This window comes from Opitutaceae bacterium TAV5, assembly GCA_000242935.3.
GTDB lineage: Bacteria > Verrucomicrobiota > Verrucomicrobiia > Opitutales > Opitutaceae > Geminisphaera.
In genome coordinates this window covers 7,221,633-7,317,842 of the sequence record CP007053.1, presented here as the reverse complement: position 1 = coordinate 7,317,842, position 96,210 = coordinate 7,221,633, and the positions used below count along the sequence as shown (strand labels likewise).

Annotated in this window: 80 protein-coding genes, 3 tRNA genes and 1 other RNA gene (1 of these 84 cut by a window edge); 42 read left to right on the top strand and 42 right to left on the bottom strand. The window is 64.8% G+C overall.

All coding sequences use genetic code 11. From position 1 onward, the window contains the following. Nucleotides 1–120: 120 nt before the first annotated feature. The 5 genes from OPIT5_30885 to OPIT5_30865 all read left to right on the top strand — a co-directional run bounded on the left by OPIT5_30885 (nucleotide 121) and on the right by OPIT5_30865 (nucleotide 3,123). Nucleotides 121–197, top strand: a tRNA-Val gene (locus OPIT5_30885). Between the two features lie 24 nt (nucleotides 198–221). Beyond that, the gene (locus OPIT5_30880; protein ID AHF93922.1) at nucleotides 222–692 is read left to right on the top strand and encodes an acetolactate synthase; all 471 of its coding nucleotides are present in this window, start codon (nucleotides 222–224) and stop codon (nucleotides 690–692) included. Between the two features lie 19 nt (nucleotides 693–711). After that, on the top strand, nucleotides 712–831 hold the full coding sequence (locus tag OPIT5_30875) for a hypothetical protein (protein ID AHF94950.1): 120 nt from the start codon (nucleotides 712–714) through the stop codon (nucleotides 829–831). Next, complete coding sequence (locus tag OPIT5_30870) at nucleotides 821–1,852, top strand: ketol-acid reductoisomerase (GenBank protein AHF93921.1); 1,032 nt, start codon at nucleotides 821–823, stop codon at nucleotides 1,850–1,852. Before OPIT5_30875 ends, OPIT5_30870 begins: the two co-directional genes overlap by 11 nt. A 299-nt stretch (nucleotides 1,853–2,151) precedes the next feature. Next, nucleotides 2,152–3,123, top strand: coding sequence for a porphobilinogen deaminase (locus OPIT5_30865; GenBank protein ID AHF93920.1), 972 nt, complete (start codon nucleotides 2,152–2,154; stop codon nucleotides 3,121–3,123). Between the two features lie 179 nt (nucleotides 3,124–3,302). Here the strand turns inward: OPIT5_30865 and OPIT5_30860 are convergent, their stop codons facing one another. After that, nucleotides 3,303–4,490: a hypothetical protein gene (locus OPIT5_30860; protein ID AHF94949.1), complete on the bottom strand. Its 1,188-nt coding sequence runs from the start codon at nucleotides 4,488–4,490 to the stop codon at nucleotides 3,303–3,305. Nucleotides 4,491–5,071: 581 nt separating this feature from the next. On the opposite strand from OPIT5_30860, the gene OPIT5_30855 reads away from it, so the two are divergent. From OPIT5_30855 to OPIT5_30790, 14 genes are all read left to right on the top strand, one after another. Continuing rightward, the gene (locus OPIT5_30855; protein ID AHF93919.1) at nucleotides 5,072–6,340 is read left to right on the top strand and encodes a GntR family transcriptional regulator; all 1,269 of its coding nucleotides are present in this window, start codon (nucleotides 5,072–5,074) and stop codon (nucleotides 6,338–6,340) included. Between the two features lie 177 nt (nucleotides 6,341–6,517). Further along, on the top strand, nucleotides 6,518–6,736 hold the full coding sequence (locus OPIT5_30850; protein AHF93918.1) for an addiction module antitoxin RelB: 219 nt from the start codon (nucleotides 6,518–6,520) through the stop codon (nucleotides 6,734–6,736). 14 nt (nucleotides 6,737–6,750) lie between these two features. Next, nucleotides 6,751–7,044, top strand: coding sequence for a hypothetical protein (locus OPIT5_30845; GenBank protein AHF93917.1), 294 nt, complete (start codon nucleotides 6,751–6,753; stop codon nucleotides 7,042–7,044). 83 nt (nucleotides 7,045–7,127) lie between these two features. Beyond that, nucleotides 7,128–8,240: a mannose-1-phosphate guanyltransferase gene (locus OPIT5_30840; protein AHF93916.1), complete on the top strand. Its 1,113-nt coding sequence runs from the start codon at nucleotides 7,128–7,130 to the stop codon at nucleotides 8,238–8,240. A gap of 250 nt (nucleotides 8,241–8,490) precedes the next feature. Beyond that, the gene (locus tag OPIT5_30835) at nucleotides 8,491–8,910 is read left to right on the top strand and encodes a Holliday junction resolvase (GenBank protein AHF93915.1); all 420 of its coding nucleotides are present in this window, start codon (nucleotides 8,491–8,493) and stop codon (nucleotides 8,908–8,910) included. 306 nt (nucleotides 8,911–9,216) lie between these two features. Next, nucleotides 9,217–9,873: a methionine ABC transporter permease gene (locus OPIT5_30830; GenBank protein ID AHF93914.1), complete on the top strand. Its 657-nt coding sequence runs from the start codon at nucleotides 9,217–9,219 to the stop codon at nucleotides 9,871–9,873. Nucleotides 9,874–9,913: 40 nt separating this feature from the next. Continuing rightward, complete coding sequence (gene metQ / locus OPIT5_30825) at nucleotides 9,914–10,726, top strand: methionine ABC transporter substrate-binding protein (GenBank protein AHF93913.1); 813 nt, start codon at nucleotides 9,914–9,916, stop codon at nucleotides 10,724–10,726. A 130-nt stretch (nucleotides 10,727–10,856) separates the two neighbouring features. Beyond that, nucleotides 10,857–12,335, top strand: a complete 1,479-nt coding sequence (locus tag OPIT5_30820; protein AHF93912.1) for an RND transporter — start codon at nucleotides 10,857–10,859, stop codon at nucleotides 12,333–12,335. Nucleotides 12,336–12,412: 77 nt separating this feature from the next. After that, on the top strand, nucleotides 12,413–13,735 hold the full coding sequence (locus OPIT5_30815) for an RND transporter (GenBank protein ID AHF93911.1): 1,323 nt from the start codon (nucleotides 12,413–12,415) through the stop codon (nucleotides 13,733–13,735). An 8-nt stretch (nucleotides 13,736–13,743) separates the two neighbouring features. Further along, nucleotides 13,744–14,496, top strand: a complete 753-nt coding sequence (locus tag OPIT5_30810; GenBank protein ID AHF93910.1) for a macrolide ABC transporter ATP-binding protein — start codon at nucleotides 13,744–13,746, stop codon at nucleotides 14,494–14,496. Between the two features lie 43 nt (nucleotides 14,497–14,539). After that, nucleotides 14,540–15,760, top strand: coding sequence for a multidrug ABC transporter substrate-binding protein (locus tag OPIT5_30805; GenBank protein AHF93909.1), 1,221 nt, complete (start codon nucleotides 14,540–14,542; stop codon nucleotides 15,758–15,760). Nucleotides 15,761–15,895: 135 nt separating this feature from the next. Next, complete coding sequence (locus tag OPIT5_30800; protein ID AHF93908.1) at nucleotides 15,896–16,468, top strand: S23 ribosomal protein; 573 nt, start codon at nucleotides 15,896–15,898, stop codon at nucleotides 16,466–16,468. A 50-nt stretch (nucleotides 16,469–16,518) separates the two neighbouring features. Further along, entirely contained in the window at nucleotides 16,519–17,175 is a 657-nt protein-coding gene (locus OPIT5_30795) for a transcriptional regulator (GenBank protein ID AHF93907.1), read from the top strand. Beyond that, a complete protein-coding gene (locus OPIT5_30790) occupies nucleotides 17,172–18,632 on the top strand; it encodes a histidine kinase (GenBank protein ID AHF93906.1) in 1,461 nt (486 codons plus the stop codon). The genes OPIT5_30795 and OPIT5_30790 overlap by 4 nt, the downstream gene beginning before the upstream one ends. A 27-nt stretch (nucleotides 18,633–18,659) precedes the next feature. Here OPIT5_30790 and OPIT5_30785 read toward each other — a convergent pair whose 3' ends face one another. From OPIT5_30785 to OPIT5_30770, 4 genes are all read right to left on the bottom strand, one after another. Then, entirely contained in the window at nucleotides 18,660–20,252 is a 1,593-nt protein-coding gene (locus tag OPIT5_30785) for a carbohydrate kinase (GenBank protein AHF93905.1), read from the bottom strand. A gap of 150 nt (nucleotides 20,253–20,402) precedes the next feature. Beyond that, nucleotides 20,403–21,692, bottom strand: a complete 1,290-nt coding sequence (locus OPIT5_30780; GenBank protein ID AHF93904.1) for a glutamate-1-semialdehyde aminotransferase — start codon at nucleotides 21,690–21,692, stop codon at nucleotides 20,403–20,405. Nucleotides 21,693–21,745: 53 nt separating this feature from the next. Next, entirely contained in the window at nucleotides 21,746–22,138 is a 393-nt protein-coding gene (locus tag OPIT5_30775; protein ID AHF93903.1) for a hypothetical protein, read from the bottom strand. Between the two features lie 38 nt (nucleotides 22,139–22,176). Next, nucleotides 22,177–23,925 carry an NAD synthetase gene (locus tag OPIT5_30770; GenBank protein ID AHF93902.1) on the bottom strand — a complete coding sequence of 583 codons (1,749 nt, stop codon included), beginning with the start codon at nucleotides 23,923–23,925 and terminating at the stop codon, nucleotides 22,177–22,179. 226 nt (nucleotides 23,926–24,151) lie between these two features. Here OPIT5_30770 and OPIT5_30765 point away from each other — a divergent pair, with 226 nt between their 5' ends. Beyond that, nucleotides 24,152–24,745, top strand: a complete 594-nt coding sequence (locus OPIT5_30765; GenBank protein AHF93901.1) for a pyridoxamine 5'-phosphate oxidase — start codon at nucleotides 24,152–24,154, stop codon at nucleotides 24,743–24,745. Nucleotides 24,746–25,265: 520 nt separating this feature from the next. After that, nucleotides 25,266–26,126, top strand: coding sequence for a metallophosphoesterase (locus tag OPIT5_30760; GenBank protein AHF93900.1), 861 nt, complete (start codon nucleotides 25,266–25,268; stop codon nucleotides 26,124–26,126). Here OPIT5_30760 and OPIT5_30755 read toward each other — a convergent pair. Further along, complete coding sequence (locus OPIT5_30755; GenBank protein ID AHF93899.1) at nucleotides 26,123–27,646, bottom strand: glycoside hydrolase; 1,524 nt, start codon at nucleotides 27,644–27,646, stop codon at nucleotides 26,123–26,125. The two genes, OPIT5_30760 and OPIT5_30755, sit on opposite strands and share 4 nt — an antisense overlap. Nucleotides 27,647–28,055: 409 nt before the next feature. Here OPIT5_30755 and OPIT5_30750 point away from each other — a divergent pair, with 409 nt between their 5' ends. After that, a complete protein-coding gene (locus OPIT5_30750; GenBank protein ID AHF93898.1) occupies nucleotides 28,056–28,367 on the top strand; it encodes a CopG family transcripitonal regulator in 312 nt (103 codons plus the stop codon). Between the two features lie 208 nt (nucleotides 28,368–28,575). Beyond that, entirely contained in the window at nucleotides 28,576–29,772 is a 1,197-nt protein-coding gene (locus tag OPIT5_30745) for an aspartate aminotransferase (GenBank protein ID AHF93897.1), read from the top strand. A gap of 80 nt (nucleotides 29,773–29,852) precedes the next feature. On the opposite strand, the gene OPIT5_30740 is transcribed toward OPIT5_30745, so the two are convergent. After that, on the bottom strand, nucleotides 29,853–31,220 hold the full coding sequence (locus OPIT5_30740; GenBank protein AHF93896.1) for a sigma factor, ECF subfamily protein: 1,368 nt from the start codon (nucleotides 31,218–31,220) through the stop codon (nucleotides 29,853–29,855). Nucleotides 31,221–31,233: 13 nt separating this feature from the next. Continuing rightward, complete coding sequence (locus OPIT5_30735) at nucleotides 31,234–31,743, bottom strand: DGPFAETKE family protein (protein ID AHF93895.1); 510 nt, start codon at nucleotides 31,741–31,743, stop codon at nucleotides 31,234–31,236. A 164-nt stretch (nucleotides 31,744–31,907) separates the two neighbouring features. Here OPIT5_30735 and OPIT5_30730 point away from each other — a divergent pair, with 164 nt between their 5' ends. Continuing rightward, on the top strand, nucleotides 31,908–32,267 hold the full coding sequence (locus tag OPIT5_30730; protein ID AHF93894.1) for an RNA signal recognition particle 4.5S RNA: 360 nt from the start codon (nucleotides 31,908–31,910) through the stop codon (nucleotides 32,265–32,267). Between the two features lie 70 nt (nucleotides 32,268–32,337). Further along, on the top strand, nucleotides 32,338–32,748 hold the full coding sequence (locus OPIT5_30725) for a DoxX family protein (protein AHF93893.1): 411 nt from the start codon (nucleotides 32,338–32,340) through the stop codon (nucleotides 32,746–32,748). A 294-nt stretch (nucleotides 32,749–33,042) separates the two neighbouring features. On the opposite strand, the gene OPIT5_30720 is transcribed toward OPIT5_30725, so the two are convergent. Then, nucleotides 33,043–33,831 (bottom strand): oxidoreductase, encoded by a 789-nt coding sequence (locus OPIT5_30720; GenBank protein ID AHF93892.1) that lies wholly within the window; start codon nucleotides 33,829–33,831, stop codon nucleotides 33,043–33,045. A 423-nt stretch (nucleotides 33,832–34,254) separates the two neighbouring features. Between OPIT5_30720 and OPIT5_30715 the strand changes: the two genes are divergently transcribed. Beyond that, nucleotides 34,255–34,812 (top strand): flavin reductase, encoded by a 558-nt coding sequence (locus OPIT5_30715; GenBank protein AHF93891.1) that lies wholly within the window; start codon nucleotides 34,255–34,257, stop codon nucleotides 34,810–34,812. Between the two features lie 183 nt (nucleotides 34,813–34,995). Here the strand turns inward: OPIT5_30715 and OPIT5_30710 are convergent, their stop codons facing one another. From OPIT5_30710 to OPIT5_30695, 4 genes are all read right to left on the bottom strand, one after another. Then, nucleotides 34,996–36,492, bottom strand: coding sequence for a hypothetical protein (locus OPIT5_30710; GenBank protein ID AHF93890.1), 1,497 nt, complete (start codon nucleotides 36,490–36,492; stop codon nucleotides 34,996–34,998). Nucleotides 36,493–36,581: 89 nt separating this feature from the next. Continuing rightward, nucleotides 36,582–38,864 carry a glucosyl transferase gene (locus OPIT5_30705; protein ID AHF93889.1) on the bottom strand — a complete coding sequence of 761 codons (2,283 nt, stop codon included), beginning with the start codon at nucleotides 38,862–38,864 and terminating at the stop codon, nucleotides 36,582–36,584. Further along, nucleotides 38,861–39,487, bottom strand: coding sequence for a hypothetical protein (locus tag OPIT5_30700; protein ID AHF93888.1), 627 nt, complete (start codon nucleotides 39,485–39,487; stop codon nucleotides 38,861–38,863). Before OPIT5_30700 ends, OPIT5_30705 begins: the two co-directional genes overlap by 4 nt. Further along, nucleotides 39,475–41,031: a glucan biosynthesis protein G gene (locus OPIT5_30695; GenBank protein AHF93887.1), complete on the bottom strand. Its 1,557-nt coding sequence runs from the start codon at nucleotides 41,029–41,031 to the stop codon at nucleotides 39,475–39,477. The genes OPIT5_30700 and OPIT5_30695 overlap by 13 nt, the downstream gene beginning before the upstream one ends. 146 nt (nucleotides 41,032–41,177) lie before the next feature. Here OPIT5_30695 and OPIT5_30690 point away from each other — a divergent pair, with 146 nt between their 5' ends. Then, the gene (locus OPIT5_30690; protein AHF93886.1) at nucleotides 41,178–41,594 is read left to right on the top strand and encodes a nucleoside diphosphate kinase; all 417 of its coding nucleotides are present in this window, start codon (nucleotides 41,178–41,180) and stop codon (nucleotides 41,592–41,594) included. A gap of 99 nt (nucleotides 41,595–41,693) precedes the next feature. Here OPIT5_30690 and OPIT5_30685 read toward each other — a convergent pair. Further along, nucleotides 41,694–41,768, bottom strand: a tRNA-Gly gene (locus OPIT5_30685). 122 nt (nucleotides 41,769–41,890) lie between these two features. Here OPIT5_30685 and OPIT5_30680 point away from each other — a divergent pair. Beyond that, nucleotides 41,891–43,045, top strand: coding sequence for a Ribosomal small subunit Rsm22 (locus OPIT5_30680; protein ID AHF93885.1), 1,155 nt, complete (start codon nucleotides 41,891–41,893; stop codon nucleotides 43,043–43,045). Between the two features lie 82 nt (nucleotides 43,046–43,127). After that, a complete protein-coding gene (locus OPIT5_30675; GenBank protein ID AHF93884.1) occupies nucleotides 43,128–44,432 on the top strand; it encodes an MFS transporter in 1,305 nt (434 codons plus the stop codon). 102 nt (nucleotides 44,433–44,534) lie between these two features. Here the strand turns inward: OPIT5_30675 and OPIT5_30670 are convergent, their stop codons facing one another. Beyond that, nucleotides 44,535–46,502: a potassium transporter gene (locus OPIT5_30670; protein ID AHF93883.1), complete on the bottom strand. Its 1,968-nt coding sequence runs from the start codon at nucleotides 46,500–46,502 to the stop codon at nucleotides 44,535–44,537. A 361-nt stretch (nucleotides 46,503–46,863) separates the two neighbouring features. Here OPIT5_30670 and OPIT5_30665 point away from each other — a divergent pair, with 361 nt between their 5' ends. Next, nucleotides 46,864–47,160 (top strand): hypothetical protein, encoded by a 297-nt coding sequence (locus OPIT5_30665; protein AHF94948.1) that lies wholly within the window; start codon nucleotides 46,864–46,866, stop codon nucleotides 47,158–47,160. Nucleotides 47,161–47,415: 255 nt separating this feature from the next. Here the strand turns inward: OPIT5_30665 and OPIT5_30660 are convergent, their stop codons facing one another. Both OPIT5_30660 and OPIT5_30655 read right to left on the bottom strand, forming a co-directional pair. Next, entirely contained in the window at nucleotides 47,416–47,553 is a 138-nt protein-coding gene (locus OPIT5_30660) for a hypothetical protein (GenBank protein ID AHF94947.1), read from the bottom strand. An 862-nt stretch (nucleotides 47,554–48,415) separates the two neighbouring features. After that, nucleotides 48,416–49,540, bottom strand: coding sequence for a transposase (locus OPIT5_30655; protein AHF93882.1), 1,125 nt, complete (start codon nucleotides 49,538–49,540; stop codon nucleotides 48,416–48,418). Nucleotides 49,541–50,071: 531 nt separating this feature from the next. Between OPIT5_30655 and OPIT5_30650 the strand changes: the two genes are divergently transcribed. After that, nucleotides 50,072–50,488 (top strand): hypothetical protein, encoded by a 417-nt coding sequence (locus OPIT5_30650; GenBank protein AHF94946.1) that lies wholly within the window; start codon nucleotides 50,072–50,074, stop codon nucleotides 50,486–50,488. Nucleotides 50,489–50,563: 75 nt separating this feature from the next. Here OPIT5_30650 and OPIT5_30645 read toward each other — a convergent pair whose 3' ends face one another. From OPIT5_30645 to OPIT5_30615, 7 genes are all read right to left on the bottom strand, one after another. Then, a complete protein-coding gene (locus OPIT5_30645) occupies nucleotides 50,564–50,938 on the bottom strand; it encodes a hypothetical protein (GenBank protein AHF94945.1) in 375 nt (124 codons plus the stop codon). A gap of 670 nt (nucleotides 50,939–51,608) precedes the next feature. Then, nucleotides 51,609–51,896: a LysR family transcriptional regulator gene (locus tag OPIT5_30640; protein AHF93881.1), complete on the bottom strand. Its 288-nt coding sequence runs from the start codon at nucleotides 51,894–51,896 to the stop codon at nucleotides 51,609–51,611. Nucleotides 51,897–52,101: 205 nt separating this feature from the next. After that, nucleotides 52,102–52,178, bottom strand: a tRNA-Asp gene (locus OPIT5_30635). A gap of 94 nt (nucleotides 52,179–52,272) precedes the next feature. Then, the gene (locus OPIT5_30630) at nucleotides 52,273–53,244 is read right to left on the bottom strand and encodes an external DNA catabolism protein (protein ID AHF93880.1); all 972 of its coding nucleotides are present in this window, start codon (nucleotides 53,242–53,244) and stop codon (nucleotides 52,273–52,275) included. A gap of 22 nt (nucleotides 53,245–53,266) precedes the next feature. Then, nucleotides 53,267–53,911: a hypothetical protein gene (locus OPIT5_30625; protein AHF93879.1), complete on the bottom strand. Its 645-nt coding sequence runs from the start codon at nucleotides 53,909–53,911 to the stop codon at nucleotides 53,267–53,269. A 91-nt stretch (nucleotides 53,912–54,002) separates the two neighbouring features. Continuing rightward, nucleotides 54,003–56,207, bottom strand: coding sequence for an alpha-galactosidase (locus OPIT5_30620; GenBank protein ID AHF93878.1), 2,205 nt, complete (start codon nucleotides 56,205–56,207; stop codon nucleotides 54,003–54,005). Between the two features lie 158 nt (nucleotides 56,208–56,365). Next, nucleotides 56,366–56,566 (bottom strand): hypothetical protein, encoded by a 201-nt coding sequence (locus OPIT5_30615; protein AHF94944.1) that lies wholly within the window; start codon nucleotides 56,564–56,566, stop codon nucleotides 56,366–56,368. A 389-nt stretch (nucleotides 56,567–56,955) separates the two neighbouring features. Between OPIT5_30615 and OPIT5_30610 the strand changes: the two genes are divergently transcribed. Continuing rightward, the gene (locus OPIT5_30610; GenBank protein ID AHF93877.1) at nucleotides 56,956–57,657 is read left to right on the top strand and encodes a hypothetical protein; all 702 of its coding nucleotides are present in this window, start codon (nucleotides 56,956–56,958) and stop codon (nucleotides 57,655–57,657) included. 125 nt (nucleotides 57,658–57,782) lie between these two features. On the opposite strand, the gene OPIT5_30605 is transcribed toward OPIT5_30610, so the two are convergent. The 4 genes from OPIT5_30605 to OPIT5_30590 form a co-directional block, all read right to left on the bottom strand. After that, nucleotides 57,783–60,359 carry a DNA gyrase subunit A gene (locus OPIT5_30605; protein ID AHF93876.1) on the bottom strand — a complete coding sequence of 859 codons (2,577 nt, stop codon included), beginning with the start codon at nucleotides 60,357–60,359 and terminating at the stop codon, nucleotides 57,783–57,785. A 60-nt stretch (nucleotides 60,360–60,419) separates the two neighbouring features. After that, nucleotides 60,420–60,800 carry a twitching motility protein PilT gene (locus OPIT5_30600; GenBank protein ID AHF93875.1) on the bottom strand — a complete coding sequence of 127 codons (381 nt, stop codon included), beginning with the start codon at nucleotides 60,798–60,800 and terminating at the stop codon, nucleotides 60,420–60,422. Beyond that, nucleotides 60,797–61,012: an AbrB family transcriptional regulator gene (locus OPIT5_30595; protein AHF93874.1), complete on the bottom strand. Its 216-nt coding sequence runs from the start codon at nucleotides 61,010–61,012 to the stop codon at nucleotides 60,797–60,799. Before OPIT5_30595 ends, OPIT5_30600 begins: the two co-directional genes overlap by 4 nt. A 161-nt stretch (nucleotides 61,013–61,173) precedes the next feature. Beyond that, the gene (locus tag OPIT5_30590; protein ID AHF93873.1) at nucleotides 61,174–63,795 is read right to left on the bottom strand and encodes a DNA gyrase subunit B; all 2,622 of its coding nucleotides are present in this window, start codon (nucleotides 63,793–63,795) and stop codon (nucleotides 61,174–61,176) included. A 174-nt stretch (nucleotides 63,796–63,969) separates the two neighbouring features. Here OPIT5_30590 and OPIT5_30585 point away from each other — a divergent pair, with 174 nt between their 5' ends. The 3 genes from OPIT5_30585 to OPIT5_30575 all read left to right on the top strand — a co-directional run bounded on the left by OPIT5_30585 (nucleotide 63,970) and on the right by OPIT5_30575 (nucleotide 65,643). Beyond that, the gene (locus OPIT5_30585) at nucleotides 63,970–64,383 is read left to right on the top strand and encodes an Rrf2 family transcriptional regulator (protein AHF93872.1); all 414 of its coding nucleotides are present in this window, start codon (nucleotides 63,970–63,972) and stop codon (nucleotides 64,381–64,383) included. Nucleotides 64,384–64,445: 62 nt separating this feature from the next. Then, nucleotides 64,446–65,156 (top strand): Zn-ribbon protein, encoded by a 711-nt coding sequence (locus OPIT5_30580; protein ID AHF93871.1) that lies wholly within the window; start codon nucleotides 64,446–64,448, stop codon nucleotides 65,154–65,156. Between the two features lie 69 nt (nucleotides 65,157–65,225). Then, an RNA gene (locus tag OPIT5_30575) (bacterial RNase P) lies at nucleotides 65,226–65,643 on the top strand. Between the two features lie 127 nt (nucleotides 65,644–65,770). Here OPIT5_30575 and OPIT5_30570 read toward each other — a convergent pair. The 3 genes from OPIT5_30570 to OPIT5_30560 form a co-directional block, all read right to left on the bottom strand. Continuing rightward, nucleotides 65,771–66,142, bottom strand: coding sequence for an aspartate decarboxylase (locus OPIT5_30570; GenBank protein AHF93870.1), 372 nt, complete (start codon nucleotides 66,140–66,142; stop codon nucleotides 65,771–65,773). A gap of 166 nt (nucleotides 66,143–66,308) precedes the next feature. Further along, nucleotides 66,309–67,139 (bottom strand): esterase, encoded by an 831-nt coding sequence (locus OPIT5_30565; protein ID AHF93869.1) that lies wholly within the window; start codon nucleotides 67,137–67,139, stop codon nucleotides 66,309–66,311. Next, a complete protein-coding gene (locus OPIT5_30560; protein AHF93868.1) occupies nucleotides 67,127–71,209 on the bottom strand; it encodes a phosphoribosylformylglycinamidine synthase in 4,083 nt (1,360 codons plus the stop codon). Before OPIT5_30560 ends, OPIT5_30565 begins: the two co-directional genes overlap by 13 nt. A gap of 150 nt (nucleotides 71,210–71,359) precedes the next feature. On the opposite strand from OPIT5_30560, the gene OPIT5_30555 reads away from it, so the two are divergent. Further along, complete coding sequence (locus OPIT5_30555) at nucleotides 71,360–73,180, top strand: 2-succinyl-5-enolpyruvyl-6-hydroxy-3-cyclohexene-1-carboxylate synthase (protein ID AHF93867.1); 1,821 nt, start codon at nucleotides 71,360–71,362, stop codon at nucleotides 73,178–73,180. 24 nt (nucleotides 73,181–73,204) lie between these two features. Here OPIT5_30555 and OPIT5_30550 read toward each other — a convergent pair whose 3' ends face one another. Further along, nucleotides 73,205–76,078 carry a peptidase M16 gene (locus tag OPIT5_30550; protein AHF93866.1) on the bottom strand — a complete coding sequence of 958 codons (2,874 nt, stop codon included), beginning with the start codon at nucleotides 76,076–76,078 and terminating at the stop codon, nucleotides 73,205–73,207. Between the two features lie 282 nt (nucleotides 76,079–76,360). Here OPIT5_30550 and OPIT5_30545 point away from each other — a divergent pair, with 282 nt between their 5' ends. Then, a complete protein-coding gene (locus OPIT5_30545; protein ID AHF93865.1) occupies nucleotides 76,361–77,656 on the top strand; it encodes a 3-deoxy-D-manno-octulosonic acid transferase in 1,296 nt (431 codons plus the stop codon). A 48-nt stretch (nucleotides 77,657–77,704) separates the two neighbouring features. Here OPIT5_30545 and OPIT5_30540 read toward each other — a convergent pair whose 3' ends face one another. The 3 genes from OPIT5_30540 to OPIT5_30530 all read right to left on the bottom strand — a co-directional run bounded on the left by OPIT5_30540 (nucleotide 77,705) and on the right by OPIT5_30530 (nucleotide 80,295). After that, nucleotides 77,705–79,315, bottom strand: a complete 1,611-nt coding sequence (locus OPIT5_30540) for a hypothetical protein (GenBank protein AHF93864.1) — start codon at nucleotides 79,313–79,315, stop codon at nucleotides 77,705–77,707. A gap of 55 nt (nucleotides 79,316–79,370) precedes the next feature. Next, the gene (locus OPIT5_30535; protein ID AHF93863.1) at nucleotides 79,371–79,757 is read right to left on the bottom strand and encodes a nucleoside transporter; all 387 of its coding nucleotides are present in this window, start codon (nucleotides 79,755–79,757) and stop codon (nucleotides 79,371–79,373) included. A 157-nt stretch (nucleotides 79,758–79,914) separates the two neighbouring features. Further along, nucleotides 79,915–80,295 carry a hypothetical protein gene (locus OPIT5_30530; GenBank protein AHF93862.1) on the bottom strand — a complete coding sequence of 127 codons (381 nt, stop codon included), beginning with the start codon at nucleotides 80,293–80,295 and terminating at the stop codon, nucleotides 79,915–79,917. A 208-nt stretch (nucleotides 80,296–80,503) separates the two neighbouring features. On the opposite strand from OPIT5_30530, the gene OPIT5_30525 reads away from it, so the two are divergent. Next, nucleotides 80,504–81,754, top strand: a complete 1,251-nt coding sequence (locus tag OPIT5_30525) for a 3-oxoacyl-ACP synthase (protein AHF93861.1) — start codon at nucleotides 80,504–80,506, stop codon at nucleotides 81,752–81,754. 132 nt (nucleotides 81,755–81,886) lie between these two features. On the opposite strand, the gene OPIT5_30520 is transcribed toward OPIT5_30525, so the two are convergent. From OPIT5_30520 to OPIT5_30510, 3 genes are all read right to left on the bottom strand, one after another. Beyond that, nucleotides 81,887–83,578 carry a hypothetical protein gene (locus tag OPIT5_30520; protein ID AHF93860.1) on the bottom strand — a complete coding sequence of 564 codons (1,692 nt, stop codon included), beginning with the start codon at nucleotides 83,576–83,578 and terminating at the stop codon, nucleotides 81,887–81,889. Nucleotides 83,579–83,701: 123 nt separating this feature from the next. Further along, nucleotides 83,702–84,283, bottom strand: a complete 582-nt coding sequence (locus OPIT5_30515; protein ID AHF93859.1) for a hypothetical protein — start codon at nucleotides 84,281–84,283, stop codon at nucleotides 83,702–83,704. A 95-nt stretch (nucleotides 84,284–84,378) separates the two neighbouring features. Continuing rightward, on the bottom strand, nucleotides 84,379–84,651 hold the full coding sequence (locus OPIT5_30510; GenBank protein ID AHF93858.1) for an AsnC family transcriptional regulator: 273 nt from the start codon (nucleotides 84,649–84,651) through the stop codon (nucleotides 84,379–84,381). A gap of 128 nt (nucleotides 84,652–84,779) precedes the next feature. Between OPIT5_30510 and OPIT5_30505 the strand changes: the two genes are divergently transcribed. The 3 genes from OPIT5_30505 to OPIT5_30495 all read left to right on the top strand — a co-directional run bounded on the left by OPIT5_30505 (nucleotide 84,780) and on the right by OPIT5_30495 (nucleotide 89,453). Continuing rightward, nucleotides 84,780–85,829 carry a GTP cyclohydrolase gene (locus tag OPIT5_30505; GenBank protein AHF93857.1) on the top strand — a complete coding sequence of 350 codons (1,050 nt, stop codon included), beginning with the start codon at nucleotides 84,780–84,782 and terminating at the stop codon, nucleotides 85,827–85,829. Between the two features lie 215 nt (nucleotides 85,830–86,044). Further along, nucleotides 86,045–87,361 carry an RNA helicase gene (locus OPIT5_30500; GenBank protein ID AHF93856.1) on the top strand — a complete coding sequence of 439 codons (1,317 nt, stop codon included), beginning with the start codon at nucleotides 86,045–86,047 and terminating at the stop codon, nucleotides 87,359–87,361. Nucleotides 87,362–87,467: 106 nt separating this feature from the next. Then, nucleotides 87,468–89,453, top strand: a complete 1,986-nt coding sequence (locus tag OPIT5_30495) for a TonB-dependent receptor (GenBank protein ID AHF93855.1) — start codon at nucleotides 87,468–87,470, stop codon at nucleotides 89,451–89,453. 19 nt (nucleotides 89,454–89,472) lie between these two features. Here the strand turns inward: OPIT5_30495 and OPIT5_30490 are convergent, their stop codons facing one another. The 3 genes from OPIT5_30490 to OPIT5_30480 form a co-directional block, all read right to left on the bottom strand. Next, nucleotides 89,473–90,360 (bottom strand): LysR family transcriptional regulator, encoded by an 888-nt coding sequence (locus OPIT5_30490; protein ID AHF93854.1) that lies wholly within the window; start codon nucleotides 90,358–90,360, stop codon nucleotides 89,473–89,475. After that, nucleotides 90,357–91,421: an endonuclease gene (locus OPIT5_30485; protein ID AHF93853.1), complete on the bottom strand. Its 1,065-nt coding sequence runs from the start codon at nucleotides 91,419–91,421 to the stop codon at nucleotides 90,357–90,359. The genes OPIT5_30490 and OPIT5_30485 overlap by 4 nt, the downstream gene beginning before the upstream one ends. A gap of 68 nt (nucleotides 91,422–91,489) precedes the next feature. Beyond that, nucleotides 91,490–92,734, bottom strand: a complete 1,245-nt coding sequence (locus OPIT5_30480) for a peptidase M48 (GenBank protein ID AHF93852.1) — start codon at nucleotides 92,732–92,734, stop codon at nucleotides 91,490–91,492. A gap of 193 nt (nucleotides 92,735–92,927) precedes the next feature. On the opposite strand from OPIT5_30480, the gene OPIT5_30475 reads away from it, so the two are divergent. After that, on the top strand, nucleotides 92,928–96,050 hold the full coding sequence (locus tag OPIT5_30475) for a helicase (GenBank protein AHF93851.1): 3,123 nt from the start codon (nucleotides 92,928–92,930) through the stop codon (nucleotides 96,048–96,050). 22 nt (nucleotides 96,051–96,072) lie between these two features. Here OPIT5_30475 and OPIT5_30470 read toward each other — a convergent pair whose 3' ends face one another. Further along, nucleotides 96,073–96,210: the final stretch of a hypothetical protein gene (locus OPIT5_30470; GenBank protein AHF93850.1), read on the bottom strand. It continues 282 nt past the right edge of the window; the window shows 138 of its 420 coding nt (coding positions 283–420); its start codon lies off the right edge, out of view; the stop codon is at nucleotides 96,073–96,075.

Sequence of the window (96,210 nt, the reverse complement as noted above, 5' to 3'; positions counted from 1 at the left end):
AAGGATGCCCGTGCCACATCTCCGGCTTTCACCTCTTCCGATTCTCCTCCCGCGCCCGCCGCTCCCGAATAAAGCCTTGTCTCCCGCGTGGCGGGCCTGCTTGGCTCTTCCCCTTGTTCAGGACGCTTAGCTCAGTTGGTTAGAGCATCTCGTTTACACCGAGAGGGTCGGGGGTTCGAGCCCCTCAGCGTCCACCAGCAACACCACACAAAAACCACCTGATGCGACATACGATCTCCGTCCTCGTTGAGAACAAGTTCGGCGTTTTGGCTCGCGTGGCCGGCATGTTTTCCGGCCGCGGCTTCAACATCGACTCGCTCAACGTCGCGCCCACGCACGACGCGTCGCTGTCGCGGATCACCGCCGTTCTCAAGGGCGACGACGCCGCGCTCGACCTCGCGACCAAGCAGCTCCGCAAACTCGTCAACGTCGTCGACGTCGTTGACTTCACCGAGGGCGAGGCCGTGGTGCGCGAACTCGTCCTGGCCAAGGTTTCCGCCTCCGGCCACACCCGCTCCGAGATCATGCAGATCTGCGACATCTTCCGCACGAAGATCGTCAACGTCTCGCAGGACTCGCTCATCATCGAAATCACCGGTGACGAGGGGAAGGTCTCCGCCTTCCTCAAGATTCTCGAACCTTTCGGCATCCTCGAAATCGCCCGCACCGGCGTCCTCGCCCAGAAACGCTGAACCGGATGCGGAGAGGGGAATGCGGATTGCGGAATGGAAAACCTCCGCCTACGTATCCCTCTTCGCCACAACCACGCCTGCGTCATTCCGCAATCCGCAATCCACACTCCGCAATCTTTTCACCCACCATGCCCGCTAAAGTATACACAGACAAGGACGCCGATCTCGGCGTGTTCAAGAACAAGACCATCGCCGTTCTCGGCTACGGTTCCCAGGGCCACGCGCACGCCCTCAATCTGAAGGACTCCGGCGTCAAGGTCATCATCGGCCTTTACAAGGGTTCGAAGTCGAAGCCCGTGGCCGAGTCGCACGGCTTCGAGGTCGTCGACACCGCCGAGGCCGTTCGCCGCGCCGATGTCATCCTGGTCGGCCTCCCCGACATGAAGCAGGCCGACGTCTACAAGAACGACATCGCTCCCAACCTGACCAAGGGCAAGACGCTCGTCTTCTCGCACGGCCTCGCCATCCACTTCGGCCTCATCAAGGTGCCGGCCGACATCGACGTCATCATGGTCGCTCCCAAGGGCCCCGGCCACATGGTCCGCCGCCTCTACGTCGAAGGCAAGGGCATGCCCGCCCTCATCGCCGTCGCGCAGGACAAATCCAAAAAGGCCAAGAAGACCGCCCTCGCCTGGGCCAAGGGCATCGGCTCCACCAAGGCCGGCGTGCTCCAGACCACCTTCAAGGAAGAGACCGAGACCGATCTCTTCGGCGAGCAGGCCGTGCTTTGCGGCGGCGCCAGCGCCCTCGTCCAGGCCGGTTTCGAGACGCTCGTCGAGGCCGGTTACCAGCCCGAGATGGCCTACTTCGAGTGTCTGCACGAGCTGAAGCTCATCTGTGATCTCATGTACGAATCCGGCATCGCCGGCATGCGTTTCTCGATCTCCGAGACCGCCAAGTACGGCGACATCACCCGCGGCCCGCGCGTCGTGAACGCGAAGACCAAGGCCGAGATGAAAAAAATCCTGAAGGAGATCCAGAGCGGCAAGTTCGTGAAGCAGTGGGTCGCCGAGTACAAGGGCGGCCTCAAGAACTACAACAAGCTGCTCAAGGCCGGAGAAAAGCACCCGATCGAGAAGACTGGCGCCTACCTCCGTGGCATGATGCCCTGGATGGCCAAAAAGAACATCAAGGGCGTGCAGGCTTCCTACGCCAGCTGAGGCCAGGGCCGTCCCGGCCACCCACCCGTCAGGCACCGGCCGGCGAAAGCTTGCCGGTGCTTTTTTATTCCGGAAAAGGTGAACCGCAGACAAAGCCGGAAACGGAAAAGCCCACGAAACACACGAAAGGACACGAAAAAAATACAAAAAATCCGATGGTTTGGCTTTCGTGTCCTTCCGTGTGTTTCGCGGGCCTCCTTCCGTGGAATTTATCCGTGTCAATCCGTGCAATCCGTGGTTAAAAAAACACCGGTTTTTGGCTCTGCCCACCTGCGTCTCTGTGGTTAATTCCTGAAAGCATGCCCGCACTCACTCTCGCCACCCGCCAAAGCCCGCTCGCTCTCGCCCAGGCCGAACAGACTGCCGCGCACCTGCGCGCCGCGCTCGGCGACGGCGTGGAAATCCGTCTCCTCAGGATCGTGACGACCGGCGACCGGCGCGCCGAATGGTCGCTCGAAAAACAGGGCGGCAAGGGCCTGTTCACCCGCGAACTCGAACAGGCGCTGCTCGACGGTCACGCCGACCTCGCCGTCCACAGTTGCAAGGACCTCCCCGGCGACCAGCCGGACGGGCTCGCCATCGCCGGCTACCTGCCGCGCGAGGACCCGCGCGACGTGCTCGTGTTGCGCGAGGGCGTCGAGGAGCCGCGCACGATCGCCACGAGCAGCCCGCGCCGCCGCCAGCAGGCCGCCATGCTTTTTCCCGACGCGCAGTTTTGCGAGATCCGCGGCAATGTGGACACCCGCCTCAACAAGATCGCCGGCACCCACATCTCGCCCGCCACCGATACACGCAACGAAATCCCCGAATCTCTCGATCCCGAATCGGGCGACGCTTCGCGTCGTCGCAGCGGTCGGGAGACCGCCGCTCCCACCTCCCTCGCCGATGCCACGCTGCTCGCCGCCGCCGGCCTGCGCCGCCTCGGCATCGCCGCCTGGCCCGGCGTGACGCTCCATGCGCTCGACTTCGGCCACATGGTCCCCGCCGTCGGCCAGGCGGCGATCGCGCTCCAGTGTCGCGCCGCCGACGCAGAAAAATTTGCTCCTCACCTCGACGTCCGCACCGCCCGCGCCGTCACGCTGGAACGCGCCTTCCAGACGGCTCTCGGCGGCGGCTGCCAGACGGCCCTCGGCGTGCACGCATCCGGCGACACGCTCTGGTTTTACCACGAGGAAATCGGCCTGCGCAGCCTGCCGCTGGCATCCTCCGATTTCGCCAGCCCGGAAGCCACCGCCCGCGCCACCTTGCGGCATTTCGGTTTCCGGTTGTGAGGGTATCCGGTTTCAGGTTACTTAAAACCGCAAATTTCCGAACCGGTGGCCGCGTACCGAGCGAAGCGACAGTCTGACAAGGGCGCAAAAAAATCATTCTGTCCGTCGTGAATCTCCCGCGCGCTTATAAGCGCGATGGAGGGTTTCATGCGCATAAGGATTTTTGCGCCCTTTCGCGGCTAATTTCCGGGTAACGGCGCAGCCGCCCCGGGTCGTTCGCATCCGTTCGTCGCCACAGGGAATGAGAACCTCCTTCGCCGATCAGGGAAATTCTCCCCGCCGGTCCTACAGCAGGACCCATCCGAATCTGCCGCCCCGGATAACAAAAAAAGAAATGAGCAGATCGCCACGCAGAAAAAACCGGCTGCCAGCACGCCTGCGAACTGGACGGTTTCCGGACGCTGTGCCACCAGGATCACCAGCGGAGCCAGGATAAACGGCGTGTGATACGCGTAAATCGTGCCCGACGCTTCTCCTGCCAGACAAACCGGTGTGATTTTCGAAAGCCCGGTCTGGTGCATACATTCGATCATGAGGAGCGGGACCACCTTCGGAAGCCCTTCAATGCCCAGCACCAAAAAGAAAAGCAGCGCAACGGCCAGAACGACGGCAATCCTGTAACTGAAATTTCGATACCGGTGCATCAGAAAGCCGGATGCATAACAGAAGCCCCCGAACAGGATTACTCCGGATGACGGCCCTGTGTTTCCCGAATCGGGGGTCAGGATCATGCCGGCGAACGCGCCGCCAAGGGTGCAGCCCCAGACGCCTCCAAGGCCGAGGAGGCGAAATGACAGATGAATGACGGACCCTACGATAAACAGGATTGGCAGAAAATACAGTTGTTCGGCGACGGGGTTGTAATCGCAGCCGGGCACGCTTTGCACGATTTTGGTCCAAAAAGACGTCGACAGTCTCGCCCCCATATCCCCGATGCCCATCGCTTGGACCACCTGCCACATCGCGGCGTACAACAGCACGAGCGCGGCAAACGGAACCAGCAGCCGCCTGGTCCGGTTGCGCAGGAACATTCCGATCGTTTTCGGGTTCCGTTCTTCCGCCAGGCTGTGTAGCCATCCCGAGATCGCAAAGAAGAGGAGGACGCACCAACTGAACAGGGCTGGCAGAATTTCGATGGCGGCGTTCATTTCGCTGGAGAATCTCCGGTTCTGGACGTGGTGGAAAATCACCCCGACAATCGCGATGCCTTTGAGGGCATGGATGGCCCCGTCGGTTTTGGCGCGGGGAAGCGGAGGAAGACAGGCCCGGCTCGAGCGCGCGACGTCTCCGGGTTCGGGTAGTGAAGCGGACATGATAAAGGGTCGCGCGCCTTTGCCGATGTCTGCGGAAGTCCTCTGCGGGAGCATCCATGGTGCCCGAAAAAAAGAGGGACGCACTTACTTGCGTCCCACATCAGGCACCTAGGAGAGCCCACAGAAAGAACGCTTTCAATGCGCCCCAATTTGGGGCGCACATCCAGCGCGGCCTTTCTGTTTCGAAATTTCCTAGGTTTCGATGTGGACAGCAGCCGAAGCTACGCGAAAGAGATGATGGATTGTTTGGTGGGTTGGAGTTGAGTCGGTCGGGAGGGATACGGTTTACGGTATGAACGAGTACGACGCATTGGCTAGAGGCTGCCCGTCGCATCTGCAAGCCCGGGATTTCCGGGTGTAGTCGGAAGTGGAAGTGGCACGGGCATCCTTGCCCATGAAGTGGCACGGGCTTCCAGCCCGTGTTCCGGAAGGCGGCGCTTCGCGCCGTCCACGGGCAGGGATGCCCGTGCCACTTCTCCGGCTTCCATCACTTCCGGCGACACCCGGAATTTCCGGTCCGTTCTCTTGCTGCTTGTGGATCGCCTGCATCGCCGTTTTGCTTTCCGGTTTCGCCAGTCATGAGCACCTTGTCTGTTTCCGCCGCCGCGTCCGCCTCTGCGGGTCCCGCCGTCACCTTGTCCGCCGCCGGTCGCCGGGCGCAGTCGCCGCAAATCACGCGGCTCATGACCACCGCGCTCCAGACGCCGGGGCTGCTTTCGCTCGCCGCCGGTTTTACGGACAACCACACGCTGCCGCTCGCCGCCGTGCAATCGGCCGTGGCCACGCTGGCGCGCGAGGGCGCGGCCGATCCCGAGTTTCTGCAATACGGCACCAACCAGGGCCGCCCCGGCCTGCGCCGCCTGCTGGCCGCCCGCCTCGCCGCGAAAGAACCGTCGCTCGACGCCGACGCGCTCGCGGCGCGGACCTTTGTCACCAACGGCTCGCAGCAGGCCCTTTACCTTGCGATCCAGGTGCTCTGCGAACCGGGCGACATCGTGCTCGTGGACCGGCCGAGCTACTTTGTGTTTCTCGAACTGTTGCAGGGCATGGGCGTGCGCGCGCTCTCGATCCCGGTCGATGACGCCGGCCTCGTCGACGGCGAGGCCCTCCGTGCCCGCCTCCGCCAGCTCCGTGCCGGCGGCGAACGCGCCCGGCTCAAGGCGGTGTATTTCGTTTCCTGCTTCTCCAACCCCTCCGGCCGCACGCTCACGCTCGCCGAAAAGGAAACGCTCGCCGATGCGCTTGTCGCGGAGGACTGCGTCGTCCCCGTGATCGAGGACGCTGCGTATCGGGAACTTTGGTACAACCGCCCGCCCGCCGCGCCGGGCGTGCTCACCCTGCCACAGTGGAGCGCGTTTCCGCGGCTCTACCTGGAGACGCTGACCAAGACCTTTGCCAGCGGACTCAAGACCGGCTGGGGCGTCTGCACCGATGACCGCTGGCTTCATGTCATGCTGCACACGAAGGGGCATCAGGATTTCGGCACCGCCAACTTCAGCCAGGCCATCTGCGAACATGCGCTCGCCAGCGGCGCATTCGAGCGGCAGCTCGCGGCGATCCGCCCGACTTACGCCGCCAAAATGCGCATGCTGCACGAGACGTTGCACGATGCCGGCCTCGCCGCGCGCGGCTGGCGCTGGAGCGAACCGGAAGGCGGCCTCTACCTGTGGCTGCGCGCTCCGGAGGGCACGGACACGGGGATGGAGTCGGCCTTCTGCAAGGCATGCCTGCGGGAAGGCGTCCTCTACGTGCCGGGCGATCTCTGTTTCGGCGACGATGTGCCGAAAAATCATGTCCGCCTCAGCTACGGCGTCCTCGCCGGCGACGCCCTCCGCGAGGCCGGCCGCCGTTTCGCACGTGCGGCGGGTTGCGGCAAAACCTTTGAACAGAAGCCAAGAAGATAACGAAGGCGTAGTCCTCGCATCAGACTTTTCTACGAAAACGTTACGCATCTTTGAGAATCTTCCATGAATCAAGCCGGCCTTCGTGACCTTTTTAACTTCTGTTCAGATTTCTGAATCTGAACTGCATTATAGAAAAACCCGCTTGTGCGCGCTATCGTCCCGCATAACCTTGTTTCCATGCCAAGCCAGATCGCAATTTCGGAGCTGACGACCGAGGAAAAACTCTCGCTGATGGAAGAGCTCTGGCAGGACATATCCCGCGATCCGGCAAATGTTCCCTCGCCGGAATGGCATCGGGAACTGCTCGCCAGGCGTGAGCAGGATCTGGCTGAAGGACGCGATTCGTTCCTCTCCTGGGAGGATGCCAAAAAGCAACTCCGGGCTCGTCATCTGTAAACGTGATGACCGGCATTCAGCTGGAAATTCTGGAGTCCGCCCGCGACGACCTCTCGACCGGTTTCGAATTTTATGCGCGGAAAGAACCGTGGCTTGGTCCTTATTTTCTCGAAACCGTGTTTTCGGCCATCGAGTCGCTAAAGCTGCACGCTGGAGCCCATCGCAAGGTTTACGGGTATCACCGGGCTCTCACGGATCGTTTTCCTTATGCCATCTACTACTCGTATGAGCCTCCCCGGGTTCGCATTCGCGCTGTCGTCGACTGCCGCCGCGATCCCTCATGGATATCCGCGCACCTGCGCGGTTAATCTCTTGCCCCCGTGCCAGATGCCGAACATCCGTTTCCAGACCACGTCACCACGCTAGCACTACTACCACAACACACATCATCATGTCCGAACCTTTCATCGTCATCATCGCCGGAGGAAAAGGGGAACGTTTCTGGCCGCAAAGCCGCGCCGCGTGTCCCAAACACCTGCTGCCGGTCGTCGGGGACAAACCGCTGCTCGTGCAGACGCTCGACCGGGTAAAACCGCTCGCTCCGGCGAAAAACATTTTTGTCATTACCAGCGCCGTGCAGGCCAAGGCCGTGCGCGCCGTGTGCAAGGGCATCCCCGCCGCCAACGTCGTGGTGGAGCCGGTCGGCCGCGACACCGCCGCCGCCGTCGGCCTCGCCGCCGCGCTCGTCGGCGCGCGCGACCCGAAAGGCGTTTTCGCCGTGTTGCCCGCCGACCACGTCATCCACGACGCGAAGGCTTACCAGACCGACCTGAAAGCCGCTTTCGCCGCGGCCGCGGCCGACGACGTGATGGTCACCATCGGCATCACGCCGACGGAGCCCGCCACCGGTTTCGGCTACATCCAGAAGGGCGACGCCTGGAAAACCTTCACCATCGACCGCCGCCGCCGCGCCGTCTCGCGCGTGAAGCGGTTTGTCGAGAAGCCGAAGCAGGAGGTCGCCGGACAGTACCTCGCCTCGGGCGACTACCTCTGGAACGCCGGCATGTTTGTCTGGAGCGTGCCGGTGGTGAACGCCGCCTTTGCCGCGCACGCGCCGGAACTCGACGCCGGCCTGGCGAAAATCCGCGCCGCGCTCGCGCCCGCCAGAAAAGCCCCGCTCGACGCCACCCTGAAACGCGTTTACCCGAAATTGCCGCGCATCTCGGTGGATTACGCGCTGCTCGAAAAATCGACCAACGTCGTGGTGCTGCCGTCGTCATTCGACTGGGATGACGTGGGCGCCTGGCCGGCGGTGCCGAAACACTTCACGCCCGACGCCGCCGGCAACGTCACCCGCGGCCTCGCCGTGGTGGAGCAGGGGAGCAACAACCTCGTGTTCGCCGACGAAAAGACAAAACACCTCGTGGCCGTGCTCGGGGCCGACGACCTCATCGTTGTCCACACGCCCGATGCCACGCTCGTCGTCCCCAAGGCGAAAGCCCAGGAAATCAAGGCGCTGCTCAAGCGGGTGGAAGCGCTCCGCGGCGGCGCGAAGTGGCTCTAGGCGCCTGCGGTGTCGAAGCGCTGAGGTCCGACGGCTGGATGTTACGTGGTCTGGACGGAGCGGCGGCATTCCTGCCGCTGCAGACGACGCGCAGCGTCGCCGGTCAGAACGGGCCAGGACGGCGAGGCGCTGACGCGCCTCGTCGCAGCGGCAGGAATGCCGCCGCTCCGGGGTGGTCCGGTGTTTCAGCTTTTCAGTTTGGCAGACTGTCGTTTCGCTCGGTACAGCTTTTCAGCTTTTTCTTTTTTCAATGCGTGCTCTCGGCATCGACTACGGCACCCGCCGCATCGGCCTCGCCTTCGGCGATGAACTCGGCATCGCCACGCCGCTGTCCGCGCTCACGCAGGCCGACCCGGCGGCGCGGCGCGAGGCGCTGGCGGTCGTCATCCGGCAGCGTCGTATCACCGACCTCGTGCTCGGTTATCCGCTCAACATGAACGGCTCGGCGGGTTTCAAGGCGAAGGAGGTCGATGCATTTGCCGGGAGCCTGCGCGAGGAGTTCGCGTTGCCCGTTCACCTGATCGACGAGCGCCTCACCTCGCACATGGCCGAGTCCGGCCTGTCGCAGAAAAAACTCCGCGAGATTCGCGGCCAGGGGATCATCGATTCGCGGGCGGCGGCGCTGATCCTTCAGGATTTTCTCGACCAGCGGTTCCCACCGGCGATGTAGGGGAGCATCTCAAAAACGGGACAGGCTCCGGAGTGGCACGGGCTTCCAGCCCGTGAGCGTTGCCCCTGCGCCGTGGCATGGGCTTCCAGCCCATGATTCCGGACACATGGCCAAAGGATGGCCATGTCACGCAATCCCACGGGCTGGAAGCCCATGCCACGGCGTTATGCATGTCCACGTTGTTGAGATGTGCTTCGCCCCTGCGGCAAGCCACTCTCACCCCGGGAAGGGGGCTTGCCGCCGCGGCGAAGTGCCGCCAGCCTGCGCATTCCTTCCGTTTCCGGCTCCACGCTCTCACTGCCACGCATGACGACCGCCATGATCCTGCTCCTGCTCCGCGCCCTCGGCGAGACACTCGCCATGGTGCTGGCGTCGGGACTCATCGGCCTTCTCGGCGGCATCCCGCTCGGCGTAGCGCTTTTCGTGACGGGGCCCGGCCGGCTCTCCGGGCACCCTGCGCTCCACCGGCTCCTCGGCCTTGTCATCAACGCCGGTCGCTCCATCCCGTTCCTCATCCTGCTCGTGGCCATCGTCCCGTTTACGCGCCTCGTGACCGGCACTTCCATCGGCGTGCCGGCGGCCATCGTGCCGCTGGCAGCCGGGGCGATTCCGTTCATGGCCCGGCTGGTCGAGGGCGCGCTGCGGGAAGTGCCGTCGAGCCTGATCGAGGCGGCGCAATCGCTGGGCGCCTCGTCGCGCTGCGTGATCTGGCGGGTGCTGCTGCCGGAAGCGATGCCCGGCGTGCTGCACGGCGCCACCGTCACGTTTGTCACGCTCGTCAACTACTCCGCCGTGGCCGGCGCGGTGGGCGGCGGCGGTCTCGGCGATGTCGGCTACCGCTACGGCTACCAGCGGTTCGACGGCACCGTCATGGTCGTCGTGGTCGTTGTCCTTATCGTGCTCGTGCAGGCGATCCAGTGGCTCGGCGAACGGCTGGTCAGGACGACCGACCGGCGTTACTGATCGCGCTTCGCGACCTTCTTTTACATTTTATCCGAAGACCATGCAGACACACCCGTCCCTCCGCTTCCTTCTCGCCATCCTCGTCCTCCCGGCGTTGGTGCTCTTGCCCGGCTGCGGTCGCAAGGCCCGTGAAAACCACCTGCGCCTCGGCGTGATCGGCGGTCCCGAAGAGCAACTCGCGGAGATCGTCAAACGGCTTGCGAAGGAACGCCACGGACTCGACGTCGAGATCGTCACGTTCAGCGATTACATCATGCCCAACGCCGCGCTGGCCGACGGCTCGCTCGATGCCAACGCCTTCCAGCACCGCCCGTTTCTCGACCGGCAAATCAGCGACCGCGGCTACAAGCTCGTGGTCGCGGGCAACACCTTCGTGTATCCGATCGCCGGTTACTCGCTGCGGATAAAATCGCTCGATGCCCTTCCCGACGGTGCGAAAGTCGCCGTGCCCAACGATCCCACCAACCTCGGCCGCGCGCTCGTCCTGCTGGCGAAGCAGGGGCTCGTCACGCTGAAGCCCGGGGCCGGCATCAACGCCACCGTTCTCGATATCGCCGGCAACCCCAAAAAACTGAAAATTGTCGAGCTCGAGGCCGCACAACTCCCGCGCACGCTGCCGGATGTGGACCTCGCCGTCATCAACACCACCTACGCCGGCCAGATCGGCCTGAGCCCGACGAAAGACGGCCTGTTTGTGGAGGACAAGGATTCGCCCTACGTGAACCTCATCGTGGTGCGGGAGGACAACAAGGACTCGCCCGCCGTGCGCACCCTCGTGCAGACCTGGCAGACGGACGAAGTGCTCGAGGCCGCCGAAAAGATCTTCCCCGGCGGTGTCGTGAAAGGCTGGTAGCCTCCGCCTGTGTCGCCCGGTGGTGTCGTCGGCTCTCGCGTGTCGGCAAATTTTCGCCAGCCTTCATGTTTCCTAAAGGTTCATTCTGCCAGAATCGTGACCTGTTGAAGCAAGAACCGTGAATCCGACCATGACCGAAACCCGCCACCCGTCCGCCGCCTGCGTGCGCTACCTGCCTCCGCTCGCCGTCGCCGCGCTGCTTGGCCTCAGCTCCTGCGCGAGCACCGCTGACCGGCGCGACGCCGCCACGGCCTCCATCGCCGGCGCCGTCCCCGGCCAGTGGCAGCATGCCTCCGCCTCCCCGGCAGCCACCGGGACCCCGGCGGCTGCCCCGCTCGACACCAGCGCTCTCGTTGCCTGGTGGACCCGTTTCAACGATCCCGTTCTCGACCAGCTCGTCACCGAAGCGCTCAAGACCAGCCCCGACCTCCGCACCGCGCTTTCGAAGATCGAGGAATCCCGCGCCCGCCGCGGTGTCGAGAAGGCCAACCTCTTCCCGACGCTCTCCGGCAGCGTGTCAGGCCGGGAAGACTACAACCGCAACCACAACACCGGCACTTCCACCCGCGGAGACTCTTACGCCGCCGGCCTCGATGCGAGCTGGGAGATCGACCTCTTCGGCCGGCAACGGCGGACGCTCGATGCCGCCACCGCCGACCTCGCCCAGACGGAGGAAAACTACCATGCCGCCCGGGTCTCGCTCGCCGCCGAAGTGGCCGCCGTCTACGTCTCGCTCCGCTCGGCGGAAGAGCAACTGGCCGTCGTCGAGGAAACGCTCGCAACCCGCACCGAAACCACGCAGATCGCCCAGTGGCGCGAGCAGGCCGGCACCGGCTCCGCCCTCGATACACAACAGGCCATCAGCACGCTCGAACAGGCCCGCGCCGCTCTCCCTTCGCTTCGCCAGACGATTTCGCAAACCCGCAACCAGCTCGCCCTCCTTTCCGGCCTCGTCCCCGGCGCGCTCGACACGCTCCTCGCACAATCCCGGCCCGTGCCCGCCGTCCCGGCCGGTATCGCCATCGGCATCCCGGCCGACACGCTTCGCCAGCGCCCCGACGTGCGCGCCGCCGAGCGCGGGCTCGAAGCCGCCATCGCCCGCACCGGCGCCGCCGAGCGCCAGCGTCTCCCGTCGCTCAATCTCAGCGGTTCACTCGGTGTCGAGGCGTTGAAAGCCGGGCGCCTCTTCTCGCCCGACACCACCATCGGCAGCCTCATCGGCAGCCTGTCCGCTCCGCTCTTCGATGCCGGCAATATCCGCCAGCAGATCAGGATCCAGAGCGCCCTCGAGGAACAGGCCCTCATCGGCTACGAATCCACCGTGCTCACCGCGCTTTCCGAAGTGGAGGATGCGCTCGTCGCCGTGCAACGCACCGCGGAGCGCCTCGAAATTCTCGACAAGGCCACCGCTGCCGCGGCCGAAGCCGCCAGTCTCGCTGAGCTCCAGTACAAGGCCGGCACCGTCGATCTCGGCACCGTTCTCGACGCCCAGCGCACCCTGCTCGGCCTCCGCGAACAGCAGGTCAGCACCACAGCCGACCGGACCGCGGCGCACATCCAGCTCTACAAGTCCCTGGGCGGCGGCTGGGAACAAAATGCCGAAGGCTGAAACCGCATCGCCCTCCTCCGCTCCTCTGCAATTTCGCAACTCCGAACTCCGAATCCTGAACGCCAGACCCTTTCCCGATGTCCACTCCCGATCTCGCCACGCTCATCCGGCATAACGGCGCCGGCCAACGCTCCCGCCTCTCGCGCCTCCTCCGTCTGTTGCTGCCGGTCGCCCTCGTCCTGCTCGCGGTCGCCGCCTGGTTCTGGTGGAGCGCCCGGGCGCGCGCCGCCAGCCAGCCGCCGCCGTTCGTCACCGAAGTGCTCGCCCGCGGCGATATCCGTCTCACCGTCACCGCCACCGGCAACCTCGAACCCACCACCGAGATCACTGTCGGTAGTGAACTTTCCGGCACGACCCTGGAAGTGTATGTCGATACCAACGACCACGTGACCAAGGGCCAGCCGCTCGCCAAACTCGACACGACCAAACTCGCGCAGGAGACCGAGAGCAGCCGCGCCCAGCTCGCCTCCGCCCAGGCCAGCGTCGCCCAGGCCGAGGCCACGCTCAAGGAAGCGCAGGCCACGCTCGCCCGCCAGCAGGAGCTTCACCAGCTCAGCGGCGGCAAGGTGCCGTCCCGGCTCGAAATGGATACCGCCACCGCCACCACCGATCGCGCCAAGGCCGACCTCCTCGCCGCGCAGGCCTCCGTCAGCCAGGCTCGGGCGCAGGTGCTCATCAATGAAACCGACCTCGCCAAGGCCATCATCAAGTCTCCCATCGACGGCATCGTGCTTACCCGCGACCTCGAACCCGGCCAGACCGTCGCCGCCAGCTTCACCGCGCCGGAGCTCTTCGTCATCGCGGAAAAACTCGAGCACATGAAACTCAAGGTCGCCGTCGCCGAGGCCGACATCGGCCGCGTCGCCAACGGCCAGCCCTCGTCTTTCACCGTCGATGCCTGGCCCAACCGCTCCTACTCGGCCAACGTGATCAAGGTTTCGTACGGCTCCGCGGTCACCGACAATGTCGTCACCTACGAGACCGAGCTCGAAGTCGCCAACGACGATCTCAGCCTCCGCCCCGGCATGACGGCCACCGCCGACATCCACGTGGCCGAAGCCAAAAACGTTTACCTCGTACCGACGGCCGCCTTCCGTTTCACCCCGGCCACGTCGGCGGCAAGCGGCGCTTCGACCGCGCAAAAAAAATCCTTTGTCCAGAGCCTCATGCCCGGCCCGCCGCGCCGGCAGTCGTCCCGGCCTGCGGCCACCGGCGACGCATCGGCCGCCTCCTCCGGTCGGGTCAACGGCACCGCCCGCATCTGGGTCCTGCGCGATGGCCACCCCGTCCCCGTCCAGGTCAAGGTCGGCCTTACTGACGGACGTTACACCGAAGTCAGCGGTGACGACCTGGCCGACGGCCTCCCTGTCATTCTCCGCGCCAGCGCTCCGGCCTCATAATTGCTGCCATGTCCACGCCTCCGCTCATCGAACTGCGCCAGCTCACCAAGACCTACGGTCACGGCGAAGCCGCCTTCCAGGCGCTGCGCGGCATCGACCTGACGATTCACCAGGGCGAGTTCGTGGCGATCATGGGGCACAGCGGCTCCGGCAAATCCACGCTCATGAACACGCTCGGCTGCCTCGATACGCCCACCACCGGCAGCTACCTTTACGAAGGCATTCCGGTCGAGACGCTCGACGCCGACCAGCGTTCCCTGCTGCGCCGCCACGCCCTCGGTTTTGTCTTCCAGGGTTTCAACCTGCTCGCCCGCACCAGCGCCCTCGAAAACGTGGAGCTGCCGCTGCTCTACCGCGGCCTCTCGCGCCGCGAGCGCCACGAAAAGGCCCTCGCCGCGCTCACCTCGGTCGGTCTCCCGACCAAGGTTCGCAACACCCCCGCCGAACTCTCCGGCGGACAACAGCAGCGCGTCGCCATCGCCCGCGCCATCGTCACCGAGCCGAGCACGCTTTTTGCCGACGAGCCGACCGGCAACCTCGACACCGCCACCACGCACGAAATCATGAACCTGCTCGTCCAGCTCAACACCGGACGCGGCATCACCATCATCATGGTCACGCACGAGGACGACGTCGCCGCCTATGCCAAACGCGTCGTCCGCATCCAGGACGGCCTGGTCTCGGAAGACCGGACCCGGACGCCCGCGGAAAGGGCCGCCTCGTCCGCCACGGTCCACCCTTCCCGCTCCGCCGACCGCTGATTCCCGCACTGCCGTCACTTCCCGTTTTCCGCCCATGTTCCTGATGCTTCTGAACGCTCTTCACATCGCCCTGCGCGAGATCCGCCGCAACCTCACGCGCGCGTTTCTCACCGTGCTCGGCATCATCATCGGCGTGGCTGCGGTCATCACGATGGTGACGCTCGGGCAGGGCACCACGCAGGCGGTGAAAAACCAGATTTCCAGCCTCGGCAGCAACCTGCTCATGCTGCGGCCCGGTTTCGGGTTCGGTCCGCGCGCCTCCTCCGCCGGCGTGCCCAATTTCACTGTGGACGATGCCACCGCCATCATCGAGCAGGTGCCCGGCATCGCCGCCATTGCGCCCGTGGGCAATTCCTCGCTCAGCACCATCTACCTCCAGAACGCCCGCTCCACCACCGTCACCGGCACCACGGTCGATTATTTCCAGATCAACAAGTGGAACCTCGCCGACGGACGTTTTTTCAACGAACTCGAAGAACGCTCCGGCGCCGCCGTCTGCGTGATCGGCAACACGGTCAAAAAGGAACTCTTCGACACCGTCGGCGAATCCCCGATCGGGGCGAAGATCCGCATCGGCAAGGCGTCCTGCGAAATCATCGGCGTCCTCGCCGCCAAGGGGCAGGTCGGCATGGGCGACCAGGACGACACCATCGTCGTGCCGCTTTCCACGCTCCAGCGCCGGCTGGTCGGCCGCACCTCGTCGCGCGACATCCGCCAGATCAGCATCTCCGCCGAGGACAACGCCAACAGCGACACGCTGATTGCGGACATCACCTCGCTCATGCGCCAGCGCCGCAATCTCCAGAGCAACCAGGACAACAATTTTAATGTTTTCGACACCCGCCAGATTGCCGAGACGCTCAGCAGCTCCACCCGCATGATGACCATGCTCCTCGCTGCCGTGGCCGGGGTGTCGCTCCTGGTCGGGGGCATCGGTATCATGAACATCATGCTCGTCAGCGTCACCGAACGTACCCGCGAGATCGGCATCCGCCTGGCGATCGGCGCGCGGGCCCGCGAGGTGTTGCTGCAATTTCTCGTCGAGGCGATCACGCTCTCCTGCATCGGCGGCCTGGTCGGCATCCTCTTCGCGCTCGGCCTTTGCTACGGCCTCGGCGCGATCATCAATGTGCCGGTCACGTGGAACCTGCAGATCAACCTCATCGCCTTTATCTTTTCGGCGGCGGTGGGCGTGCTTTTCGGCTTCACTCCCGCCCGCCGCGCCGCCGCCCTCGACCCCATCGACGCCCTGCGGCACGAGTGAAGGAGGAGGGTATGGGAGCTATGAGAGAAATGGGAGCCATGGGAGCTATGGGAAAATCGGAAATTGTGAGCCGGTTCATAACTCCCATAACTCCCATCTCTCTCATATCTCTCATCCCTCCTCTCCCCCCTCGCCATGTCATCCGAACCCGAAGGCTTCCTCCCTCGCCACGGCGACTACACCCGGCTCCTCTCGTTCCAGAAAGCCGAAATCGTCTACGGCATCACCTACCGGTTTTGCCACAAATACTTCGCCAAAAGCGACCGCACCATCGACCAGATGGTGCAGGCGGCACGCTCCGGAAAGAAAAACCTGCTCGAAGGGAGCAAGGCGGCCGTCACCTCCAAAGAAACCGAAATCAAGCTCACCAATGTCGCCCGTGCCAGCCTCGAAGAACTTCTCGATGACTACCGCGATTACCTCAATACGCGCGATCTCCCTGTCTGGGACAAAAACTCCCGCGAGGCCCTCTATGTCCGCAAACTCGGGAGACGCACCCCGCAGACCTGGGATCTCTACCGCCCCTTTGTGGAAACCCGTCCGGCTGCGACCCTCGCCAACATCGCCATCTGTCTCATCCACCAGACCAACTACCTCATCGACCGCCAGCTCCGCTACCTCGAAAAAGATTTCCTCAAAAACGGCGGTCTCCGCGAACGCATGACCCGCGCCCGCCTCGATCACCGCTCCCGCCCCCCGAAACCATAACTCCCCTGTCTCCCATACCTCCCCTATCTCCCATCCCCTTCCGTCCTCCCATGCGCCTCCTCGTCATCGAAGATGATCCCGTGCTCCTCCGCAGCCTGGCCGCCACGCTGCGCGAGGAAAACTACGCCGTCGACACCGCCGCCGACGGCGAGGACGGGCTCTTCAAGGCCCGCGAAACCGTCTACGATGCCATCGTCCTCGACGTCATGCTCCCGCGCCTCGACGGCTGGGGCGTGCTCGCCGCCCTCCGGCCCGCCTGCCGCACGCCCGTCCTCATGCTCACCGCCCGCGACACCGTGCCCGACCGCATCAAGGGCCTCGACCACGGCGCCGACGACTACCTGACAAAACCCTTCGACATCGACGAACTCCTCGCCCGCCTGCGCGCCCTCATCCGCCGCTCCGCCGGACAGACTCACCCGATCCTCCGTATCGGCCCGCTCGCCATCGACACCGCCGCCCGGCGCGTCGCGCTCGGCGCCGCCGACATCCCGCTCACCGCCCGCGAGTATTCGCTTGTCGAATACCTCGCGCTCCACCGCGGCGAAGTGGTCAGCCGCGCCACGCTCTACGAACACCTCTTCGACGAGGACGACGACACGCTCTCCAATCTCCTCGACGTCCACGTCTCCAACCTCCGCAAGAAACTCGGCGCCGACCTGGACCTGATCAAAACCCGCCGCGGCCACGGCTACCTCATCGAATGACGCTCCCTCTCCGCTTTCTTCATTCCATCCGCTGGCGCGTGCAGGCCTGGCACGGGCTGATCCTGCTTTTCGCCATCGCGGCCTTTTGCTTCACCGCCCACCGGCTTGCCTGGAACAACCACCTCCGCCGCATCGATGCCGTGCTGGTCGAGAACGAAAAAAAACTCGTCCGGGGAATCTTCGAACTCGCGAGCCCGTCCGACCTCGCCGAACGCCCTCCTCCGGACGTGCTCTTCACCACGCTCGCCCGCGAGGGCCGCCTGACGGTCCCGCCTTCCCTCGCGGCCGTCTACGAAGACACGTCTCCCGGGTATTACTGGTTCAGTTTCCGCGAAGGCGGGGAAAACGGAAAAACCCTTCTCCCGTCGCCCAATCTTCCCGGCGATGTCGTCTTGCCGCCCGATCCGGGCGAAACCGACGCCGAGGAACTGCACACCGAAAAACATCGCCGCATCGTCCATCACCGGTTTCGCAACGGCCTGCTGCTCACCTTCGGGCGCGACCTCACGCCCGATCTCGACGACAGCCGCCGTTTCGCGTGGTCGCTCGCCGGCTGCGGACTCGCCGTCTGGCTGCTCGGCCTGCTCGGCGGCTGGTGGCTGGCCGGCCGCGCCATCCGGCCCATCGAGGCCATCAGCCGCACCGCCAGCCGGATCGCCGAAGGCAATCTCTCCGAGCGTATCAATGTAACCGATACGGATAACGAGCTCGACCAGCTCGGCCGCGTGCTCAACGAGACCTTCGACCGCCTCGCCGCCACCTTCGAGCGCCAGCGCCGTTTCACGGCGGATGCCTCCCACGAACTGCGCACGCCTGTCACGATCCTCCTCTCCGAAACCCAGCGCATCCTCAAACGCGACCGCACGCCGGCAGAATACCGCGAGGCCCTGCAAACCTGCGGCGAGACGGCCACCCGGATGCGCCGCCTCATCGAGGCGCTGCTCCTCCTCGCCCGCCAGGAGACCGCCAGCGCCGGCGGAGCGCATGCCCACCATGAGCCCTGCGATCTCGCCGCGATCCTCGACGAGGCCGCCGCGCACCTCGCCCCGCTTGCCGCCGACCGGGGCATCACCTTTCACGCCGACCTGCAGCCGGCGCAATGCCGGGGCGACCCGGCGGCGCTCTCGATCCTCGTGACCAACCTCCTGACCAACGCCCTCCAGCACCACCACGCCACCGGCGGCGGCCACGTCCATCTCCGCAGCGGGACGCGCGACGGCGAGGCGGTCATCATGATCCGGGACGACGGCCCCGGCATCCCGGCCGAAGACCTGCCGCACATCTTCGAGCGCTTTTACCGGGCGGACAAGGCGCGCACCGGCGGCGACCCGGCGGCGCATGCCGGCCTCGGCCTGGCGATCGTGAAAACCATCGTGACCAACCACGGCGGCACGATCGACGTGCAGAGCGAACCCGGTGCCGGCGCCTGTTTCGAGGTGCGCCTGCCTCGTCCGTAGGGGCGCACTTCACAGTGAAGCGCACCTCTACGCCGTTTCCCGCAACACCGGCCCCAGATACTCCGTCAACTCCGTGGTGCGCACCGCGACGGCGCCGCGTGCGCGCGCGAGGGCATCGGCGGCGGCTCCGTGCCAGGCGACGCCGCGGCAGGCGGCGCCGGCCGGATCGTCCGGCGTCTGCGCCAGCAGGCCGCCGGTGAGCCCGGCGAGAATGTCACCGCTGCCGCCTCGCGCCAGCACCGGGCCGCCGGCCAGGCTGTGGTAACGGTGTCCTCCGGTTTCAACTACAGTCACCGGTCCCTTGCGGACGAGGATGGAGTGGGCGGCGGGAATCTGTTTTTCGATCCGGGGAAGTTCGCCCGCGTGGGGCGTGAGAATGCGCGGCGCCTTGCCGGCGCTCACGATCTGCGGTTGCAGCGCATCGGCGTCGATCACGAGCGGCACGGTGGCGAGTTTCACGATTTCGGCGGCAAGGGTGAGCGTTTCCGGCTCGCGCCCGAGGCCGGGGCCGATGACGAGCGAGGAGGTCCGCGTGAGCCGTTCGCGGATCAGGTGCAGGCCTTCCAGGGCGAGCCCGCCGTCCGGCGTTTCCGGCCAGGCGACCCACATGGCTTCGGGCAACTGCGCGGCAAAGGCCGGGATCAGCGATTCCGGAGCGAGCACCGTGACGAGTCCGGCGCCGCTGCGCACGGCCGCGGTGGCCGCCATGAAGATGGCGCCGGGAAACGCCCGCGAACCACCGACCAGCAGGACGTGGCCGAAGCTGCGTTTGTCCGAATGCGGCGAACGCCACCGGCGCAGCGGATCGAGCACCGCGGGCACGAGCACGCGGTCACGGGTGTCGTCGGTCGCGGTGGCATGGGCCTCCTGCCCGATTGGCAGAAAAAGTGGCACGGGCTGGAAGCCCGTGCCACGGTCGAAGAAACCGAGATCGAGGTAGCGCACGCGTCCGGCATTGGCATTGCCCGGCGGGAGCAGGGGCGTTTTCACACTGCCGGTGGCATAGGTGAAATCGGCGCGGAATGCGTCGGAGGCATCGAGCCCGCTCGGCAGATCGACGGCCACGCGCAGGCGGACGGGCAAGGCGTTGACGGCGGCGAACACGCGCGCGGCCTCCGCGGGCAGGGGGGGGCGGAACTGAAAGCCGAAGACGCCGTCGAGGACGAGATCGTATGCGGTTCCGGATACCGCCGTAGCGTCGCCGCCGGCGGGCAGGTCCGGGGCGCGGATCATCCGCACGCGACCCGGGGCGGCCTGGGCCGTCGGGTTGGTCAGGTTTGTCAGTAAAAGCTCGCGCCAGGCGCGCACGGCGAGGGGGCGCAGCGTGCGTTCGCCGAACACGAACAGCACATCCGCGGAGCCGCCCGCCGGCGAGGTGACGAGGAGGTGCCGGGCGGCGATGAGCGCATCGCCGGCATTGTGTCCCTTGCCGGCGAGCACGAGCAGGCGGGGAGCGGCGGGAAACGGACCGGCTTCGGCAAAATCACGCCGCGCACTCTCTGCGACCGCGATGCCGGCCCGCTGCATGGCGGACCACTCGCGTTCCTCGTCGCCGGCAAAAAACGCGGCTTCGAATGCCTTCGCTGCTTGGCAGGAAAGAATCGGGTGAGACGGGATCATGGACGCACAGGCAACAGGAAAATCGTCCGCGAGGCGAGCGCGGGGCGAGCAATTTTCGATTTTCGATTCTCGATTGATGGAGCTACCGCTCCGCCTGTGAATCCGGCGTGGCAGCGCCCAATTGAAAATCGAGAATCAAGAATCGAAAATTCACAGCTCCCGGATCGCCGCGGAGAGGACCTCGCAGGCGCGGTCGATGGCGGAGCCCTCGTGGGCGGTGCTGAGGAAACCGGCTTCGTACGCGCTGGGCGCGAGATAGACGCCGCCGGCGAGGCAGGCATGAAAAAAGCGCGCGAAGCGTTTCGCATCGCCCTTGAGGGCGGTGGCGTAATCGCGGACCGGCGTATCGGTAAAAAAGATACTGAACATGGATCCGCATTGCGGCACCTGCACGGGGATGCCCTTGGCGCGGGCGGCGGCGAGGACGGCGCCCCGGAGCCGGCGGCCGAGGGCGTCGAGGCCCGCATAGGGATCGAGTTCGCGGAGGAGACGGAGCGAGGCGATGCCGGCCGCCATGGCGAGCGGGTTGCCGCTGAGGGTGCCGGCCTGGTAGACGGGTCCGTCGGGCGCGAGGTGATCCATGATGTCGGCGCGGCCGCCGATGGCGCCGACAGGAAGGCCCCCGCCGATGATTTTTCCCAAGGTGGTGAGGTCGGGGGTGATCGATTCGCGTTCCTGCACGCCGCCGGGGGCGATGCGGAAGCCGGTCATGACCTCGTCGAAAATGAGCACGGCGCCGTGGCGGGCGGTGAGGTTGCGGAGGAAGGCGAGGTAGCCGGGGTCGGGCATGATAAAGCCGACGTTGCCGCAAAAGGGTTCGATGATGACGCCGGCGATTTGTTGCGGATTGGCGGCGAAGGCGGCTTCGAGCGCGTCGCGGTCGTTGTACGGCAGGACGACGGTTTCCCGGGCAAAGGAGGCGGGGACGCCGGCGCTGTCGGGATTGCCGTGGGTGAGCGCGCCGGAGCCGGCCTTGATGAGGAGCGAGTCGGAATGGCCGTGGTAGCAGCCGGAGAACTTGATGATCTTGTCGCGCCGGGTGAAGCCGCGGGCGAGCCGGATGGCCGTCATGGTGGCTTCGGTGCCGCTGTTGCACATGCGGACTTTTTCGATGGAGGGGAAAAAGCGGACGATGAGCTCGGCCATCTCGACCTCGTACGGGTTGGGCGTGCCGAAGGAGGTGCCGTGCCCGAGCGCGGCGGCGATGGCATCGCGGATCACGGGATGGTTGTGCCCGTGGATGGCGGGCCCCCAGGTGCAGACGAAGTCGACGAGTTCGCGATCGTCGGCGGTGACGAGCGTGGCGCCGCGCGCGGCCTTGACGAAAAACGGCGCGCCGCCGACCGAGCGGAAGGCGCGGACGGGCGAGTTGACGCCGCCGGGAATGAGCTTTTTCGCCCGGGCGAAGAGGTCGGTGGAAACAGGATCGGTGGATGGCATTTTTTAACCACTAATGGACACTTATGGACACTAATGATGAGCGGGCTGGAGAATCAGTTGACGAGGCGTTTCCATTCGAGGCGCGGAAAGGAACAAAAGTTGACGAGATAACCGACGCGCTTGCGCGTGGCTTTCAGGTAGTTGATGAGCTGGGCGTCGTGTTCGGGAAGGAGTTTTTTGACCGCCTTGAGTTCGACAAGGATTTCTCCAATGATGATCAGGTCGGCCTCGTAGTATTTTTTGAGCGGACGGTTTTTGTAGTAGAGCTGGAGTCGAGGTTTGGAAATGAAGGGGATACCCCGATCGGTGAGTTCCATCTCGAGGCTTTCCTGATAAACCTCTTCAAGAAAACCGGCCCCCATCGTGTTGTGCACCTCAAAGCACGCTGCCATGAAGTTGTAACCTTCTTCCTGATACAGTTCCGTTGTTCGGCTATTAGTGTCCATCAGTGTGCATTAGTGGTTTTTACCGGATTTGAAAATCCTCAGCTCACGTATTTCTGGACGAGGGGGATGCGGCGGCCGACGCCGAAGGCGAGCGGGGTGATCTTCAGGCCGGGGGCGGCCTGCTTGCGCTTGTATTCGTTGAGATCGACCTTGCGGACCACGTCGTTGACCACGGCGGCATCGAAACCGCGCGCGACCAGTTCGGCGCGCGACAGGCCTTCCTCCACATAACCGTGAAGGATGGCGTCGAGGATGTCGTACGGCGGGAGGCTGTCCTGATCAACCTGGCCGGGGCGGAGCTCGGCGCTGGGCGGCTTGCTGATCGTGTTGGGCGGGATGATCTCGCGGTCGCGGTTGATCCACCGGCAAAGGGCATAGACCTGCGTCTTGAAAACGTCGCTGATCACGGCGAGGCCGCCGCACATGTCGCCGTAAAGTGTGCAGTAGCCGACCGCGATCTCGCTCTTGTTGCCGGTGGTGAGGAGGAGCGCGCCGAGCTTGTTGGAGAGCGCCATCATGAGGACGCCGCGGAGGCGCGCCTGGATGTTTTCCTCGGCCACGTCGCGCGGCAATCCGGCGAACACCGGAGCGAGCGCGGCTTCGGTGGCGGCCACGGGCCCGGCAATGGAGAGCGACTCGAAACGGATGCCGAGATTGCGGGCGAGCGCCGCGGCATCGTCACGGGAATGTTGCGAGGAAATCGCGGAGGGGAGCGCGATGCCCGTGACATTGTCCACCCCGAACGCCTCGACGGCGAGCACCGCCACGAGCGCCGAGTCGATGCCGCCGGACAGGGCAATGAGGGCGCGCCGGAAACCGCTCTTGCCGGCGTAATCGCGCAGGCCGAGCACCAGGGCGTCGTGGATGTCGGCAAGCTCTTCGCCGGAATGCGGGGGAGGAGGGGGAGGGAGGGGCGGGGCGGGTTCCGGCCGCTCGCGGGCGGCGGACGTGACTGGAGCCGGAGGGCGGGTTCCGGCGGAGGCTGCCGCTGCCGCGGGGAGGCGCGGAGCGGCCCCGCCTGCTTTCGGGATTTCGACCACGCGCAGCTCCTCGCGAAAGGCGGAGAGCGTGGCAAGGAGGTTGCCGCCGGCATCGACGGCGAGGCTGCGGCCGTCGAAAACGAGTTCGTCGTTCCCGCCGATGGCATTGCAATAGACGACCGGGGCGCGGAGGGCGCGGGCGGTGTTGGCGACGAGTTGCTCGCGCGTGCTCGCCTTCTCCTGCTGCCAGGGGCTGGCGGAGAGGTTGAGCATGAGGTCGGGTTTTTGGGACGAAAGGAGCATCACCGGGTCGATCCGGTAGAGCGGACGGGTGCGCAGCGCGGGGTGCGTCCAGATGTCTTCGCAGATGGTGACGCCGATGCGGTGGCCGGCGTGGTCGATGACGAGCGGCGCGGTGGCGGGTTCGAAATAACGGTCTTCGTCAAAGACGTCGTAGGTGGGGAGCAGGCACTTGTGGGCGGTGTGGAGGATTTTTCCGTGCTGGCAGAAGGCGGCGGCGTTGAGGAAGGGCCGGCCATGGGGCGCAGGGTTGCGGGTGACGGTGCCGATGAGGGCGGGCACCTCGCGGATGGCGGCGGCGATGGCGGCCAGACTTTCCCCGGTGTCGGGGACGAAGCGGCTTTTGAAAAGCAGGTCGCGGGGAGGATAGCCGCAGACCACGAGTTCGGGATAGACGACGAGTTCCGCCCCCTGCTCGACGAGAGTGGCGTAGGTGTCGAGGATCTTGCGGCGGTTGCCGGCGAGATCGCCGACCGTGGTGTTGAGCTGGGCAATGCCGATGCGCATGGAGGCGTAGGTGGCGGGTGGATTGTACGGTGTGTGACGGATGCAACGTGAGCATCGGCGGGAAGGAATGTCCAATGCGGAAGCGGAGACCGGAAAAGGACAACCGGAACGGCCCGCGGATTCTCGCGTCGGTATTCGCAAGCATCATGCAGATTTTGCGGTTCGGCGTGTCACTGCGCAGATATTGGCAACGCATGCGGAGCAGCGATTTGGAATAAGCTCCAGAATATCCTCTAATATGAAGAATCCTCTGGATACATTTCACGACTGGCTGGACGACGCGGCGCGTCGCGGCGTGCATGAGCCCAATGCGATGGCCCTGGCGACGGTCGATCCCGACGGCAAGCCATCGGTGCGGATGGTGTTGCTGAAAGAGGCCAGCGAGAGCGGGTTTGTTTTCTACACCAATCTGGAGAGCCCGAAGGTGTGCGCGCTCAGGGCCAATCCGCATGCGGCGTTGTGTTTTTACTGGAATCCTCCGGGGCGCCAGGTGCGGATCGAGGGCGTGGTGGAGCCGATTGCGGCGAGCGAGGCGGATGCGTATTTCGCGTCGCGGCCCTACCTGAGCCGGATCGGAGCGTGGGCGTCGCGCCAGTCGCAGCCGTTAAAAACGCCGGCGGAGCTGGAGCGGGCCGTGGCGGCGACAATGATCAAGTATCCGCGCGGCCGGGTGCCGCGTCCGCCGCACTGGTCGGGCTTCCGGCTCGTCCCGGCGATGATCGAATTGTGGACGGAAAAACCCTTCCGCATGCACGATCGCACCCGCTATGAGCGCTCCGCGAATGGCAGGGGCTGGCAGTCGGTGGGACTTTTCCCGTGATGGATTTGTACCGATACTGATGAACATTTATGAAAAACCGGGCGCACAAACATGATTTTGATCGTTGCGTTGTAACGCGGGGAACGAAAAGCTCGTCCCTGTGAAAACGGCTATGTTTTCCGGTAAAAAATCTTCCATGGCATCACGGGCAGCGAAAGGGTCTACCACATCGTTTTTCCGGCTGCCCCGTTTGCGCAAGGCCTGGTGCGTGGCGCTTCTGGGGGGAGTCCTGATTGCATGGGGCTCGCACCGTTATGGCGGGGATTTTCTGTGGCTGCATGATTATGCCGAATCGGCGGTTCCTCACCTGGCTGCTCCGGGAGGCGAATCGCAAACGGAGCGCAGGTACGAGCCGGCCCGCCCTGCGGCGTCCGGTCACCGGCAGAAGCCGGGCGAGCATTCGGGCATGCCCTGAGAGGGCGTGCGGGCGCAGGACGGATACAGGAGTGGCAGCGTTGCTGCCGTGGCACCGGCGTATTTTTGCCTTCCGTAATGCGGGAGGAGGCCGCTGATTGAGGGCATGCGAGTCGTCGTCATTGCGGATATTCACGGGAACCTTGCGGCCCTCGAGGCCGCGCTGGCGGAAATCTCGCGGCTGCATCCCGACCGGCTGGTGGTGGCGGGCGACGTCGTCGATGGCGGTCCGGATTCGGCCGCCTGCTGGGAGCGCGTCCGGGGTCTGGGTTGCCCGGTGTTGCGAGGAAACCATGAACGCTACGTTTTCGATTTCGGCACGGAGCGCGCGGCGCCGGAGTGGGCAAAACCGCAGTTTGGTCCGCTGCACTTCGCGCGGGCGGAGCTTTCCGCGCAGCAGATGCGCGAGATGGCGGCGTTGCCGACGGTGTGGCGCGATCCGGAGGCGCCCGGCCTGGTCGTCGTGCATGCGTCGGAGCGGGGGGACCACGATTCGGTTTTCCACTACACGCCGGACGAACTGGTGGAAGCGATGTTCCCGACGATGCGGGAGAGCCTGATCGTGCGCGGGCACAATCACCAGTGCATGCTGCGCGAGTGGCGGCACGGCCGGATCGTGACGACCGGCGCGACCGGCATGCCGCAGGACGGCAACCTGGCGGCGCAATTTGTCGTTCTGGAACGACTACGCAGTGACGCGGCGGCGGGCGGAGCGGGGGGATGGCGGGTGCGGCACCGCGCGGTGCGTTACGAGGTGGAGGCGACGCTGCGGCGGTTTCGCGAGACGGGGTATCTGGAAAAAACGGGACCCCTCGGACGCCTGTTTTACCGCGAGGTCGCCACGGCCACGCATCAGGTGGTGCCGTTCCTGCGGTTCTGGGGCGTGGTGTCGAAGGCAAACCCCGACCTGTCGCTGGAGGCGGCGGTCGGGGAATTCCTGCGAGGGCAGGGGAGCGGCGGCGTTTAGCGGTAGCCGGGGAGGAAATCCTTTTCGGCCCGGAACATCTCCAGCGTCATCGCCTTGATTTCGGCCGGCGTGAGGATGGCGGCGGTGAGCGGATCGAGCATCAGGGCATGGATCGCTTTCTCGATGCTGCGGTCGATGGCGGCCTGGGCTCCGAGATCGAACATGCTCATATTGCTCGCGCACACGGCGGCCAGGTGCGCGGGGAGCGCGCCGTAGCGGGTCGGGTTGATGCCGTTGCCGTCGATCATGCAGGCGACCTCGACGCAGCCATCGGCCGGGAGGTTGGTGATGAGTTGCCCCGCGCCCTTGTGGTTGTTCATGACGTTGCCGTGAATGCGGAAGGGCACGTCTTTCTCGCGGGCCTCGATGATCCACGAGGCGTATTCCCAGGAGCGTTTCCAGTCGATGGATTCGGTGCCGGCGAGCATGGCCATGCGGGAGGCGTCGGCGGCCTTGCGCCAGTCGGGCCAGTTGGTGGCGTAAAAACGCGACCCGCCGTCGTAACGCTGGCGGAGCAGGGCGCGGCCGGCGTCGCTCTTGCGATAGTAGGGCAGGTACTCGGACAGATGACCGGAGCTTTCCGTGATGAATGCGCCGAAGTGCAGGCACATGTCCTTGCGGACGAGATCGGCGGCCTCGTAGCCCTTTTCGGTCTTGCCGCGGTCGAGATCGGAGCTGTCGTGCGAAGCCTTGCCGGCCTGGCGCTCGCGTTCGGCGGCAGCGAGATCGGCGGTGAATTTTTTGTAAAGGCGGCTGGTGTAGAGGTTGGCGCCGCGGTGCTCGAGCCGGGTGAACCAGGCCAGGTGATTGATGCCGGCGCATTCCCAGTCCATTTCCTCGTAGGGAATGTCCGCATACCGGGCGAGAAGGTGGCTGGTGCCCTGCACGGAGTGGCAGAGGCCGACGACCGGCATCGATGACACGCGGCCGGCGGCCAGGCACATCATGGCCATCGGATTGGTGTAGTTGAGGACGAGAGCCCGGGGGCAGAGCCGTTCGCAATCGCGGAGCACGTCGAGCCAGACGGGAATCGTGCGCAGGGACTTGAAGAGGCCGCCCGGGCCGATGGTGTCGCCGATGCACTGGTCGATGCCGTATTTGAGCGGGATATCGTTGTCGTGGACAACGCAGGCGGTGCCGCTGACTTCGATGCAGTTGACCACGTAATCCGAGTCCTTGAGCACCCTGGCGCGATCGGGCGACGAGATGACGCGCCACCCTTTCGCTCCGGCTCTGGAGCCGGCGCCGAGCTGCGCGATGAGCTTATCGAGGAGCCGGTGCATCGTGCGCAGCCGCTTCGTGTCGATATCGACCAGCGCGACGACGCCGCCCTGGTTGCCGGGAATGCGGAGCACGTCATTGACAAGGCGGGGCGTGAAGCCCGAGCCGGCGCCGAGCATGGTGATCTTGATCGGGCGCCGGATCGCGCCGGCGAGCCCGTTCGCGGCGGCGTCCTGGGTATGGGCAGCGTGGCCGCTGAGCTTCGTCCTGGCGGTTTTGGTAACTGTTTTCGTAGCCATCGGGAATAATGTGACAGGTGTGGGTTGCGCTCCGGGATGGAGCGGCCTTCATCCTGCCGGATGCTGACCGCACGGCGCAGTGCCGAAGTTTGATAATCGATGTGCATTTTGTGATTTTTTATCCGGGATAAAGGATGGCTTCGCGCCTTTTGCGCCGATGGCGCCGCCAAGGTAGGGGAAAAACGGTTACGACGGGCGGGAAAAAGGCTGCGGGAGGGGATTTTCCGGGAAATTGCCGGTGGTTGGCCATAATTTTTAGTATACGGAAGTCATTGATATGCCGATACCATGCGGCAAAAGAAATGACCAAGGGTGAAATTTGGTGTTGCCCCTGCATCCGAAGGGTCAATACGTGGAACCCTTCGTATCCGGTTATACTTACAACATCAACTCAACCACATCTCTCCATATGGCTAAAAAAACTGCATCCGCTCCTGTTCCTCTGACCTTCGATCTGCCTGCCTCCCTGCTCAAGAAAATCGAGCAGCACCGCAAGCAACTCGGCCTCGCTTCCACCAGTGAAGTCGTCCGTCACGCGATCGCCGAGTACGATCTCACCCGCTTCGAGGCTTCCGTCGAGGAGCGCCGCCAGATCTCCGTGCGTCTTGACCCCAAGGCCAAGACCGCGCTCGCCCGCGCTGCGAAGAAACAAAAGGCCAGCATCGGCGACGTCATCCGCGCCGCCGTCGAGAGCCTGCCGACCAAAAAAGGCAGGCGCTGACCGGCTCCGCGCCCGCCGCGGATCCTCCTCGCGTGTTTCTTGCCCCGATTCCTTGCGTTTCGGGGCAAGTCGCGCTTATTCCATCGCACATGCCCGATCAGGCGAAACCCTTCGCCTCCGGTTCCGGCTGGTCTGATCGCGCGCCACTTCCGGTAAATCGAATCCTCTGTTTCTGTCCGCTACGCCTGCCTGTCCGTTTTCCATCTCCATGAGTAGTCCCGCGCCTGCGCCGCTCTCCACCTGGTCTCTCAACATCGCGCCTTCGCCGACCCTTGCCGTCGATGCCAAGGCCAAGGCCCTTCTCGCCGCCGGCGAGGACGTTTGCGGTTTCGCCGCCGGCGAACCCGACTTCGATACGCCGGAGCACATCAAGGAGGCCGCGATCGCCGCGCTCAAGGCCGGCAAGACCAAGTACGCGCCCACTCCCGGCATCCAGCCCCTCCGCGAGGCCATCGCCGAGGACTACTCCACCCGCCTCGGTCTCAAGACCGCGCCCGCCCAGGTCATCGTCTCGCCGGGCGGCAAGTTTTCCTGCTACCTTTCCATTCTCGCCGTGTGTTCACCCGGCGACGAGGTGATCATCCCCGCGCCCTACTGGGTCAGCTATCCCGAGATGGTGAAGCTTGCCGGGGCCACCCCGAAATTCGTTCTCGCCGACGACACCACCGGCTTCCGTCTCACGCCCGCGCAGCTCGAGGCCGCGATCACGCCGAAGACGAAGCTCCTCATCCTCAATTCCCCGTCCAACCCGACCGGCGCCGTCTACACCCGCGCCGAACTCGAGGCCATTGTCGAGGTCGCGCTCCGGCACAACCTCTACATCCTGTCGGACGAGATCTACGAGCACCTGCTCTACGACGGAGCGAAGCACGTTTCGCCCGCCACCTTTTCGGCCGAGGCCGCCGCGCGCACGATCATCGTCTCCGGTTTCTCGAAAACCTATTCGATGACCGGCTGGCGTCTCGGCACCACGGTCGCGCCCGCGCCCGTCGCCAAGGCGGTCGCCGAGATCCAGAGCCAGACGAGCTCCAATGCCACGACCTTCGCCCAGTATGGCGCCCTCGCCGCGCTCAAGGAGAAGGACAAGACGAAGGCCGCGCTCGACGCGATGCTCGTGGCTTTCGACCGCCGTCGCAGATTCCTCCATGCCGAGCTCAACAAGATCCCCGGCGTGACGTGTCTGCTCGCCCAGGGCGCGTTTTACCTGTTTCCGAACATCTCCAGCTTCGGGCTCGGTTCGGCCGAGTTTTGCGACAAGCTGCTCGAGCAGCAAAAAGTCGCCGCCGTCTTCGGCAGTGCTTTCGGCGCCGAGGGGTACCTCCGCCTCAGCTACGCGACGAGCGACGAGATCATCAAAAAGGGCGTGGAGCGCCTCGCGGCGTTTTGTACGACGCTGAAGAAATAACCTGCCGCGCCGTTTCCGGCGCGTCAGGCTGGCATTTTCCGACCGCAGGGGCGCCCGCCGCCTCTGCGGTTTTTTGTTTTTCACTCCGCTGTCCGGTTCACCCGTTCCAGCAGGCGCGAGAGGAAAACCTGTTCGGGCTCCACGCGGGCGAGTTGCAGCGCGCGGCGAAAACTCGCGGCGGCGGCACGGTGGTCCTGCAATCGCCAATACAACTCACCCGTGACCGCGTGCAGCAGATAATGCGCTTCGAGCCGGTCGCGCTGCGGGATCGCCGTGATGGCGTCGAGCCCGGCCCGGGGCCCGCGCACGTGTGCGACTGCCACGGCGCGGTTGAGCGCGACGACAGGCGAGGGTTTTATCCGGTAGAGTTCGTCGTAGTGACTCAGGATGCGCGCCCAGTCCGTGGACGCGTGATCAGCCGCCGTGCAGTGGATCGCGGCAATGCCGGCTTGCAGGTGGTACTCGCCGAGTTCGTTGCCCTGCGCGGCTTCGGCGAGATGGATCAGGCCGCGTTCGATGAGCGGCTGGTTCCACCGGGAGCGATCCTGGTCGTCGAGACGCAGGAGCGTGCCGTGTTCATCCAGGCGCGAGGGGAACCGCGCCGCAGTCAGCAGCATGAGTGCGAGCAGGGCGTGGCTGCGGGGTGTCCGGCCCGCGGGATGGGCGACGAGGAGCGACGTCAGGCGCACCGCCTCCTGGCAAAGATCCTCGCGCAGCAGCCGTTCGCCGGACGAGGCCTTGTGGCCTTCGTTGAAGAGCAGGTAAAGCGCGCCGAGCACGCCGTCGAGCCTCGGGGCGAGATCTTCGCCTTCGGGGATTTCGAAGCCGATGCCGGCCTCGCGGATGCGTTGTTTGGTCCGCCCGAGCTGTTTCTCGATGGCCGCCTCGCTGGCGAAAAACGCCTGCGCGATCTCCGCCGTGCTGAAGCCGCACAACACCTTGAGCGCGAGCACGACCTGCGCATCGGGTGCGATCGACGGATGGCAGCAGACGAACATCAGCCGCAGCGCGTCATCGCGGATTTCGTATCCGGCCTCGCCGGCGAGGGCCGCGGCGGGGGAGGGAGGCGCGGCGTGGAGCTGGTCGAAATGCGTGACGAGCGCCGGTTCCTTGGCGGCGGACATCTGCCGGTGGCGCAGCGCGTCGCGCGCGAGGTTCATCGCCACGCGGGTGATCCAGGCCGAGGGATTGGGCGGCACGCCGCCCATCGACCACGCGCGCAGCGCGCGGAGGAGGGCTTCCTGCGCGACGTCTTCGGCGAGCGCGATGTTTTCCACGCCGAACCGCCGGATCAGCGCGCCGTGCAGCCGCCCCGCCTCGTGACGGAAAAAATGCTCCACCAGTTGTCCGGGCGCCGCCGGGGCGGGGGCGGGCGCGCCGGTCTCGATGTCATGTTCGACCGGCGGGACGCCGGCTGCGGCGTCCTGTTCTGCGTCGGAGGGCGGCACGGGGATGGCGGGATCAGGCCGGCACGGGTTGGCCGGAGGCGACCGCGATCGTGTCGTGGCCGGCGGTGACGCCGAGGTGACAGGTGGCCGTCATGGAGCGCACCTCGATTTGCATTCCGTATTCGAGGGCCGGATGCTGGCGGGCGATCTCGACGGCTTCGTCCACATCGCGGACCAGCAGTTTGACGTAGCCGCCGATCGCTTCCTTGGTCTCGGGAAAGGGGCCGTCCACCACGCGGCCCCCGCCGGGACGCCCGGAGACGAGGCGGATTTCCGTCTCCAGCGGCTGACCTTCGACGGCCTTGCCTTGCGCGACCAGCCGGTCGTACCACGCATTCCAGCGGGCGACGAGTTGCTGGCGTTGATCCGGCGACAGGTGCTGGTAGTTTTCCGGGCCGGTATTGCGGAAAAACAAGAGGTACGGAGAGGAGTCGGGAACAGGTGTGGTTTTCATGAGATGGAGGATGGCAGATGGTTGTCCGTCCGGGGCCGCCGGCTTTTGCCGGCTCCGGTGGGCATACATCACAACGAACGAGGGATCGCCCGCCGGACAACCGGGGGCGGAAATTTCTTTCGGAGCGAGTTGTCCGGATGCCGCCGGTTCGTTCGTTGTACTTCTTGAACGGACAACAAATCCGTTCCTCCACCCGCATCTGTTCACCCGACTCAAATCAGGAGATTAATACCATGGCTCATTATGTAGACGGATTCGTCATTCCGGTCCCGAAAAAAAACATCGCCGCCTACCGCCGCATGGCCCGCCTGGGCGGCAAACTCTGGCGCGAGCACGGCGCGCTCGACTACAAGGAGTGCGTCGTTGACGACGCCGACGTGAAATTCGGCCTTCCGTTTCCCCGGCTGGCGAAAACCAGGGCGGACGAGACCGTGGTGTTTTCCTGGATCACCTTCAAGTCGCGCGCCCACCGTGATCGGGTGAACGCCAGGGTCATGAAGGACCCGCGCCTCAAGTGCCCCGACCCGAAAGCCATGCCCTTCGACTGCAAGCGCATGGCTTACGGCGGATTCAAGGTAATCGTATCCGCATGATAATGACGCAAGGCCGTGTCGTGTCCCACCGGATATCCTTTGCGTCGATCAAAGAACCCCTGAACCAATCATGAAAAAATCACTGACCCGCCATCTTCCGACGGTCGCCCGGGTCCTGCTGGGCCTGCCGCTTCTGGTCTTCGGGCTGAACCTGTTTCTGAACTTCATCCCGCAACCCGAGACGCCCATGCCGGAGGGCGCCGTGGCATTTGCCGGCGCGCTGGTGAACAGCGGCTACATGATGCCGCTGATCGGCGTCACCCAGCTGATCGTCGGCGTCTTGCTGTTGACCAACCGTTTCGTGCCTCTGGCCCTCGCGTTGTTCGCTCCCTTCATCGTCAACAGCATCGCCTTCCACCTGTTTCTTGAACGTTCCGGGCTTCCTGTTGCCGCCGTTTTCCTGGCACTGGAACTGTATCTGGCGTGGTGCTACCGCAACAGCTACCGCCCGATGCTTGCCGCCCGCGCGACACCGGCCTGAGCCGCTCCTGCCGAAACGGCGTTTTATTTCAATCATAAGCTCTTCTGCATTTATCAGGGAAATCCGGATACAGAAGATTGAACAGAAGGTAACGAAGGGAACGAAGATTCGCTGGAGGCCGACCGGGGATTGAGCGGAAGAATCATTTTCTGTTTTGAAAAAGGTTCCGGATACAGGACGGAGCACGGAAACCGGAACATCTTCGTTCCCTTCGTTACCTTCTGTTCAAATCTTTATCAGCAAAAGTTCTGAAAATGCAGGACAGGACGAGGTTGGAAGGCCAGCGCTCCTTTGTCAGAACACGCTGCGCACCAGGCCGCCGTCCACGCGCAGGGCCGCGCCATTGATACCGGAGGCGAGCGGGCTGCTGACGAAGGCGACGAAATTCGCGATCTCCTTCGGGTCGAGCAGCCGTTCGATGAGCGAGGTGGGACGGTTTTCGCGCATGAAGCGGCGTCCGGCTTCTTCCAGCGAAAGGCCGGGGAAAAGCTCCTGGACAAACTTCGCCACACCGTCCGTCAGGGTGGAGCCGGGCATGATCGTGTTGACCGTCACCTGCGTGCCTTTCGTCAGCTCGGCGAGGCTGCGCGAGAGGGCGAGTTGCATCGTCTTGGTCGCGCCGTAGTGCGGCATTTCGGGCGAAGGGCTGATGGCGGATTCGCTCGAGATAAAAAGGATGCGCCCGGTTTTCTTTTCGAGCATCCGCTTCAGGTAATGCCGGGCGAGGCGGACGCCGCTGAGAATGTTGACTTCGAACAGCCGGAACCAGTCGGCATCGGTTTCGTCGAAGAAACCGACGGGTTCGTAAATGCCGAGGTTGTTGACGAGGATGTCCACGTCGGGGAATTGCGCGATGCTCTGCTCCGTGCCGGCGGCGGTGCCGTTGTCGGAGGCGAGGGCTTCGAGCCGGGCGTCCGGAATGTCGGCGCGGATGGAGGCGATGCCCGCCTCGACGCTGGCCACGGAGCGGCCGTTGATGATGACGCGGGCGCCTTCGCGGGCGAGCGCGCGGGCGATTTCGAGGCCGATGCCGCCGGAGGAGGCGGTGACGAGAGCGAGACGGTTTTCGAGCTGGAGATTCATAGGTGGGCGATGGCCTCAGTTTCGCCAAATTGGCGCCATTCGCAACCGTCCTGGCAGGAGCTAACCCCGGATGTTTCGGTGATCTTTGCGGATCGGGCCCGGAATGGCAGAGCGGCAACCGAAGAGAGGGAGACCGCTAAAGCGGTTCAAATAAAGCCGCAGCCGTTTTTTTAACCACGGATTTCACGGATGACTTTGGATTTCACGGATGGTCAAGAAATAATCAAGATGCCATATACCAATGCATTATCTGTGTAATCCGGTTTTTTATCCGTGATATCCGTGGTTCTGTTTTCAGGATCCTGTACGGCTACAATTTTTTAAAAAATGCGCTAACGATCGCTAACGGACGCTAAAAACCGGACAATCGGAAAAATCCGGTCTAGCGTCCGTTAGCGACCTTTAGCGGTTTATTCAAAAATCATGAGAACGTACCGAAAAAAAGACTACCCGTTATCCGAAATCCGCCGCTACCTCGAGCCCGGCCCCATCGTGCTCGTGAGTTCGGCGTGGAAGGGGAAAACCAATATCATGACGATGGGCTGGCACCTGATGATGGCATTCACCCCGGCGCGGGTCGGCTGCTACATCTGGGACGAAAACCACAGTTTCGAAATGATCCGCCGGAGCCGGGAATGCGTGATCAACATCCCGACCACCGACCTCATCAACGAGGCGGTGGGCATCGGCAACTGTTCGGGGGCGGAAGTGGACAAGTTCAAAAAATTCGGTCTCACGCCGGTGCCGGGCGAAAAGGTGGGAGCGCCCCTGATCCGGGAATGTTACGCGAATTTCGAGTGCCGGCTGGCCGACGCCACGCAGATTTCGCGAAACGGCCTTTTTATCTGGGAGGTGGTGAAAGCCCATGTCGCCGTGTCGCCGAAGTATCCGGAAACCTTTCACTACCGGGGGGACGGCGTATTCATGATCTCGGGACGTTCGATCAGTTTGAGAAAAAAATTCAAGCCGCAGAACCTGTGAGGCCGCAGCATACCCGGGGAGAGGCGGTCGTCGCGAATCCGCAAGCCTGCGTCCGTGGTTTGCCGATGGCGGACCCGGGCCCGGGGCCTCATCCTTGCGCAAGGATGAGGGTGACGGGTACGGCTATCCAGAATACTGTCCAGAGCCGGTTGCGATGGCGGAGGAGGAAGGATCGCAGGCGGGTTATGGATGGAGGGGAGCCGGTTCCTGATCGGCAGGAGCGGCCGGCGCGGCGAAAACGAGGTCGAGAATCAGGTCGCGTTTTTCGGGTTTTTGGCCGGCACGGGTGACGTCGAGGTTGTTTTCACCAACTGACCAGAGAGCGTGAAATTCGCGCGAATAACGTATCGGTTTTCCATCGGCATGGTCGCGGGGAACCGCAGAGAGGTAATCGGGGACGAGGGCGTCGAGGGTGGCGGGCAGCGTGTTGTCGTGTTCGAGGGCGTAAAGGCGGAGCGCCAGAAAGGCTTCGGTGCCCGAAAAGGCGGTTTCGTGGCGGACGCCGGACTGGAGGATTTTGGGCCAGGTGGGAGTGACGATCGCCAAGAGTATTTTGCCCACGAAGTTTTCGGGGTTGGGCAGGCGGGGATACCTGAGACTGTTGGCAATGCCTGAGGAGGTGATCGCTGTGCTGTCTTTGCCAATGAGTTGGATGACTTCACGGAGGTTTTCCGTGTAGAGGCGGGTGGTTTTGTTGGGTTTGAGCGTGAGCCGGAGTTTTCCCATGACGGCCAAACGCCGATGGGCGCCTTGGGGGCCACCGGTTTCCGGAGACAACTTGTAGAGCCCTTTGCGGTCGCGGAGGACTTCATCCAGACAAAGCCGGAAAAAGTTCAGCTCGAGGCGGAATGTACGTCGTGTATTTTCAGGATTAATACGCGATGCGCGGACGGTGGCAATGGCGAAACGGAGGTCTTCGCCGGAAAGGGGCTGGGTGACGGCGAGGCGTCGGGTGGCGTCGAGCGCGACTGTCTTGATGGCAAGGCCGGTGAGGTAGTGAATCAGGCTGGTGCTGCTGTTTTCGATGATGGTCCCGACTGCAAAAACGTCCCGAAGCGTTTGTACGGCCTGATGGGTGTCGCCACGCCGGGCTTCGCCAATGGCGCGGATGATCATGTATTGGGCGAGGAAACGGACTTGGCCGATTTCCGGGATGAAAGAATCCAGCTTGGTCGGCCACGGTCCTTGGGCATCGGGGGCGGCGAGGGCGGCGGCGACTTGCGGCCAGAGGTTGCAGGCTTCGGCGTGGGCGAGGAGCTCGGCGTGCAGGGCGTCATCGCGGAGCGTGCCTGTGGCGAGGGCATGGATGTCGTTTTTGCGGGTTTGGAGGAGGGGGGTCTGCGCGGCGGCGGCGGCTTGGGCGAGGAGGGAGTAGGCGTTTTGTTCGTCGGGAATTTTTGGTGGGCGGGGAATTTCGATCTCAGTGAGATCGGGTGGCGGTTCGTCGCGGGCCTGGCGCAGATAGAGGCCGGCGAGGAGGGCCTTGAGAACGAGGAAGGTGAGAACGAGCGCGGTCAGGCGGTGGTGGCGCCGGAAACAGGATGGCCCGGCGGGAGAGGGGAGGGGGGGAGGGGCGCCGGTGGTGTTTGCATTCACTGCCCCGGAATGAAACTGAACGCGTAGCGGTGTGTCGAGTTTTGCGAAAAAGGGAGACTGGTGCGCCGCTTGTTCGAGGGACATGCTCCGTGCTCCGGCAAGGGGCGAGGCGCGTCGCGCCTCGTCGCAGCGGCAGGAATGCCGCCGCTCCGGCTCTGGTGCGTCTTCGCTCGCTACCGGTGCAGCGCCGTCTGCGGGGCGGGCGCGACGATGTTGTAGGAGCGGATGGCGTGGCGCCACCAGTCGGCGAGGTCGGAGGTGTGCGCGGACCAGAGATCGCGGTGGAGCAGGGTCATCGACTCGGCATCCATGAGGAGCGAGAGCTTGTCGCGCTGGTCGAGGGTCGCGGGGCCTTCGCGCAGGAGGCGTTGGCGGAGGACGGCGAAACGCTCTTCGCTGGCCGGAGGCGTGGTGTCTTTTTCGCGCAGGAGGGCGACGTGGACGGCGTTCACGTACGGGTCGAGCACAGCCTGCATGAGACCGTAATCGGCGGCGAGTTCGGGCAGGGGCGCATGGCGGGGCGCGTCGGGCGTGGGCGGGGCGAGCGCGCGGGCGAGGTCGTCAAGTTCGGGAGGCGGGGCGGTTTCGTTGGGCGTGCAGAAGAGACCCCAGCGGCGCATGCGCAAGCCGAGCGAACGCTGGCCGGTGAGCAGCGAGACGGGCATCACCAGCAGCATGCCGGCGAAGATCGGCGACATCCAGATCGCCAGCCAGGGGTTGATCCAGAGCGCGGCAGCGAGCCAGACGGCGCCGAGGAGCGTCTGCCCGAGGTGCGTGAGGATGGTCTCGCGCCATTCGGGTTCGCCGTCCTGGCCGCGACGTTGGGTGACCCAGGCGACGCCGCTGCCGGCAAGTGTCATGAAAATGAATTTGGTGTGAAACAGCATCATCACCGGAGCCATCAGCGTGAAGAGCACGGTTTCGAGGATGACGCTGGTGAGCGCGCATCTCCAGCCGCCGAAGAGCGCGGCGGAGCCGGGGCGGCGGCGGAGGTCGAGGAGCGCGAGGAGCTTGGGCAGGAAGAGCAGGCCGAGGGTGATGCCGAAGAGGACAAGAGCCTGTTGCGCGAAGGTGAGCGTGAGGTAGCGGGCAAAGCTGTCCACGGGCAGCGGGGTGAGGCCGGTGGCGACGTTGCGCCAGGAGATGACGGTGGTGAGCGCGAGAAAGGCGAACCAGAGCGGCGAACTGAGGTAGGCCATGATGCCGAGCGCGAGGTGGGCGCGGTTGGCGGCGCGCAGGCCGCGCGCGGAAAGGAGCCAGGCGTGCTGGAGGTTGCCTTGCAGCCAGCGGCGGTCGCGCTTGGCGAAATCGATGAGGTTGCCGGGGCATTCCTCGTAGCTGCCCGGAAGATCGATTGCGAGCCACACTTCCCAGCCGCCGCGGCGCATGAGGGCGGCCTCGACGTAGTCGTGGCTGAGGATGCGTCCGCCGAAAGGTTCGCGGCCGGGGAGGTCGGGCAACGAGCAGTGATCGATGAAAGGGGCGAGGCGGATGATGGCGTTGTGGCCCCAGTAGTTGGCCTCGCTGAGCTGCCAGAAGTTGAGGCCGGCGGAAAAAATGGAGCCGTAGAGGCGGCTGGCGAATTGCTGGAGGCGGGCGAAGAGCGTCTCGCCGTTCACGAGCTCGGGGACGGTCTGGATGATGCCGACGGTGGGGTTTTTCTCCATCATCCGGGCGAGCTTCGTGATGGCTTCGCCGGTCATGATGCTGTCGGCGTCGAGCACGACCATGTAGCGGTAGTGGCGTCCCCAGCGGCGGCAGAAGTCGGCGATGTTGCCGGCCTTCTTGTTGGTGTTGACGCGGCGCTTGCGATAAAAAATGCGGCCCTCGGCGTTGAGCTGGCGGGTGAGGGCGATCCAGCCGGTCTGCTCCTCGATCCAGCGGTTGGGGTCGCTGGAGTCGCTGAGGATAAAGAAGTCGAAGGCGTCGAGCTGGCCGGTCTTGCGCAGGGATTCGTAGATGACGCGCAGGCCTTCGAGGATGCGGCCGGGCTCCTCGTTGTAGACGGGCATGACGATGGCGACGGAGGCTTCGATCGGCGCGAGGTCGTCTTCGGCGGAGAGGCTGCGGACGATGCGGCAGGGATCGCCGCCGGGCTGGCCGCGCCGGCGGCGGCGTATCCAGAAACCGATGACGGCCTGCACCGCGCCGAAGGCGATGAGGCCGAAGAGCACGGTGAAGAGGACGAGATGGATCATCTTCCACGTATCCACGCCGCTGCGCCAGTGGAGATCGGCCATGAGGAGCACGGCGGGGCCGAGCAGGAGCAGGGTGAGCGTGGCGATGAGCGTGCGGCGCCGGGTGACACGGCCGGCGTCGAGCGTGGGGAGATCGAAGCGCGCGGCCGGCCGGGCGGACGCGCCGGAGGCGGCGGACGGGGAGGGCGGTGGACGTTGTTCGGCCATGGATCGGTTTTCGGCGTTTCGGCTTTTCAGGTTTCGGTTTTTCCCGATCACGGGTGGGTGATGACCCAGATGACGGCGAGCAGGGCGACGATGAGCACCCAGCCGGTGACGGCGCGCAGGAAGGGGAGGCGGCGGAAGGTTTTCCACGTCTCGCCGGCGGCGTTGGCGACGGGGCCGAAGTCGATCTTGCGCGGGACCATGGCGGTGAGTTTCAGTTCGGGGCCGGTCTCGATGTAGCTGGCGCGCATGGCGGCGACGAGTTCGGGCGGGGGGGGCGTGTCGGCGAGGAAGTGTTGCGGCCAGCGGCCGGGGACGTTGGCCATGGCGAGGGCGAGGCGCCCGCGGAGGCCGGCGCGTTCGCGACTGCCGAGAACGTTGGCGCACCAGGCTTCGAGCCGGGCTTCGGCAACGTGGATGGCGAGCGTCACGGGATCGGCGTCGGGCTCGAGCTTCGCCCGGGCGCGGGAGGCCTGGATGATCTCGCTGGTGAGGCGGTTGAGCTGGATGCGGCTCTCGATCTGGTGGGCGCGGAGGTAGCTCTCGACGCGGACGAAAGCCTCGTCCCAGTCGGGTTCGATGGGGGGCGGGCAGGAGGAGGACGGCACGGTCGCCATGAGGAAATCGGGATGCTGGCCTGGCGCAGGCATGGTCATGGTGGTGGTTACGGTGTCCATGAATAGAGCCACGTCTCGCTGAGAGGATCGTAGCCGTTGAGAAGCTGGCAGCGGAGCTCGATGGTGCCGTCGTTGGCGAGTTCGGGGCCGCGCTCGACCTGGAGGACCACGCGCCAGCCCTTGAGGCCGGGGTGGCGGACGAGTGTCTGGCTGAGAATCTTGCCTCCGGCGGAGGCCTCGACCTTGGCGGTGATCTTGTCGGCCTCGATGCCTTCGAGCTGGCCGCCCGCAAAATCCACCCAGATGAGCCGGCCCTGCGCATCGCCGGGGAGGGCGCCGGTGCGCGTGGCGGCGACGTGGGCGAGGGGAGGATCGGCCTTCGGCTCGGAGAGCGCCCACGTCATCCGGTAGCTGTAGAGGACGGGCCGGCCGGGGAGGGGTTTCGATTCGGGGACCCAGAAGGCGACGATGTTGTCGGCGTACTCGTCGCCGGTGGGCAGCTCGACGAGGCGGACCTTGCCGCGGCCCCAGTCGCCTTTCGGTTCGATCCAGACGGAGGGACGCTGGTGATAAAGCGCCTCGAAGTCCTCGTAGCTCGACACGGCGCGGTCGCGCTGGAGGAGGCCGAAGCGCACGGGGTTGTCGAGAGCGATGTCGGTGGAGACGATGATGCGCGGGTTGGAGAGCGGACGCCAGGCGTGGGTGTTCTTGTCCTCGACGAACAGGCCGTCGGAATCGTGCACCTCGGGGCGGGGTTCGCCGGCGGGCCGGTCGGTGTTTTCGCCAAACCAGAACATGCTGGTCAGCGGGGCGATGCCGGGGAGTTCCACGGCGGAGCGAAAACGCAGCTCGGTGCGCACGTCGATGACGGTGGGCTTGCCGGGGGTGACGATAAATTCGTAGGCGCCGGCGACGCTGCGGCTGTCGAGGATGGCGTAGATCGTGAGGGTTTTCGCGCCGGGTTTGGGCTTGCCGAGCCAGAAATCGGTGAACATGGGAAACTCCTCGGGCTGGCCGATGATGCCGGTGTCGACGGCGAGGCCGCGGGCGGAGAGGCCGTAGATCTGGCCGGCGCCGAGAGCGCGGAAGTAGCTCGCGCCGAGAAACACGAGCAGCTCGTCGTAAACCTCGGGACGATTGAGCGGGTAATGGATGCGGAAACCCGCGTAGCCGAGCGAGGAGCGGATCCAGCCAAGGTTCTTCAGGTCGCCGTAGTCGAAAAACTCCCGGATGAACGGGATGTCCTGCACGTGCGTGGGGCTGAATTCGCTGATGGTGACGCGTTCACGCCGCGCGCTGGTGCGGTGGAACAGCTGAAGATTGAAGGGGAGGTTCTCCTCGCGCCAGAGGGCCTTTTCGGGGATGAAGCGGATTTTGCGGTTCTGGTCGTAATCGAGGGCGGCCAGGCCGGAAGGCAGTTCGACGTCGGGAGCCTTCCACGCGCTGGCCGCGCGTCTGGCGGCGAGTTCGCGGATGGTGTCGAAGGTGATTTCCGCTTTCTCGATGGCGGCGCGCGCCGCAGAGGGGAGCAGCAGCAGACATCCGGCGAACAGGACGCAGGCGGCGAGGCGGGAAAAGAGGAGTCGTGGACCGGAAGTTGTCACAGGGAATGAGCAGAAGTTCTTAACGGCTTCAAGGCAAGCAGGCGACAACGATTACGTGAAGAGGTTCACGTTAGTTGCAGGGAGAGAATTCATGCCAAAATCAGGCTTCCCATGCGAGGGCGGGCGGTTTGTGATCCGGATTCTTTATGGAAAAAACATTCATCATCTGTAAACCGGACTGCATGGCGAAGAAGCATGTGGGCGATGTGATCGCCCGCTTCGAAAAAGCCGGCTTCGAGATCGTCGCCGCCAGGTTGATCCGGCTGACGCCCGCGCTGCTGCGCGAGCATTATGCGCACGTCGCATCGAAGCCGTTTTATCCGGAGATCGAGGCGTTCATGAGCCAGCGTCCGGTGCTCACCCTCGTGCTCAAGGGGGAAAACGTCGTGGCGAAGGTGCGCGACCTGCTCGGCCCGACCGATTCCACCAAGGCGGCCAAGGGCACGATCCGCGGTGACTTCGGCGAGAACATGATGGTCAACGTCGTGCATGCCTCCGACAGCGTCGCGAACGGCGAGATCGAGATCGCCCGTTTCTTCAAGCCCGAGGAAGTGCTCGGCTGAGATCCGGCAAGGCTGCCGGTCCGCAGATCCGCAGCCTGCAAACCGGAAAACAAAAATCCCCTCCGTGAAAACAACCGTGTTTCAGAGGGGATTTTTTGCTGGTGCGGGCAGAGGGAGTCGAACCCTCCTCTCATGCTTGGGAAGCACACATAATAGCCGATATACTATGCCCGCGAGGAACTGCGCGCCAACAAAACATCCCGCCGGCCATCCGCAACCATGAAAATGAACCGGCCCTGTGTCCGGATGCATTTCCGGAAATGTGGCTGGCCTCGCAACGACCCGCGCGCCCGGCCATGAATTCCCCTGAATCCGGTTCTCCCCCGTCTTCGCTCCCGCCACTCGACTGGGAGGCGCTGGACCGGTTGCGCGCCGGATTTCTCTCCGGCGCGGCGGCGAACGGGCCGTACTGGAAAACGGAACACGATCTGGCGTCCTACGATGCCACGTATGGCGAGCGCATCGGCTGGAAGTGGGATGCCGTGCTGCACGAACTCTGCGTCCGCCACTGGCGTCCGCCTGCCGGTGGCGTGTTGCTCGACTGGGGTTGCGGGAGCGGGATCGCCGGGCGGCGGGTGCTTGCGGCGTTCGGACCGGACTCTTTTGCGGGCGTGCGCGTGTGGGACCATTCGCCGCTGGCGCGACGCTTCGCCCTCGACCGGGCGCGCGAGCGGTTTCCCGGAATGGCCGATGTTGGCGAATGGAGTGGCGAGGGGGCCTGCGCCGCCGACGGTCCGCTGGTGCTCGTCGTGAGCCATGTCATCAACGAGCTTTCGCCGGCCGACCGGACCGCGCTGCTGGCTCTCGCCGCCCGGGCCGCCGCCGTGATCTGGGTGGAGCCGGGCACCCATGCGGACAGCCGTGCGCTCGCGGCAGTGCGCGACGCCTTGCTGAAGACTGCCAACAGCGGCAACGGTAACAACGGCGGCGACGGCAGCAGCGCCCCGCCGCGGATCGTCGCGCCCTGCACGCATCGCGAGGCGTGCCCGCTTTTCCAGGCGGAAAACGAACGCCACTGGTGTCATTTTTTCGCCTCTCCTCCGGCCGGAGTGCAGAACGATTCGGAATGGGTCCGTTTCGGCCAGCGGGCGGGCATCGATTTGCGGAGTCTGCCGTATTCGTTTCTGGTGCTCGACCGGCCGGCCCTGTCGCCCGCCGGTGCCTGCTCCGGTGCAAAGGGGGGGGAGGGGGGGACCGAAGCCGCCGGGTCGATCGCGGCGGATGTCGAGGGCGCCGCCCGCGTGCTCGGTCGCCCCGAGGTGTTTAAGGGTTATGCGCGGATGCTTTCGTGCGAGGCCTCCGGGCTTGTGGAGCTGGAATTGCAGAAACGCGCCGATCCGCAGTTGTTGAAGGAGTTGTCACGGCGACCGGGCATCCCGCTGTTTCGCTGGGAGCATGATGGCCGGCGCATCACGCGGGCGGAACGCATCGGGGAGCGGAGGTTTTCCTGAAGACCTGGACACGCGCCGTTTTTCCGTCGCCGCGCCGCCGCAAACCGGTTTCAGATCAGGGCCCTCGCGTTCACTCAACCTGATGACAAACCAATCCCTCACTCCCTTCCCGGCCGGCCGGCGATGGACCGTCGCCGTGGCCGGCACACTGCTCCAGACCTGCCTGGGCACGGTCTATGCCTGGAGCTATTTCCAGAAGCCGATCATGGAGCAGCACGGCTGGAAAAACGAAGCCGTGACCTGGGTGTTCAGCCTGGCGATCTGTTTTCTCGGACTGGCGGCAGCCTGGGGCGGCCTCCAGCTCAAGAAGGGCCGGACGGAACCGCGTGCCATCGCCATCACGGGCGGACTGCTGTTTGCGCTCGGGCATCTGGTGACGGCGGCGGCGTTGTGGAAAAGCCAGCTCTGGCTGCTGTTGCTCGGTTACGGCGTGATCGGCGGCACGGGGCTCGGGCTGGCCTACGTGGTGCCGGTGGCGACAGCGGCCCGCTGGTTTCCCGACAAGAAAGGGCTGGTCACGGGCATGGTGGTCATGGGCTTCGGGCTCGGGGCGCTGCTGATGAGCAAGGTGCTCGCGCCGCTCGCCCTGCGATGGTTTGACGGAAATCTCGCCGTGGCTTTTGCGGCCATGGGTTGCGTTTTTGCGGTGCTGGCGCCCGCCGCCGGCGCCTTCATGAAGAACCCACCGGAACACGGGGATGCGGGTGCGGAGGAACGGGAAAGCGAAGGGGCGAAAGCGTCTGCGGGACCGGTCACGGCTGCCGCGACGGCGGCGGCCGGAGATGAGGGAGGATGGGGAAAATTCGGGCTGCTGTGGCTTTTGTTTTTCTGCAACATTTTCGTCGGCATTTCGATCATCAGCTTCCAGTCGCCGCTGCTGCAGGATCTGTTGCGTATCCGGAATCCGGATATCAGCGCGGCGCAGCTTGCGTCGGGCGGGGCGACGCTGATCGCCTGCGGGGCGATTTTCAACGGCCTCGGGCGTTTCCTGTGGGGAGCGGTGTCGGACCGCATCGGGCAATCGCTGGCATTCACGCTGATGCTGGGGAGCCAGATCGCCGTGTTTGCGGTGCTGCCGCAGGTGGGGTCGCCGTTGCTGTTCGGGGGGCTGGTCTGCTACATCCTGCTGTGCTACGGCGGCGGTTTCGGGGCGATCCCGTCGTATGTGCTGGCGCTGTTCGGGGAGAAGCGGATGGCGTTGTTATACGGGATGATTCTCACGGCCTGGTCGGCGGGAGGCATTGCGGGGCCGAAGTTCATGGCGTGGCTGCGCGACCATCGCCCGGCGGATGCGGCGCCGGTGGCGTTTTATTGCAGCGCGGCGCTCCTCGCGGGAGGGCTCGTCCTGACGTTCCTGCCGGCGCTGGGCGTGCAACGTCCGCGCTGAGCAGGAGCAGCAGAGGGAAGGATCCCGCGCGGCGGGCCGGAGGGAAACGCTGGCGGCGGCCGCCGCCACTGGCGGAGCGCCAGAGCGCCTGCGCCGCATCGTTTACAACTGCACGGGCAGGCCGATCTCGATGATCTGGGTCGGCAGGATCTGGTAATAGTCTTTTACCGGACGGGCGTTGCGGCTGAGGAAGGCGTAGAGATTTTTCTGCCACTCGAACATCCGCGCCGTGCCGCCGCCGATGATCATCTCGCGGTTGAAGAAGAAGGTCGTCGTCCGGAGGTTGAGCGGCACGCCCTGGTGGGCGATGCGTTCACAGATTTTCGCGACATTGGGCTGCTCCATGTAGCCGTAACGGCCGGTGGCCCGCCAGACGCCTTCGCCGAGGAGTTCGAGGGTCATGCGCTCCTCCTCTTCCACGTGCGGCACCTCGTCAGTGATGATGGTGAGGAGGACGACGTTTTGCTGGAGGCACTTGTTGGCCTTGAGGTGATGCAGGAGCGCGAGCGGGGTGCCCTTGGGGGTGCCCACCATGAAGACGGCGGAGCCGGGGACGCGGACGATATTCTTGCTCCTGGCGATATCGGAGAGTTCGAGATCCATGGTCGCTCCGTTGTACACGCGCTCCTGGATCTCGTTTCGTCCGGTTTTCCAGGTGTGCATGATGGCGATGACGGCCAGGGCGATGCCGAGGGGGAGCCAGCCGCCGTCCATGAACTTGTGGAGCGTCGAGCCGAAGAGCGCGGCGTCGATGGCGAAGAAACCGGCGCACAGTCCGACCGATTTCCACAGCGGCCAGTGCCAGCGGAAACGGGTGACGCGGAAAAACGCGAATGTCGTGACGATCATCGTGCCCGTGACGGCGATGCCGTAGGCTGCCGCCAGCCGGTCGCTCGTGCCGAACAGGATGACGACGCCGATGGAGAGAATCGCGAGGGCGGTGTTGATGAGCGGCACGTAGATCTGTCCGGCGAGCTCGGCGCTGGTGTGGGTGACCTTGAGGCGCGGGAAATAGCCGAGCTGGATGGCCGAGCGTGTCAGCGAATAGGCGCCCGAGATCACGGCCTGGCTGGCGATGACGGCGGCGCAGGCCGAGAGCAACGTGAGCGCGGCCCGCGGCAGGCCGGGGGGCACGAGCTCGAAAAACGGGTTCACCACATCGGCTCCGCGCTGGAGGTGCTTGAGGATATTGGCGCCCTGGCCGAAGTAGTTGAGCAGAAGCCCGGGCAACGCGACCAGGAACCAGGCCCGCGAGATGGCAGGGCGGCCGAAGTGCCCCATGTCGGCGTAGAGCGCCTCGGCGCCGGTCACGGCCAGCACGACGGAGCCGAGCAACGTGGCCGCGCCTGCCGGGTGGCTGACCAGAAGAGCGATGCCGTAGGCGGGATTGAGCGCCATGAGAATATGTGGCTCGTCCCACAGGTGCCAGGCTCCGAGCAGTCCGATGACCAGAAACCATCCGAGCATGACCGGCCCGAAAATGGAGCCGATAACGTGGGTGCCCTTGTGCTGGAAGCGGAACAGCACGGCCAGAATCACGCAGGTGATGAGGACGATGCGGCTCTGGGCATCGTCACCGGCAAAAAAACTGCTCACGCCGCGCAAACCCTCCACCGCGCTGAGCACGGTGATGGCGGGGGTGATCACGCTGTCGCCGTAGAGCAGCGCCGCACCGAAAAGGATCACGAACAGGGTCGGGCCGATGACATGGCGTTTTTTGTCACGGCTGTCATCGCCGGCCGGGGCGCCGGGGGGGTTGCCGTCGTTCTTGCCCTGGCGCACCTGGCTGAGGGCGAGGAGGGCGAAGATGCCGCCTTCGCCGCGGTTGTCGGCCCGCAGCACATAGCGAATGTACTTGATGCAGACGACGAGGATGAGAGCCCAGAAAATGAGGGAAAGGACGCCAAACACGCCTTCCGCGCGATCCGCGGGCGGCAAGGTGGCCATGCACTCCTTCATGGTGTAGAGCGGGCTGGTGCCGATGTCGCCGAAGACGACGCCGAGCGCGCCGAGGCAGAGTCCGAGCTGGAGAGCTTTCTTTCCTGGAGTGGCAGCGGGATCGCCGGTCATGTGGCCGGCAATCCTTCGGGTGCCGGACCCGGAGTCGAATCTGTTTTTCCGGCCTGCGGATTGTCAGATTTCTTGCCACTTCGGCCTCCGGGATGAAGGGCGGTAAATGAAACTCCCGCTCGCTTTTCAACGGGACGAGTTTTCAACACTGGCGGGATAGTCAGGATTCGACGCTGCTTTTCTGGACAGGAAAATCAACGGCTTACGTTTATTTGTTACGTCCGGTGACCCTTTGGTGGCTCGGGGAAAATGGTATTTTCCCCGAGCGAAATCCCGCTCTTCAGCATCATTCTTTCATCCATTTTCCTCTCTGTTCTGAACTTCAGGTAAAAAGAGTGTCAGGGGGTCATTGCATTCGTACTTGCAATTCTCTTGCTTTCAGATCGTTGCGAGCAGCACAGGCTTGTCTTCATTCCATGAATCCGCCAACTTGGGCGCCGGATTCAGCTTTGAGCCTCTGGTTGGCAGCCTCCTCTTGGTTTTCTTCCCCATGGCTTTCACTTTCATCCTCACCCGCTTTTTCCCGATGGTTGCCTCTCTGTTCCGGGGACGTGACGGGGCGAAGCTCGGTACCATTCAAAATAGGTATTCCTCATTCGAGTCACCCCTTTCTCCCCGGTTTGGCCTTTGCCGGTCCGACGTCCCTGCAAAAGCTTAATTCGATTCAAATACCGGTTTGAATAAATTTACATAAGATAATGAAAAAATATATTGATGTATAATTACTCCATTTATCAACGAAACTAATTTGATGTGGGCTTACCCAAAAGCCTTACCGAGTAAGGCACAATACCACTGTTAGGCAAAAATCATGAAACAGCTAATAGCAATTTACGTAACCTTGACAGCAATAATACTGGGGATAACTGGATGTGACACACGTAAGTACCCATACTTGGAAAGCAAAGTTAGCTTAGCTAGATGGGATGATCTTGCCCCACATTTTAATTTGGATCCATATTATATTGAAATCAAAGGGCTTTCCAATGTGAAACCACTGAGGATAGCTCTTTCCGTCCACCAGAATGGTGAAGTGATCTACAGAAGACATTTAGGCTATATTACCACAGGAAAAATTACTGAAAAGAGCCCATACAGAATCGACTCAGAAACTACTGTTTTTCTTGAGCAAAAAGACAGTGAAATTATTGGTTCCTGGCGAACATATGCATATGATCTGAATGGCTTTTCTGGCGAACGTGGGACTATAAATATTCCGAAAGATAAGCTTAGGTTGAAAGGACGAAATGGATTTACCACACTAAAGGCTAACCTGAAGGAGTTGGAAGGGGAAAAAGGAAGTCCTTTACTCATCCTCTATTTTGAAGATTTGAAGCTCCCGCCGAGCTTTGGATTGGAAACTGTTTTTTTAAATAATCCAGAAGCTACCCTTCTGGTTATTGGCATTGAAAGCGGCAATGTAACTTTTTGATCAGAGCCAAACAAGGCGCTGGAACCAATACGATTGTTGCTTCGCAGGTAGTCGTAAAGGTTCTTGGTTTTTGCTCCCCTCCCGCTCGCACGGCTCACCTTGGACGTTGATCTAGCTGCGATTCTGCAAGAGGGAAAAAGCAGTGGCAGCCCAATGATTTATCAGGTATCTGTTTATATAAACTATTTTGCCGATGGAGGCACAGGACAGGGACCGGTCGATTATAGGATAAACGCGTGCGTGGGTTGGTTGGCGTGATCCTGGCTGTAAACCGTGATCGTGCTGATCTACGCGGGTTGGTTACCGACAGTTCATTGGTGCGTCTTGCCCGCATGCCCTAGGCTCGTGCGTGGCGGACGGATAGGCTCCGATACCGCTGCCCCTAACGTCAACATGCATGGGCCGGCCGCCCGGTCCCTGACTTGTGCCGCCATTCGGCCTTTGAAAGAACATCCTCCCCCTCTTCGCAGACGTGGTTGGCTTATGCGCAGCGAGTCATATGATCCCAGTCGACGGTTTTGAGCATGGCCCAGACAAAGCCGGCCATTTCGCGAGCGAGGGCCACGGTGATTTTGGGCTTCATCACGCCGCGCCGGCTCAGGTGCCATGCGCGGCTGTGCAGCCGCAACTGGACCTTCCAAGCCAATTCTTTTCTGTGCACGGGCTGGCCTTCCTGCCGTTTGGACAAGTGCGCGGAGACCTTGGGCGGTAACCAGGCGTGCTGGACCATTTCGACCAGTATCCAGCGCGCATGGGCGTTGCCGGCCTTGGTGATCGAACCGAGTTTGCGGGTTTGCCCCGAGCTTTCCTCCTTGGGCACTAGCCCAAGAAACGCCATCAGGTCACGCGGATGAGTAAACCTGCGTATATCGCCCAACTCTGCGACCAGCACGGCTGCGGCGACCAATTGAACGCCACGCAGCGTCATCAGAGCCTCGACCGCCGGATACAAGCGCCACAAGGGCGCCTGCAATTCCAGCAATTGCTCCAGCCGGTTCACCCGGTCCTCGCACTGACTGATGGCCAAAAGGTATTCCTCGAGCACCGCCTTGAGCCCCGGCAACGGCAACACCAGCTCTCGCAGATACCGACGGTGCGCCTCACTCCAGTTCGCCTTGCCCGAGTAACGATAACCATGACGCAACAAAAACGACTTGAGGCGCTGCCGGGCCCGCGTCAGGTCGTGCACCGCGTCCGCCCTGGCCCGGGTCAAATCGCGCATGGCTTCGTCCGCCGCGTCCGGCACGTGCACGGCGGTCAACTCCCCGGCCCGGTGCAACCGCGCCAGCATCTGTGCATCCCGGCGGTCCGTCTTGCGCCGTGCCGCCTTGTCCACCGGCGTCTTCGATGCAGCCACCACCACGCACTCAATCTGTAATTGCATCAACCGGCGATAAATCACGTAGCCGGTCGGCCCCGCCTCGTAGGCCACGTGCAATGCCCCGCCGTCCGATCCGATCTTCCTTAACGCCTTCTCTATGGCGTGCAAATCATTGCTGATCTGCCCGTAAAGGCGAACCTCGCCCTCGCGGCCGCCATCGGCCACCGCCACCATCACTGTATCTTTGTGGACATCCAGTCCAACATAGTGCTCTGTCTTTCTCATGCGCTTGTCCTCGTTTTCAGGTTGTTTGGGTTATACTCTCAGCCTTGTGGATAGGCCCCGCTTCCCGGGGCAACCCACGCTTAGGGGACAAGCGCTCCCTTTTACAGATCGCTCTTGCCCTCAGCTATAATGTCTAGGAAAAAAACAATGCCTGGTCCCGAAATAATCTACACCGTAGCAGTGCTCACTATTGGTGTAGCGGGCGTATTGCTTAGTGCTTTCGGTTTTCGAAACCGAAAGAATCCAGGATTTGTCTTCCTCGCGGGGTTCTGGCTGCTTCTTTCGTGGACCGAAATTAGTCGCGGGCCCAGCTTCGACTCCACGCCCCCAATTGAATCTATTGAGGTAACGGAGAGCATTTTCATTACGCAATCATCCATTATGATACCACTCCCTCTACTGTCGCTTGCTTGCCTTGGGGTTACTTTTGCATTTGTCCTGAGCCGCGACGAAGCCAAATTAAGAAAATGAACCTAACACGGCGATGCAGCCAGCTGCCTCCGGGGCGCATCTTTGACGTCAGGCAAAATTATGAACCGCACCGAAAAAGCTGGATGGATCGCTCTATGTGTAGTCCTGCTCGTCATCTCGGCAATCGTTGGCGTTCTCCTGTATTCTGGCCCCGGCGAAATACAACGTGAGATCAAGCGAATCTCGAAACCGGAGGTTTACGAAGCACTATTTGAGCCCGCCATCAGGCTATATGAATCACTGCTTGGCGACGCTTCACTTGGCCCAGAAGACATTAGGGCCGCTGATCTGCGCGCCATAATAGCGCCCGCCACATATTCCTACATAGCCAAAAGTGGAAAGGATATGTTTATTGAGTGCGGAGGCGGATTCCTGCACTACGGATTTAGATTAATCCGGGACGAATACGGCACCTACCTCTTGATTCTCGAAGTGGAAGAGAAAGAAGACAAAACCCTGATGAAGAAAGGAGCCTGACAAGGCGATGCAGCCACTTACCTCCAGGGCGCATCTTCGATGTCAGGTAAAAAAGGAAGCACCATGAGGGTCGGATCAATCGTGATACATTGCTTCGAATTCAAGCAAATGGTCGCATTCTGGAAGGAGGCTTTGCGCTACATTCCGCGTGAACCGGCGAGCAATGACTGGGTGGTTCTTTGCGATCCGCAAGGAAGAGGACCGAATCTTTCTTTCCAGGCACGCGACCGGCGCGCTGGACACCGGAGCTGGCTTCACCTCGACCTCTATACCAGCAGGCAGGATGACGAAGTGGAACGATTGGTCAGCCTGGGTGCTCGACGCTACCCGTGGCGTTATCCGGAGGGAGCAGACTATGTGGTGCTGGAGGATCCGGACGGTAATCTGTTCTGTGTCGTTCAGAAGCGGGACGAACCATGAATCCGGGGAGAAAAAACTGACAAGGCGCAAGCGCCAATGTCTTTGGCTGTTATGTCCCCCCTGCTTTCGCAGGTTGCCCGCCAGCTAAAGCATTGCAAATTAGTCTATGGCCACAAAAAACACAAGATTGCCATCTGCCCGGCGAGAATCTCCCGTGCGCTTATAAGCGCGATGGAGGGTTTTATGCGCAAAGAGATTTTTTGTGCTTTTTTGTGGCAATCTTTTGACGTTGGGCAGAAATATGAGCCAAGAATCGCATCTTCGATTTTTGGAAAAACATGCGGCAAGGACTATTCGCCGCGCCCGGAAACGTGCGGAATCGAAAAAATTAACGAGAGAAGATATTCAGAAGCTTCGTATCCAGACGGTTGAATCGTGGAAACGTATACTGTGTTTGTTGTTGGGTGTATTCTTTTTGCTGCTTTCGTATTATTCTCACCACAAAGATATAAGTATTTATGCCATCCTGTTTATCGGAACACTCGGGCTTGGATGTACGGTTCTCGCAATTATTGGAAAGAGGAAGCCGATTGAATGTGCTCTGGACGGTGCGGCCAATGCGATTGTGGACAGGATCATTGATTCAATTTTATGAAAGAGAAAGAAGCGAAGCCCTGATGGTACACCTTTAGGGCTTTTTTGTGCCCTCTCGCTTTGATCTACAGCGAGAATTTCCGTCCTCGAAAATTGCCCCTCCCGGTCATTCCATGCCGCTATTTTTCAGCCCGGCCAGACTTTCCCGGGTTCTGGTCATTTCTTCAAGGATCGCCTTCGTGTGGACCAGAAGGCAGCTTCCGGCCTCCGTGATCGTGACGGTTCTTCCGAGGCGGTTGAACAGCCTTACGCCGAGATCCTTTTCCAGCCCGGCGATGGCATGGCTGATGGCCGATTGCGTGAGATTCAGTTCCCTGGCGGTCGCGGTGAAGCTGAGGACCTGACTGAGGGTGTGGAAGGCGAGGAGCTTTTTGCTGTCGATGATCGGGTTCATGGTGAGAATTGGTCGGGATAAAAGGCTGCTCATTTGCGCAAAGAATTTGAAACAAGGCAACGATTTCTGGACAGCCTGTCATACTCGGGACCATGCCTTGCCATCGGAAGCAGGAGAGGCTCAGGAAGACTTACGGAAAAAACCGGGGGGATTTTCAGAACCAATGAAAAACCCGTCCGCTTTTTCAAGGGACGGGTTTCAAAACTGGCGGGATGGACGGGACTCGAACCCGCGGCCTTCTGCGTGACAGGCAGACGCTCTAACCAACTGAGCTACCACCCCGGAAATCGGGAAAGGGCGCTGACCGTAGGAGTCGGGATTTCGCTGTCAAGCGCGGTTTCGGAAGTTTCCCGGAAGTTTTTCTCCCGGCCCTCAGCTATGCCTCCGGCACGATCCAGTTCAGGGTTCCTCTGCCCCCGGGATGGCGCGCCAACAGCCTCGCCAGGTCCACCGCGAGTGACTCGAGCACCGGCGCGATTCCCCACGGCGGATTGAGCACCGCAAGGCCGCATCCTCGCAGCGACAGGCCCGCCGCCGCGGCCTCCGGGTCGCCGGCAACCGTCAGTTCGACAGCGAAAAGGGGAGGCGAAGAGGCGCGGGCCAGATCGGTAAAAAACGCCTCCGTACCCGCCCGCCCGGTCAAGGGATACCAGACGGCAAACACCCCTCCCGGCAACCGTCGCACGCCTTCGCGGAGGGCGGCGGCAACTTTTTGCAGTTCGTCCTGCGCCTCGTAGGGAGGATCGATCAGCACCAGGGCGCGTCGCTCGGGGGGAGGCAGATGGGCGCGGATTCCCGTATAGCCGTCGAGCGCCTGCACCGAAACGCGCGGCAGGTGACGAAACTCCGCCTGCAAGGCGGCCGCCTCGCCGGGTTCTTTCTCGCAAAGCGTCATCCGGTCCTGCGGACGCAGCAACGCCTGCACGATGCGCGGCGAACCGGGATACATCCGCAGGGGAGCAGCAGGGGAGGGAGAGGAGGCGGCGGGGGCGCTGGCGTCGGTGTCGGCGAGGCTCCGCACGAGTTCGATATAGTCGGCCAGTGGCGTTGGAGCGGCAGGCGCGGCGTGCCCCGCAGAGGCGGCAGGGCGGGGGCGGGGCGAAGCCGGGTCTGCCGGCCCGGACGGAGCGGCGAGGAGCCGGCCGATGCCATCGGGCCATTCCGGCTGGCGGGCGAGCGAGTCGCCGCGGGCGGCCGCCGCGAGATCGTAGCTGCCGCGGCCGGCGTGGGTGTCGAGGTACAGAAAACCCTTCTCCTTGCGCTGGAGAAACCGGACGAGTTGCACGAGCGCAGCATGCTTGAAAACGTCGGCAAAGTTGCCGGCGTGGAACTGGTGGCGGTAATTCACGGGATTCCGGGTCCGGAGATCATCACACGCCGCCGAGGGCCACCGGAACCTTGACGACCGTCTTGCGCACGAGCGCGGGCGCGGCGCCGGTCGCAAGGCAGGGACGGTGGGCGTCGACCGGAAAAAAGATGCCGTTGAAACCGGCGCCGGCGTGGAGCGTGCTGACGCTGGCGCTGGCCGCGTCGCCGTGGCTGGCGGGAGCATGGAAAAAAATCACGTCCCGCTGCGGGGTGTGGTCCTCCTCGACGCGGAGCGTGCGCGTGTCGGCGATTTCCATGAGCTCTTCGCCGGCGAGGATGACCTGCACGTCGATGTAGGCGCGGTGCGCTTCCCAGCGTCCTTCGTTGCGGGGTTTGGTCCGGTAAACCTGCTCCATCGCGAAAACACCGTCGCCGAGCTGGACGGTTTCGTTGACTCCTTCCGCCAGGCCGAGGATGCGGCGGTGCTCGTCCGATTGCGGATCGAGGCAGCGCGCCACGTAATCCAGGGCGAGCGTGAAGCCGCGGGTGGCGGGCAGTTGCGTGCGGACAGTGTCGAGGGTTCCGAAAACGGCCATGATGCCGCCGACTTCAACTCCGCCGGCGGGCGGCTGGCAAGCGTGGAGCGGGCGGCGATGCGGCATGGGCATCCTGCCCATGATTCCGGAAGACATGGCCAGGATGGCCATGCCACGCAAACCTACGGGCTGGAAGCCCGTGCCACGGCGCCGCCATCCACGGCGGCGCCATCCGGAGGCGCGGGCTTCGCAAGCGAAGCCCCTACGGGATGACGAAGGCGTAGTGCGCCGAGGTGGCGGAGCTGTTGAGTTTGCGGTTCCAGCCGACGCGGCAGGAGCTGTGGGCGTCGCCGAGCGCGCCGGCCGCCACGATCAGGTCGAGGAAAAACGCGCCGGGCTTCCCGGTCTCCAGCACCTCCACGCCCGGGGCGGCGAGATCGAGCCGGAGCGTGAAATCATAACCTCCCTTGTCGATTTTCACCTTGAAAGCCGCAGTGGCGGTTTTCTTGCCAAACGGCTGGCGTTCGCGGTTGAGCACCGTGATTCCCTTTTCGCGCGGGAGCAGGAAAAACTGGCGCAGCCGGCTGCCGTGTTCGCTGTTCACAAAGAGCTCGATGGCGGACGCGGTCCAAGGGCTGCCTTCGTCGATCTTGACCGCGGTGTCGAGGACGCGGCCCGCGAGTTCGAGCACGGTGCCGTTGAGCTTCAGTTGCGCGGAGAGGAGTTTGTTGTCCATGAAACGCACCTCGACGGGCGCGCCGGTTTTGGTGGCGGCGGCGCTGACGAGGCGGCGTTCCTTGAAGACGTAGTCGTGACCGAGCACGCGCGGATCGGAGGACGTGACGCGCACGGTGAAGGGGCCTTTGGCAACGGAGGCGGCGGGCCGGAGTTTTATCCGTTTGCTGACGGTCTTGCCGGGGCCGACGGGGAGGGCGAGCGTGTTGCCGCCGGCAGCGGAGCCGGAGCCGCCGAGCGTGACGGCAACGGGATCGGATTCGATGGCGAGCGGGCCGCTGAAGGGTTTGTCTCCCTGATTGGTGGCGGTCAGGACAAATTCGACCGGTGTGGCGGCGTCGAGAGCGGTGAGCGTTTTGACGGGTTCCAGGGAGACGAGGACCTTGTCGCCGGTGCCGGCGCGGGTGCGGCCGGTGTTGCTGATCACGGGAGCGTACTCGCCGAGGAGGCCGGCTTTCTGGTGGGCTTCGATGAGGTCGTCGCACATGGCCCAGATCTTGTCGAGCGGCAGGGTGGCGGCGGCGTGCGGGTCGGTCATCACGGCATGGTAGATGTGCTCGCGCTTGCCGGTGAGGGCGGCGGCGACGGTGAGCTCCTGCACGTTGATGTTGGTGCGGCAGATGGCGGCGAGTTGCGGCGGGAGGTCGCCGATGTACGTGGGTTGCAGGCCCTGCGCATCGACGAGCACCGGAAGCTCGACGCAGCAGCGGTGGGGGAGATTGGTGATGAGATTCCGGTTGGGGACGTTGCCGTAGATGACGCGCGGGGTGTTGGTCTCCATCGAGTGGATGATGAAGCTGCCGTATTCGTGCGTCTGCGGATTGACGACGATGTCGCCGTCGGCGCCGATAAGCTCGGCCTCGGCTTTTTTCCAGGTGGCGATGATGGATTCGCAGCGGCGCAGGTACTCGTCGATGGGGATGTCGAATTTTTTGATGACCTCCTTGCCGTGGTGGATGAAGTGGGGGTTGTACTCGCTCTGGTGTTCGGAGGATTCGGTGACGAAGTAGCCGAGGCGGCGCATCATCTCGAAACGGACCTTGTCCTGCGTGAAGGCGGGGTCGTCGAGGAGTTTGAAAAGGAACGGATAGGCGTCCTGACCACGGTATTTGTAGTCGAGGAAAAACGCCATGTGGTTGATGCCGGCCACGCGGTAAGTGACGTGGTCGAAATCGAGCCCCGCGTAGCCGGCGAGTTGCTGGCTGGTGCCCTGCACGCTGTGGCAAAGGCCGACCGTCGGGACGCCGACGGCGTGATCGACGGCCATGCAGAGCATCGCCATCGGGTTGGTGTAGTTGAGAAAGGTGCAACCGGGAGCACCGACGTCGGCGATGTCGCGCGCGATTTCGAGGATCCGGGGGATGGTGCGCAGGCCGCGGAAAACGCCGCCGACGCCGAGGGTGTCGCCGATGGTCTGGAGGAGGCCGTACTTGTGCGGTATTTCAAAATCAATGACCGTGCCGGGCTTGTAGCCGCCGACCTGGATGGTGCAGATGACGTAGTTCGCGCCGGCGATGGCCTTGCGGCGGTCGGAGGTGGCCTCGACGCGGGCCTTGACGCCGAGTTTGCGGATGACGCGTTCGGTCATGACGCGGGCGGTCTCGAGGCGGGCCGGATCAATGTCCATGAGCGCGAGGGTGGTGTCGCTCAATTCGGGAAACTGGAGGATGTCGGAGATCAGGTTCTTGGCGAACACGACCGAGCCGGCGCCGATAAGGGTGATTTTAGGCATGGGTGAAACGAACGGGTGTGGAAGGAGCGGGAGGACTGACTGGCGGTTATGTGATGCGATCCGCCGTCCTGGCAAATGCACCGGAAGCAGGGAACGGACGGAGGCAACGCGGGGAGGAGGTGAAAAGAGTGATGGGGAATGTGCAAAGTGTGATTCATTCACGGTCCATGGGTGAAAGTGTGGTTCTTCTTCGGGGAGGAATAATCGGAAGGGAACAGGCCGGGAGGGACGCGGAAGGTTTTGGTCATGCGCCCGTTGTGGCCTGCGAACGGGACAGGTGCTCCATCCGGCTGGCCGCGGGCGTCGCAAGCGTCGCTCGTGCCTGAAAGATCGGAAGAAATCAGGTGTTTGCCTGACATGACTGGTTCCCGGAAAGCTGGCATAATGGAGCACTTTTATTGCGCCACATGCCGGCCTCCTCCACATATCACACGACGATGGTTTTCGGAGCGGTTGCCTGTCATGTCGCCTCGCCACAGGCAGGAAGTTTGATATACAAGTTATTATCCAATAATATCTATACCGCCCCCCCCCCCCCCCCCCATTTTCGGGGTTAATAGTTGAGCCTGCCGTTCTCTCGCCAGACGGGGAGCCTGCGCGGTCAAAGCGAGGTATCGGATGCGGCATGACGGAAGAATCTGGTCAGCAGACCACGAACAAAAACCGAAAGCACCGAAACGAAAACAAACCTGTGAAACCCGATCGAATATCCACCAGCGTCCGTCCTTACTCGCACAGCCGCCTCGCCGTGGCCGCGCTCGCCGTCCTGACGCTCTCCGCGACAGCGGCCCGCGCCGACATTACCATCACCGTCGCCTCACTGGAGGCCAGGAGTATTTCCTTCAACCTTTCAGGCGAGTGGCCCGAGTGGCCCGCGACGGCAGGCAGCAACGGTGCCTCGGAATATCTTTACGTATGGGCCTCGCCATCGGGAATCGTGAAGCCATATACGGATTTTCTTTCCGGCCCGGACGCGTCGGCTTTGGGGAACAGCCTGATGCACGGCAGCGGATACATTGAGGGAACAATTGACGGAGGCACGGTCTCTCTGTTCGCCTACGAGGCGCTTGTCGGCACCGAATATGTTTCCACGCCGCTCTTTCCCGATGGCTCCGGTATTTTTCTCGGTGTGGGGATTGGCAACTCGTGGGCCGACTACACCGGGAAGACCGTGGACCTCGCGATTACCCTGGACTGGAGCGCCAACGAACTGCTCACCGGCACGGACATTTTCGATACGGCATGGACGGGGACGCTGACCTTCGGGTGGGGATATGTGAATGCGGCGGTGGCTCACTTCCCAATAGAGCCGGAGGGCTCCGCAGTGATTCTGGGCACGGCGGAGGTGGGAGCGGTGCCCGAACCCGCCGCGTATGTGACGCTGGCCGGGCTGGCGATCCTCGCCAGCGCCGCGCTGCGGCGTAGTGGCGCACGTCTGACACGCGGCTGACGCTTTCCCGGAGCGGGCGAGACGCCCGCGCCACGCGGAGAGGCAACGCTCACGGGCTGGAAGCCCGTGCCACGCGATCCGGCGGCTTCGCCGTCAGCGGGCGGGACGCCCGCGCCACTTTCACTTTATTCCTGCGCAGGCGGTTCGTCGGAGGGAGGAGTATCGGCGGCGGCGTCGGTGGCTTCACCGGAGGATGCGGCTTCGGCGGCGGCCGTTTCGGCGGCAGCGGCGGCGGCTTCCTGCTCTTCCTCGGTCTCGACGACCTTGGCGATGCTGAGGAGCTTGTCGCCCTCGGCGAGCGTGAGGAGTTTCACGCCCTTGCCGCCGCGGTTGACTTCGCGGATGTCGCGGACCGGGCAGCGCACGCTCTGGCCCTTGGCGGTGAGGAGCATGATCTCGTCCTCGTCCTTCACGCTGAGCGCTCCTGCGATGTTGATCGAGTTGTCCTCGGGCAGGGTGATCGCCCAGACGCCGCGGCCGCCGCGGTTGATGAGGCGGTAGTCCTCGAAGCGCGTGCGCACGCCGAGGCCGGCTTCGCTGGCGACAAGGAATTTGGCCGAGTGGTCAACGACCTCGATGACATCGAGCTGGTCGTTATCGAGCTTGAAGCGCATGCCGGTGACGCCGCCGGTGGCGCGGCCGGTGGGGCGGAAGAGGATTTCACCGGTCTCGGGATCGCGCTCGCGGAAGCGGACGGCGAGGCCCTGGTGCGAGACGAGGATGATCTCGTCGCTGCCCGTCGTGAGGACCGTGCCGATGACCGTGTCGCCCTCGGCGAGGTTGATGCCGATGAGGCCGCCTTCGTGGTTGCGCGTGGTGCCGAGGTAGTCGGAGAGCGGCGTCTTCTTCACAATCCCGCGTTTGGTGGCCATGACGAGGTAGCGGTCTTCGACAAATTCCTGGAAGCAGAGCATGGCGGCGATTTTCTCGCCTTCGCGCAGTCGCAGGAAACTGGATACGGACTTGCCCTTTGTGGTGCGCGCGCCTTCGGGCACGTCATAAACCTTCTTGGCCAGGCACTGGCCGGAACTGGTCACGAACATGATGTAGTCGTGCGTGGAGGCGGTGAAGAGGTGCTCCACAAAATCTTCCTCGTAGGTCTCGGTGCCGATGATGCCCTTGCCGCCGCGTTTCTGGGAGCGGTAGTCGGCGACGGGGGTGCGCTTGATGAAGCCGAGGTGGGAGACGGTGATGACGCAGCCTTCGTTGGGGATGACGTCCTCCATGCGGAAATCGCCGAGCGCGCCGATGATCTCGGTGCGGCGGGCGTCGCCGTATTTTTCCTTCATGGCGAGGAGTTCTTCCTTGATGACCTCGCGCAGGCGCCAGTCGTTTTCGAGGATGATCTTGAGCTCCTCGATTTTTTTGAGGAGTTCGAGGTACTCGGCTTCGATCTTGTCGCGTTCGAGGCCGGTGAGCTGGTAGAGGCGGAGTTCGAGGATGGCGTCGGTCTGGCGCTCGGAGAGCGGGTACTTGGCCATGAGTTTTTCCTTGGCCTCGGCGCGGGAGGCGGAGGCGCGGATGATGCGGACGAAGTCGTCGAGGTTGTCGAGGGCGATCTTGTAGCCTTCGAGGATGTGGGCGCGGTCTTCGGCCTGTTTGAGGCGGTAGCGGGTGCGGCGGGTGACGACGTCGCGGCGGTGGTCGATGTAGCAGTCGAGCAGCTCGCGGATGTTCATCTGCTTGGGCCGCTTCTGGTCGAGCGCGAGCAGGGTGACGCCGAAGGAGGATTCGAGGGCGGTTTTCTGGAAGAGCTGGTTGAGGATGGGCGAGGATTGTTCTCCGCGTTTCAGTTCGATGACGATGCGAGTGTTCTCGTCGGATTCGTCGCGGACGTCGCGGATGCCTTCGAGCTGTTTGTCGGAGACGAGTTCGGCGATGCGGGCGACGAGGGTGGAGCGGTTGACGTTGTAGGGGATCTCGGTGATGACGATCTGCTCGCCGGTCTTGTTTTCCTCGGTGTGGGCGCGGCCGCGCATGCGGACGATGCCCTTGCCGGTGCGCAGGTAGGAGTCGATGCCGCCGCGGCCGGCGATGACGCCGCCGGTGGGGAAGTCGGGGCCCTGGATGATCTGGCAGAGTTCGTCGAGGGAGGTGGCCGGGTTGTCGAGGACGGCGACGGAGGCGGCGATGAGTTCGTGGAGGTTGTGCGGGGGGATGTTGGTGGCCATGCCGACGGCGATGCCGGTGGAGCCGTTCATCAACAGGTTGGGCAGGGCGGAGGGGAGGACGGTGGGCTCGGTGGTGGATTCGTTGTAGTTGGGGGCGAAGTCCACGGTGTCTTCCTCGATGTCGGCGAGGAGGGATTCGGCGATGTCGCGGAGGCGGCACTCGGTGTAACGGTAGGCGGCGGGCGGGTCGCCGTCGACGGAGCCGAAGTTGCCTTGCGGGTCGATGAGGAGGTAGCGGACGACCCAGGGCTGGGCGAGGCGGACGAGGGTGTCGTAAACGGACGAGTCGCCGTGGGGGTGGTAGTTTTTCAGCACTTCGCCGACGACACCGGCGCACTTGGTGAAGGCGCGGTTGTGGTAGAGGCCTTCACGGAGCATGGCGTAGAGGATGCGGCGCTGGACGGGTTTGAGGCCGTCGCGGGCATCGGGCAGGGCACGCGAGACGATGACCGACATCGAGTAGTCGATGTAGGCCGTCTGCATGATGTCGGTGATGTTGGCCGTGGAGAGTTTTTCGTTGGCGGTGTACATGTGGCGTTATCGGTGCGAGGGGACGATGGGAGAAACAGGAGGGATGGAATGGGGGAGAAGTCAGGTGGAGGTTTTGGGAAAGTAGCGGACGCCGGGGAGGCCGTTGAAGTGTTCGTCCTGGGTCCAGAGGGTGGCGTCGTAATGCCGGGCGGTGGCGTAGATGATGGCATCGGCCATGGCGAGTTTGTGGTCGGTGCTGATGCGCGAGGCGGAGCAGGCGAGTTTGGCATCGAGGGCCACGACGTTGGTGGCAAGCAGTTCGGCAAGCACGGTGTCGGAGGTGTCCTTACCCAGTTGGGTGCGTATTCGTTTGGTGACTTCGTAGATCACGATGGTGGGCACGATGAGTTTGTCCCGTTGTTCGATGGCGGTGGCAAAGCGCGCCCCGAGCGGGGTGTCCATGAAGTATTCGATCAGGGCAGAGGAATCGACCAGGTTCACAGAGGACGGTCTGTTTCTTCGCGTTCAACATCGGAGCTTTTCAGGCGGCCTTTGAGGAATCCTCGCAGGGTCTTGAGGCCGCGCACAGGCACAAACCGGATGGTGGCGCCATCGTCAATGAACTCGAATTTCATGCCGGGCTTGAAATCGTGGGCTTTGCGTACTGTTTCGGGAACAACCACTTGGTATTTTGATGAGAGTGTGACAGGCATATCGATATTGGTTCCGTTTTACGATGTTGAGGACGATCCGCGGGTCAAGTGCCGGGGGGGGCCGGATGGGGTTGCGGGCTGGCCGGCGACCTCGGGGAAGGCGCCGGCTGCGCGCGACCGGACGGCGACGTCGGGCCTGCGGTCAATCCGGAGAGGGGGGGTTATGCGTCGAGGAATTGCACGTTGAGAGCGTTGTCCTCGATGAACTGGCGGCGGGGCGGGACTTCGTCGCCCATCAGCAGGGTGAACAGCGCGTCGGCCTTGGCGGCGTCGGCGATGTTGACCTTGAGCAGACGGCGCTTTTCCGGGTCCATCGTGGTTTCGAAGAGTTGTTTGGGGTTCATTTCACCGAGACCCTTGTAACGCTGGATGCTGAGGCCCTTGCGGCCGTTGGCGCGGATCTGGGCGACGATATCGAGCGGGCTGTTGAGCGGCGTGCGGACCTCGTTTTTCTGGCCGATGTTTTCGGCGAGTTCGTAACGGGATTCGGCGGTGGCGCTGAACTGGTTGATGTCGAGGCCGACGCGGGCGATGGCGCGGAGGATTTTCGACATTTCGGTGGCCTCGAAAATCTCGTGGATCGTGATACGCTTCACGCCGTAGGCGGGACGGCCGCCGCCGCCGGAGAAAGGAGCGGGCGCCGGCACCGTGAGGGCATCCACGGAGCCGTCGGGTGCGGCGGAGGGCGGCGTGGCGCCATTGGCGGAGTCGGCTCCGTTGCCCTCGGAGAGGGCGGCATCGAGGCCGTTGGCGAGAACGAAGGCGGCGCGGGCGGCCTCGTCGCGGAGGAATTCGTGGCTCTCGTTGTTGCCTTCGCGGATGCGGGCGATGTAGCGGGGAAGATCCTGCGTCTCCTTGTCGTGGCGGTCGAGGTAGTCGGCGAGCGAGGCGCCGTAGCGGGTGACGCCGCCGCCGAGTTTTTCGAGCGCGGAGAGGTTTTCGACGATCTGGTCGATCTGCTCCTCGTTGAAGGTGAGGCTGTCGCGCAGGCGGGTGAGGGTGACGTCCTCGGAGCCGAGTTCGAGGAGGATGCGGTTCATCTGGTCGTCGTTGTCGACGTACTGTTCACGCTTCTTCCGCTTGATCTTGTAGAGCGGAGGCTGGGCGATGTAGACGTAGCCGTTCTCGATGAGGCCGCGCATCTGGCGGTAGATGAACGTGAGCAGCAGGGTGCGGATGTGCGAGCCGTCCACGTCGGCGTCGGTCATGATGATGATCTTGTGATAGCGGGCCTTGCCGATGTTGAAGCCGCCGACGCTGTCGTCGCCTTCGCCGATGCCGGTGCCGAAGGCGGTGATCATGGTGCGGATTTCCTCGTTGCCGAGCACCTTGTCGATACGGGCTTTTTCGACGTTGAGGACCTTGCCGCGGAGCGGGAGGATGGCCTGGAAGCGGCGGTCGCGGCCCTGCTTGGCGGAGCCGCCGGCGGAGTCGCCCTCGACGATGTAGACTTCGCAGAGCGAGGGATCGCGCTCGGAGCAGTCGGCGAGCTTGCCGGGGAGGCCGCCGCCGGAGAGGGCGCCCTTGCGGACGGTCTCGCGGGCCTTGCGCGCGGCCTCGCGGGCGCGCGCGGCATTGAGACACTTGTCGATGACGCGCTTGGCGATGGAGGGCGTGGCCTCGAAGACGAACTTCAGTTTCTCGCCGACGATTTTTTGCACGATGCCGTCGACCTCGCCGTTGGAGAGTTTGGTCTTGGTCTGGCCCTCGAAGCGGGGTTCGGGGACTTTGACGGAGATGACGGCGGTGAGACCCTCGCGGCAGTCGTCGCCGGTGATGGGCGGGTCTTTTTCCTTCAAAAGGTTGTTGGCCTTGGCGAAGGCGTTGATGACGCGGGTGAGCGCGCTGCGGAAGCCGGAGAGGTGGGTGCCGCCCTCGATGTTGTAGATGGAGTTGGCGTAGGCGTAGATCTGCTCGTTGTAGCTGTCGTTGTACTGCATCGACACATCCACGGTGATCGGCGGCTTGGACGGGTCGCTTTCGTTGGCGACGGAGTCGGAGAAGGTGATGGGTTTGTCGTGGAGGATGACCTTGTTCTGGTTGAGGTACTTGACGAATTCGGTGATGCCGTCCTTGAAATAAAATGTATCCGATTTCTGGGCACGCTCGTCGGAAAGCTCGATGCGCACGCCGGGATTGAGGAAGGCGAGTTCGCGGAGCCGCTTGGCGAGGATTTCGTAAACGAACTCGCGGGTGGTGAGAAAGATTTCGGGGTCGGGCTTGAAGGTGATCTTGGTGCCGGTGCTTTTCGTCTCGCCGACGATGGTCATCTTTTGCGTGGTGAGGCCCTGGGCGAAACGCATCTGGTAGACCTTGCCGTTGCGGCGCACCTCGGCGACGAACCACTCGGAGACGGCGTTGACGCACTTGGCGCCGACGCCATGGAGGCCGCCGGAGACCTGATAGGCGCCTTTGCCGAATTTGCCGCCGGCGTGGAGATTGGTGAGCACGAGCTCGAGCGCGGGGATCTGGTACTTCTCGTGGATATCGACCGGGATGCCGCGGCCGTCGTCCTCGACCGAGCAGGAGCCGTCGAGATGGATGGCGACCTTGACCGCGGTGGCGTAGCCGGCGAGCGCCTCGTCGATGGAGTTGTCGACGACCTCGAACACGCAGTGGTGCAGGCCGCGCTCGTTGGTGTCGCCGATGTACATGTCGGGGCGCTTGCGCACGCCTTCGAGACCTTCGAGCTTTTCGATCTGGGAAGCGTTGTAATCGCCGCCGTGGTTATGCGGGGCAGGCGGCTGGGCATCGGCGTTTTGCGGATCGGAATGGTTGGGCATTTTCGAGACGGTAAATGGAAAAAATTTAAAGGAAAATCACATCGGAAAACCGGGGGGCCGACAACCCCTTTTTTGCTGCCCCCCGAAACAAGGAATGCGCAGCCCGGATTGTTGCGTTTCGAGTATTTCAGGTTGCGAACCGAAGATTCGATGACACGTTCCGCGGCACCTGTCATGAAACTCTCCGTCAAAGTCGATTATGCCTGTCGAGTCCTTGCCCAGCTCGCCCGTTTCCACGGCGGCGATGAACTGGCCCATATCGAGCAGCTGGCCCGCGTCGAGGCGGTGCCGGCCAATTATCTGGTGCAGATCCTGAGCGAACTTCGCAACGGGGGCCTGATCACCAGCAAACGCGGCAAACAGGGCGGTTATGCGCTGGCCCGTCCTCCGAAAGAGATCTCGCTTTACGACATCCTGCGGCTGATCGAGGGCGAGGTGCTGGAGGTGAGCGCCACCGGCGAGGGGCAGTCGGGGCGCAAGGTGCGGCATGCCTGGAGCGAGGTACGCGACGAACTCGAGGAGTTTTGCAAGGAACGCACCCTGGACCAACTCGTGTCCCGCGGCGGCGACGACATGTATTATATCTAGAACGGGCGCGCCCGGGGCGATTTGTGCTGGCTCCGCAGCGTTTTGCTCCGCTGACTGCGCGGATGCCTCACGCTGTCATCGAGAAATTGCTGATCCTCCAGGACCGCGACGCGAAGCAACGCGCCCTCGCCGCCCAACTGGCGGCGATTCCGGCCGATGTGGCCGCGGTCGAACAAAAAATCGCCGCCGAGAAAGCCGCGATCGAGAATGCCCGGGGGGAATTGCAGGGTTTCGAATCGAAACGAAAGCTGCTCGAAACCGAAATCGGCTCGGCCGGAAACACGCTGGCCAGGTACAAGACCCAGCAATCGCTCGTGAAGAAAAACGACGAATATCAGGCGCTCGGCCACCAGATCGAAAAAACGCAGGCCGACATCGACGCTCTGGAGGAAAAGGAGCTCGAACTGCTTTACCGGGTCGACGAGGCGAAGGCGCGGTTTGCCGCGGCCGAGGCCGGGATGAAAAACAATATCGCCGGTCACCAGGCGCGCATCGCCACGTTGCGCGAGCGCGAGCAGAACCTCGCCGCCGAACTCGCGGCTGCGCGGAGCGCGATGGCGGCCGCACGCGAGCCGGTGCCGGAACCGGCGTTGCGGGTTTACGATCGTGTCTCCGTCCGGCTCATGCCTGCCGTGGTGGCCGTGCGCCATGGCAAATGTGATGGCTGCCATCTGCGTGTTTCCGGCGAGGCCGAGACCGATGCCCGCAGTCGCGACGAAACCCGGCTCGGGACCTGCGACCAGTGCGGCCGGATCATCTGGTGGGAAAGCTAGAGGATCAAAAATCCCCCCGTGGCTTGCTCCTTGCTATTTTCCGTTCCGGCTTTTGCACTCGCCGGCTGGTTTCGGGGCCAGGTCGCCGCTCCGATGTTCTTTGCAGCATGGGAGAGGAAAGTCCGGACACCGCAGGGCAGGACGCCGCACGAGCTGTTGTCGCAAGGCAGGCAAGTGCGGGCGGCGCGCGTCAAGGCGCGACCGACGGAAAGTGTCACAGAAAACAAACCGCCTCCGCAGGCAACTGCGCGGGGCAAGGGTGAAAAGGTGGGGCAAGAGCCCACCGCGTCGTCAGCAATGACGGCGGCACGAAAAACCCCGTCCGGTGCAAGGCAAAATAGGTGACCGGGTGGCCCGCCCTCAGGTCACGGGTATGCCGCATCGGGTCTCCGGACCCGGGGCGGGCGCAAGCCCGTCAGAGAAATGACGACCGCCCGCCGTCGCGAGACGGCGGCGCACAAAATCCGGCTTACGGCCCCGAAACCAGTCTTTTGTCGCCCTCCACCCTTGTGCGCTTCCGGCGTCGTCGCCGCGTTGCGGGGGGATTCGCGGCATAATTCGACTTAAGTCGATTTGAGCCGAGTCGGGTGGCGCGGGATGGGGGGGAGGAGGTATCAGGGCAGTTCGAGCGGTTTGTCTTCCGTCGAGGCGATGACGTTGCCCGGACCCATCAGGACGACGCGCGGCCTGTGCGTGGCGACTTCCGCCTCTTCCAGGCGGCAATAGGCGAGCACGATCACCAGATCGCCCGGGCGCACGAGCCGGGCGGCGGCGCCGTTGACCTGCACCTGTCCGGGCTCCCCGTAGATCACGTAAGTCGTGAAACGGGAGCCGTTATTGATATCGAGCACGTCCACCTGTTCGTACTCCAGCAATCCGGCGGCGCGGCAGAGCGTGCGGTCGATGGAGATCGACCCCTCGTAATCGGGATCGGCAGCGGTGAGCGTGACCCGGTGCAGTTTGGTCTTCAGGAAAGTGCGGTACACGGCGTGAGGAAACCGGATAAAACAACGCAAAACGCCGTCCAGTGCAAGCCGGGGCTTCCGGATGGCCTGGCAGCGGGGGACGCCGGGAGAGGCGGGATCCTCTGCCGCCGGCCTGAAAATGCCTCCGGTTTGCTCCGGAAGTCCTTGTCCGGGTTGACGGAAAGGATCAGCGCAGCAGCGCGGCCAGGCCGTCGTGAAAGAGCCTGGGCAGGACGTTGTAGTGGTCGTGGCGCGGAAAGGTGCGCGAGACGGTTTCGAGACCGGGAATGGGCGATTCGGCCAGCTGGCGTTCGAACCGGGCGAGATCGCCGGTCATGGATTCGGTGTCTTCGGCGCCGATCCCGAGGAAGAGGCGAACGGGTGCGGGCGGCGGATGGCGGGGCGCCTGAAGCGGGATCTCTTGCTGGCGGCGGGCGACCCGGGAGAGGAAGCGGTGGTCATCCCACCAGAGCGAGGGGGCACCGACGAGCACGCGGTTGAAAAACGGCCTGGGCTGGAAAAGCGCGTGCAACGCGAACAGGCCGCCGAGCGAGTGGCCGGCGAGGAGGCGGAGGTCGTTGCGCACCGGATAACGGCGGGCAAGCTCGGCCCAGAGCGGACCGGTGAGGTGGGCGAGGAAGGCATCGGCTCCGCCGCTGCCGGGTTCTTCGGCGGAAGCGGTCGGCGTGTAGTCGCGTCCTCGGCGGTTGGCGGGGTCGCCGAAAGATTTGCCATAACCGACACCGACGAGAAGGACAGGCGGGAACGGGGGATGGAGGCGCGCGGAAGAGCGGAGGTTTGTGGCCGCCTGGACGAGCGGAGCGAACATGTAGTCGCCATCCACGACGACGGCGACGGGCCACGGACCGGGATGGCGAGAGGCGTCGGGAGCCTCGACAAAGACATGGTAGTCGGTGGCGAGGGCGGTCGAGCGCGAGAGGAAAGCGGGAGCGGGGGAGGTGCGGCGGACGGGCGTCTTTTCCATCGCTTGTGTCCCTTTCCGGTTCAGCCAACCCACGCCCGCGCGTTGCGGAAGAGGCGCATCCAGGGGGAATCCTCGCCCCAGCTCTTCGGGTGCCAGCTATGTTGTACGGTGCGGAAAACACGTTCGGGATGCGGCATCAGGATCGTCACGCGGCCGTCCTGCGTCGTGATCGCCGTGATGCCGTGCGGGCTGCCGTTGGGATTGAGCGGGTATTGCTCGGTGACGCGGTGGTGGTTGTCCACGTAGCGGGCGCTGACGAGGCCGCTGTCGTTGAACAGGTTGGCGGCGTCGGAAGTCGGGAATTCGGCATAACCCTCGCCGTGGGCGACGGCGATGGGGATGACGCTGCCCTCCATGCCGGCGAAGAGGACGCTCGGGCTTTTTTCGATGAGGAGCGAGGCGACGCGGGCTTCGAAGCGTCCGGATTTGTTCTGGACAAAACGCGGCCAGGCATCGGCGCCGGGGACGATTTCGTGGAGGTTGCTCATCATCTGGCAGCCGTTGCACACGCCGAGAGCAAAGGTGTCGGGGCGGGCAAAGAAGGTCGCGAATTCCTCGCGGGCGCGGGGATTGAAGAGAATGCTCTTGGCCCAGCCTTCGCCGGCGCCGAGGACGTCGCCGTAACTGAAACCGCCGCAGGCGGCGAGGCCGCGGAAATCGCGCAGGCTGACGCGGCCGCTCAGGATATCCGTCATGTGGACGTCCACCGCGCGGAAGCCGGCGCGGGTGAAGGCGGCCGCCATCTCGATCTGGCCGTTGACGCCCTGCTCGCGGAGGATGGCCACCGGAGGCCGGGTCTTGAGCAGGGCGGGAGCGGAAGGAGGGGCAAGATCGAAGGTGATCTTCGGCGTGAGGCCGGGGTTGGCCGGATCGAGCTTGAGCCGGTATTCGGACTCGGCGCAGGCCGGGTTGTCGCGGAGGGCCGCGATGCGGCGGGTGGTGTCGCTCCAGATGGCACGGAGGGCGAAGAGGTCTTCGGCGAGGACAATTTTTCCGTCGTCGGTGCGGATACGGAGGGTTTTTGTCGTGTTGAGTTTTCCGATACGCGCGGTGGCGGTGTCCAGATGGTGGGCGCGCAGAAGGGCGAGGACGGCGTCGCGGTCGGCAGTGCGGATCTGGAGGACGGCGCCGAGTTCTTCGGAGAAGAGTTGCGCGAAGGGGCGACGCTGCGCGTCGTCACACGGGCTGGAAGCCCGTGCCACGTCGGAAGCGGGCGTTTGGCAGAAAAAGCCCGCGCTACAGGAGGGAAGTTCGACGTCCACGCCGGTGTGGCCGGCGAAGGCCATTTCGGTGATCGTCGCGAAGAGGCCGCCGTCGCTGCGGTCGTGGTAGGCGAGGAGTTTTCCGTCGGCGTTGAGCGCCTGGATCGCGTTCCAGAAAGCCTGCAAGTCGGCGGGATCATCCACATCGGGCGTGGCTTCGCCGGTCTGGCTGAGGGTCTGCGCGAGGATGCTGCCGCCGAGGCGGTTCTTGCCGCGGCCGAGGTCGATGAGGAGCAGCTCCGTCTCGCCGCCGGCTTCGGCGTCGGTGAGAAGCTGCGGCGTGAGCGTGCGGCGGATGTCGGCGACAGGAGCGAAGGCGGAAACGATGAGCGAGACGGGCGCGGTGACGCGTTTTTGCGCGCCGGTGGCTTCGTCTTTCCAGACGGTACTCATGCTCATGGAGTCCTTGCCGACGGGGATGGTGATGCCGAGCGCGGGGCAGAGTTCCATGCCGACGGCGTGGACGGCGGCGTACAGGTCGGCGGCGTCGCCGGGGTGGGCCGGGGCGGCCATCCAGTTGGCGGAGAGGTTGACGCGGCCGAGGTCGGCAATGCGGGCGGCGGCGAGGTTGGTCAGGGCTTCGCCGACGGCCAGGCGGGCGGAGGCGGCGGCGTTGTTGACGGCGACGGGCGTGCGTTCGCCCATCGACATGGCCTCGCCGGTGTAGACGTCGTAGGCGGCGGCGGTGACGGCGCAGTCGGCGACGGGCACCTGCCAAGGGCCGACCATCTGATCGCGGGCGATGAGACCGGTGACGGTGCGGTCGCCGATGGAAATGAGGAAGGTCTTGTCGGCGACGGCCGGGTGCGCGAGGACGCGGCGGGCGGCTTTGGCGAGCGTGATATCACCGAGGTTTAGTGGAAATTGCGGGCGGGCGAGGGTGGTTTCCTGGCGGTGCATGCGCGGGGGTTTGCCGAGCAGCACTTCGAGGGGCATGTCGATGGGGGTGTTCCCGAAATGCGGATCTTCGAGCACGAGGCGTTTTTCTTCGGTGGCGGTGCCGACGATGGCGTAGGGGCAGCGTTCGCGTTCGCAGAGTTTTTCAAACGTGTCGATGCGGTCGGCGGGGACGGCGAGGACGTAGCGTTCCTGGGATTCGTTGCACCAGATTTCGAGCGGGGACATGCCGGGCTCGTCGTTGGGAATCTTGCGCAGGTCGAAACGGCCGCCGCGGCCGCCGTCGTTGACGAGCTCGGGCAGGGCGTTGGAGACGCCGCCGGCGCCGACGTCGTGGATGAAGCTGATGGGATTGGCGTCGCCGAGCGCCCAGCAGCGGTCGATGACTTCCTGGCAACGGCGCTGCATTTCCGGGTTATCGCGCTGTACGCTGGCAAAATCGAGATCGGCCTGGCCGGAGCCGCTGGCCATGGAGCTGGCCGCGCCGCCGCCGAGGCCGATGAGCATGGCGGGTCCGCCGAGGACGATGAGGTGGTCGCCGGGGTTGATCGCGCCTTTCCGGATGTGGCCGGGCTGGATGTTGCCGAGACCGCCGGCCAGCATGATCGGCTTGTGGTAGCCGCGGAGCTCCGCAACAGCGGGCGACTTGAGTCGATATAAGTCGACTTGAGTCGACATTGGCGAAGCCGCCGGCACGGCGGCTTCGTAGGTGCGGAAGTAGCCGTTGATGGCGGGGCGGCCGAATTCGTTGTTGAAGGCGGCGCCGCCGAGCGGGCCTTCGATCATGATGTCGAGCGCGCTGACGATGCGGTCGGGTTTGCCGTTGTCGGTCTGCTCCCAGGGCTGGAGGGCGCCGGGTATGCGGAGATTGGATACGGTGAAGCCGGTGAGGCCTGCCTTGGGGCGGGAGCCGCGGCCGGTGGCGCCTTCGTCGCGGATCTCGCCGCCGGAGCCGGTGGCGGCGCCGGGGAAGGGGGAGATGGCGGTGGGATGGTTGTGTGTCTCGACCTTGCAGAGGATGGGGATGTCCTGCTCGTGCGCGGCGTAGTCGCCGGTAGCGGGATCGGGGTAGAAGCGGCCGCCGCGGGTGCCCTCGAAGACGGCGGCGTTGTCCTTGTAGGCGGAGAGGATGCCGGCGCTGTGCAACTCGTGGGTGTTGCGGATCATCTGGAAAAGCGAGCGGTCGCGGGGGGCGCCGTCGATTTCCCAGGTGGCGTTGAAGATCTTGTGGCGGCAGTGCTCGGAATTGGCCTGCGCGAACATCATGAGCTCGATGTCGTTGGGGTCGCGGCCGAGGGTCCCGAAGGCGTTGACGAGGTAGTCGATCTCGTCGTCGGCGAGGGCGAGGCCGAGGGTGCGGTTGGCGGTGACGAGGGCGGCGCGGCCTTCCTTCAGGACAGGGACGGTCTTGACCGGGCGGGGTTGTTCGTGGCGGAAGAGGACGGCGAGTTCGTCGATGCGGGTGAAGACGGCCTGCGTCATGCGGTCGTGGAGACGGGCGCGGAGGAGGTCGAGCTTGTCGGCGGGGAGGACGTGGAGCGGGGGTTGCAAGGCCGCGTTGTCGATTTCGACGGACCAGGCGATGACGCGCTCGATGCGTTTGACGGCGGCGAGGCCGCAGATGTGGGCAATGTCGGTGGCCTTGCTGGACCAGGGGGAGATGGTGCCGGGGCGGGGGGCGACGACGAGGGAAAGGGCCGGGGGCTGAAGGCTGAAGGCCGAAGCGGCGGCCTGGGCGGAGTCGGACCGCGGGCCGTAGGTGAGGAGTTTTTCGAAGAGGGCCTGCTGGTCGGGGGGGAGCGTGTCGGAGCCGTCGGCGAGTTCGGCCACGTGGACAAAGCGCGCGGCGATGCGGGCGACGGGGACACCGGCGGCAACGAGATCCTGCTGGAGTTTCTGGAGGCGGAAGCCGGAGAGGGCGGAGGAGCCGCGATGGATGAGCATGGTTGGGCGGTTTTGAAAAAAGTTTGGAGAGTATTTGAGGAGTCGGGCGAGGGGTGGCGAGTTGTTGTTGGCGTTTTGTTGCGATTCATTCCGGGAAGAGTTGCGGGTTGAGCCGGGCGGGCCGGGTTGTAGGGTGGACGGCTCGCGTTTATGACCGACATCGATTTCCGGAATACCAACAGCCTCTGGTGCAGCGTCCTGGTGGAGACACTCGTGCGGCGGGGGGTGTCGCATGCGGTGGTGTCTCCGGGGTCGCGATCCACGCCGCTGACGATGGCGCTGGCGCGGCATCCTCGGATTGTGGCGGTGCCGGTGCTCGATGAACGGTCGGCGGGATTTTTTGCGCTGGGGGTGGCGAAGGCGACGGGGGAGCCGGTGCTGCTCGTGTGCACGAGCGGGACGGCGGGGGCCAACTACTTCCCGGCCGTGATCGAGGCGCACGAGAGCGGCGCGCCCCTGATCGTGGTGACGGCGGACCGGCCGCCGGAAATGCGCGATTGCGCGTCGGGCCAGACCATCGACCAGCAAAAACTGTTCGGCGGGTTTGTGACGTTTTATCACGAACTGGCGGTGCCGGAGGCGCGGCCGGAGTTGCTGGCCTATCTGCGCCAGACGGTGTCGCATGCGGTGGACCGGGCGAGGGCGGGCGGCGTGGCGCACCTGAACGCTCCCTTCCGCGACCCGCTGCCGCCCGTGCCGGAGGGCGGGAGCGCGGCGGAAGCGGTGGCGGCGGTGCGGACGGGCGGGGTCGTGGACGAGGCGTTTTTCGAAACGCCGCCGGCCCCCCGGGCGGAGTTTCCGGCCAGCCCGGCTCTGCCGCCGGATTTTTGCCGGGCGAAGGGCATCATCGTGGCGGGCGCGGGGGGGGGCGGGGCTCTTGAAATCAACCGCCTGGCCGGCGCGCTGGGCTGGCCGGTGCTGGCGGATGCGTTGGCGGAGGCGCGTTTTGGCGGACAGGAGGGCGTCGCGACCGTCGCCGCCTACGATGCGATCCTGCGCGATAAAACCCTGGCGCGCGCGCTGCGTCCCGAGGCCGTGTTGCTGGCGGGCGAGTTGCCGACGAGCAAGGTGTTGCGGGCGTGGCTGGCGGAGGTGAATGCTCCGATGATCCACTTGACCACCCACCGGGGAAACCGGGACGGCCTGCACGTGCGGACCCGCCGGGTGCGGGTGGCGCCGCAGGATTTTCAGCGGGTTTCCGTTTCGAAGGCGGGAGAACATGCCGGCTGGCTCGACGCCTGGATGAAGGCGGAAGCGCGAGCCCAGGAGGTTCTGGACGCCGGGATGACCGGGGCTGCGGCGGCGGGATTCGAGGGCGCGTACGTGCGGCTGCTGGCGAAGCGGCTGCCGGCCGAAGCGTGCCTGTTCGTGGCGAGCAGCATGCCGGTGCGCGATCTGGAATATTTCGCGCCGGTGCGCTCGCGCGGGCCCCGGGTGCTGGCGAGCCGGGGCGCCAACGGCATCGATGGCACGCTTTCGACGGCGCTGGGCGTGGCGCACGGGCAGGAGGATCGTCCCGTGGTGCTGCTGACGGGCGATCTGGCGTTGCTGCACGACACGAACGGGTTCCTGTCGGCGGGGCGGTTGCGCGGTTCGTTGACGATCGTGCTGATCAACAACAACGGCGGGGGGATTTTCGAGCACCTGCCGGTGGCGCAATTCGATCCGCCGTTCGAGGAATACTGGGCGACGCCGCAGCGGGTGGATTTTGCCACGCTGTGCGCAGCCTACGGTGTGGAGCATGTGGCGGTGCGCGACGGTGCGCACTTCGCGGAGCTGGCCGCGGGGCTGGCGGGGTCGGGGGGGGGGGAGGGGAGGGATGGGAGTCAGGGGAGCTATGGGAGAGAGGGGAGTTATGGGAAAAGGGTCCGGGGCGGGGTGCGCGTGCTGGAAGTGCGGACGGATCGCAAGCGCGACACGGCATACCGGAAGGCGTTGCTGGCGCGGGTCGCGGCGGCAGCGGGCGGGTAGCTACGCGGCGGGGATGCCGGACGGCTACTTCTTTTCGTCCACCGGGAGGACGGTGAAACGGAAGGCGCGGTCGGGGGCGAGGTATGTCTTCGCGAGGGCGTCGATGTCGGCCTTGGTGATCGATTCGTAGTCGCTGTAACGGGTGCGCGCCCAGTCGAGGCGCTGCGGCTGCTCCTGGGCGGCGGCGAGCACGATGCCGAGCCAGTATTCGTTGGTGCGGGCGGATTCACGCAGGGCCGTCAGCACGGGGAGGCGGGCGCGGGTGATTTCGTCGTCCGTGACGCCGTCGTCGTGAAGTTCCTGCGCGATCCGGGCGACGGCGGCGGCGATCTCCACCGCATGGCCGGGATCGACGGTGATGTTCGTCAGGATGAAACCGTAACCGGGGAACACATCGCTCGGGGCGCTGGCCGCATACGGGCTGTAGGCGCCGCCTATTTTTTCGCGAACGACTTCACGGAGGCGGTCGGTAAAGATGTCGGCGAGGAGGTTGAGGCGGCGGGCAGGCGTGGCGTCGAGAGCGTCGCGCGTGGGCCACCAGAGCGCGACGATGCCTTTCGGGATGGTCGAGGGAACGGTGAACGTTTCCTCGACGGATTTGGCGGGCACGTCGACGCGGAGGACATCGGCGAGGGCGTCGCGCGCGGGGCGCGGGGCGCGGTCGGGGAGGGCGCCGAGGGTGGCGGCGACGGCCTGGAGGGTGGCGTCGATGTCGATATCGCCGACCACGGCGAGTTCGATCGCGCCGCTGGCGAGGTGCGGGGCGAGCCAGGCTTTCACTTCGCCGAGAGTCCGGTCGCTGGCCTCGGCGCGCGTGGGCAGGCCGAAGCGGGGATCGCCGCTGGCGAGGAGTCGCGGGACGATGGTCTGGAGCGGGCCGGAGGTGCTGTGGGCGAGGCGGGTGTAGAACTGTTCGAGGTTTTTTTCCGCGAGCCGGGCGGCCTCGGGGCGGTAGCCGGGATCGGTGATGTGGGCGGCGAGGAGTTGCAGCTCGAGGAGCAGGTCGGCGGGCGTGGTGACGCCGGAGAAAACGAAGGCGTCGTCGGCGACATTGAAGCCGACGCCGACGTTGCGGCCGGCGAGAAGGGAGCGCAGGTCGTCGGTGCTGTGCTTGCCGAGGCCGCCGGCGGTGAAGGTGAGGCCGGCGTAAAAATCGAGTCCGGGCTGGTTGCCCGGGAGCCGGAGGCGTCCGGTGCCGACGCGGGCGCGGACCTGGATTTCACCGGTCTTGAAATCGGTCTTCTTCAGATTGAGGCGGAGGCCGTTGGCAAACGTGACGAGAGTGACGTCGAGGTCGTCGATGTGACGGCGTTCGGTGATTTTGCCGGCAGGGCCGAAGTCGGTGTAGGCGAAGGCGTCGGCGGCGGTGTCGGCGGACGGGGTGACAGGACTGTCGGCGGATTTTTTCCAGGCGGCAACGATGGCGGCGGAGGCATCGTCGGCTGCTTCGGCGAGGCGGGTGTTGCCGGCAACAAAAACCTGGAGTCCGGCCGGAGTGGAGAAGTCGGCCCGGAGGGCCTCGTGGCAGTCTTCGGGAGTGATGGCGTCGAGCGCGGGGCCGAGCAGGGCGAGATCGTCGGCGGGAGTGGTCGGCACGATTTCATCGACAACGGAGTCGATGAGTTCGGACGCGCGGTCGGGAGAGTCGCGGGTGGGGTCGGTTTTGACGGCTTGTTCGAGTGCGTTTTTGTAGTTGGCGCGGGCTTCGCGGAGTTCGCTTTCACGGAAACCGAATTGCAGGGCGCGGCGCAGTTCCTGTTCGCCGGTGGCGAGAGCGTCGGACCAGTGGTCGGGAGTCGTCGTGAGGCGGAGCGAGGCGCTGTGGATAAAACGAAAATATTCTCCGATGGAGACGCTGGCCTGGCTGAAGGGGGCGTTTTCCTTCTTGGCGAGGATTTCGAGGCGGCGGTTGAGCATGGCGGAGGCGAGATCGCGGGGGAGTTCGCGGAGCCGTTTTTGCACGGAGTCGGGCTCGCGATTCCACGGACGTATTGCATTAATGGATACGGTGGTGGCGCCGGCGTCGGATTCATAGTGGGCGGAGGCAAGGATGCCAGCGGACGACGCAGTGTCATCGCCCGGCCGGTCGGCGGCGGCGAGTTTGCCCATGTCGGGCTCGGGGCGGGCGGGGGCGCGATCGGCGACGGAGGCGAGGTTTTTGTTGTTTTTGATTTCGGCGACGACGGCGTCGGGATCGAAATCGCCGACGGCAATGACGGCCATGCGTTCGGGGCGGTACCAGGTGTTGTAGAGGTCGAGGAAGTCGTCGCGGGTGGCGTTTTTGATGACGGACTCTTCTCCGATGGGGAGGCGACGGGGCAGGAGCGTGCCGGCGAAGAGAAATTCGTAGCTGGCGATGCTGGCGCGGTACTCGGCGGAGTCGCGGGTGCGTTTTTCGGAAAGGATCACGCCGCGCTCGCGGTCGATCTCGGAGGGGTCGAGGAGGAGCCCGCCGGCGTAGTCGCCAAAGACGCGCAGGCCTTCGGCGAGGGTTTCCGGTTTGGTGTCGGGAAGTTCCAGCAGGTAGGCGGTGTGGTCGAACGAGGTCCAGGCATTGGTATCGCCACCGAAACCCATGCCCATGCGCTGGAAAAACTTGATCAGGGTGCGCGGGGGATAGTGGGTGCTGCCGTTGAAGGCCATGTGTTCGAGGAAATGGGCGAGGCCGCGTTGTTGTGCGGTTTCGTGGAACGAGCCGGCGAGGACGACCAGGCGGAGCGAGGCGCGGTGCTGTGGTTCGCTGTTGCGGCGGACGATGTAGCGGAGGCCGTTGTCGAGCGTGCCCTCGCGGAGTTCGGGATCGGGGCGGAGCGCGGTGACGGCCGGCGCGGAGGCGTCGGCGGCGAAGGCGGACGAAACGAGAAGACCGGCGAGAAGGAAGGCGGTGAGCAGGCGCATGGAAGAGATCGCGGGAAGCGGGAGATGTTGTTTGTTTTTAAACACTAATGGACACTGATGGACACTAATGACGGAAAAGGAGAACCGCTAAAAAACGCTGAAGAACGCTAAAATTGAACCGGGGGGAGGGGGGACCTGGCATGGAAGTGGTCTGGTTTTAGCGGATTTCAGCGTTCTTTAGCGGTTAAAAAATGAATCGGTTGGTGGTGCGGTGAGGATTTGTTTTGAGCGCTGCGGGGGGAATCGGTTCCAGTGAACGTTTCCGTTTCGACTTCCTTTGCAATGATCTGGCTCTACCGGTTGCTCTTTTTACCCGTTCTGGTGTTCGCCGCTCCCTATTACCTGCTGCGGATGCGGAGGCGCGGAGGCTATCGGGAGGGGTTTTCGCAGCGGTTCGGGCGCACCCCGGCGCTGCCGCCGAAGCGGGCCGGCGTGCGGCGCATCTGGCTGCAGGCGGTCAGCGTGGGGGAAATGCTCGCCGTGGGGCCGCTGCTGGAAGCCTGGCGGCGCGATCCGGGCGTGGAGGTTTACCTGACCACAACCACGAGCACGGGCTACCGGCTGGCGAAGGAGCGATACGAGGCGGCGGGGCTGGTGATGGCGGCTGCGTATTTTCCGCTCGATTTCTGGTTTTTCCCGGCGCGGGCGTGGCGCGCGGTGCGCCCCGACCTGGTGGTGCAGACGGAGGGCGAACGGTGGCCGGAGCACCTGCACCAGGCGCGGGCGCGCGGGGTGCCGGCGGTGGCGGTCAACGCACGGCTTTCCGACCGCAGTTTCCGGCGGATGCAGCGGGTGCGTCCCTTGGCGGGATTGATGTTGCGCGGGTTGACGCGGGTGCTGGCGGCATCGGAGGGCGACGCGGAGCGATTCCGGGCGCTGGGCGTCCCGGCGGAGCGGGTCGCGGTGACGGGCAACATCAAGCTCGATCTCGCGGTGCCGCGACTGGCAGAGGCGGAGGTGACGGCGTTGCGGGCGGAACTGGGTTTTGCTGTCGATCCGGCCGATCCGGGCGAGCCGGTGATCGCGGGCGCCTCGACGTGGCCGGGCGAGGAGGCGGCGTTGCTGGCGGCGTTTGCGGAGTTGCGGGCGGCGGGAGTGGCGTGCCGGTTGCTGCTGGTACCCCGTCATGCGGAACGGCGTGGCGAGATCGAGCCGCTGCTGGCCGGCAGCGGAGTGGCGTACAGCGTGCGCTCGCGCGGGAAGGCGGCGGGGCCGTGCGAGGTGACGCTGGCCGACACGACGGGCGAACTGCGCCGGCTGGTGCAGGTGGCCACGGTGGTGTTTGTCGGCAAAAGCCTGCCGCCGCACACGGAGGGACAGACGCCGGTCGAGGCGGCGGCGCTGGGCAAGCCGTTGCTGCTCGGGCCGGGCATGGCGAATTTCCGGCAGATCACGCGCGAGTTGCTGGAATGCGGCGCGGCGCGGCGCGTGGAAAACGCGGCGGCGCTGGGCGAGGCGGTGCGGGCGTTGCTGGCGGACCCGGCCGCGAGAGCGCGGATGGGCGCGGCGGGCGAGGGGTGGCACCGGGCGAACCAGGGCGCGGTGGCGCGGACGCTGGCGGAACTGGCACGGGTGTGAGCGGGAAGGATTGCACCCCCACGGTTCAGGGCATTCGGGATACCGGTATCAGAACGTCGCGCTGACCTCGTGCAGGTGGCCGGGCGTGAGTTCGAATTCGCCGAGCGCGGCGCATTCGATCTGGTCGTTTTTGTAGAGGCGGACGCGCACCGGCCCGGTGGCCTCGCCGGTCTCCCAGCGCCACTTGCCGATCGAGATGAACTGGAGCGGCACCCCCTTGTCGGGACGCAGGCCGGGGCCCTCGCCGCGGATATAGAGTTTGTTGCCGATGCCGATGTAGGCGGTGGCGATGAGCCGGGTGGCGCCATCGCTCGACAGCGAGCGGCTGGGAGCGGCGGGCAATTCGTGAAACGCGGGATCGTCGAAGAGACCGGGAGCCGGGTCTTCCCTGACTGCCGCGGCGCGACGCGGAGCAGGCCTGGATTTCGGTTCCGGCACGGGTTCCGGTTCAGGTTCGGATTCGGGACCGGATTCGGAAGACGCTTCATCATCGTCGGCGCCCTCTGCCGCTGCGCCAGCGTCGGTAGCGGTGTCGTCAGCATCAGAGGCAGCATCGGCAGCGTCGGGTGATTCGTCCGCGGGTTCGTCCTCCGGCGCGGCAGGTTCGTCTTCGTCGGCGGGAGCGGATTCCTGCCGGGACTCCGGCTGCGGTTCGGGCCCGGGTTGCGGTTCGGGCGGGGGAGCCGGTTTGTGCTTCGCTGATTTGCGAGCGGAGGATTTCGGAGAGGGCGTTTTGCCCGAGGGAGCAGACGGCGGCGGAGAGGGAGGAGGCGCGGAAGGGGTCTCGGAAGGCGCATCGGCCTCGGGGCTGTCACCGTCGTCACTTTCCGGGGCGGCTTCGGAGACGTCGTCTTCGGTGGTGGCCGGGCCGGCGGGAGCGCCGGGAGTGGCGCCGGAGATCAGGCTGCGCAGGCCGCGGCCGAGCCGGGTGCGTCCCGCGGGAGTGACGCTGGCGGCGGTGGTGGCGGCAGCGGTCTGCTCGGCGAGGGAACCGGCGGTGGCGCGCAGGCGGGCGTCGGCTTCCTCGATGCGGGCGAGCAGGTCGGTGAGTTCGTCGAGACGGGGGAACCGGGCGGCGTAACTTTCGATCTGGTTGCGGATGGCGGCGTCGGCATCGGCGAGCGTGGCCGCGGTGCTGGCGAGCCCGACGGCGGTGGTGGTGATCCGTTCGAGGAGCGTATCGAGCTTTTCGCTTTCGCTGGAGCGAAGGCTGGCGATCTCCTGCTGGAGGGCGTCGAGCGAGTCGCTTTCGCTGGCGGCGAGGTGTTCCTTGAAGCGGTCGATTTTTTCCTGGAGCTGCCGGGGGAGCTGCTCGGCGGCGTGGGCGGCGCGGTGGAGGTTTTCCGAAATGGTATGGAGCGAGGCGGCGGCGATGCCCACCTGCTCGGCGGTGGAGGTGGTGGAGCGGGCGAGCGTTTGCAGGGCGTCCTCGCGCTCGCGGAGGGCGTCTTCCCGGCGGCGCACGTAGTCGGTCCAGAACGGGACCACGGTGAGGACGGCGCCGAGGCCCACGCAAAAGGCGACGACCAGCAGCGGAGGCGTCTCGATGGGAGTGCCCCCGCGTTGCGCGACAAAAAAGGCGGCGGCAAGGAGGATGGCATCCGCGATGAAGAACGGCAGCTTGGGCAATCCGGGGGCGGCTTCGGGTGTGGTGTTCATGACGGCTCTGGTCGGGGCATCAAACAGGTGCGGGCGTCCGCTGCAACTCAAGGAATTATCCGAAACGGGCGCGGATGGCGGCGAGCAGACGGAGCCATTCGGCCGGAGCGAGGTCATCCTTGCGGCCGGGAGCGATCTGGCGGTGGTCGATCATGACGGCGGGCGTCCAGTGGCGGACGGCCCAGCGCGGGGCGAGCCAGTCGAGGGCGCTGGCGATCTGGGCATCGGCGAGCGGAGCGGCGCGGGTGTCCCCGGCGAAGGCGACGCCGAGGAGGAAGTCGTTGCAACGGGAGCGACCGAGAAACGTCGAGGCGCCGGCGTGCCAGGCGATATGTTCGTCGGCCACGAGCCGGGCGCGGGCGCCGTCGGGCGCGATGAGGACGTGGTAGCTGACCTGCGATTCGGGGCGGAGCATGTGCGCGACGGTTTCGGCAAACGGCATCACGCTGTGGTGGAAGCAGACGCCGAGCTGTTCGTGCGCCGGGCAGGCGGGCGGCGCGGCGTGGTTGGGCGACGGGCAGGATGTCTCGGGAAAATTCACGCGGGAAACAGGGCTTCCCCTCCCCGGGGGAGGCCGGAGGGGGGGAGGGGGGCCTCCGTCAGATGCTGCGCCAGGCGATGGTGAGGAGCGACATGAGCATGCCGATGCGGACGGCCGCCTCGCCGGTCATGATGGGGAGCACCCAGCGGCGCGAGCAGTTGCGGCGCAGCGAGTAGCCGACCATCGAGGCCAGCAGCATGGCGACGACCTGGGTGCGGCCGGGTTCGAACAGGAGCGAGGAGAGCATCCACAGCCAGGTGCAGATGATGCCGGCGCTCCAGAGGAAGGCGCGGATTTCGGACAGCGGCATGTCGCGCGGATCGATGCCGGTTTCGGCCTGCCGGGCGCCGAGGTAGCGTTCGGCGGCGACGAGTTGCAGCGCCTCGAAAAGGATGAGGAAAGGTGCGAGGAAGATCGGGAACGGAAACGGGAGATTCATCGTGCGGATGCGGCCGGCAGGAGCGGGCGGGCGGCGGCGGCTCGTGCGGTTCGTGTTTTGCGGATAGTGGGGGGACGAGGCGGAGGTTGTCGAGAGCGAGGCAGAGCCGGCGGGGGTCGGAGGGGCGTCATCCGGAACACGTCATCCGGAACAGGTTGAAAAAAACGGCTTCCCTTCCGGCGCGCGTGCAGCAGCCTTGTCAATTTTTATGGAAAACCTCTCCGACAACCAGCGCGTCGTGATCACCGGCCTTGGCGCGATCCATGGCCTCGGTACCGACGTCGAATCCTTCTGGCAGAGCGTTACGGCCGGCCGTAACGGCATCGACCGGGTCAGCCGGTTCGATCCTGCTCCCTTTGCGACGCAGATCGCGTCGGAGGTGAAGGGCTGGAACGTGGAGGAGCACATGGATCCGAAAGATGCGCGGAGGCAGGATCGCTACACGCATTTCGGTTTTTGCGCCGCCCGGCAGGCGGTGAAGGATGCCGGCCTCGACATGGCGCAGGAAGACCCCGACCGCGTCGGCGTGGTCATCGGTTCGGGCATCGGCGGCATGTTCACCTACGAGACGCAACTCGGGAAGCTGGCCGAGGGCGGTCCCCGCAAGGTATCCCCGTTCGCCATCCCGGCGCTGATCGGCAACATGTGCTCCGGCATGGTGGCGATCGATACCGGCGCCCGCGGCCCCAATTTCGGCCTCGTTTCCGCCTGCGCCACCGGCACCCATGCCCTCGGCGAGGCGATGCACATGATCCGCCGCGGCGACGCCGACGTGATGATCGCGGGCGGCGCGGAGGCGGCGGTGACGCCGTTTGCCTTTGCCTCGTTCTGCGCGATGAAGGCCATGAGCACCCGCAACGACGATCCGGCCACGGCCTGCCGTCCGTTCTCGCTGGGCCGCGACGGCTTTATCATGGGCGAGGGCGCCGGCGTGCTCGTCATCGAGTCGCTGGAGCACGCCCGCAAGCGCGGCGCCCGCATTTACTGCGAACTCGCCGGCTACGCGGCCACGGCCGACGCGCACCACATCACGATGCCCGACCCCGAAGGCAAGGGCCTCGGCATGGCGATGACGCGCGCGCTGAAGAGCGCCGGCGTGACGCCGGAGGAAGTCGATTACATCAACGCCCACGGCACGAGCACGCCCTACAACGACAAGTTCGAGACACTCGCCATCAAGCGCGTCTTCGGCGACCACGCGAGGAAGCTCGCCGTCAGCTCCACCAAGTCGATGACCGCCCACCTCCTCGGCGCGGCCGGCGGCATCGAGGCGATCATCAGCGCGAAGACGATCGAGAAGGGCGTTATCGCCCCGACAATCAATCTCAACGAGCCCGATCCCGAACTCGATCTCGACTACGTGCCCAACCAGGCGCGCGAACAGAAAGTGCGCGTGGTGCTCAGCAACAATCTCGGCTTCGGCGGCCAGAATGCCGCCGCCGTGTTCAAGGCGCTCTGATCGGGTGTCCCGGATGTTGATCTTACACAAAGATCGCAAAGAGCGCGAAGAGGGTTACCGGCAATCCTTTGCGTTCTTTGCACTGCTATCCTGGGGATTCGCACATTTTTGAGAGGATTTTATATGTGCCTTTTATGCGGCGAGTTTAGTGAGTTGATCGACATCGGCCTGATGGGCGGCGAGGAGTGCAGTGACGATCCTGCGGCCGTGGTCGGTGAGCAGCCAGCGGTGGGTGCCGGTGACTTTTTTGAGCAGGCCATGGGCGCGGAGGAGGGCGAGTTGGCGGGTGACCGCGGCGGCCTGGCGTTTTGTGTCGGCGGCCGTGGAGGCGGGCGGATACAGCAAGGAGCGCAGATCGCGGTTGCGCAGGCCGTTGAGGGCAAACTCGCCGCGGCTGATGGCTTCCAGCAAGGCGCCATCGGCGGGAGCCCACGGGTTGAGAGCCCGGTAACGCTGCCGGTCCACGGTGCGTGCCCGGCACACCGGCCGGGCTTCCTGGGCGAGCGGGGTTTTGCCGGTGACGCTGGCCAGGGCGCCCAGATAGCGGCCGTTGGCCGCGCGGCTGACCTCGGCCCGCCGCCACAGGTCGGCCACGCCCCGCCGCAGGTACCTCCATGCCGGTTGCTGCTGCGGATCTGTTTCGCTGGGCCGGTAGACCCGGAAAGGGTGCGGATTGACGATGGTCGTCTCCACCCGCAGCACGCTGCCCTGCTTGTCGTAAACCTTCAGCGAGTTGCCGTTGACCACATGCTTGAGCCGCACCCCTTCGGGCCGGCGCCTGAGCGTGGAGGTGACTTCTCCGCGGAACTTGTCGGGGCAGGCCGCCCCGAGGAAGCGCAGCACGTCGGCACTGCCAAAGCTGCGGATGCCGTGGTGCAGGAACTGCGGATACCACCCGGCCAGGCTGGCCGCGTCGCGGAACATCACATCGGTGGCAAACTCGGTCTGGCTGGCGCTCCAGTAATAGCGCTGCCCGAGCGGGCGGCCCAGTTCGGCGTGCAGGGGATGGGCCTGCTCGAGCAACCCGTCGAGCACCCGGGGCCAGTCGGTCTTCAACTGTTCGTCGAGCAGCGCCTGCGCGCGCACCGGATCGCTCACCCGGGCAAAACAGTTGTCGCGCTGCTCGTAGTCCAGTCCCGCGCGGTCCATCTGCCGGGCCAGCCACTCGCGCCCGTTCAGGCACACCTCCACGTTGAACGGAAACCAGGTCTGCACCCGCACATGGATCAGCCCGAAGCCGGGGTGCTGGTAATAGTGATACAGGTGCGTGCATTTGCGGTTCTCCAGCACCAGGTGGATCTCCCTGCTCTCGCGCTCGCCGCGCACCGCGTAGGACAGGCACGGCTCGACCGCGCTGAACACCGCGATCAGCCCGCTGGCAATCCCCTCCTCCCGCGCAATCTGCCGGGCAAGCTCCTCCTTCGATTGCTGCGCGCAACCCAGGTAGCGCACCGGCCGCCCGGCCGCCTCCGCCGCCGCCCACGCCGCCTGCCGGATGCGCTGCGTGATCTTCTCGGCAAAGGGCTTGAAGTGCTTGATCAGCACCCCGCACGCCTGCAGGTACGCTTCCATCGCCGACGGCTGAAACAGCAGCCTCAGCGTCGCCCGGAACCTCACACGGTCAAATCCGCAAAGTATCCCTGTGATCTGCCCGCCAAATTTGTTAACAAAGGCCTCCGGGACGCCGTGCCCGCTGGTGGATGTCTGGTTATTTGTTTTCACACCCGGACCCTGCCACAAAGCGCGGCGTCCCTCCACTTCGGTTGCGGCTGCGCCGCTCTGTGATCTTTGTGTAAAAATCCGGAAGCTTCGGGCTGTCGGCAAGGTACCGCCGAACCACGGAAGAATCCGAAAAAAAGCACGGACCCGAAAGGACCGTGCTTTTTTGTCGGCTGTTCGGTGGCGGCTCCAGGAAAGAGCCGCCGGGCCGGGCCAAGCCAGAGTGGTTCAGAAGCTCCAGTTGACGATCGGGAAGACCGGGAACAGGTCGGAGTTCTTCGCGTAGTTGATCAGGCCGATCTGGACGCCGTAGAGGTTCTCGGCCCAGTTGACGAAGCCGAGCTGGAGGCCGCGGACTTCGTTGGCCTTGTTGAAGAAGCCGAACTGCACGCCGCGGAGGCTGCCGTCGACCAGACCCACGAACGAGGTCTGCAAACCCGCGGATTCACCGTTGAGGCGACCGACGAGAGCGCCCTGCCAGCCGGAGAACTGGCCGTCGACGCTGCTGTAAAAACCCTGCCAGAGAACGCCGGTGGCATTGCCGTTGGTGACGCCGCCCCAGCTCCAGGCAAAGCCCTCGAAATCGCCCCGGGTGACGCCGACGCCCAGGATGCCGAAGTCAAAACCGGTGAAGTTGTTGTTCTCGCCATAGACGAGATCGATACGCACGCCGCGGATGTCTTCGCTGGCATCGACGAGCTGGAGGTCGGGCGCCCAGAAGCCGAACTGGAAGCCGCTGTCGGCGCGGGCAACCGTGGCCGCCAGCGCGAGTGAGGAAACGATCAGGAATTTTCGAATCAAGGGTTTCATACGGGCGCAAAACGTGAACCGTTGGCGTTGGCGCGTCAAACCATCGATTTCCCGGAAAACAGCCCGGCTGTCTTGACGGGTTGCGAACGGGAAAATCAGTCGACGGAGAACAGCGCCTCGATGTCGCGTTTCGACCAGGTGCGGAAGGCGAACATCGTCTCCGTCTCGAGGATACCGTCGATCTTGAGCAGATGCCCGGTGACGATGCCTTCGAGTTTGTCGTTGTCGCCGGTGCGGATGATCGCGACGAGATCGTAGCGTCCGCTGACGGAGTAGACTTCGGTGATGTCGGGAGTCGAGAGGAGGCCGTCGGCGACTTCCTTGATGCGCTTGCGTTCCACCTTGAGCAGGATGAGTGCGGTAACCATGCGGCGGATTGAAACCGCGGGCGGGCACGGGGTGCAATCTTTTCGCACCTGCGGAGCGCCGGCGGCGGCGGGAGTCGCATGCGCCGCGTTGACCCGCGGAGGTTTTGTGCTACCTGCTTGATCTTTTGATGTCCAGGAACACCTCCAGTCCCGCCGCCGAATCTGCTCTGTACCTGCACAGTCCGAAAGGTGGCGCCGGTCCCCGTATCCGGCGGGGCTACGATGCCGGATTCCGGGTCACTCCGGCCTACCGCGCCACGCTTCCGGACATCGTCCAGGCGACCGATGCCATCGAGGGGGCGGCCGTGCCGATCCAGCAGGTCGGCGTGTCGGGCTTCCGCCTGCCGCTCCGGTTCCGCACGCCGGGCGGCGGTGGCAAAAAAGGCAAGGGAAAGGGGGGAATCGCGCGCCACGGAAGCCCGGACACCGTCACTCTCGAAGCGCGCGTCACCGGCACGGTGTCGGTCGGGGCCGCGGACAAGGGCATCAACATGAGCCGGATTATCCGGTCGTTCTACGAACACCGGGACGACGTTTTTTCGCCGGAGTTGCTGGAGCGCATCCTGAAAAAGTACCGGCGCGAGGTCGGGACGCTCGATGCGCGGCTGCGGCTGGCGTTTTCGTATCCGGTCCTCCAGCGCGCCCTGCGCAGCGATCTGGAAGGCTGGCAGTACTACGACGTCGTGTTCGAGGGGCGGCTGGATGCGCGGGGGCGGTTCCGGAGGTTTGTCGAATTCGATTTTGTCTATTCGTCGGCTTGCCCGTGCAGCGCGGAGCTGGCCGAGCATGCCCGCGAGGCGCGTGGCGTGTACGCCGTCGGGCACAACCAGCGTTCGAAGGCGCGGCTCCGCGTGGAAATCGCCCCGAAGGCGCGGGTGACCATCGAGGATTTGCAGCAGCATTGCATCCGCGCGCTGGCCACGGAGACGCAGGTGATGGTGCGGCGCGAGGACGAGCAGGCGTTTGCCGAGCTCAACGGGGCGCACCTGAAATTTGTCGAGGATGCGGCGCGGCTGCTTTTTGCCGCACTCGATGCCGACCGCCGGATCGCGGATTTCGAGATCGCCTGCTCGCATCTGGAATCGCTCCACTCGCACGACGCCGTGAGCGTGATCTGCAAGGGCGTGCCGGGCGGATACACCGCGGATTTTTCGGATTTTCGCGGACTGGTGTGCTGAAGGAGCGGCGGCATGGCAAGCTGTCGGCCTGCGGCCTCGGTACCTGCCGCTGCAATTGCCGGACGAAGCACACGCAACACCCACGCAGGTACGCCGGTCGCCGGGCGACTTCGCAAGATACCCGTGGCGAGGCGCATTGCGCCTCGTCGCAGCGGCAGGAATGCCGCCGCTCCTTTTCCCCTCGCGTTCCGGCCGCAGACCGCAGTTGTTAGCCTATGCCGTTTTCCAGTCTCGGTCTTCCAGCAAACCTCGTCCGTGGTGTCCAGGCCATGGGCTACACCGATCCCACGCCGGTGCAGCTTCGCGCGATTCCCGTCGTGCTTTCGAAGCGCGACCTGATCGCCTCGGCCCAGACGGGCACCGGCAAGACCGCCGCCTTCGCGCTGCCCGTCCTTGCCGGACTCGGCGCGCACAAGGCCGCCGGGCCGCGCGTCCTCGTGCTCGAGCCCACCCGCGAACTGGGCGCGCAGGTCGAGACGGCGTTCCGCGATTTCGGACGCTTCACCGACATCCGCAGCACGATCATCCACGGCGGCGTGGGTTACGGGAAACAGCGTTCCGATCTGCGAGCGGGCACCGATATCGTCATCGCCACGGTGGGCCGGCTCATGGATTTCCTGCGCGAGAAAACCCTCACGCTCGACCACCTCGAAGTGCTCATCCTCGACGAGGTGGACCGGATGCTCGACATGGGCTTTGTCAATGATGTGAAACGCATCGTGGCGCTGTGCCCGAAAAAGCGGCAGACGCTGTTTTTCTCCGCCACGATTCCGCCCGAGATCGAGGAGGTGGCCCGGTTCGCCTTGCAGAACCCGGAGCGCATCGAGATCGGCCGCGCCCGCACGGTCAACGAACTGGTGAAGCACGCGATCTACCCGGTGGCGTTCGAACAGAAATTCGACCTCCTGCGCGCGCTGCTCGACCGCACCGACTACGAGAGCGTCATCATCTTTTCCCGCACCAAACACGGCGCCGACCGCATCGCGCGCAAGCTGAAGGCCAACAAACACTCCGTGGCCGTGCTCCACGCCAACCGCTCGCAGAACCAGCGCGTCGAGGCGCTGGACGGCTTCAAGAAGGGGCGCTACGAAGTGATGGTGGCCACCGACATCGCCGCGCGCGGCATCGACGTGGCGGGCGTGTCACACGTGATCAACTACGACGTGCCGGAAAACCCGGAAGACTACGTCCACCGGATCGGCCGCACCGGCCGGGCGATGGCGGTCGGCGACGCCTTCATGCTGGCCACGCCGGAAGAAGCCGGCGACGTGCGCGATATCGAACGCTTCATCGGCACGAAAATCCCGGTGCAGAAACTGGAGGGTTTCAATTATGTCGATGGCGGCCGCCCGCCGCATATCGACACGAGCCATCCGTCGAAAAATCCGCGGCGCAGCGGTGGCGGCGGAGGAGGGGGCGGCCAACGCGGCGGCAGTGGCGGCGGCGGCAACCGTCCGTCCGGCGGGACGGGTGGCGGCGGCAGCGGCGGACCTCGCCGGCAACGGCGGGGCGAATGGAAACCGCGGAAATGAGCCCGCGTTATTTCCGGCAGAGGAAATGCTGCTAGTTAGTTGAATTTTCAATTTGCAATAACTAGCGGCTTGATTTGCCGCCCGGAGGCCGTCATCGGTGGCGGCCATGTTTTTGTTATCGAAGATCGTTCACGCGGCGCGTGGCCGCACGGCAAGGCCGGGTTGCATCGGGCTCGCGGGCCTCGCGGGGCTCATGGGCGCGGCGGCCAGCCTGCACGCCGACCCCGCCGCCGAAACCGCGGCGACTGCCGCCGCGAGCGAGGAGTCGCACACGCTGCCGGCCCTGGCGATTTATTCGCCGCGCGTGGCCAACCAGGAATCGACCGCTTCCTTCGCCATGCCGGTGACGGCGTTGCGTTACGAGCCGCTGGTCGACGTGCAGTCGCGCAGCACGGGCGAGGCGCAGGCGGATGTGTCGATCCGCGGCGGCACATTTGAAAACACCGGTTTCAGCATCGGCGCGGTGCCGCTCTACGACTCGCAGACGGGGCATTACTCGGCGGAGCTGCCCGTCGCCCCCGCGATGCTCGGCGCGCCGCAGGTGCGCACGGGCGCGGCCAACGCGCAGGCGGGGTGGGGCGCGACGGCCGGCAGCGTCGGCTACGCCTGGCAGCCGGTCAGCACCGGCGGCTTCGTCTCGGCCGGCACGGGCAACGACAGCCTGCTCACCGGCGAGCTGTACGCGGGCGTGGTCAGCCCGCGCACCGTCGGCGGCTACACCGTGGCGGCGGACGTTTCGGCGGCCGCCTCGCAGGGCGACGGACCGGTGACGTTTTCCGATCACGATTTTGTCCGTTACAACGGCCGTATCCAGATTCGTGATGCGCGGTCGCAGACGGATCTTTTCGCCGGCTACCAGTCCAAGGAGTTTGCGTGGCCCAATCTCTACGCCGCCCGCAATGTCGACGCGGTGCAGCGGCTGGAACGGGAGGAATTGCAGACTCAGCTTTTTGTCGCCAACCACCGCGTGGAGCTCGGCGCCGACGGCGACTGGTTTCAGGCCGGCGCTTGGTACCGGCGCAACCGCGATCACTATTCGATCCCCGATTTCAGCTACGACGCGCATCACCGGACAATCGTGCGCGGCGCCGGTTTCGACGGGCGCGTGACGGTGGCCGGAGCGGGCGAGGGGAGCGGCGGCCGCACGACGGCGATCCGCTACCGGGCGGGCGTCGTGGCGGACGACCTCTGGTCGACGGAGCTCAACAACGGCGACTACAACAGCCGCACCCAGGTGTACGCGGGCGTCTTCGGTGACCAGACCTTCGGGCTCGCCGATGGCGCGCAGGAACTCGTGCTGACGGCAGGCGTCAACTATGACGACAGCAACCGCGCCGGCTCCGCCTTTTCGCCGGTCGCGGAAATCGCCTGGAGGCGGACGCCGCCGGCATCGTCCACCGCGCCGGCGTCTGCGGCCGGGTTGCAGCGGGTTTACCTGAGCTACGACCAGTCCACACAGTTGCCCACCTACACGGCGCTCAACAGCAGCCCGACGGGTCTCTTCGGCGGTGATCCGGATCTGGGCCGCTCGAAGGCGTTCAACCTCGAACTCGGCGCCGACGTGGCCGCGGCGGGCTGGACGGCGACGGCGGCGGTGTTTTTCCGGCGCGACGACGACCTCGTCGACTGGGTGTTCGCTCCGACGACGCCGGGCAGCCGGATGGCGAGCGCCGTCGATCTCGACACGTGGGGCGTGGAACTGGTGGCGCGGCGCTCGTGGCGCGCGGTGGACTTTGTGGCGGGCTACTCCTGGTTGCACAAGACGGACAACTACACGACGGCCGGCCTCTCCAGTTTCTACGCGCTCAACTACGCCGAGCACCGTCTGACGGCGGCGGTCACGGTGCGCCTCGGCGGCGGTTTCGAGGTGCGCTGCGACAACGAATTTCGCGTGCAGGAGGAGAACGACCTGCGCGAGACGACGCGGACGCCCTTTTTCACGTCGCTCGGCCTGTACTGGCACGTGCCACGCGTGTCCGGCCTGACGGTATCGGCGCAGGTGGACAACCTGTGGGATGTCGATTACCAGGAAGTGCCGCTCGTGCCCGGCACCCCGCGGACGTGGTCCACGGCGGTGACGTATGCGTGGTGAACCGGACGGGACATTGGCGTCATGCCGGCCAGTCTTCCCTGACGTAGCGGCGGACTTCGGCGAGCAGGTCGTTGACGATGGGTTCGGGCTCACCGCGCCAGAGGGCGGCGATTTCCAGCGGCTCGATTTTCGGGACGGGGATGGCGCGGATGGCGCGGTTTTTCAGGTTTTCGGGCGTGCCCACGCTCACGCCGATGCCGTGGCCGGCGACCACGTAGCGCGTCACCAGATCGAGCGAACCGGCTTCGATGGAAACCGGCCAGTCGACGCCGAGCCGCTTGAGGTTTTTGGCAAAAATGCGGCTGACGATCTCGGCGGCGGGCAGGCTGATGAGCGGCTCGGCAATCGCTTCGCCGGGCCACCAGCCGGGCGCGGCGGTTTTTTGGTTTTGTGAAAAGTCGCGCGGCACGAGCAGGACGATCGGGAGGCGCAGGAGCTTTTCGCAGCGGAAGCGGGGAGGTGGTTTGTTTTCGAGCGGGACGAAGGCGAGATCGATCTCGCGCGCCTGCAACCACGCTTCCATTTCGGGCTGGAAGCCGGAGCGGAGAGTGAGCCGGAGTCCGGGCGTGCGTTTGCGGAGCGGCGCGATGACGGCCGGCAGGTGATCGCGCAGGGCGAGTTCGGCGGCGGCGATGCGGAGCTGCGGGACGTTGTCGGTGCGCAGGCGCGCGGCCACGGCGTCGAGGTTGCCGAAAAACGGCTGGGCAAAGGCGAATAACTCTTCACCGGCGGGCGTGAGGCGGAACGGGATGCGGTCGAAAAGGCGCGTGCCGAGATCCTGTTCGAGTTGCAGGAGCTGGCTGCTGACGGCGGGTTGCTGGATGCCCCAGGGCATGCGGCGGACGGCGCGGCTGATGCCGCCGTGGAGAGCGACGTGGTAAAAGAGTTCGAGGTGATGGACGTTCATGTTTTCGGGGAGGCGGACTTTTGCGGCGCGGCGGGCGGGAAACGGAAGGTGGCGGCGACGGGCCGGTGATCGCTGGCGCGGAGCACTTCGGGCGAATCGACAATCCAGGCGCGGACGACGTGAGGCAACAGGGCGGGGGAGGCGAGAAGGTTGTCCACGCGCGACCAGGTTTCGCCGCGGGCGTAAAAATGTGTCCAGGTCAGACCCTGGCGGTCGGCGGCGCGAAGCGGAGCGGAGATCGGGGTGTTGCCGCGCCGGAGCAGGGCGCGGACGGGGCGGCTGTCGATCAGGTCGTTGAAGTCGCCGGCGATGAGGAAGCGGGCGCCGGAAGCCGAGGGCGTCGGGAAGCGGCGGAGTATCCGGTTTCTGATGACGTCGGCCTCGCGGGCGCGCCACGTGGCGCTGGAGGGATCGTCGTCGAAGGTGGTGAGGCGGCTTTTCAGGTGGAGAACAAAAATCGTGAGCGGGACAGGTGACGCCACGGCGGATGGAGCGGGGGCGGAGGCGAGAGGCGCGGGAACGTCGAGCGTGACTTCGAGGAGACCGCGGGCCACGTTCATACGGCCGCCCCGGTAGGCGAACGTCATGTCGGTGTGCTCGCGGATGTCGCGCAGCGGGAGGCGGGAAAGCACGGCGACGCAGCGAACCTTGTCGGCGCCGGCGAGGACCTGGCGGTAAGGATACTCGGAACCTTCGCCGGCGAGGTCGCGGCGCAGCTCTTCGAGCCAGGGAGCGCCGCCGATTTCCTGGAGCGCGAGGACGTCGGCATCGAGCGTGCGGATGACGGCGCGGAGGGCGGTCTTTTCGGATTCGGGTTTCGGGTAGTCGGGGCGAAATTCGCCGTCGATGCGGCGGTCGATGGCGTTGTAGTTGCGGATATTCCAGGTGGCGACGGTGAGTTCGTACGGGCTGCCGGCGGGCGCGGCGCGGAGAGGAAGGGAGAACGCGAGGGTGAGGAGGAAAAGGAGGAGAAGGTGGCGGCAGAGGAAAGCGGGGAGAGGCCGTGTGCGGGCGACGTCGGCGGGCGGGACGCCCGCGGCACGCGGAGAGGCAACGCTCACGGGCAAGGATGCCCGTGCCACGTCGGATGTGGGCGGGACGCCCGCGCCACTTCGGCCGCTGCCTGTTTTCACGGTTTCGGATTCCCGGCTTCCAGCGCGGCTTCCCGTTCGGCAAGCGTGGGGTGCGAGTAATAAAACGCGCTGAAGAGCGGATGCGGCGTGAGATTGGAGAGGTTTTTGCCGGAGAGTTTGCGCAGCGCGGCGACGAGCGGGGCGGGGCCGCCCATCGCCTTGCGGGCGAAGGCATCGGCCTCGTATTCGTGTTTGCGCGAGAAATAGCCGCCAAGCGGCGTCAGCCAGAACGTCGCCAGTCCGCTGAGCAGGCCGAAGAGCAGGAAGGCGGGCGCGAGCGCGCCGGCGGGGAGTCCGAAGCCGGGGTTGAACCACGCGCTGCCGGCGAGCCACGCGATGAGCGCGAAACCGCCGAACACGGTCGCGGCGGACACGGCGAGCATTTTCGGGATGTGCCCGCAGCGGTAGTGCCCGACTTCGTGCGCGAGCACCGCTTCGAGTTCCTCCGGCGTGAGCTGTTCGATCAATGTATCGAAAAGAACGATACGCCGGAAGCGTCCGAAGCCGGTGAAGTACGCGTTGGAGTGCCCGGAGCGTTTGCTGCCGTCGATGACCTCGATGGTCGAGGCGCGGAAGCCGGTGCGTTCGGCCAGCGACAGGAGGCGGGTGCGCAGTTCGCCGTCGGGCAGCGGCGTGAGTTTGTTGAAGAGCGGAAGGATCAGTCGCGGATAAAGCACCATCATCAGCAACTGGAATCCGAAAAAGAGGGCGAAGCCCCACACCCACCACGCGCCGCCCGCCACACGGACGAGCGAGAGGAGCGCCCAGAGCAGCGGGAAGCCGATGACGAGGGCGAGGACGAGGCCCTTGAGCTTGTCGGTGATCCAGAGCGCGGGCGTGGACTTGTTGAAGCCGAAACGCGCTTCGAGGCGGAACTGTTCCCACCAGTCGAGCGGCAGGCCGGGCAGCCCGAGGAGCAGGCCGGTGATGAGGATGAAAAGCGCGTCGTCCCAGGCGCCGTCGGGAGACCAGGCGGAGATGTGGGCAAACAGCCACGGGAGCAGGCCGCTGGTGAGGACGGCGGCGAGGATGACGGCATCGAAAACCAGCTCGACGACACCGAGGCGATTTTTCGCCAGCGTGTAGGCGACGGATTTTTTATACGTTTCGGGATCGACGACGGCGGCGACGGCGGGCGGAGCCTCGCGGGCATGGCGGCGGACTTCGGCGCGGTTGAGCGTGGAAAGCACGAGCTGCGCGACGAGCCGGACGGCAATCAAGAGGAGGACGACGGACAACACGGAAGAATAAATCATTGCCTGACAGGAGAGGGGAGCGGAGCGAAAGCGGGAAGCTGAAAAACGGGCCGGAGCGCGGAAGGGAGTCCGGTTCGGGGGGGGAGGGAGCTTTCCTTCATATTGAAACTTGCCGGCTCCCGCGCTCTTCCGGCCTCATGGGAGGATGTCGGAAAACATCGTCGAACAGGTTGGCCGCATCGGCCAGCGTTGCATGAGCGAACGCGAACCCGAGCTCGGGCTCGGGATTGTCGTGAGCGTGGATCGCGCGCAGTCGCGCATCGGGATCGGGTTTCCCGCCACCGGTGAACGCCGCCTTTACGCGCTCGGCACACCCGTGCTCCGGCGTGTGCAGTTCCGGGCCGGCGACACGATCACCACGCGCGACGGCGCGCAGATGGTGGTCGCTTCGGTCGAGGCCGGGGAAGACGGCGGCGCGGCGACAGGGCAGGGGAGCTCCGCCGTCACCGCCAGCGCCGTCGGCGACGCGACGGGGGCGGGCGTGCTGGTTTATGTGGGCAAGGACGGACGCCGCGTGCGCGAGGATGCGCTTTCCGATATCATCGGTGTGACGTCGCCCTCCGAGCGCCTGCTGGCCGGCCAGACCGACGCCGGCGAGGTGTTCGACCTGCGTTTCCGCGCGTTGCAGGCGCAGCATCGCTTCCGGCAGTCGGAGGTGCGCGGCTTTCTTGGCGGGCGGCTCGAACTCATCCCGCACCAGATGTACATCCTCCACGAAGTCGCCTCGCGGCAGATTCCCCGCGTGCTGCTGGCCGACGAGGTGGGGCTGGGCAAGACCATCGAGGCGTGCCTCATCCTGCAACGTCTGCTCGCCACCGGACGCGCGGGCCGCGTGCTCATCCTCGTGCCCGAATCGCTCACGCACCAGTGGTTCGTCGAGCTGCTGCGCCGTTTCAATCTCTGGTTCAGCATCTACGACGAAGCGCGCTGTCTTGCCTGCGAGCAGAGCGACCCGGAGCAAAATCCTTTCAACGCCAGCCAGCTTGCCTTGTGCAGTCTCGATTTTCTCGCCGACGCCGCCAACGAACGCCGCCGTGACCAGGCCGTGGCCGCCGGCTGGGATATCGTGGTCGTGGACGAGGCGCATCACCTCGAATGGTCGCCCGCCGCCGCGATCCCGGCCAGCCCGGGCTACGCCCTCGTCGAGCAACTGGCGCAGCGCGCGCCCGGCCTGCTCCTCCTCACGGCCACGCCCACGCAGCTCGGCGTCGCCGGTCATTTTGCGCGGCTGCGCCTGCTCGATCCGCACCGCTATGCCGATTACGAACGGTTTTTGCAGGAATCGGAAACCTTCGGCGCGGTCGCCGGCATCGCCGGCAAAATCATCGACGGGAAACCGCTGACGGCAAAAGACCACGCCGCGCTCAAAAAAATCTTCACCCGCGATCTGCAAAAACTCGGCGCGCACCTCGACGCGCTGGCCGCGGGCAAGCCCGGCGCGCGCGAGGCGCTCCTCAAAAACCTCCTCGACCAGCACGGCACCGGCCGCGTGATGTTCCGCAACACCCGCGCCGCGATGAGCGGTTTCCCGAAACGCAGGTTTTGCCCCGCGCCGCTGGAGGCGACAGCGGTGGCTCCCGGTGCGGGGGATGAGGAGGAGGATGGGAGATATGGGAGAGATGGGAGGGATGGGACTTATGAGACGGAGGGGATGGGGGGAGACGCGCTCTCATGCCCCGAGTCTCCCGGCGGCTCTGCGCCCGGCGCGTCCGGGACTTCCCGTCTCTCTCATAAGTCTCATTCCTCCCATATCTCCCATCCCTCTCCACTCGCCCGGATTGCCCGCGAAATCCTCGCCGAGGAAACCGGCGCCGATGCCGGCATCCGTTATTCGTTTCGCGGCGACCCGCGTATCGACTGGCTGGCGGCGTTCCTCAAAAAGCACCGTCCGGCAAAAGTGCTCCTCATCTGCAAATCCCGGCGCAAGGCCGTCGCCATCGATGCCGCCCTCCAGGAAAAGGCCGCCATCAAGACCGGCCTCTTTCACGAGGAACTGCCGCTCGTCCAGCGCGACCGCAACGCCGCCTGGTTTGCCGAGCCCGACGGCGCGCAACTGCTCATCTGTTCCGAGATCGGCAGCGAAGGGCGCAATTTCCAGTTCGCCCACCATCTCGTTCTTTTCGACCTCCCGCTCAATCCCGGCCTGCTCGAGCAGCGCATCGGCCGTCTCGACCGCATCGGCCAGACGCAGACCATCCGCATCCACGTGCCGTACGTCGCCGGCAGCGCCGAAGAGTGCGTGGTCGAGTGGTATCACCGCGGCCTCGACGCCTTCGAGACCTCGCTCCATGGCGGGGACGAATACCGGCAGCGTTTCCGCGACCGCCTGCTCGCGCTCGTGCAGGCCCACGGTCGCGCGGGACACACGACCGGCCGCGCCGCGCTCGAAACCCTCGTCGCCGAAACCGCCGGCTTCCGCAAGACACTCTCGCAAAAACTGAAACAAGGCCGCGACCGCCTGCTCGAGATCAACTCCTTCGACGCCGGTGTCGCCGCCCGCGTCATCGAACGTATCCGGGAGGAAGATACCGATCCGTTCCTGCGCCGTTTCCTGCTCGCGCTGCTCGATCACTTCGGCGTGCGCGTGAAGGAGGACGAGAGCGGCGACGTGTTTCTCGATCCGGCGCATGCGTACGTCGAGGCCTTCCCGTCGATCCCGCGCGATGGCATGCTCGCCACCTTCAGCCGCGAACGCGCCATCGCCCGCGAGGATATCCGCTTCCTCTCGGCCGATCATCCGCTGGTGCAGGATGCCATCGATCTGCTCACCCGCTCCCCGGCCGGCAGCGCGAGCTTCGGTATCATCCGGTCGGATACGCCCAATTTGCTGCTGGAGGCGGTTTTTGTCCTGGAGGCCGTGGCCGATTCGCGCTGGCAGGTGGACCGGTTCCTCGCGCCGACGCCGGTTCGCGTGCTCGTCGACGTCCGCGGCCGCGACCTGACCGGCGAGCGCGATGCCGCGACCATCGCCGGCGAAATCACGGACGGCACGATCCAGCGTTTTCTCGAACGCCCCGGCTTCAACGCCACGCTTCTCCGCAACCTGGTCTCCGCCGCCACGGCGCGCGCCGAGGCGCGTATCCTCGACCTGAAGGCCGCCGCCGCCGCCCGGGCCGAGACGACGCTCGCCGCCGGCCGGCAGCGCCTCCTCGATCTGCAAAAACTCAACGACAACGTGCGCCCTGAAGAGATCGCGCTCGCCACCGAACAGATCGCGAACACCCGCGCGGCCATCGATCAGGCGCGGCTGCGCCTCGATGCCATCCGCCTGATCGTGGAAGCGCCGGGAGGGATGACGTGAGCCCGTATTGCTCCGGAGCACCTCACTCGCCGAGTGTCGTGATGACCAGCGAGCGGTTGTGGGGCTTGCGGCGGTGTTCCCACAGATAGATGCTTTGCCAGTCGCCGAGGAGCAGTTTGCCGTCCTTGACCGGAATCGTCACGCTGGTGTGGGTGAGCAC

Coding starts and splice junctions, on each gene's coding strand:
- OPIT5_30880 (AHF93922.1), top strand. CDS start 222: ATGCGACATACGATCTCCGTCCTCGTTGAGAACAAGTTCGGCGTTTTG.
- OPIT5_30875 (AHF94950.1), top strand. CDS start 712: ATGCGGATTGCGGAATGGAAAACCTCCGCCTACGTATCCCTCTTCGCC.
- OPIT5_30870 (AHF93921.1), top strand. CDS start 821: ATGCCCGCTAAAGTATACACAGACAAGGACGCCGATCTCGGCGTGTTC.
- OPIT5_30865 (AHF93920.1), top strand. CDS start 2,152: ATGCCCGCACTCACTCTCGCCACCCGCCAAAGCCCGCTCGCTCTCGCC.
- OPIT5_30860 (AHF94949.1), bottom strand. CDS start 4,490: ATGCTCCCGCAGAGGACTTCCGCAGACATCGGCAAAGGCGCGCGACCC.
- OPIT5_30850 (AHF93918.1), top strand. CDS start 6,518: ATGCCAAGCCAGATCGCAATTTCGGAGCTGACGACCGAGGAAAAACTC.
- OPIT5_30840 (AHF93916.1), top strand. CDS start 7,128: ATGTCCGAACCTTTCATCGTCATCATCGCCGGAGGAAAAGGGGAACGT.
- OPIT5_30835 (AHF93915.1), top strand. CDS start 8,491: ATGCGTGCTCTCGGCATCGACTACGGCACCCGCCGCATCGGCCTCGCC.
- OPIT5_30830 (AHF93914.1), top strand. CDS start 9,217: ATGACGACCGCCATGATCCTGCTCCTGCTCCGCGCCCTCGGCGAGACA.
- metQ (AHF93913.1), top strand. CDS start 9,914: ATGCAGACACACCCGTCCCTCCGCTTCCTTCTCGCCATCCTCGTCCTC.
- OPIT5_30820 (AHF93912.1), top strand. CDS start 10,857: ATGACCGAAACCCGCCACCCGTCCGCCGCCTGCGTGCGCTACCTGCCT.
- OPIT5_30815 (AHF93911.1), top strand. CDS start 12,413: ATGTCCACTCCCGATCTCGCCACGCTCATCCGGCATAACGGCGCCGGC.
- OPIT5_30810 (AHF93910.1), top strand. CDS start 13,744: ATGTCCACGCCTCCGCTCATCGAACTGCGCCAGCTCACCAAGACCTAC.
- OPIT5_30805 (AHF93909.1), top strand. CDS start 14,540: ATGCTTCTGAACGCTCTTCACATCGCCCTGCGCGAGATCCGCCGCAAC.
- OPIT5_30800 (AHF93908.1), top strand. CDS start 15,896: ATGTCATCCGAACCCGAAGGCTTCCTCCCTCGCCACGGCGACTACACC.
- OPIT5_30795 (AHF93907.1), top strand. CDS start 16,519: ATGCGCCTCCTCGTCATCGAAGATGATCCCGTGCTCCTCCGCAGCCTG.
- OPIT5_30790 (AHF93906.1), top strand. CDS start 17,172: ATGACGCTCCCTCTCCGCTTTCTTCATTCCATCCGCTGGCGCGTGCAG.
- OPIT5_30785 (AHF93905.1), bottom strand. CDS start 20,252: ATGATCCCGTCTCACCCGATTCTTTCCTGCCAAGCAGCGAAGGCATTC.
- OPIT5_30780 (AHF93904.1), bottom strand. CDS start 21,692: ATGCCATCCACCGATCCTGTTTCCACCGACCTCTTCGCCCGGGCGAAA.
- OPIT5_30775 (AHF93903.1), bottom strand. CDS start 22,138: ATGGACACTAATAGCCGAACAACGGAACTGTATCAGGAAGAAGGTTAC.
- OPIT5_30770 (AHF93902.1), bottom strand. CDS start 23,925: ATGCGCATCGGCATTGCCCAGCTCAACACCACGGTCGGCGATCTCGCC.
- OPIT5_30760 (AHF93900.1), top strand. CDS start 25,266: ATGCGAGTCGTCGTCATTGCGGATATTCACGGGAACCTTGCGGCCCTC.
- OPIT5_30755 (AHF93899.1), bottom strand. CDS start 27,646: ATGGCTACGAAAACAGTTACCAAAACCGCCAGGACGAAGCTCAGCGGC.
- OPIT5_30750 (AHF93898.1), top strand. CDS start 28,056: ATGGCTAAAAAAACTGCATCCGCTCCTGTTCCTCTGACCTTCGATCTG.
- OPIT5_30745 (AHF93897.1), top strand. CDS start 28,576: ATGAGTAGTCCCGCGCCTGCGCCGCTCTCCACCTGGTCTCTCAACATC.
- OPIT5_30735 (AHF93895.1), bottom strand. CDS start 31,743: ATGTATGCCCACCGGAGCCGGCAAAAGCCGGCGGCCCCGGACGGACAA.
- OPIT5_30730 (AHF93894.1), top strand. CDS start 31,908: ATGGCTCATTATGTAGACGGATTCGTCATTCCGGTCCCGAAAAAAAAC.
- OPIT5_30725 (AHF93893.1), top strand. CDS start 32,338: ATGAAAAAATCACTGACCCGCCATCTTCCGACGGTCGCCCGGGTCCTG.
- OPIT5_30720 (AHF93892.1), bottom strand. CDS start 33,831: ATGAATCTCCAGCTCGAAAACCGTCTCGCTCTCGTCACCGCCTCCTCC.
- OPIT5_30715 (AHF93891.1), top strand. CDS start 34,255: ATGAGAACGTACCGAAAAAAAGACTACCCGTTATCCGAAATCCGCCGC.
- OPIT5_30710 (AHF93890.1), bottom strand. CDS start 36,492: ATGTCCCTCGAACAAGCGGCGCACCAGTCTCCCTTTTTCGCAAAACTC.
- OPIT5_30700 (AHF93888.1), bottom strand. CDS start 39,487: ATGGACACCGTAACCACCACCATGACCATGCCTGCGCCAGGCCAGCAT.
- OPIT5_30690 (AHF93886.1), top strand. CDS start 41,178: ATGGAAAAAACATTCATCATCTGTAAACCGGACTGCATGGCGAAGAAG.
- OPIT5_30680 (AHF93885.1), top strand. CDS start 41,891: ATGAATTCCCCTGAATCCGGTTCTCCCCCGTCTTCGCTCCCGCCACTC.
- OPIT5_30675 (AHF93884.1), top strand. CDS start 43,128: ATGACAAACCAATCCCTCACTCCCTTCCCGGCCGGCCGGCGATGGACC.
- OPIT5_30670 (AHF93883.1), bottom strand. CDS start 46,502: ATGACCGGCGATCCCGCTGCCACTCCAGGAAAGAAAGCTCTCCAGCTC.
- OPIT5_30660 (AHF94947.1), bottom strand. CDS start 47,553: ATGTCTTCTGTAGATCACTTCACCATTCTGGTGGACGGAAAGAGCTAT.
- OPIT5_30655 (AHF93882.1), bottom strand. CDS start 49,540: ATGAGAAAGACAGAGCACTATGTTGGACTGGATGTCCACAAAGATACA.
- OPIT5_30650 (AHF94946.1), top strand. CDS start 50,072: ATGAACCGCACCGAAAAAGCTGGATGGATCGCTCTATGTGTAGTCCTG.
- OPIT5_30640 (AHF93881.1), bottom strand. CDS start 51,896: ATGAACCCGATCATCGACAGCAAAAAGCTCCTCGCCTTCCACACCCTC.
- OPIT5_30625 (AHF93879.1), bottom strand. CDS start 53,911: ATGGCCATCCTGGCCATGTCTTCCGGAATCATGGGCAGGATGCCCATG.
- OPIT5_30620 (AHF93878.1), bottom strand. CDS start 56,207: ATGCCTAAAATCACCCTTATCGGCGCCGGCTCGGTCGTGTTCGCCAAG.
- OPIT5_30615 (AHF94944.1), bottom strand. CDS start 56,566: ATGTCAGGCAAACACCTGATTTCTTCCGATCTTTCAGGCACGAGCGAC.
- OPIT5_30605 (AHF93876.1), bottom strand. CDS start 60,359: ATGTACACCGCCAACGAAAAACTCTCCACGGCCAACATCACCGACATC.
- OPIT5_30595 (AHF93874.1), bottom strand. CDS start 61,012: ATGCCTGTCACACTCTCATCAAAATACCAAGTGGTTGTTCCCGAAACA.
- OPIT5_30590 (AHF93873.1), bottom strand. CDS start 63,795: ATGCCCAACCATTCCGATCCGCAAAACGCCGATGCCCAGCCGCCTGCC.
- OPIT5_30585 (AHF93872.1), top strand. CDS start 63,970: ATGAAACTCTCCGTCAAAGTCGATTATGCCTGTCGAGTCCTTGCCCAG.
- OPIT5_30580 (AHF93871.1), top strand. CDS start 64,446: ATGCCTCACGCTGTCATCGAGAAATTGCTGATCCTCCAGGACCGCGAC.
- OPIT5_30560 (AHF93868.1), bottom strand. CDS start 71,209: ATGCTCATCCATCGCGGCTCCTCCGCCCTCTCCGGCTTCCGCCTCCAG.
- OPIT5_30555 (AHF93867.1), top strand. CDS start 71,360: ATGACCGACATCGATTTCCGGAATACCAACAGCCTCTGGTGCAGCGTC.
- OPIT5_30550 (AHF93866.1), bottom strand. CDS start 76,078: ATGCGCCTGCTCACCGCCTTCCTTCTCGCCGGTCTTCTCGTTTCGTCC.
- OPIT5_30545 (AHF93865.1), top strand. CDS start 76,361: ATGATCTGGCTCTACCGGTTGCTCTTTTTACCCGTTCTGGTGTTCGCC.
- OPIT5_30540 (AHF93864.1), bottom strand. CDS start 79,315: ATGAACACCACACCCGAAGCCGCCCCCGGATTGCCCAAGCTGCCGTTC.
- OPIT5_30535 (AHF93863.1), bottom strand. CDS start 79,757: ATGCCGTTTGCCGAAACCGTCGCGCACATGCTCCGCCCCGAATCGCAG.
- OPIT5_30530 (AHF93862.1), bottom strand. CDS start 80,295: ATGAATCTCCCGTTTCCGTTCCCGATCTTCCTCGCACCTTTCCTCATC.
- OPIT5_30525 (AHF93861.1), top strand. CDS start 80,504: ATGGAAAACCTCTCCGACAACCAGCGCGTCGTGATCACCGGCCTTGGC.
- OPIT5_30515 (AHF93859.1), bottom strand. CDS start 84,283: ATGAAACCCTTGATTCGAAAATTCCTGATCGTTTCCTCACTCGCGCTG.
- OPIT5_30510 (AHF93858.1), bottom strand. CDS start 84,651: ATGGTTACCGCACTCATCCTGCTCAAGGTGGAACGCAAGCGCATCAAG.
- OPIT5_30505 (AHF93857.1), top strand. CDS start 84,780: ATGTCCAGGAACACCTCCAGTCCCGCCGCCGAATCTGCTCTGTACCTG.
- OPIT5_30500 (AHF93856.1), top strand. CDS start 86,045: ATGCCGTTTTCCAGTCTCGGTCTTCCAGCAAACCTCGTCCGTGGTGTC.
- OPIT5_30495 (AHF93855.1), top strand. CDS start 87,468: ATGTTTTTGTTATCGAAGATCGTTCACGCGGCGCGTGGCCGCACGGCA.
- OPIT5_30490 (AHF93854.1), bottom strand. CDS start 90,360: ATGAACGTCCATCACCTCGAACTCTTTTACCACGTCGCTCTCCACGGC.